Below are 115,343 nucleotides of genomic sequence, written 5' to 3'. Positions count from 1 at the left end.
CTAAATTATCTCCGGTTGATAAAGTGTCTGATATTATGTTGCAATTGGAATCCAATCGTGTAGATGCAGCGGTTATGGAAGGCCCTGTAGCGGATGGACAAGTGCTGAATCATCCTGATCTTGCGATAACAGATATTCAAATTCCAGACAGTGATACGCCTATGGCAATCGCTGTGCAAAAAGGAAATACTGAATTACTAGGTCAAATTAACAAAACATTAGCCACACTCAAAGCTAACAATGAAGTTGATAAATTTGTAAATGATGCATTCAAATTAAATTCTGGTGAATCAACAGGTGAGACAGCAGAACAAATCAAAGATAAGCCCAAACCTAATATTTTTCAAATTTTCTGGGATTATCGTAGTTACTATTGGCAAGGAATTCAATACACATTGTTCTTATCAGCAATGGGTGTATTGTTCGGATTTATTATTGGATTGATCGTATCGTTGTTACGTTTATCCCAAATCTCGGTATTCCGTTGGTTAGCGATGACGTATATTGAAATTTTACGTGGTACACCAATGCTTGTGCAGTTGTTGATTATTCATTATGGTATCGCTCAAGCGTTTAATATTAACTTTACAGTGCTTGAATCTGGTATTATCACATTATCTATTAATAGTTCTGCTTATCTAGCTGAAATTTTCCGCGCAGGTATTCAAGGTGTGGATCGCGGACAGACAGAAGCAGCACGTTCACTGGGTATGTCTTATGGTGCAACGATGCGTCATATTATTATTCCACAAGCAATCAAAAGTGTATTGCCGGCAATCGGTAATGAATTTGTCGTTATTATTAAAGAATCATCGATTGTATCCTTTATCGGAGTAGCAGACTTGATGTTCCAAGCACAGGCTGTACGTAGTATAACGTACTCTGCATTAAGTCCGCTTATTATCGCAGCAGCTATTTACTTTGTAATGACATTTATATTGTCCAAACTACTAGGTATTGTAGAACGGAGGTTGAGTGCAAGTGATCAACGTTAAAGGTCTTAAAAAGTCTTACGGTAAAAATGAAGTGTTAACAGGTATCGATATGGATATCGCTCAAGGTGAAGTGGTTGTTATTATTGGACCAAGTGGATCAGGTAAAAGTACCTTTTTACGTTGTCTCAACTTGTTAGAACAACCTACAGCAGGTGAGATTCATTTTGAAAATGAATTGATTACAGCACGTAAGCATGATATTGATAATACACGCAAAAAAATGGGCATGGTATTCCAGCACTTTAACCTTTTCCCGCACAAAACGGTGTTGCAGAATCTTACGATTGCACCGATCAAAGTGAAAAAGATGAATACCAATGCAGCTAACAAAATTGCTGAAGATTTGTTACACACCGTAGGGTTAGCAGATAAATACAATGCTTATCCAAGTCAGTTATCCGGTGGACAAAAGCAACGTATTGCGATTGCGCGTGCACTTGCCATGCAACCCCATGTAATGCTGTTTGATGAACCGACATCTGCACTCGATCCTGAAATGGTTGGAGAGGTGCTAGAGGTCATGCAGAAGCTTGCACATGAAGGTATGACGATGGTCATCGTAACGCACGAGATGAACTTTGCACGTGAAGTGGGCGACCGTATTATCTTTATGGATGCAGGGCAAATTGTAGAGCAAGGTACACCAGAAGAAGTATTCGGTGCACCAAGTCATCCACGTACACAAGACTTTTTAAGCAAAGTATTATAAATTCAATTAACCAACCATCACTTATAAATGGGAAAGAAAGAGCTGATTAGCGTATCGGCTCTTTCTTTTTTTATTTAGCATAGGGTGTCAAAGAAACCACCAATCTACATATTATTCGTTATTATTTGTTGGAACAATTGTATGAAGATTTCGTGAATATCAGTTATATCGTTGTTATCCTGTTTTGTTGTGATAATTTTAGTATATAATAAGTAAGTATGTTATTATTCATTACGAAGAGTTGTAATATACCAAGCTAGTTATCTCATAATTGTTGGAGGGAATAGATATGCCTAATTTGTTTACACCTTATACATTCAAAAATTTAGAACTTAAAAATCGGGTGGTTATGCCTCCGATGTGTCAATATTCTGTAGATACCAAAGACGGTATGCCGAATGATTGGCATAATGTTCACTATATTAGTCGTGCTGTAGGTGGTACAGGTCTTATTATTGTCGAAATGACTGCCGTACATCCAGATGGACGTATTACAGACAACGATACAGGGATCTGGGACGATTCTTTTATTCCGGCTTATCGCAAAATAGTTGATGGTGTACATCAATATGGTGCGAAGATCGGTATTCAATTAGGTCATGCTGGTCGCAAAGCAGAAGATGCGAATCCTCCTGTTGCACCGTCAGCTATTCGTTATGATGGAGAAGGTTACAAAACACCTCACGAGCTTACTACAGTAGAAGTAGAAGAAATGATTGAAGCTTACCGTCAAGGTGCACGTCGTGCAGTAGAAGCTGGTTTTGACACGGTAGAAGTGCATGGAGCTCACGGTTATTTAATTCATCAATTCCATTCCCCACTTGTGAATCAACGTCAAGATGAGTATGGTCAAGACCTTGCTTTATTCGGCGTACGTGTGGTAGAAGCGATTCGTGAAGTCGTTCCAGCAGAAATGGCTGTAATCATGCGTGTATCTGCACGTGAGTATGTAGATGGTGGATACGGTATCGACTATATCACAGATGTATGTCGTCGTTATCAAGAAGCAGGTGTAGATATCATGCATATTTCTTCTGGTGGTGAAGGCCCTGTTGGTTCAGGTGGTATGCAAGTAGGTCCAGGCTATCAAGTAGAATTAGCTTCACATATTAAAAAAGCATTGAATATGCCTGTTATTGCTGTAGGTCTATTGGATGAGTACGACGTTGCAGAAAAAGTAATTGAAAACGATCAAGCAGATCTTGTAGCTGTAGGTCGTGCTATGTTACGTGATCCATACTGGGCGACTCATGCTGCCAAAGAACTGCAATTAGAAGCAGAAGTTCCTGTTCAATACGCACGTGGGTATCATAGATAATTATACTTTAAAATGTATATTTACCAATATGTTACTTTTCAATCTTTTATTTTGGAGACAGAATAAAAAAAGTTTTTAATTGTTTTGGAGATGTTATTTGACTAAAGTATGATATAGTTTGGTCTAAAAATAAAAGTAGCCTATATCCTTTGTCTATCAAGGGATATAGGCTTTTTTTGCGCAAATATAATAGTGATAGCTAGGATAAATTTGAGACGATCAACATACTATTTTCACGACAGATATCAAAAATTTAAAATAACAAAGTGATCCAAAAATGAATCTCTTCCGTTCATCTGTGTAAGGACGACAACAAAAATAAAACAAACACATAAAGGAGTTTTGATGATGAAAATGAAAAAATTGATAGTACCCGTACTTAGCTTGTCTTTGTTAGTTCCTACTACAGGTGCTTTCGCCGCCGATGCAACTTCAGCATCAATGCCAACTGTAAGTACCAAAGCAGCAGACCTTCGTTCGGATCTAGATTATCTGCTATCTGAACATTTTGCACTAGCTGTGGTAGCCATGACTAAAGCTTATGAAAGTGCTCCTGATGCTGCACAAGCGTTAGATGCACTGGATAAAAATGCATTAGATATGCAACCTGCTATCGAATCTTTATACGGTAAAGAAGGAGCAGCAGAGTTCGAACGAATCTTCCGTGCACACAACCAATATACAGACGAACTTGTAAAAGCAACCAAAATGAAAAACGAAGATGCAATCAAAGCAGCAGAAGCGAAAGTACAAGGATTTGTTGATGAATTTGCCAAATTCTTATCTACAGCAACAGGTGGTAAATTACCTGAACAAACCGCTGAAAATGCACTTCGTCTCCATGAAGATCAAGTCCAAGACGTATTTGAAAAATATGTAGCTGGTGATTACACAGGTGCATACACAGAATATCGTGAAGGTCTAGCAACGATGTTTACAGTGAGTAAAGCATTATCGGGTGCGATTGTTACTCAATTCCCGGCTAAATTCGATAACACTTCTGTTGATACACCAGCAGCAGATTTACGTTCAGCATTGAACCATTTGGCAGCAGAACACTTTGCATTATCTGTCTTGCAAATGCAAAAACAATATAACGGTTCACCAGATTCTAATGCACTAATCGCAGCTGAAGCTGGCAACACAGCAGACTTCAAAGCAGCTATTTCTTCAATCTATGGTGCAGAAGGTGCTAATCAATTTGAAAAAATTTGGGTGACTAATCATATTAAAGCACAAAGTGATTATGTCGATGCACTCAAATCCAACAATCAAACCTCTTTACAATCGGTTAAAGATCGTATTACAGACTTCACTAAAGAATTCTCTACATTCTTAGGTACAGCTACAGCGAATAACTTGCCAGCTGATGCTGCATTAGCTGCATTACGTACTCATGAAGATCAAGTTCAATCTGTGATCGATCAATATGCTGCTAAAAACTATGCAGGTGCATATACAGCAGATCGTGAAGGATACAAAACGATGTTCGGAATTGGTAAAGCACTAGGTGGTGCGATTGTTACTCAATATCCAGACAAATTTAAAACAGCAGCAACTACACCTATGCCTACAATGCCAACTACACCAGCACCTACGCCAACAGCTCCAGTGATGACCAATCCTACAACATCTAATGATTCGATGATGATGGTATGGATGAAGCTGAACAGCAAGCAGCTCAAAATTGGTGACAAAACAACAATGATGGACACCGCTCCTGTTGTTAAAAACGGTACTACGTATATCCCACTTCGTTATTTGGGAGAAGGTATCGGTGCGAAAGTAAGCTGGAATAAATCTGCTGGCCAAGTGACTGTAATGGCAGGTAGCGATACCATGAAATTCTGGATTAATAACAAAAAAGTAGATGTTAATGGATCTACTAAAATGCTAAGTGCAAATGCTATGGTCAATAGTGATGGCAGAACATTAGTACCATTACGTTCGATTACTGAATTATTAGGTTGGGACGTTAAATGGAATAAAGCAGACGGTTCAATCACTTTAACGAAATCGATGTAACACAGCGTTAACTGATACGAGATATCCGGTTATGCCCATAGCCAACCCATCTCCGTGTTGTCAACGCTTATCATAAATAAAAACACTCTTGGTCTTATAGACTGAGAGTGTTTTTTTAATCGTAAATATGTTTAATTTTATATGTAGAGGTAAGAATGTAGGGGTGATATAGACGAAAGTCCCATAATCCCGTAAAATAGGCAGTATAAGGAACCTATTGGTGTTCAGATGCAGTCGTATAGTCAGAATATAGAACGATGAATAGCGGTCAAATTATAAATTATTGAAACGTTAAATATCATGCTTCGTATTATGATCTATCATTGACACCACAATAGTGATCAATTATTAAATTGGAGGTAATTATTTATGTCTATTTTCAAAAGGTTACGTGATTTAACTTTATCCAATGTATTTGCTTTGATTGAGAAAGCAGAAGATCCTATTAAAATGACAGATCAATATATTCGCGATATGTCTGCTGACCTAGAGGATGCGGAGAAAGCTGTTGCCTCACAGATCGCTATCGAAAAACGTTTCAAACAATCGTACGAAGAACAAGAAGCATTGGTTAAAAAACGTGAAGAGCAAGCACATATGGCTGCTCAAGCGCAAAATATCGATCTAGCTCGTCGGGCGTTGGAAGAAAAGAAAAATGCTGAAGCCAAACGTGATGAGTTCAAAGCGAACTATGAGCAAAACAAAGCTTCTGCGGACAATCTTCGTGCCAAATTAAACGAAATGCGCAAGCAATTGACTGAAATGAAAAACAAACGCGATACTTTGATCGCTCGTTATCAAGCAGCTAAAGCGCAAAAAGAAATCAATCATGCGATGAGTGAATTTAGCTCGGATTCTGCAACATCTGGCTTGAAGCGTATGGAAGAAAAAATGCTACAAATGGAAGCTCAAGCACAAGCAAGTGAAGAAGTGAATGGTCAGAACAAATCACTAGATGATGAATTTGCATCACTTGGTAAAGATAAAGCAGTTGAAGATGAGTTAGCAGCATTGATGAAGCAATACGAGAACAAATCATAATTTTATTCAAATATAAGTTACGCTATTTCTGTAGCTCATTACAAAGCGAAGGTCGGAACGATACAGCTTGTTCTCCTTCGCTTTTTGTATGGATTTTTGATGAATAGTGATGGGTTGATGATGTTGAAAGAAATAAGCAAAAGAGTACAATCTTGAACAGGTTATAAATAGTTTTACGACGTTGAATACGTGGAGGATGTCTAGTATGAGTTGGAACATTTTGGGGTCAATTGCAGTATGGACAGCAGTAGGAGCAGTACTTTTATTTCTTTTGATGTATATTGATTCGTTATTTACCAAGTACAAAGATATTACCGAGATCAAAGCAGGCAATAATGCGGTGGCGACTCGTCTGGTCATGAAATTATTTGCGCAAGGGTATATTTTATCGGTAGCGATCGGTACATCTTGGAGTCTTGGTGAAGCTGTACTGGTATCTGTAGTATCATTTGTAATCTTACTAGTCTTGGAATTAATTGTACGCTTCTTATTGAAAAAAATGATGGGTCTTGATCTGGACGAAGGTACCAAACAAGGTCACATTGGTTATGGATTATTGGGCGGAGCATTACAAATCGTAGGTGCATTGATTATTTCAGCTTCATTATAAAGATTACGAGAGGACGATTGGCGATGGGATTATGGAAAAGAATTACTAACCTCGTATCTAAACCTGAACCGGCTAAAGTGGAAAAAAGCCCGATGGATTTGAGCGTTGGGGATATTTGTGAAGTGTCATTGGTTACATATGAAGTCAAAGGAAGCGTTCGTAACCGTGCTCGTAATGCTGTAGTACTCACTATACAAGATGGCAATGCAATCGCTTATCTGCATATCGAAGAGCGAGAAACGGTGCGCTATGCGCTGTATTATCCAATTGACGGAGGACTTGAAAATGCAAGCGAAGTACCGAGTCATATTGAAATGGATGATACCGACTATTACTTAGAAGAACAATACGATGGTACAGTAATATCTACAGGCAGAACACCAGCATTACAAAGTGGAGAGCAATCGGTATGGCAATATCAATCAGATGATCGCAAATTACTTCGTATTGAATGGCAAGCTGGACGTTTTACTTTGTATGAAGGAGAATTCGTACTTAACGGAGACGTCTATGTTATCCGTGCTAGTTAGGAGCGAAGAAGAATGAAACAGCGTGCATCATGGTTGCTCAAAATAGCAATAATGCTTGCCTTATTAACTTCATTATTATCAGGTTGTGGTAATTCGAAGGTTGAAGTCAATTATCCACTCGAATCGGTTAGTAGAGATGGAGATTCCACTTCCTATGTATACCGTGCAGCAGGACAGACCGTTCCTGTAGTCGCAGAGCAGTTATCGGATCAACGTACTCCACAAGAGATGAGTGTTCAAGATCCGGAGCGGATGTTTCTTGTCTATGACAATGAATTAATTCAAGTCCAACAAGATCCTGAGAAGCCAGAAGATACGATTATCGAAGTGGACTCAGACAAATATGTGGCTCGAAATTATGACTCTAGCTTTTTACAAGGATATCTTACAGCTAGTATTATCAGTAATTTATTTAATTCTTTTGGTGGCGGATACAATTATGGTGGTAGTTATCGTGGATATACAACCTACAAAACATACAAGCCCACGATACAGTACAAAAAGCCAACCACACAAGATATCAAACAAGCTCCTCCGTTAACAGTGAACAAATCCGGTTCTATTTTCAAGCGTGGCACATCATCTAGCTCGAAGCGTTCGAAAGATAGCGGTAGTATTTTTAATCGGGGATCATCTTCTTCAAACGGATCAAGTGGAACGATCAATCGAGGCAGTCGCTCGGATTCCTCAGGTGGAGGATTCTTCTCGCCTTCGCGAAGCAGTAAACCGAAAAGCAGTTCTGGATCAGGTAAAATACGTAAGCGAAGTCGAAGGTAAACATATGAAAAGATAGTAAAGTGAATCTAGCAGTTGTCGATGCTATCTATGTACAAGATTATTTTTATTGTCATTAGTTCAACCTTAAACCGTATCCTTTTACAGAGGATGCGGTTTTTTTATAACTAAAATAAAGAATATACACACAATAACTAAAAAGGGAGCAATGAAGAAGTATATTCTTTTTGGATAAAGTTCATTCTTTGATATCCTATAATTATATAATTTCAACATATGAAAAATTCATAATAAGTAATAAAAAGTTCTAAGATCAAAAGCAAAATCTAAACCCCGTCGCAAAGGTTTTATTTATACATCTATAAGAGCATATTCTATTTTAGAAACGATTATAAGTTATCCAATTCAGCGTGAGGTATATATGAGCAATTTATCTCTGTGTGCATCATAAAACTTGCATGATCTTCTATGTTAGTCTATAAAAGAAAGGAATAGAAAAGAACGAACATATAACAATAAAGTTACAAGAGTCGTAGCATGAGCAATATACAGGAGGCAGTTAATGATGAAAGAATCACAACCATTATCAAGTGAACAGGGCGGTTCTAATCCTGTTGAACATAATCCGGCTAAGTTTAAGCGGAAACCTATTACTCCAGCAACAGCGCAACAAAAAGTAGCTGAATATGTACAGGTTATAGATACAGAAGTGATACCTTTGTATACAGCAGGGGGAAGATTTTTAGCCGAATCGGTACAAGCTCCTCATCCTTATCCTCATTTTCGCCGTTCAGGTATGGATGGTTATGCTGTAATTGCTGATGATATTGCTTTAGCTTCAAGTGACGATATCGTCTGGTTAGAAGTGATCGATAATATTCCTTGTGGGCAGACTCCTTCTGTCCCGATTGTTAAAGGCACCGCAGCTCGTATTATGACGGGAGCGATGGTTCCTGATGAAGCAGATACAGTGGTAATGTTAGAGATGACCGAGACGAGAGAAGAAGATCGACGACAATGGGTAGGTTTGAAACGTTCTGTAGAACAAGGTCGCAATATTACACCGATTGGACTTGAAGTACAAGCAGTCGATATTTTACTAACACAGGGAGCACAGATTGGAGCAGGCGAGATTTCTGTGCTGGCTACTTTTGGTGTCCATCAAGTAGAAGTCTATCGTCGTCCACAAGTTGCCATTTTTTCAACAGGGACTGAATTGTTAACCGTAGAAGAACCTATTGCTCCAGGTAAGATTCGCAATAGTAATTCGTATATGTTAGCAGAGCAAGTCAAAGCAGCAGGCGGTGAACCTCATGTATTAGGGGCTATTATGGATGATCTGGAACTTGCACGGACAACGATGTTACATGCGTTATCATCTTATGATATCGTCATCTCTAGTGGGGGTGTATCGGTAGGGGATTATGATGTAATGGGTGATCTGGTACGTAGTGATGAAGTAGAAATGCTATTTAACAAAATATCGATGCGTCCAGGTAGTGTCACCACCGGTGCAGTCAAAGATGGCAAATTACTATTTGCACTATCAGGTAATCCAGGAGCATGTTTTGTGGGTTGTGAATTATTAGTCCGTCCAACGATCCGACAAATGATGAACTCCAAGCAAGATTATTTGCCAGAATGGACAGCAACACTAGGGCATGATTATCACAAAATCAATAGCTTTACTCGTTATGTACGTGGAAGCATGACTGTAGAAAATGGTAAAATTATTGCTTATCCGGCGAGTCTCGACGAATCCAGTGTGATGGTAACGATCAAAGATAGCGATTGCTTAATTATTATTCCACCTACCAGTGAAGTACTGCCAGCAGGGACGACGGTATCGTTGCTCCGTCTGAGTCGATGATAAGATGAATGATACTTCTATGCCATCTACTATTGATCGTCATTATACGCCTGTTGTTATTCAGATTGTCGGTTACAAAAATTCGGGTAAAACGACATTGATTGGAGCCTTATTACAACACTGGTCTACTCAAGGCAAAAAAGTCGCTGTTATCAAGCATGACGCTCATGAATTCCAGATGGATCATGCAGGTACAGACACCTACGCTCATACTCAAGCAGGAGCAGCAGCGATTGCGATTAGTTCAGCTACACGTACGGCTATCATCGAGCAGCATTCCTCTACATTAGAAGAGTTGATATCGAGATTTGAAGTAGGGTATGATCTGATATTAGTTGAAGGATTTAAGCAAGCCCACTACCCTAAGATCGTGATCGTAGCCGATGAGCAAGGTATTTCTTTGGTTCATGAATTGGTACAGGTCAAATGGGTATACAATCGCTATTCATCATCTATATCTTCAAATTTGAAAGAAATCACTTTTATTGATGCTGAAAAAGATGGTATCATAACCATAATCCATGAATTGGAAAATTATATTGAAGCACAGGGGGAACATCAGAAATGAAAATTACACTTATCGCCGGAAGTAATCGTCCGGATGCATCAACTACTCAATTGAGCCAGTATATTGCCCATCTGCTTCAAGAGCATGGACATGAAGCAGAAGTATTTAATTTGTATGAGCATCAATTGCCATTATACGGACCGGGTGAAGCTTACGGACATGAAGAAGTACAAAAACTTGCCCAAGCAGCCAAATCGGCGGATGCCCTTGTTCTAGCAACACCTGAATATCACGGTTCCATTTCTGGCGTACTCAAAAATGCGCTTGATTTCTTAGGAAGCGATTATTTTAACAATAAAGCTGTTTTATCTGCGAACTCCGCAGGTGGATTGATCGGTACAGCTTCTCTATTACATTTACAGACGATTGTTCGTAATGTACATGGTATTAACTGCCCGGAATGGATCTCCATCGGTGGGTCACAGCGTGAATTCAATGAAAACGGTGAGCCTACAGATGAAGGAACAGAATTGCGTATTCGCAAAGCGGTAGAAAGCTTTATCGATTTAGCATCTAAATTAAGTAGTGCTTCTGCTTAAGCTAAATGGAGCACGATCGTAAGCTTAGAATAATATACTTATATTCAACTGGAACGATCCAAAAAAATATAACGTGTAATCTACTATAGACGTGCAAGTCGAGCAGTATAACTACCGTTTGAATTACAAAATCCCCTTACCGCTATTAGCGAACTTACTCATTCAAGGTTGAGAAGTTTACAGAAGTGTTAAGGGGATTTTATTTGGGTCTATGGTCTATGAGGCGATTCTTTCCACTTCTAAGCCTGTTCCTTCAGGTATAAAATAATTTTCAATCCCATAACTGATCTGGTTATCATACAGTAATTTGCCATTGATCAGAACTTCATTTTTTGTAAGCTTTCATTCGGCTGAAGCACCAATTGAATTCGACCACTATGGATATTTTGATCAAGTAAAGATTGTGTAATCGATTCAGGTAATGTCGAAATATCATAATTCAAAATTACATAATCTTCTTGTAATAATGAACGTAGATCTATTGGAGCTAACTCCAATGTGATCGCTGTACCTGAAGCTAACAACTGTTCTTTAACCACAGTATGATAATTAATCCAGCGACTAGCCATACTTTTTCTATCCAATGTATTCCACCCCAGTTGGCAGCAAAAAAATAGATAATCGATGCAATGATCAACGAAATTCCTAATACAAAACCTGTTCGTACGGCATTTCATCGTAACATGGTTAATATGCCTCCTCAGATATTGTGAAATGGAACAGTAAAAGTACGAATATTATAGATCCGTTCGTTTCTCAATCGCTTCAGACATCGTTTTATCGGTAAGATGAGCATAGATTTCTGTTGTTTCCGTAGAAGCATGTCCGAGCTGCTCTTTGGTTTTATAAATATCATTTTGCAAATAGTAATCTGTCGCAAACGAATGACGTAATTTGTGTACAGTCAGATACGGTTTACCAAAACTCTTTGCATACTTCATAATCATGGCTTGAATAGCACGCTTGGTCATGCGCTTACCAGAAGATTGTCCATTCGGACGAGCAACAAATAACGCTGTTTCTTTTTTCGGCGTACGATAGCGTGTTTCACGTAATTCTAGATAAGTTTTGATCTCGTCTTTGGCTTGCTCACGGAAATAAATGGGTGTTTTGAATGTCTCATCATTATTACCTTTACGAGATACATACATTAACTTCTGATTGAGATCCAGATCAACCAAATTGAGATTAACCACTTCAGATACCCGTAAGCCTGAATTCAAAATAAGGCTAGTAATGCAGGCATCACGTTCACGATTCAGTTCGTAAGAGTATAATGCTTGCTTATTCGTAGCAATATCTTCACGATAACCTTCCAGAATATAACCGACAAATTCCAGTAATTCATCTTCTTCTAAAATTTTACCTTTTAATTTGGCAGCTGTATCTTTGGGTTTGTGCATTCGTTTGACTTCGACTTTTGCCATAATATTACGTTTGAGCAAAGGATAAAAATCATCATCTTCAGCAATCTGGCTTAAATAGTGAAATAGTGAGCGAAGAGACGATAATTTGCGTGATACAGTTACTCTGGTATTGGTACCTTCTGTTCGAGTCGTTAAATGAAGACGATAATTCGTAATATCTTCCATCCGTAACGTTTCCAATTCGAGTAATTGTATTTGTGTATAATGGGTAGCTGTCGATAACCCTTCAACAATCATCCAACCGAAAAAAGATTCATAATCGCGTATGTACTCTAACAATGTAGACGGAGAAAGATCTGGTAATTTATAATTTATAAATTGCTCTACAAACCACGGCATAGAAGGCAATTTTTGATCTAATTTCGCTCGATCTGCTATTTTTTGGATACTCATGTGGATACTCACCTCTACCCCGATTGTAGCATAAATCAAAGAGAATCATAGGTTTCTTCAATTGGAAATGATTTGCTTCTTTTGACGTGAAAAGTATATAGTAAAAAGATAAGAAAAAGTGCATTTGGATACCAAAGACCTGACTTCAATGACGGAGGTTCATCATGAGATTAAAGCTTGAACAAGTGCCACGCAGTCGCAGACGTGTGATCCGAGAAATGATGCAATTGTATCTTTATGATTTTACATATTATTTGAGTATTGATCTGGATGATAAAGGTCGATTTCCAGAATATCCAGGGTTAAATCAGTATTGGAGTCAACCGGGGAAGAAGTTTCCATTTTTGATTTATGCTGATTCTTATATTGCAGGCTTTGCTTTAGTCGATCGATTGAAAGATTCTTCTGAAGGTGATTACTATATGACTGAATTTTTTATTTTGAAAAAATACAGGCGTACAGGAATAGGTAAATGGGCAGCTCATCAATTATTCGCTCGTTATATCGGCAAATGGAAAGTTACACAAGTACAAACCAATCGTCCTGCACAGTTGTTCTGGCGTCAGGTGATTGGAGAATATACCAAAGAGCAGTATCGAGAAGTCGTTCATCCAGAATACGGTAATCCCAGTCAGTATTTTGATACTCACAAAGCAGAATAAACCAGATGATCCCTAATCACAGCATAGAGAGGAAGACACATTATGTATTTACCATCATTTTCATTATCAGATAAAAAAGCGATTGTCACTGGAGCCGGCAAAGGTATTGGACAAGCATTGGCGATTGGGCTTGCTCAAGCAGGAGCAGATGTAGGGTTGATTGCTAGAACAGGTTCAGATCTAGAAGTGACCAAGCAGCTGATCGAAAAACATAGTAGTCGCAAAGCCATCTGTATTCCAGCCGATGTAACAGATCGTGAACAAATGCAATCTGCATTTGATCGTTTTGAATTGGCATTTGGCGCACCGGATATTCTGGTCAATAATGCAGGAATGAATATTCGCTCCAAAGCATTAGATGTAACCGATAGCGAGTGGCATACCATTGTAGATACTAATTTACATTCAGCCTTAATTGCTTCGCAAATGGCAGCACATTTAATGAAGGAACACGGTGGCGGTAAAATTATCAATATTGCTTCGGTTGGTGGACACACTGCTTTGCGAACAGGAGTAGTCTATGGAGCAACCAAAGCAGGGTTAATTCATATGACCAAAATTCTAGCGATGGAATGGGCGCAATACGGTATACAAGTTAACGGAGTCGGTCCATGGTATTTCCGTACGCCACTGACAGAAACTATTCTAGCTGATGAACAATATATGCAAGATATTCTAGATCGAACGCCGATGAAACGTGTAGGTAATTTGGAAGAAGTCGTAGGCCCAGTTGTCTTTTTAGCTTCTGAAGCCGCTGGATATATTACGGGTCAGACGATTATGGTAGATGGTGGAATGTCTGTGTTTGGCTTTTGATGAAATAAATGATAACACACTGAGTAAAATGGCTTAGTGTGTTTTATCATTTATCCGAAACATCATATATGAAAGGAGTGTTAGATTGAAAGAATTAATAGCAAAATTAGATCATATCCATGCACATTATAAAAATTTAATCGATCAAGATGAATCTATCTATTACATTTTATTGCTACATATGAGCAAAGCTTAGCTAATAAATATATATAAATAAAAAGATAGTACATCATATTATAGTAGACGGTACACTATCTATTTTAACCTTTAAAGAACTTGTTATTAAAGATTATTCCTAATACACTAAGTGTAATTACTTAGTGTATTTTATAATGTCATAAAGTTTGATTTGAAAAGAGAGGATGCTCACTATGACTATGAAGTCGATTGAACAACTGGTAGATATAAACGAACATGCTTGGCAGGAAATTCAGGATGTTTTGAATCAAGGGGAAACGCCGTACACGATCTTGCCTAAAAAAGATCTGCAAGCGCAAACGACTTTGTTACAAATGCAAATAACTACTAAATCATATCTAGGTTGTATTGCCTACGAAACAGGTGGGATTTTGTTTGATCAGGGTTGGATCAAGTTATTGGGATCGGGTAATGAACATATTTATGGAGATTTGTTATCATGGAATGGACAATCGCAACCAGAATCTGAATCGTCTATTATTACTCAACCTCTTGCTAAAGCACTAGTTGTTGCTTATGATGTCGTAGGTGGATTTTTTGCTTTGAATGGTGGAGGACTAGGTGAACAACCTTCGATCTATTATTTTGCGCCAGATACATTAGAATGGGAAGATACCGAGTTATCTTATTCTGAGTTTGTGATCTGGTTAGCGTCCGGACGTTTGAGTCAGTTTTATGAAACGATGCGTTGGAATGGCTGGCAAGATGACATTTCTGCACTTTCACCTGATCGTGCTATTCATTTTTACCCGCCACTGTGGACACAAGAAGGATCTACTGATCAGAGTAGCAAAAAAGCTGTGCCTGTAGCTGAGTTTTGGAATATGAATATCGTTGGAAAATAAATAAAATCAATCATAAGCATAGAAACACGAAAAGCTCTTAAATTACATAGGAGCTTTTTTGCTTTTTATTGTTAGTATTATTGACTATTTTAGAGCAGAATTATCCTATTTTAACTATATCTATTCATTTGAAAGACAAATACGACATATATTGGAGTGTATATATGCCATATTTACGCATATCTATATCTCCTTTAGAATAAATGTAAGAATTGCTAACAAAAGAAGGAGATGACATCATGCACAAGCTATCTGCTGTTCCTGAACCGAATATCACGTATCAACCCAAACAGTATGAGTGTAAACGGGCAGAAGGACAAAGTGATTGGAGTGGAAGATTAGATCAGCCCTTTTGGAAAAAAGCGAACTGGACAGATGAGTTTGTAGATATCGAAGGTGATTTGAAACCTTTACCTACCAAGCAGACCCGTGTCAAAATGCTGTGGGATGATGAGTATTTCTATATTGGTGCTGAATTAGAAGATAATGAAATATGGGCCAATCAGACAGAGCGAGATTCTGTTATTTTTTATGATAATGATTTTGAAGTTTTTATAGATGCTGATGGAGATACTCATCATTATTATGAGTTTGAGATCAATGCTCTGAATACAGTTTGGGATTTATTATTATCCAAGCCGTATCGAGATCAGGGACCTGCAATTAATGGCTGGGATATCAGCGGATTACGAACAGCTGTCTATATTGATGGAGAGTTGAATAATCCACAAGCGAATAATCGCAAATGGAGTGTTGAGATTGCAATGCCCTGGTCGATTTTGAAAGAATGTTCGCTACATAAGCGTGCGCCGATAGCGGGTGAGAACTGGCGTGTGAATTTTTCGCGTGTGCAATGGCAATTAGATATTATAGATAACCAGTATGTAAAAAGAATGGATCCAGCAACAGGCAATTCTTTTCCAGAAGATAACTGGGTGTGGAGTCCAATGGGTATTGTGAATATGCATTATCCTGAGCTGTGGGGATATGTCATTTTTGTTGATGAGCAGACAACAGAAGATTCTCAACAGCCTTTATATATAACAAACATAGAACAATACAAATGGTTACTGCGTCAGCTATATTATCGTCAGCGTCAGTATGCAAGTGAGCATGACCGATATTGCGATCAACTGGAAATAATATATGCCATGTTACCTGTAGATATACAAAGTATTGCCCATATGGAACAACTTCAATTGGAAACAACAAGTAGTATGTTCCAAATGTCTATCATCGTACCTGATCAGCAGGTTAGGCTCTGTATCCGTCAAGATGGATGGGTATGGGAAGAAGCATAATCATTGTGAGACGCTAGCATACTCTTATCAACAAACAGTCGCCAAACTATCGACGATCAACAGTATAGATCATCAGGAGGGATATTCATGACTACACGTACAGCTTATGGATTGAATCTGGATCTTATTAAAGAAAAGTTAGCATGGAAAAAAGAGCAAGCACAAGGACGAGCAGAATCATTATTTGATGTGTTTGACCAACCTCTGTCAGAGCAAGAGGAACAGTTGCTTCAATTTTTGTATGCGTATATGCCACTACATGATCTAGCTGATTACGACGGTGCTTTTTTCCTGCAACATATTCGGCAGGTATTACAGGTTCAAGCGGAAATGCCGTGGGGTTCGCATATTCCAGCTGATATTTTTGTGAATTATGTCCTCCCGTATCGAGTCAATAATGAGAATATCGATCAGAGTCGGTCTGTTATTTATAAAGAGTTAGCTGATCGAGTCCAACATTTATCCATGACTAACGCTATACTGGAAACGAATTATTGGTGTCATGAACGAGCCACATATATAGGCACAGATATACGCACTGTTTCTCCATTAACGATAATGAGGACTGCGCTCGGGCGTTGCGGAGAACAATCGACTTTGACTGTAACTGCTTTACGCAGTATCGGGATTCCTGCACGTCAGTGTTATACGCCTCGCTGGGCACATTGTGATTCTAATCATGCATGGGTCGAAGCATGGGCAGATGGGAAGTGGTACTTTCTGGGTGCATGTGAACCCGAGCCGATATTGGATGAAGGATGGTTTCGCTTACCCGCTAAGCGGGCAATGTTAGTGCATACGCGCGTATTTGCGGATTATAATGGCCCTGAAGAAGTAACGACCACACATCCATGGTATACCGAGATCAATCTGTTAGATCATTATGCTTCAGTGAAATCAATTCATGTGGATACAGTAAATGAAGCAGGTGAACCTGTTGTAGCCGAAGTTCAGTTTCAATTGTACAATTCGGCTGAATTTTATCCGCTCACTTCGTTAATGACCGATGATCATGGACGAGCTTCATTAACTACAGGTTATGGCGACCTGCTAATTCATGCGCGCACATCTTCATCATGGGGAACTGCATTTATCGATACTCGTCATTCCTCAGAGTTCAAAGTAGTATTGAAGTACCAGACCCAATCTGCCTACACATCAAGTCTGACTACTGAAAAGGATAAAGCTTTATTCACAGAAGAATGGAAAATGACTCCCCCTGTTGCTCCTGCTATGGATAGTGGCATCAAGCTAGACGAGCCAATCATTGAACAACATACACAAAGAATCAAAGCAGGGACAGCTATTCGTACTGCGTTTGAACAGACTTTTGTAGATCAGGAGCAAGCTCAACATGATGCTGAAGCATGGCAATTACCTGTAGATCGGGTAGGGCATATACTGCAAACGGCTAAAGGAAACGGACAGGAAATAGCTACTTTTATCAATGAATGTTCAGCATCTGAACGAGAGTTAGGTTTGCGTTTATTAGAAAGTTTACGTCCGAAAGATTTAACCGATATATGTAGAGCCGTATTGCAGGATCATTTGCAAGGTGCACTATTATTAAATCAACCTACAGAAGATATGGCGAAAGATTGGGATGCCTATGTTCTTTGTCCGCGGGTACATTTTGAAATGCTTACTCCTTATCGAGCATATTTCAGTAAGCAATGGAGTAAAGTGCAACAAGATCAATTTCGCTCAGATCCAATGCAGTTAGCCGCTATATTAGAACAAGAGCTGATTATAAATAATGATGTGGATCGTTATACAGGAATGGCTACACCTGCTAGAGCACATCAGTTAGGAACGACTGACTCGGTTAGTCGGGATATTGTATTTGTAGCGGCTGCACGTAGTTTAGGAATCTTTGCACGTTTGGAACCTTTGAACGCAATGCCTCAATATCAAGTACAAGGAGTATGGCATTCGGTACAATGGTCAAAAGATCAGTCTATCTCAGAAGAGACCGATACGCTTACCTCATCTGCTTCCAATACAGGCAATATCATATTCACACGTGCAGTAGATTCTTCAGAAGTGGTTGCAGAATACCAGCATAATTTTACAGTCGCTATTTTGGAAAAAGGTCATTATCGTACATTAGATATTCCTTATGGTGAAAAAGATGTGTATGATCAGCCGTATACAGTTTTAGCAGGGGAGTACCGTTTGACAACAGGTACGCGTCTGGAAGATGGAAGTGTATTGGGCACATTTGTTTATTTCACAGTAGAACCTGAACAAGAAGTAGCTGTAGAATTAGTATTCCGCACAGAACAGCAACCGATACCCATTCTGCTAGAAAAATTACCAGAAAATCTACAACATCAATTGCATAACGTACAAACAAAGAATACAGCAGTAGATGTAACATCAGGTAGCATTTTGGCATGGCTTGAACCTGAACGTGAACCTACCAAGCATTTGTTACGTGAATTAGCGGAACTTAGAGTAGAACTTGAATCGTGGACAGGGGATATTTGCCTATTGATCGCAGATCCATCAGAGCAAGCAGTCGTAACCCTTGATCCTTTACCTGCACAATCCCATATAGAGATAGATCCACGTCATCAATCACTGTCACAATGGTCTGAGTTGCTTCCTTCCTTAAATGGAGACCAGCTACCTGTGGTGATTGTTGTAGATCAACAAAATCGGGTTCGCTATAGTTTGCAGGGATACAAATTGGGTACAGGTAAAGAATTGTTACGTGTGGTTCATCAGATGAATCATGAAGGTTAATGATTATTTTTGTAAAAGCGATACATGTGCTTTATAAAATAAGTACTATATAAAAAAGACTCTATTGTTGATCGATTAGCAATAGAGTCTTTGCTATGTAGAAGCGGATGGATAGCGTGCAAAGTAGTGAATTTCACAAGCGTCGGTTAATGATGTTATAATTTCAAAAGATAAAGGAGGGGGAACATGTTACGAAATAAATTAACTTTTAGGATTATTAGTATGGTTTTCGTTGTAATAGTTATTGGTCTTTGTATTTGGGAATTTGTCACCAAACAGTATACTGGCTATACATATTTATTTCTCGGATTAATGATGATTTCTACCGGAATATTTGTTTTTCAAGATCAAAGAAAAACATTGGCATATATGTATTGGGTGACAGGAATCATTATTTTAATTGCTTTTGGAGTAGCTATTTAGCAATTATAAAAAGGTTTTACATAATCATTTTAAAAAGCAGCTAAGCTTGTATAAGGAGCAAATCATGTTTAAAAGGTTAAAAATAATATTCCGGCATGACCTATTCAAAAGATTAATCGTTACAGGAATGTTTGTGTTTATACTTTCGTTTAGTATCATTGAATCTATGATTGTATCTGGCTTTAAGATCAATGATACTCAAGACAAAGATATAGATTATATGATTATTCTGGGTTCCGGGCTTAGAGGTTCTGAGCTTTCGATCATCTTACAACAACGAGTAGATACAGGAATCATATATCTCAAACAGCATCCTGATATTCCTGTTATTGTATCAGGTGGTCAAGGTCCAGGTGAAGACATTCCGGAAGCAGAAGCAATGAGTCGGTATCTAGTCAATCAAGGAATCGATCAGACTCGTATTATTCAAGAAAATCGTTCGACCAGCACGTTTGAAAACTTAACATTTTCTAAAGATATTTTGCAATCGAAAGGTGTAAATCATGCTTCCATTATAATTGTTACAAGCAATTATCATCTTTATCGTGCTGAAATGATTGCTTCTACTCTTGGATACAACGTGCACGGCATAGCAAGTCCATCTCTGAGTTATTTGCTACCGCAGAATATGCTACGTGAATATCTGGCGATGATTAAAGCAATGTTACAGCTTTCCTAAAATATTGAGGTATAAAAAGGAGTGATCTAATGAGCGAATTTACGATTGGACATTTAATTCAACGCAAACATAGCGATCTATTGCAGGATGTTAATCCTTTATTTATAGGTCACCTGAATGACGAATGGACACTGTTTTTTATGAAAGATACAGGGATTTATAAAAGGATTCCCGAATCTATTTATGATATTTCGAATACGATACCTGTATTACATTTTGATAACGCAGAAGATCATGGGTGGAGTTATGAGATTGTATTTAAAGGCAAATCGCAAGCTAAGTTTGATTACAATTATGAAATGGAAGATATGGCATTATATCAATTAGCATTAGATCGTTATCCAGAAGAAGATCCAGTGGAATTGTTATATACAAACCCTGATTTTGAAGGGGTTCGTCAACAATTGCTAGATGAATTACATAATAGTGATATCTATCAAGAGCAGATCAATAACCTTTTTAAAGAGTGCAACGTGGAACAATTCAGTCTGTTTGAAGTAAGTGCAGAACAAATTCAACAATTAAAAACAATAATGACGCAAGAACATGAAGAACAATTGGAATTTATGCATGATTTGGTGGATCAATTTAAAGAAATATTGAACCTTCAGCAAATGAGTTGGATCAATCCAGAACGACTAGAAGATGATGATCTTGAGTTGGAACTAGAATAACCAAAGTACATTATTTTCCAAGTGAGTGATTACGCTTACAGCTGAAGGGTAATAAATTAGCGAATCGATATGACCAAGGAGGTTACAGTAATGGAAAAACGTAAATATGGTAAAACGGATATGGAAGTTAGTGTGCTCGGATTTGGTGGTTCTGAAATAGGAAGCGGAGTTAGTGAAAGTGATGTTAAACAATTGCTCAATAGTGCACTCGATGCGGGCTTGAATGTGATTGATACCGCAGAATGCTACGGGCAAAGTGAAGAATTGATAGGTAATACATTAGCTCATCGTCGAGATGACTATTATTTGTTTACTAAATGCGGACATGCCGCAGATTTCGATGCTCCTGATTGGGACCCTGTGATGTTGGAACAAAGTATAGATCGCAGTCTTAAACGGCTCAAAACCGATTATGTCGATGTCATTCATTTACATAGTTGCTCTGAAGAAGTGTTGCGCCGTGGGGAAGTGATCGAAGTCTTACAACGTGCCAAACAAGCAGGCAAAACACGTTATATTGGTTACAGCGGTGATCATACGAATGCACTATATGCGATTAGTACAGGTCTTTTTGATAGTCTAGAAACTTCTGTCAATATTGCAGATCAAGAAGCGATTGCACTTACGATTCCAGAAGCGCGTAAGCATGGTATGGGGATTGTAGCGAAGCGTCCGATAGCAAATGCAGCATGGACTCTTGAAACTGTAGGTCCACAAGAATATCCTTTTGTCTATTGGAATCGTTTACGTGATCTTAATTATGGATTTTTGCAAGATGAAGAAGTTCAAAAAAGTATAGAACGTGCTTTACGTTTTACGTTGAGTATTGAAGGTATAGATACAGCAATTGTCGGAACAACGAAGCCAAGTCGCTGGACAGAAAATGCTGCTTTGCTTAAAGAAGGTGCATTACCTAAAGAACATTTTGAAGCGATACGTAGTCGTTGGGAAGAAATTGCAGAGCCAGAATGGGTTGGACAGACGTAAACTTATAAATTTTACTCGAAAAGCTAAACTGTGAATCTGTACATCAACGGTTAAAATAAAGATTTTCCATCTTGTAGTTATACTAAATAAGTACTCAGCTATCTTCTTATGACATGATAAGAGGATAGCTTTTTTGTTATCTTTTTTGTGCATGGAATATTCAATCAATCGAATCGTTGCTCAACGAATAGGGTTTATTTAAACGTTTAATAAGTCTACTGAATGACTATCTATTTTGTAGGTGGAACAATCTAATTTAAATAATCATTTAACTAAATATATACAATAAATAAAATTTCAATACATGAAAAATTCATAATAGAAAAAGATAAATTTGCTTTGTTACTGTACAGATTATGCACACTTATACATAACTCTACACAAAGAACGAAAAAAGGAAAATCATAACTATCCACCTTCATCAAATAAATTAAAATCTAAAATAATAGTTGTCAAATGCAAAAGGATATGATAATTTATATCTGTAACCGGTTACACATTGAGGTGAAAAGAAAATGACAACGATAAAAGATGTAGCACGCCATGCAGGTGTTTCTGTTGCGACCGTCTCACGTGTTATTAATGAGACAGGCTATGTACATGAAGATACACGGCGCAAAGTAGAAGAATCTGTTCAACAATTGAACTACACACCTAATGAAGTGGCACGTTCTTTATATAAACGCAAATCCAGATTAATTGGTTTATTGCTCCCTGATATTACGAATCCTTATTTCCCACAGTTAGCTCGCGGAGTAGAGGATCGGATGCAGGAAAGTGGATTCCGCTTAATCTTTGGCAATAGTGATGAAAGTCAAACCAAAGAACAAGATTACATACAGACTTTTGTACAAAATAATGTAGTCGGTGTGATCTCATCTACCAATGATCCAGGAACAGCTTCTTACCGTTCACTCAAAATTCCTGTTGTTTTTCTAGATCGCATATCGAGTGATCGTCCTGCTGTCTATGCAGATGGCCGAGAAGGTGGAAGACTTGCAGCCCAGCAAATGATCCAGCGTGGAAGTCAGCAGATTACAGTGATGCAAGGGCCGATTCATATTCGTCCTGCTCAAGACCGTTTTCAAGGAGCGATAGAAGTGTTGCAAGATATGGGTATCCATTATCATACAACACAGACATCATCTTTTTCATTTACAGATGCAGATCGCTGGGCAAAAGAATTGTTTGAGCAATACCCTGATACCGATGGAGTGATTGCAAGTAATGATATTGTAGCTACGGCTGTCATTCAAGAAGCATATCGCTTAGGTAAAAAAGTACCTCAAGATGTACAAATTATCGGATTTGATGATATTCCGTTAAGTAGTCTATTATCGCCAGCATTGTCTACGATTCGCCAACCGGCATACGATATGGGCAGAGCGGCAGCTGACTTATTAATTCAATTGATTGAAGGTACAGCAGGAGAACAACGAATCATTCAAATGCCAGTGCAATTTATAGAACGGGAAACAACTCGTAAACTTTAATCTGATCAAGTAGAAATAGAAAGGTGGAATTGTATTATGACTCAATCTCAACAAGTTTCTTCTAAAGCTAAAATCTGTGTAATCGGTAGTTGTTCTATGGACTTGGTAGTAACTTCATCCAAACGTCCAGTTGCGGGGGAAACGGTTCTTGGAGAAAGCTTCAAAACCGTTCCGGGCGGTAAAGGTGCTAATCAAGCTGTCGCTGCTGCACGTTTAGGAGCAGAAGTTACAATGATCGGCCGAGTAGGCGATGATCATTTGGGAGCAACCATTTTACAAAATTTCAAAGATAACAATGTCAATGTAGACTATGTGGAACCGGTTACAGATATGGAAAGTGGAACAGCACATATTATTTTAGCCGATGGAGATAACAGCATTATTGTAGTGAAAGCGGCAAATGATCATGTCACTCCAGATTATGTAGCTCAAGCAATTGAAGTGATTCAAGCTTCAGATATCGTTATGATTCAGCAAGAAATTCCAGAAGAAACAGTAACCTATGTTAGTCAAATTTGTGCGGATGCTAATGTTCCTTTGTTATTAAATCCAGCACCAGCACGCCCTGTGAATGACACTGTGATTAAGAATTTGTCTTACATTACTCCTAATGAACATGAAGCAGCTGTTGTTTTTGAAGGACAGACGTTAGAAGAAGCATTACGTCAACATCCTAATCGCTTATTTGTAACTGAAGGCAGTAATGGGGTTCGTTATTATGATGGACAGCAAGAAGTAGTTGTACCTACTTATAAAGTAGAAGCCATAGATACCACTGGCGCAGGCGATACCTTTAATGCAGCTTTTGGCGTGGCTCTAGCAGAAGGGCAGTCTTTACAAGATGCATTACGTTTTGGCAATCGAGCCGCTTCTCTTTCCGTTACCAAGTTTGGCGCACAAGGTGGAATGCCAACACGTCAGGAAGTTGAGGAACAATTGTAATGAAAAAGAATGGAATTTTGAACAGTCATATTTCGAAAGTGTTGGCTGATCTTGGTCATACGGATTATATCGTAATTGCAGATGTAGGATTGCCTGTACCTGATGGAGTACCTAAGATTGATCTGGCATTGACTTATGGAGTACCCAGTTTTCGTGATGTGGTTCATGTTATCTCAGAAGATATGGCAATTGAACAGATCACCATTGCTGAAGAAATGGTAGCGCAGAATCAAGACACATTTTTGTATATGCAACAAAAGTTCGATCATATCCCATTGTTAAAATGCAGTCATGAAGAGTTTAAGCGCTACAGTCAACAGGCTAAAGTGATTATCCGTACAGGTGAGTCTAGACCGTATGCCAATTGTATTTTGCATGCAGGTGTACATTTTGGAACGGCAGCGCGTTAAAAATATAACTTCTTCATAAAGTAGAAATAGCACAGCAGATTTAAAGGAGGCATTGTATATGCAGATTCAAATGAATGGTATTTACAAATCCTTCGGTACAAACCAAGTCTTGAGCGGAGTCGATTTTGATCTCCGCGCAGGCGAAGTTCATGCACTGATGGGTGAAAATGGAGCTGGCAAATCAACATTAATGAACATTTTGATTGGTCTGCATGAGCGTGATCAAGGAACGATTATTATAGATGGTCAAGAAACGTATTTTGATAATCCAAAAGTCGCTGAACAAAAAGGGATCGCTTTTATCCATCAAGAACTTAATATCTGGCGTGATATGACCGTGCTTGAGAATTTGTTTATCGGTAAAGAGATGACGTCCAAGTGGGGTTTACTGAACACCAAACAAATGAAAACGCTAGCAAAAGAACAACTGCGTAAATTAGCAGTGGATTTACCGTTACAAGGCGAAGCAGGAGATTGTTCAGTTGGACAACAACAGATGATTGAGATCGCCAAAGCGTTAATGACAGATGCAAAAGTGATCGTGATGGATGAACCGACTGCGGCTCTAACAGAGCGTGAAATTCAGAAGTTATTTGAAGTGATTATAGCGCTCAAAAAAGAAGGCGTATCGATCGTATACATTTCGCACAGAATGGAAGAAATATTTGCGATTTGTGATCGAATTACGATTATGCGAGATGGTAAAACAGTCGATACCAAAGAAATCCCACATACTCATTTTGATGAAGTGGTCAAAAAAATGGTTGGACGTGAGCTGACTGAACGTTATCCTGCACGTACACCACAACCTGGCGAAGTGATTTTGGAAGTGAAAGATGCTAGTAAAAAAGGGCAGTTCCAGAATGTAAGCTTTTCGGTACGAGCTGGCGAAATTGTAGGTTTTTCTGGACTAATGGGTTCAGGACGTACAGAAATTATGCGTACCTTATTCGGACTGGACACACTAGATAGCGGAGAAATCTGGATACGTGGTAAAAAAGTCGATATTCGTAGACCGGATGATGCAGTGAAACATGGCATTGGCTTTATTACCGAAGATCGTAAAGACGAAGGGTTAGTGCTCGACTTTTCGATTCGTGAAAATATGGCGCTACCTAACTTATTTAGTTTCTCTTCCAAAGGATTTATTTCAACCAAAAAAGAAGCTGAATTTGTAGATACATTAATCAAACGTTTACAGGTCAAAACCCAATCCGCAGAAACGCCTGCACGTAGCCTTTCCGGTGGTAATCAGCAAAAAGTTGTTATCGCGAAATGGATTGGTATTGGACCTAGTGTATTGATCTTAGATGAACCTACCCGCGGAGTCGATGTAGGAGCGAAGCGTGAAATTTATCAATTGATGAATGAACTTACCGATCGTGGTGTAGCCATTATTATGGTGTCCTCTGAATTGCCAGAAGTATTAGGGATGAGTGATCGCATTGTAGTCGTACACGAAGGCAAGATAAGTGGCGAACTATCCAGTCAAGAAGCTACACAGGAAAATATTATGACGTTAGCTACAGGAGGACAGTAATATGACAACAATAACGAAAGAAAAACCAGATAAAAATTTCAAATTATCAAATGTAACGCAGAAATTAGGTCCATTACTTGGATTTATTATTCTAGTGATTATTGTATCGGTATTGAATCCAGACTTTTTGGAACCGCTTAATATTTTGAATCTGTTGCGTCAGGTAGCGATTAATGCGCTGATAGCTTTCGGTATGACCTTTGTTATTTTAACAGGTGGTATTGATCTATCGGTAGGTTCGATTCTTGCTTTATCCAGTGCATTTGTAGCGAATCTGATGTTAGCAGGTGTAGATCCGATTTTTGCTATTATTATCGGATGTGCAGCAGGTGGCGTCATGGGTATGGTCAATGGATTGATGATCACTAAAGGTAAAATGGCTCCATTTATCGCAACATTAGCCACAATGACCATCTTCCGTGGATTAACACTTGTCTACACTAATGGTAATCCTATAACAGGGCTTGGCGATAGTATGGCATTTCAATTGTTCGGTCGTGGATATTTCTTAGGAATTCCTGTACCAGCGATCACGATGGCACTTGCATTTATTGTATTGTGGGTCATTCTTCACAAAACTCCTTTTGGTCGTAAAACGTATGCAATTGGTGGTAATGAAAAAGCCGCTATCGTATCTGGTATCAAAGTACCGCGTGTTAAAATTATGATCTACTCACTTGCTGGTGCATTGTCTGCTCTAGCAGGAGCAATCTTAACTTCTCGTCTAAATTCAGCACAACCGACAGCAGGTACATCGTATGAACTGGATGCTATTGCAGCTGTTGTATTGGGGGGTACAAGCCTCTCCGGTGGACGTGGACGAATCGTAGGTACACTGATTGGTGCTCTTATTATCGGTACGTTGAATAATGGTCTGAATTTGTTGGGCGTATCTTCGTTCTATCAAATGGTCGTTAAAGGGATCGTTATTGTAATCGCAGTATTGATTGATCGCAAAAAATCTGCATAATGCGTTGATTTTAAAAGGAAAAGAGGAATCCAGTATGAAAAAAGTTATATCTTTACTTGCTATTGTCATGACTGTTATTTTACTAGCAGGGTGTTCACTTCAACCTCCAGCATGGGCAAAATCGAAAAAATCAGCAAATGCAGGCGAGATTAAGATTGGTCTCTCTGTATCTACTTTAAATAATCCATTTTTCGTATCACTTAAAGACGGTGTAGTCAAAGAAGCCAAAAAACTCAATATTGAAGTGATCGTTGTGGATGCGCAAAATGATTCAGCTAAACAAAGTAATGATGTCGATGATTTGATTCAGCAGGGAGTCGATGCACTATTGATTAACCCGACTGATTCAGCAGCCATCTCAGCCGCTGTTCAATCTGCCAATACTTTAGATATTCCGGTTGTGACTTTGGACCGTTCCGCTGACAAGGGAGATGTCAAAGCTCTAGTCGCTTCAGATAATGTCAAAGGCGGTAAGATGGCAGCTGAATACATTGTCAAAGAACTAGGTAAAGATGCTAAAGTGATCGAATTACAAGGCGTACCGGGTGCATCGGCTACTCGTGAACGGGGTAAAGGATTCCACGATATTGCAGATAAAGAGTTAGATGTAGTCGCTAGTCAGGCAGCAGATTTTGACCGTACTAAAGGTCTAACCGTTATGGAAAATCTACTTCAAGGAAATCCAGATGTACAAGCTGTCTTTGCTCATAATGATGAAATGGCACTAGGTGCGATTGAAGCGATTCAAAGCTCAGGCAAAGATATTCCTGTGATCGGATTCGATGGTAACGAAGATGCGCTCAATTCGATTAAAGATGGTAAATTAACAGCAACAGTCGCACAACAACCTGAACTGATCGGACAAATGGCAGTCGATGCTGCTCGCGATGTTCTACAAGGTAAAACAGTTGAAAAATCTATTCCAGCTCCATTGAAATTAGTAACGAAAGAAAATCAATAAAAACGTATGACTTCGCTAAATCAAATAAAGGAGAAGGTCGATATATTATTGACCTTCTTTTTTTGCGTTTTAAAAAGAATACGTATACTTTATATAGAAAGTAAATTATTTCTCACCTAATCTCAACCTAACATTACTTACATACTATGCTATACTAAAGCTACTATTTATTTTGAAATAACAGGTTACTACTACTTAGATATAGGCACTATTTACTGAAATATAATTTATTTCTGTACAACTCGAAAGGAAGATCAATAGGGATGCTGATTATTTTGATGCTGGCTTGCATCATTGTCGGATTAATGACTACACATACGTATAGGCGTAAATCAGATATGCCAACCGCCGCAGGAAGTATACTGATGGTTGGAGGTATTTTTATACAAGGAGCTTGGGGTGAATTAACAGGATTGTCTGTATACTCTTATGCTACATCCGCATTAGTGATTCTTTTGATTGCGATCTGGATCTATCTATTACTGGGTTATATCACTTCGATTCGTAAAGACGAATTTTATGCTATCCATTTAGCTGATCCAGTAGGTCGGTTTGCAATAGGGACATGGATTGCAGGAACTTCTATTTTACTGATCACGATCTATACTTCATTTCCATCTTCATGGGTCTATGAAACGGTGTTGATTCTAGCAGTCATGACTATCGGATTATGGATATTCTTTATGTATTGGGTAGTGAAAAGTATGATCGATATTGCTAAAATGCAAGCTGGACGGCATGTTCATGGCATTGTATTATTGGCTACCGTAGCAACACAATCGATTGCGATGTTATTGTATGATATTTTTGGACATAGTGAAGCGATGTTGATTATTTGCCGTCTGCTGATTGGTTGGGGACTGGTCTTATATGTAGTGTTAGCTAGCTTAATGATCTATCGATATGTACGGTATGCTTGGAATACAGCAGATCAATCGCAAAGTAATAATGTAATGATGTACGGTGCATTAGCCATCACAGGAGTGGCTGTTATTGAGACATCTAGTTGGACACCGAGTAGTGTATCGATATTATGGTGGATATCGCTAGCTGTATTACTTGTCGTGGAATGTATTGAGATGATTCGTGCTGTGATGAGAATAAGACGACATGGCTGGAAAACAGCGGTGGGGACATATGATGTGACACAATGGAGTCGGATATTTACGATCGGTATTTTTAATCTATTTACATGGCGTCTCATTAGTATGAATTCAAGTTCAATCATGAATGCATCACTAGCGAATCTACAGATGAGTGTAATGATCGTAACTGCTGGCATAATGGTCATTTTGTTAATCTGGCAATGTGTACTATCGGTTGATGCATTTGTACACCGTCCTGTCGTTGCAGAAGTGCCAGTTCAACGTATCCCACATGTACATTCAAGAAAAATGAAGTAATATCCTAATCATAGCAAAAAGCGTATAGACGACTTTCTAACGAAGGTGCTCTATACGCTTTTTTGTTTATGTTACAGCAAATGGATCATAAAAAATGTATATATAGACATATATATGAGTGATTGTGGGTAATAATATAGAAATAATTTGAGCTTTATTCTAGAAAGGTAAGCTAATTCATATCATGATGGAGGGACATAATGAATTTTTTGACAACACATTTAGAGCAAATATCGAATGATGTCAATCAGATATTAGAAAAAACAGAACCGATGAAACACCCGCTTATCGAGCTGATTCGTTACACCACTCATGAACAGCGTGAAGCGCTAGATCATCTACTACCTCTACAAGAATCAGACCAGCATTCTGATCCTGATTTAGATAAAATTCGTCCTTATCTCGCGATCATTTATCAAAATAATGAGGTGAGTGAGCCAACGATGCGCGCTTGGGTTCGAGCGGTAGAATGGATGCCTTCTTTTGAGACTGAATATGTTGAAGAGATTGAATCGTTATATCGTAGTGTTCGAGAACAGCTTAATAATATAGCCGATCTTATGAAACAACATTATGGTGAAGCAGCTATCAAATATCTTATTCCATCTTTTTATCTGGGGGTGCAAGTATGAGCTGGCAAGACGAACGTATTGATATGAATGTATACTCTCAAGGTGAAGTAGACCGCTGGGTATACAGTACATGTAATATTTGCTCGGTAGGTTGTGGCTGTCATGTCGCTATCAAAGATAATCAGATTGTTGGAATTAAAGGCAATGGTAACCATCCTATTAACCGTGGACGATTAGGTCCTAAAGGTGAAAATCAATGGTATGCCAATAACAGTCCCGATCGATTATTAACTCCTTTGATTCGGAATCATGCAGGGCAGTTAGAACCAGCAAGTTGGGAAGAAGCTATAGAACTGATTGTGACCAAAGCCAAAGCGTCTATAGCGAAGCAAGGTAGTAATAGTATCGCTATCTATTCCACAGGACAGGCTTATCTAGAAGACTATTATACAATTGCCAAAATTGGACGTGCTGGTCTGCATACCCATCTGCTAGATGCCAATACTCGTCTTTGTACAGCGACAACAGAGTTTTGTTTGTTGCAATCTTTTGGAGCAGACGGTACACCGGCTTCTTTTGATGATGTAGATGTTACAGATACGTTAATGTTATTTGGACACAATGTGGCAGAGACAGGTACAGTATTGCATGAACGAATTATGCAACGTAAAGAGCGTGAAGGTCATCCTTATATTATTGTTGTTGATCCTCGCCTGACATTGACAGCTCGCAATGCTGACTTACATTTACAACTTCGTCCGGGTACTAATGTTGCCTTATTAAATGGATTGACGCATATTTTGATTCGAGATGGTTATGTGGATCAGTCATTTGTTGATCAGTATACGATTGGTTATGATCAGATGGCAGCCGCCGTTCAGGATTGGACACCGGAGCGTAGTTCTGAAGTGACTGGAATCCCTGTAGACCAATTAGAGGAAGCTGGGCGTGTGATTGGTCAGACTACTTCTATGGTAACTACCACATTACAAGGTACTTTTCAAAGTGCAGATGCAACAACTGCTTGTGTAGCGATCAACAATATGCACTTGTTACGAGGGCTGATTGGTAAGCCTGGTTGTGGGCCTTTACATATGGCAGGACAACCAAGTTCCTCAGCGAATCGGACAGCAGGTGGAGTGGGTACTTATCCAGCACAACGTAATCCGATGAATCCTCAGCATATTGAAGAGATGGCGACTTTATGGAATGTAGAACCAGATACATTGCCGACAGGTCCGGAAAAAGGAATAGAAGAGCAGATTGATATGATAGAAGAAGGAAAAGTCACTTTTTTCTGGAATATTGGCACTAATCCTATGGTTTCTTTGCCTAATCGTCGTCGTGCACGCAAAGCGTTAGAAAAGATTTTTGTGGTTGTACAAGATCCTTTTTTAACAGAAACAGCAAAAGTAGCAGATGTTATTCTACCTGTGGCGTTATGGGGAGAAAAAGAAGGAACGATGGAAAATGCAGATCGTACAATCAATATTTTACGTAAAGCAGTAGAACCACCTCAGGGAGTCAAAAGTGATCTACAGATTTTGCTTGATTTTGCTGATCGAATGGAGTTAAAAGACAAAGATGGTCAACCGTTAATTGGTTATTCTACACCTGAAGAATGTTTTGAAGAATGGAAAACAGTATCTAGCGGTCGTCCATGTGATATGACAGGTATGACTTACGATAAGCTTGAGCAATCCAATGGACTACGCTGGCCTACCAATGATCAACATCCAGAAGGGACACCAAGATTGTACAGTGATTATAAGTTCCCCACACATGCTGATTATGCGCAAAGTTATACGAAAGATCAATTCAGTGGGCGACCCTTATCTCATGATGAATTTGTCAAAAAAGAAGCGAATGGACGGGCAATTCTACATCCAACTCGCTATCTGGCACCCACGGAACAACCAAATCAAGATTATCCGATGTGGCTTACAACTGGTCGGTTAGTATGGCACTGGCATACCCGTACCAAAACAGCTCGTGCTCCCCACCTACAGATGGCTGCACCAAATGGTTATGTAGAAATACATGAAGATGATGCCGCAGCGATGTCTATTGTACAAGGGGAAGTGGTACGGATTCGATCCCCACGGGGCTGGATTGAAGTACCTGCTCGGATTGGTAAAGCGGTGCAAAAAGGATTGGTATTTGTACCTTTTCATTATGGAAGCTGGGAAGGTAATCAAGCGGCTAACGAGTTAACTGCTGATTTCACAGATCCATTGTCCAAACAGCCTACATTCAAACAAGCCGCTTGTCGAATCGAAAAGTTACGCAAAGAACATATCGTAATCGGCGAAGAATCGGCTGAATATATTGCCGAACAATATAATATGACTGTAGAGCATCTGTTACAAGCCAATCGCTTAAATACACCGTATGATATTCAAATGGGACAATCGTTAGAAGTACCGATCTCTGTGCTTAACACACCTGTTCCACCGTATATCCCGCAACGAGGTTGAGCATAATTAATAAGAATGAAGTGAAAGCTAAACGTGCATTTTGTAGATCACAGCATATAGATTATTTGATCATAGATAAAGGAGAATAATCATGCTTATAGGTTTGCTACTACTTTTTATCATTGCGATTATGATCACATGGAGTAGCAAAAAGGATGTACCTGTTGTATCAACAGCCACTAGTAGTATTGTCATGGCTCTAGGTATTTTTATACAAGGAGCCTGGCAACAGCTATCAGGTTACAGTCCAAAGAGTATATGGACTTCTCTGTTAGTGATAATAACTGTAGGGATCTGGATATATTTGTTAGTAAGCTATATCGGTTCTATTCGCCGGGGTCGCTTGTATCAAGACCATCTAGCTGATCCTGTTATGCGGTTTGCTACTGGAACGTGGGTGGCAGGTACATCCACATTATTAATTGCTATTCATGCCTCATTTAATCACTTTATTTTAAATGAAATTATTCGCATTATAGCTATTCTCAATATAGGATTATGGTTAGTTGTGTTATATGTAATGTGTCGGGGTTGGTACCAAATCCTGCATCAATCTCAGATCCACCGTGTACATGGCATAATATTGCTGTCTACTGTATCCACGCAGTCTATCGTGCTCTTATTACATCAAATATTTAAGATCGATAATCTGTTATGGCTTCATCAGACTCTTATTATTATAGGGCTGATATTTTATATATGGAGTGTAGTGTTGATTGTCTATCGTTATGGGCATCATCGTCATCCTATAGTAGAGGAGTGGACAGATCCTAACTGTATTCTGTACGGAGCACTTGCTATTACCGGAGCGGCTGTACAAACCGTTCATGCTTGGTCTGATGTAGCGATTATTTATTTATGGTGGATCACGTGGATAATATTGATTATCGTTGAAGGAATAGAAGTGGTTCGTGCTATAAGACGTATTCAAGCTAAAGGATGGAGACAAGGGATTGGCATCTATAATACCGCACAATGGACTCGTTTATTTACATTAGGGATGTTTTATTTCTTTACTTTGCGTATCTACCCGTTATATCAGCAGTATACTGAATCACGATGGGCGCTTGAAATGTATCGCTGGATTTTGACAGGGGGTTCATGGATCATTAGTATATTACTTGTGATCGAGATTGGACTTGCTGTTCAAGCCCTATGGCATCACGCGCAGAGAAAGAGAGCAAAAACAAGCAATATGCCATAAAGATGAAAGAAATCTATCATTATTAGAATAGTCAAAAATAGAGAACTATTCGAGTTACCTATTCTTTTGCGAGAAAGCGACTTGACTTGGAGTATACTCCAAGTAGTAGAGTGTGTATAGAACCACTTCATCTACTACTAGAAAAGAGGGTATATACATGAGTCAGAACAAAACAGTGTTCATTACAGGAGCCAACAAAGGAATCGGTTATGAGACAGCGCAACAATTAGGCCGTCAAGGATATACAATACTGGTAGGAGCTCGTGATGAATCTCGTGGGCAAGAAGCGGTCGAAAACTTGTTGACGCAAGGAATAACAGCTCATTTTATACAGTTAGATGTTACAGATACAGCAACGATTGAATCAGCTTCCAAATACATTGAGCAACAGTTTGGTTCGTTAGATGTATTAATCAATAATGCTGGTGTTTCTATTGATGCCATGTCACCACCAAGTCAATACAAAGTAGCAAATATGCGTCTTGTGTATGATACCAATGTATTCGGAGTCGTTGAATTAACCCAACAGATGTTACCTTTATTACAGAAATCTTCTGCTCCACGCATTGTAAATGTATCCAGTGGATTAGGTTCTTTGACTCAAAATAGTGACCCTAATTATGAATATGCTGCTTTTAACGGATTAGCTTATGCCAGTTCAAAAGCGAGCTTAAATGCTGTAACCGTAATGTTTGCGAAGGAATTTAAAGACACTACGCTTAAAGTGAACGCAGCTGATCCCGGGTATACAGCAACCGATTTTAACGACAATACAGGACCACGTTCTGTAGAACAAGCGGCAACTATTATCGTAGAACTGGCTACTTTGGATGAAAAAGGTCCAACAGGGCAATTTTTCGATGAAAATGGTGTTGTACCATGGTGATATACATTTAATCAAGGAGATGACAATAGACGTATGATCGATATTCCTGAACACATGACATCTATTAAGGAAGCTGCTGAATTGACTGGATTGAGCGAAGACACTATTCGCTATTATGAAAAGATTGGGTTACTACCTTATGCAGATCGTCAGCCCAATGGACATCGAGCATACAGTAAGCAACAAATTCAAGGAATCATTTTTCTAACCCGACTCAAAGCGACAGGGATGACGTTAGAACAGATGAAGAATTATCGTGAATTAGCGGTAGTCGGTAAAAGCACATTAGACACAAGATTACAAATACTCAAAGAGCACCATCTCAAAGTCAAACAAAGTATTGCTGAGTTGATGGAGACACAACGCTTTTTGGAATATACGATAGATCATTATATAGAAACAGACCAGAATCCAGATATCCACAATCACGAATGTGATGCTGTCGTTAGTGAAAGAATGTTAGCTAAACATAGGTAAATGGATATCAACACATAAAAAAGACGTATCTTCTTTGAAAAGAGGATACGTCTTTTAATATGAAATATAATACTCTTTCTTGTTAGTTACCTGAAGATTGATGATCTAGTCAGCTAATCGCTCAGAAAGAGTATCATAGTATCATCGGTCTTATAGCTCTGCACCGTTTGTAGCAATTACATTTTTGTACCATTCAAATGAATCTTTTTTCGAACGATTGAGTGTACCATTACCATCATCATCTTGATCGACATAGATAAATCCATATCGTTTAGACATTTCAGAAGTCGACATACTCACAAGATCGATAGGACCCCAGCTTGTATAACCCATCAATTCTACACCATCAGCAATCGCTTCACGCATTTGTTCGATATGTTTACGTAAGTATTCGATGCGATACGTATCATGGATCGAACCATCTTCTTCTACTTTGTCAAATGCACCGAGACCATTTTCAACGATAAATAATGGTTTTTGGTAGCGATCATAGAAGTTGTTAAGCGTGACACGTAGACCGATTGGATCGATCTGCCAGCCCCAATCTGAAGCTTCCAAATATGGATTTTTGACACCGCCGAACAAGTTTCCAGCTGCTTTGTCACCCTCTGTACTTGTTGTTACCGTGATCGACATGTAGTAACTGAACGAAATATAATCAACAGTATATTTTTTGAGGATTTCATCATCGCCATCTTCTTTTTGAATCACGATATTATTTTCAGCAAAATAACGGTTCATGAATCTTGGATATTCACCACGTGCATGAACATCTGTAAAGAATAGATTCATCTGGTTATCATGTTGCGCTTGACGAATATCTTCTGGGTTACTGCTGAACGGGTAAGTCTCCATACGTGCTAACATACAACCGATTTGCGAACCTGGAATAATTTCATGACACAATTTAGTAGCGATTGAACTAGCTACAAATTGATGATGCAATGCTTGATACATCGCTTGTAGTTTGTTTTCTTCACGGTCAATAACGACACCGCCACCGGTAAATGCACTGATCGTTAATACATTGATTTCGTTAAACGTTAACCAGTATTTAACTTTATCTTTGTAACGTGTAAATACCGTCTCCGCATAACGTGCGAAATGGTTTACGACTTCACGATCAACCCAGCCGTTATATTTTTCAGTTAGACCGAGTGGAGTCTCATAGTGAGAAAGAGTCACCAACGGTTCAATATTATATTTACGCAACTCATCGAATACATTGTCATAGAATTGTAGACCTGCTTCGTTCGGCTGCTCATCGTAACCATTCGGGAAAATACGTGCCCAATGAATCGAAAGGCGGAACACTTTGAAGCCCATTTCGGCAAACAAAGCAATATCTTCTTTGTAACGGTGATAAAAGTCGATACCATCACGTTTAGGGAAGCGTGCTTCAAATTCACCACTTAGAATTTGTGCAATACGTTCAGAAGAAATTTCCATAGCATGGTTTGTAATACCACGTTCTTCTTTTGGAATATAAGCGATCATGTCCGCACTGGATAGACCTTTACCATCTACATCGTACGCGCCTTCTAATTGGTTCGCTGCTGTTGCTCCGCCCCATAAGAAGTCTTTAGGAAATCCTTGTTGTACATTCGTCATGTTCATTACCTCTTTCGTCATAGAGTATAAAAAAATATAATTGAGAACAATGCTGATCAAGCGAAAATACCCTATACATAACAAAAACCTAAACAGAAAATGCAAGGAAGTCTCTTATTAAGAGCACCTGTACACGATCCATTTAGGTTTTGCCTGCATGACCAGTCACAATCCTGAGTTATTTAATTATCTATCCTTATTGTAATACACAAGAATAGCGTTTTCAAGCACCTACCATAAATCTAACGTGAATCTTAGACAACTGCGGTTAACAGATAGTCTTGATTGTTCACTTCTGTTTCAGACGTTTTGAGGACATCAAGATAGCTGGCTGCATTGGTTACAATAACAGGCGTAGCTAGTACATAACCAGCGGCACGAATCTGCTCGATATCGAATTTGAGCAACAATTGTCCTTGCTCCACCACGTCGCCTTCTTTAACCATTTTTTCGAAAAATTGACCTTTCAGGCGAACGGTATTCATACCAACATGAATCAACATTTCGGCACCATCATTAGAAGTGATTCCAATCGCATGTCCTGTCGGGAAAACAGTTGTGATCGTACCATTCACAGGTGAAGTCAATAGACCTGAAGTCGGTTCTATCGCAATCCCTTTACCCATCGCACCTGAAGAGAAAGCTGGATCTTCAAGCGATTCAAGCGGTAGGATCGTTCCTTGTAGTGGGCTGATAATCACTTCTTTTGCAATCACAGAAGCAGTGGTAGCAGTAGAGGTGTTTCCTGTTGGAGCAGGAGTATTATCTACAGTTGCTACGGTAGCTTCTTCTTTGAATCCAAGAATATATACTAAAAGACCAGCTAGTACAAAAGCGACCAACAGTCCAATAATAACAGCAACAAAACCAGTACCAATATACGTAGGCAAAGCAAGCAAACCTGGTAAAGCAAATGCGATCGCTCTAGAACCACCGGCACCGATAATAGCGCCACCTACAGCACCAGCAATACAAGCATAGATAAACGGTTTTTTCAATTTCAATGTAATTCCGTAAATCGTTGGTTCTGTAATTCCAAAAATAGCTGCAAGCGTCGAAGAACCTGCTAATGCTTTGGTATCTTTATTTCTAGATTTGAAAAATACACCTAATGTTGCACCGGCTTGAGCCATAACCGCAGCTGTAAGCATCGGCAACATCGGATCAAATCCGTTTGCTGCGATATTTCCAAGCATAATCGGAACAAAGCCCCAGTGTACGCCGAAAATAACAAATACTTGCCAGAATGCACCTGCTATACCACCTGCTAGAATTGGACTCAAATTATAAATCCATGTAAATCCAGAAGCTAATCCTTGACTGACCAAATGACCTACAGGTCCAAATACCAAGAATGTTAACGGAATAACAACTAACAAAGCGACCATCGGTACCAAAATATTTTTGACCGATTCATGGATAAACGAACTTGCAAATCGTTCAACATACGATTGTACCCATACCGCCAAAATAATCGGAATAACACTGGATGTATAGTTAACCAGTACAATAGGAATACTGAGGAACGATAGACTTATACCACTATCTAACGCTGTCAGAATCGTAGGATAGACCAGCGCACCTGCAATCGCAATCGACACAAACTGATTGGTTTTGAATTTGCGAGCTGCTGTAACAGCTAGGAAGATCGGTAAGAAATAAAATACGCTATCTGAAGCCGCATTAAGAACAAGGTATGTTCCAGATGTATTATCTAACCAGTGAAGTGCTAGAAAAAGAGCCACTAATCCTTTCAGTACCCCTGCGCCTGCTAATGCTCCAAGGAGAGGAGAGAAGATACTGGAAATAATATCAACCGCTTTACCTAGAACATTCGTATCTTTATCTGTAGAAGTGTTTTGCGCTTCAGTTGATTTTTCTACATCTTGTAGATTGGTTTCCGCCATAATTTTATCGTACACCTGACTTACCGAGTTGCCGATAACCACTTGAAATTGTCCACTATTTTCAACAACGGTGATAATACCCGGTGTTTTTTCTAAAGTAGCTTTATCTGCTTTACTGGAATCTTTTAATTTGAAACGTAGACGTGTTGCACAATGGAATACCGAATTGACATTCGATTCTCCGCCGACCAGTTTGATAATTTGTTTGGATAAATCTTGATTACTCATGATTGATAGCTCCTTTGGTTAATAAATACATCGCTAATAATAATATCCTCACTACATGTTGGCCGACATGTGTGGAAGGAAAGCTTAACTGTACGATAAAAGAAAAAAGAGAAGTTGCCGGCGCTCGTATTTTCTTTTATGAACAAGAAAAACCTAAACTCGTGGTGAAATAGACATCGTTTGAGCACGTCCTTTTCACCATCAGTTTAGGTTTTGCCTGCATAACCAGTCACAATCCTAGTGGATGGAATGTATTCAATTATGATTGTTCTTCTTCAATCGTTGTGCGCTCGGTCACCCGGTGAATATGAATCGTAAGATATACATATTCGTCTTTGCTTAAAGATTGCTGGTACGTTTTTTCCAAATAGTCATTGATTTTACTTACACATTCAAATGCTTTGACATATGCTGTTTTGACTTGATTATACAGGAATTCTTCACCGCTATAATGAATCTCTTTACGCAATAGTCGCATCGCAAAGTATTGTAGATGTGTCACAAAGCGAGAGTAGTTGAGTGACGATTCATCCAGTACAATTCCATAATGGTAAGTCACAATATTCAGTACATGTTGTACAATCTCGGTCATTTTAATAGTCGCTTGCATTTCATTACCATCCATACGTGCATTTACAATATGAAGAGTGATAAAACCAGCTTCATCTTCGCCAAGTGAAATGCCAGTGCTGTCTTTGATCATTTGCAGAGCATCTTGACCTACACTATATTCCTTTTTGTAAAAGCGTTGAATTTCAAAAAGCAATGCATTTTTGATATGAAGCTTCTTCTCATGACGTTCTAGTGCAAAATGAATATGATCTGTTAACGTAAGATAAATATTATCGCTCAACGTGGTACCTAGAACTGTATTCGCATGGTTCACTATTTCATTCACCAGCTCCAAATGGGAGACAGGAATTTCATTTAATAACTCGGTTAATTTAGCCGTAAATTCGTTCTCATTTAGCATAAAGATTTTATCGATTTTATGATCGTCAACTGTATCGCCAATAACTTTTTTAAAAGAAATCCCTCGACCCATAACGATAATTTCTTTGCCTTTTTGATTTTTGGTCAGTAGCACATTATTATTTAATATTTTCTCTATAATCATAATCTTCCACCTACAATTCTAAAATAAACGGGCTAATCGAATGCACAGGATATAGCTATACATGAATATAGATATAAAAAATGCCCGAAATCATTCCAATACCATTTTTCTACAAAATGATATTACAATAATCTCAGGCATTGCCCGCTTGACCGGTCACAATCCTTTAACTGACTTTATTGTAGTATATAATAAAAGCGATTACAAGAGCGATTCACAGATTTTTTGTAAGGTTTGTACTTTAGTCGTCAAATAACATGATATTGTCGTAATTTGTCTTATGTAAAAAGGATGTAGTAATGTTATAATTAACATATCAACTATCGCAGGATAGGAAAAGGAGGTGAATTCCTTGTTTGAAATGCATGATTGGATTCCGTATTTATTTTCGATTGGTCTATTGATTACAGTCAGCTACGGATATATTGCTCATCTCTATTGTGGAATTACTGAGTTTTGGATCAGTAGCAGGCAAGTGCGTGGACATTACGATTTACCTTTACTGATTTTAAAAACAATACATTGTACACCGATTACACTGGCGCGCATGATACGCCGCAAGGAAGCTCCTGATGAAGATGCAGGAGATTGCCCATCCTCGTTGAGCCATAAGCAACAACATCAACGAGGAGGAACAACATGCAATTATTCAAGGGATTCACACTTACGGGGAAAAAGGGTCGTCTTTACGGCTTAGCACTTGGCTTGATCATGATGATGTTATTAGCAGGATGCGGTACCACATCTGTACAAGAAGTAAATTCAACCACACCAGGATTTTTTACTCATTATGTTGTCTTTCCATTAACCTATAGTATGGAACATATTGCTACATGGTTCGGTGGAAGTTACGGTCTAGCGATTATTATTTTGACACTTGCTGTACGTTTTGCTTTATTCCCTTTGATGATGCGTCAAGCTAAAGGTCAACAGGGTATGAAACGCAAAATGAGTATTATGCAACCAGAACTAGATAGGTTGAAAAAGAAATATGAAAACAAAACGGGTGCAGAAGACAAGCAAAATCAACAAAAAGAAATGATGGAAATTTATAAAAAGCATAGCTTTAATCCGTTAAATATCGGTTGTCTGCCAATCTTAATTCAATTGCCTATCCTATCCGGAATGTATACAGCAATTCGTGCGACACCTGAACTAGCTTCTCACTCTTTTCTCTGGTTCAAATTGGGAGAGCCCAACTGGATTATGGCGATTATTGTAGCTTTACTGTATATGCTGCAAGCTAAAGTATCGCAATACAATATGACACCTGAGCAACAAAAACAGTTTGCAATAATGGGTTATTTATCGCCGATTATGATGGCATTTTTCTCATTCAGTGCTCCTGCGGCAATGCCGTTATACTGGATGGTTAGTGGATCGTTCTTGTTAGTACAGACATTATTATTCCGCAAAATGTATCCGAATAGTATTCCTGTACAGACAGCACTTGAGATCGAAGTAGAACCTGAGCCTGAAATGCTAGAACCGACTAAGATTAGCAATACAAAAGCTAAAAAGTTAGCTCGACAAGCTAATCAAGCGAAAAATAATAAGTCTGCTAAAGCGTAATAGGCACAATAAAGGTTACAATCACAAAAGGTCATCACTCTTTTTCAAGGAGGATGATCTTTTTGATATGATAAAGATAAAACAGAGATAGAGAGTGAAAGACAAAGGAGAGCTATACTGATGAAAATAGTTAAAATGTTGCTTCAAATTGCTGTGTTGTACCTATTTTATCTGATCGGTACATGGATTCAGCAATACTTCCATTTATTTATACCGGGTAGTGTATTAGGTATGTTATTGTTATTTGCTTTGCTAATGTTAAAAGTATTTCCTGAAAAGTGGATACAGACAGGAGCCAATACGCTGTTATTCTATTTACCGCTTTTCTTTATACCCGCTACAGTCGGTGTGATTGAGCATTTAGATTTATTTGCAGGTAAAGGATTATTACTTATTCTTATCGTCGTGATCAGTACGCTATTTACGATTGGAGTGACCGGTTATGTAGCACAGTGGTTTATTACACTTGCTGATCGCTCGAATCAAAATAAAGCATCCTCTACTTCGATCCCTGATCATCAACTGATCTATGAAAGTAGAGATCAGCCCAAATGAATATATGGATCGTTCTATTGATGATTGTTATGACGCTATGTTTGTATATTTTAGCAAGCCTACTGTATAAACAGGTTCGTGTATCAGTTCTTATTCCAGTGTTAACGACTACTTTTATGATTGTTGTTATTTTATTGCTTACACATACTTCGTATTCTACCTATATGGCGGGTGGAGAATGGATCAGTAAATTGATGGGTCCAGCCGTAGTAGCTCTTGCTTATCCGCTGTATCGACAACGTCATTTGTTCAAGCAATATGGATTATCGATTCTAGGAAGCGCCTTGATTGGGGTAGTGGTCGGGATGTTAAGCGGAGTAGGGATGGCGCTTGTATTAGGATTCAGTGAGCCTTATATTATCTCGATTATTCCCAAATCAGTCACCACACCTGTCGCGCTTCAGATTTCGAATAATCTAGGCGGAGAAGCTTCGCTAACTTCTGTATTTGTAATGATTGCTGGATTTACAGGTGTCATCTTAGGGCTAGGATGTCTCAAATTATTTCGAGTTAAAAATGCAATAAGTGTCGGTATAGCGCTCGGTATATCTTCGCATGCTCTGGGAACCGCAAAGGCACTTGAACATGGGGAAATCGCTGTATCTATGGGATCATTAGCATTAACGATTAGCGCGATTGTTTCTTCTTTTATCGGGCCATTGATCTTAGTCGCTATTTATCATTGAATACAGGTCAATTATAACGCTGGCAAAAAGCTATTTATCGGTATCTATCGGTAAATAGCTTTTTTGACATGCTTACATCTAAACAGACTTTGGATCAAAAAGGTAACATTGATCTGATTATGGGTAATGCTTAGAAGAGATATGTTGAAATAGGTATATTAAAAAAATGATAATGACATGTCATGCTAAGGAGGCAAATAGAGATGAGCCATAAAGTAGAAACGATGATCGAACATCAATTTGCTGAAGTTAATGGAGTTAAATTGCATTATGTGATCGGAGGAAAAGGACCTACTGTGATGTTGCTACATGGTTTTCCTGATTTCTGGTATACATGGAAAGAGCAGATTCCGATGTTGATCGAAGCTGGTTATCGTGTGGTAGCTCCTGATCTACGAGGATACAATTTGTCTTCCAAACCAGAAGGGGTAGATCATTACAGTATTGATACGTTATGTGCAGATGTCAATGGATTAATAGAACATTTAGGGGAAGAACACGTCTATTTAACAGGGCATGATTGGGGCGGTAATATCTCGTGGTACTTTACGATGATGTATCCGCATCGTGTTCGCCGTTTAGCGATTCTCAATATGCTACATCCTGAACGTTTGCAGACAGGATTACGTACATTACCGCAATTGCGGAGAAGCTGGTATATGTTCTTTTTCCAAATTCCTAAATTACCGGAGAAAGCACTGGCAAGAGACAACAATCATATGCTACGGACTATTTTCAAAAAAGAACCGAAAGAACCGTTTTCCGATCAAGAAGTGCAGGTGTATCTCAAAGCATTTGAGCAAAAAGAAACGCTCAGTGCAGCAATCAATTATTATCGAGCGATGTTCCGTCGATCATCAGCAACCAAAAAAGCACAGATGCGCAAAATTGAGCAACCTGTACTTATTTTATTTGGTGATCTTGATCCGCATTTATCCAAAGACCTTGCTAATCCACTACCGGAATGGGTACCGAATACAGAGATTCATCATTATGATGATGCAACACACTGGATACAACATGATAAGCCAGCAGAAGTAAGTCAACGACTCATTGCCTTTTTTAAATAATACTAATCTTGTCATGATCGACAAATTATAATGTTTGTCCATTATCGACAGTCACTAGCTGACCGGTCATGGATTGTTGTTGTAAAATAGCACAGATTAACGAAGCGATATCAACAGGAGTCGATACTCGTTCTAACAATGACTGTGTTGTCAAACGTTCCATTTTCTCTTCATTTCCAGCCCACCAACGTGTATCTACTGCGCCCGGAATAATGCAATTGACACGTATATGTGGAGAGAGTGCTCTTGCTAACGATTTGGTTAACGTATGCACAGCACCTTTGGAGACAGCATAAGGAAGAGAAGAACCGTAGCCTGTAGTGCCTGCAATACTACCTAGATTGATAATAGATCCTTGATGTGCCTGTTTCATCCATGGCGCTACAGCTTGAGCACAATAAAACATTCCTTTGACATTAATATTGTATAGCTCATCCCAGATATCATCAGTGATCTGTTCCAAATCAGCAAAAGGCAGTTGTCTGGTGATACTGGCGTTATTCACCAAGCCATCGATTTGACCATACGTATGGATAACTTTTGTAATCATATCTTGTACTTGATGTTGCCTAGATACATCGGCTTGAATTGTGATAGCTTGTCCACCATTTTGTATAATTTGTAGAGCAGTCTCTTCTGCTTGTAGCTGTGAACGGGAGTAATTAATAATTACTTTTGCTCCTTGTTCAGCAAGTTGTAAGCAAGTTGCCTGTCCTATTCCTGTACCTCCGCCTGTAACGATGACAACCTTATTGATCCATTCCATGTATAGCGCTCCTTTAGCCTTCGTACTTGTTTGTTGTTTCTATTGATAGTGTAAAAGAAGATAAAAGGTCTGTATAATAGTTAGAAATGATATTGGATATTAAAAATAATGATATCCAAATCTACTGTTTTTACATATAAGAAAACGAGTAAAGAAAGGTGGCAACGGATTTGGAAAGTAGTGATTTGCGTATTTTTCGGATTGTGGCTCAAGAGCAGTCTATTTCCAAAGCGGCACTAAAAATGGGATATGTACAGTCGAATGTTACATTACGTATTCAGAAGTTGGAAAAAGAACTGGGTCAATCGCTATTTGAGCGTAGTAATAAAGGCATAACGATTACAGAAGCAGGGCAACAATTGTGGAGCTATGCAGATCAGATTGTCGATTTGTTAGATGAAGCTACTCGCATTTTAAAAGCAAAATCACCTTCGTATCAATTACAATTAGGAGCGACACCGACTGTAGCGGCTTCTAGATTGCCGCAGTGGTTACTTGCTTATTATGAAGAAAATAGGGATGTAGAAGTCTCTATTCAAACGCTTGGACAGATTGAATTAATGAATCAAGTTATAAATCAAAAGTTAGATGGATCTTTTATTAGTAGTCAATACCATCATCAAGATATTCAATCTGTCTTTGAATATAATGAACAGTTAGTTATTGTATCTGCTAACCATATTCATACCGAATCAGAGTTACTTCAACAACGGTTAATCGTTAATACATTTCCGGATTGTCCGTATCGAAGATATTTAGAAGAGTGGTATCACACCAAAAGTAAAAGTCATTCTATTCAACAACCACCTCGTGTGATAGAAGTAGATACAGTAGAAGCTATTATCCGTGCAGTCACTGAAGGACTAGGGATATCTTTATTACCTGAACGTATCAGTCATTCTTATTCACAGCTTCATAGTCATATATTGCCAATATCGTTGCAACAAGCGCGTATTCAATTTGTAATTTCAAAGCGTAATACACCTTCTACAACGTTATCTTCGTTTATCAATCTGCTCATCAACAGTGAACATGAATAGATTATGTGGTTAAATGATATCCTATTTACTTTGTAGAACTTGCAGATTATACATGGTTAAACTATAATATATGAATAAGTGCTCATATGTTATTTTTAATTATGATATTACCTACTGAATAAGAATAGAGGTGCAGGTCAATGAGTAATAAAAGTCATAACCATACCGAACATACTGCATGCGATCATGATCATGAAGAACATCAACATTCCAAAGGCAAAAAGCACAATCATTCTCACAGTCATGGGCATTCTCATGGACACGGGCATTCCCATTCTCACGGGCATGGAGCGAATAAAAATGCTTTGAAATTATCTTTTTTCCTGATTGCCAGTTATATGATTATCGAAGTGATTGGTGGATTAATGACCAACAGTCTAGCTTTATTATCAGATGCAGGGCATATGCTCAGTGATGCAGCGGCTCTGGGGCTTAGTTATTTAGCAATGACGTGGGGACAGAAGCAAGCGAGCAAGTCCAAAACATTCGGGTATAAGCGATTTGAAGTATTAGCAGCATTTATTAATGGTTTGGCGTTGTCTGTTATTTCGATCTATATTTTCTGGGAAGCTTTTCAGCGATTTGCAAATCCACCTGGCGTTATGAGTGCAGGGATGTTAACAATCGCGGTTATTGGTTTGCTAGTTAATATAGCAGCGGCTTTCATTTTAATGCGTGGGGATACTTCAGAAAATCTGAATATTCGTAGTGCGTTTCTACATGTATTAGGTGATCTATTGGGTTCAGTCGGTGCAATTGTAGCTGCTTTATTGATTATGTTCTTTGGCTGGAATCTAGCCGATCCTATTGCAAGTGTGATTGTAGCCGTACTGGTTGTTCTAAGTGCGTACCGTGTGACTCGCGATTCTATCCATATCTTGATGGAAGGTACGCCAGTTAATATTCATACTGAAGAAGTAGAACAGTCTTTACTACAGATTGATCATGTTGTAGAAGTACATGATCTGCATGTCTGGGCATTATCTTCAGATATTATTTTGCTAAGTTGCCATATTGTCATTGAAGATCAAGCTTACTATAGCGTAGTGATGGAGCAAGCTCAGAAATATATCAAAGAGCAATATGAGATTAACCATATTACCATCCAGATTGATACACCGGGAATACAATGTAATATTGCGCATCAGTAGTGAGTATAAACAAAAAAGGGAACTATACCATAACGGTGTAGTTCCCTTTTTGTATTCATGTTAACGATGAACCACTAGCTTCATACGATAAATGATTCTTTTACTTATGAGTCAGATGTTCATGCGTCTGTAAAAATATCTCTTCTACATGATAATCATCTAACGAATAAAAAACGGTTTTGCCTACTTTGCGCCGCTTCACAATTCGCATATTACGTAAATACCGAAGTTGATGCGAGATTGCAGATTGAGTCATATCTAATACACTGCATAGATCATGTACACATAGCTCTTTTTGCGAAAGAGCATAGATTAATCTAATGCGTGTTGGATCTCCTAATGCTTTGAACAATTCAGCCATATCGTTAGCGGTTGTACCGTCAATAAGCTCATTCTTTATCTGTGCAAGCATCTGTTGTGAAGCTTCACTGCTATGGTTACACTCGTCTATAATAGCATCCGACTCCAATATGCTCACCTTCCTAACACGAATTAATAGAAGTACTATGATTCAATAAAGAAATGCTGTGATGCAACAAAATATCTACATACAGTATACCAAAGATCGTTGAGATTACGAATAGCAGAATATTTCTATTTTTATGATTTACCATTTGGACATGCATCAGTATGGCGATATTTAATAAATAGTAGGACTCTATTGCCAAACATATTAGTATATACTAATATATAACGTATCAGTGTTCACTAATATGATAAAAGGGAGATACAAAAACTATGGAAAATAACTATTGCGCAGACACTAACATATCGATCGATACGAGAACTAAATTTATTCGTGGATTTTCAGATAAGACACGTTTGCAAATATTAGATTGTTTATTAGAAGAAGAAAAAACAGTCAGTCAGATCGTAAATGCGATTCAAGGCAATCAATCGAATATTTCTCAACATTTATCCTGTCTTAAAGGATGCGGAATTATCACTGGACGACAAGAAGGCAAATATGTCTATTACCAACTTGCCAATGCCAAAATCAAATTACTTCTTGCTATGTTCGATGAAGCATTGGTAGAAGTTGAATCTAAAGTCGCTTGTTGTGAACAAAATGAAGTGTTGATTCCTGCACAGGGTGGTGCAGAGCATGGAGAATAAAGAACAAGAATCCAAATCATGTTGTGCGTCTACCGCTAAAAATTCAATTCCCATAGTCAGTCCCGATCAAGGTCTATCTGCACATATTGTGGCTGATGATCCTATACCTTATGATCAGCGTAATACTCATACCGTTAAGTCTACTGAATATCGAATTCAAGGAATGGATTGCCCTTCATGTGCCGTTACAATTGAGAAAAGTCTCAAAAAGTTGAAAGGCGTAGAATTTGTAGAAGTTCATTTTTCAACCAGTAAAATGAATATTGCAGCTACGGCTGATCCCAATCTAATTATGCGTGAAGTGAAACGAGTCGGATTTGATATTTCTCCTATGGGTGAGGAGCAAGAGAGATCGAGTGAGCCTTCCTTTTGGAAAAGCTGGTTACCGATGTTTCTATCGGGTGGTTTGCTAATAACGGCTTTGGTATGTACATGGTTAGCAGTCTTGCCAGTAGTCTCGATAGTATTATATGGGGCTGTACTTATTATTTGCGGAACCAAACCAGTCAAAAGTGCTTTTTTTGCAGTCAAAAGTCGATCACTTGATATGAATGTATTGATGTCAGTAGCTGCTATAGGTGCTGTATGGATAGGAGAATGGGGGGAAGGAGCAACAGTCGTATTCTTATTTGCACTGGGGAACACACTTCAACAGAAGTCTTTAGAACGCACACGTTATTCAGTCAAAGGATTACTGAATCTGGCACCTGCATCTGTCTGGATCATGCAACAGGGCAAGATGATACAGCATCCTGTAGAAGATATACAAATAGGTGAGACCATTATAGTTAGGGCTGGCGATAAAATACCTTTGGATGGAATTATTATAGATGGACAATCTCATGTGAACCAAGCTCCTATAACAGGAGAATCGCAACCCGTTACCAAAACAAACGGCGATATTGTATATGCAGGGACTTTAAACGAAGAAGGACTGTTAACGATTCAGGTGACGACAACAGTTAAAGATACAGTAGTCGCCCGTATGATTCATATGGTTGAAGAAGCACAAGCGAATAAGGCACCGATGCAAGCATTCGTTGATCGCTTTGCTACAATTTATACACCGATTGTTTTTGGGATCGCTATTGTTGTGTCTGTCGTACCGCCTTTGTTATTCAATGGTGATTGGTCTGAATGGTTTTATCGGGGATTGGAATTACTGGTGATTGCTTGTCCTTGCGCATTAGTCATTTCTACACCTGTAGCAATTGTGTCTGCGATAGGGATTGCAGCCAAGAAAGGCGTATTGATCAAAGGTGGATCTGCGTTAGAAGCGATAGCAGGTTTACAGATCATAGCATTCGACAAAACAGGTACATTAACAGAAGGCAAGCCTCATGTGGTGGGAACGTATCCGATAGAAGCTACAGAAGCTGAATTATGGAGTATTGCAAGTTCGATAGAGCAACAATCTTCTCATCCGATTGCTTTAGCTATTACAGCTTATGCCGATCAGCATGCAATTCCTCAATTACCTGTGACTTCTGTACAGACAATAGCAGGCAAAGGCGTACAAGCTTCTATAGATAATCAGACTTATTATATTGGTCATGTCGGATGGCTAGAAGAAATCGGAGCACCTGTCACTAAGGTAACAGCGTATATAGATAGACTTCATCATGAAGGTGTCTCTATTATGGTCGTGGGTTCAATTAACCGTATTATTGGCATTATCATTGTTGCTGATCAAGTTCGATCTACAGCTTCAGAGACATTACAGCAGTTGAAAATAGCAGGAGTAGCATCGACGGTTATGTTAACAGGCGATCATCAACAGATTGCGCATCAAGTAGCTCAAGTTACTGGGGTTGATCAGTACTGTGCTCATTTATTACCTGAAGATAAAATGAATCGAATAAAAGAGTATCAACTACAAGGGAAAAAAGTAGGGATGGTAGGAGATGGGATTAATGATGCACCTGCACTAGCTACAGCAGATGTAGGTATAGCGATGGGTGGAGCAGGTACCGATACAGCGATCGAAACGGCGGATATTGTATTAATGGCAGATCATTTAGAACAATTGCCGTATGCTATTACACTGAGCCGTCAGACGTTGCGTATTATCAAACAGAATATTTGGTTTTCGATTATGATTAAATGCGTTGCTTTAATATTTATTTTCCCGGGTTGGCTTACATTATGGGTAGCTGTACTGAGCGATACGGGAGCCGCTTTATTGGTGATTTTAAACAGTTTAAGAGTACTCAAAAGTAAGTAAAAACAACAGGAGCCTTCGAAGTTAGATGAAGGCTTTTTGGTTTTGAAACAGTTTTTTGTAAAATAATTGATGACAATAAATTTACTATTGTCATCTTTTTTGATTTGTAACCTTTACTCTAAAAAGTCCTGAAAATCACGAAATATACACATTTTTAGCGAAAAATCGGCAAAAAAGTTTATTATAAAGTTTGACAAGATGCATCCTTATGCCTTAAAGTGGTCAATAGTTACAAAATATTAATATTTGCCGAGTTTCAAATTTGAATTCCAAATTGATTTACTCTAAAGGCATCGAAGGGAGAATTTTTTTAGTGAAGAAAGTCGTATTATCGCTACTTGGCGCTGCAATCATTTTCTCAGCTCAGCCAACAAATACTTTTGCTAGCACATCTAATCTTGATCAAGCCGTTAGCGGTGTAATGGGAACACCTTACGTTTGGGGAGGTACAACAACCAACGGATTCGATTGTTCCGGTTTTACACGCTACGTTTTTAATAAATTTAATATAGAATTACCACGCACAGCTAATGTGCAAGCCAAAATGGGTACATACGTGTCAAAAGGTAATTTGAGTGCTGGTGATCTTGTTTTCTTCAATACAAGTGGACGTGGAATATCTCATGTAGGCGTTATGGTAGATGGTAGAAATTTTGCACATGCTTCAACAAGTCATGGTGTAACGATCAGTAGTTTGTCCGAGTCTTATTTCCAAAATCGTTATGTTACTGGAAGACATGTTGTTAGTCAATGGGCATATCAAAGTATGATGGAAGAAAAATAAAAAAAGACTGCGATTTTGGTCGCAATCCTTTTTAAATGTATACGTATATGAATCACATAAGCTGTGAATATTCCAAATCCCTTGGTTAATATAAGGGATTTTTATTTTGCCTATTGTTAGATTCTCCAGCTTCCTTGCAGTCTGCGAATCAGTACAATCTGTCCAGCATGATAAGCATCATGAGGAAGCCAGCGTGCAATCGCTTGTCCCCATGTCTGATCTCCAGCAGGACGCATTTCTTGCAGTTTAACTTCATCCCATTTGGTAAGTTCAAGTTCAATAGCGGTAGCAAGTCTTCTTGTTTCCTGAAGAGTGTGTTGCCATTCACCATTTTGGTCAGCCTTATCAGTAATTTCAAATGTTTGATCGTTATTGTCAGCACGAGGGCCTGGATCAATATTTTGCATATGACAGAGTAATTCATGATTGTAATAATTAATATGGTGCACCAATTGCCAGATACTGTTACCACCACCAGGTGGAATCCATGCGGCTTGCTCACTTGTAACCCCTTCTAATGCGACAGATAACGGTACAATCCAATCTTCATGTTCCCAAATATCTTTTTTCTGCAAAAGAAGTAGATCTAACATGTTGGTATTCGTCATATGATCCTCCTCATGAGTAGTTGATGTAACTGGCTAAAGAGATATTAAAGCGTTACAATACATATACCACAAAATAAAGAATTGTAACCACCTTTATACATTAAAGAACGTTACACCTTCGAAGCTATGTAGAAAAGTGCAAAAGGAGTACAGATCAATGGATACATTATGGACCGATTTTATCAACAGTGACTGGCACGATTTTCGAGAAAGTGGTAAACATGAAGATCGCTTAATCCTGTCTTCGTGGCAAAAGCAATTTTTGCATGATTGGCAGTTAAAATCTTCTGTTCCGGCTACAGATATTGAGCTAAAAGCGCTCCAAACCTTAAGAAAATTATTGCATAATTATACATTAGCTATCGTTAAAGAATCATCAGCCGATATGATCGATTGGAATGAACTGAATCGCATCATGGCACAATCTCCTGTGATCAGACAGTGGAATAAAGATGATGAAGAAAATAGACATGTAACGTATATACCGTTAGTCCAAGATTGGAATAGCCTGATGGCTGAGGTTGTATCGGATTTCGTGCATACCGTATTGGATCAAGATATCCAGCGGATACGAATCTGTGATAATCCAGATTGTCGCTGGGTATTTTATGATGATACACGCAGCCGAACCAAACGGTATTGTGAAGATAAAACATGTGGAAACCTGATGAAAGTCAGACGATTCCGTGCTAAAAAAGGGTCATCACGATCCCAATAGATATGCTTTTTATCATCTTATTGTATTGTTATTATAGAAGAAAATAGCAATTGATAGAGTAGATCAATAACAATAATAGTTGACAAGAAGATCTATTACATACATTATAGACATTATATATCTGTAATAGATTTAAAATACATTGAAAAGAGGAATATACATGACAACCATAAGCACAAATGACTTCTTTGATCCCTCTGTATGGGAACAAGCATGGCAAGACGATTCGTTTACAGCTGTGAAGCAAATGAGAGCAGCAGGTATGGACCCTGCTCATTCGTTTGACCACAAAGCCGCCGAGTTCAATCAACAGGTATTTTCAGAAGAAGGTCAACAAAGAACCAAACGAATTCTTAATTGGATTCAAGGACAAGATGTGAATTTTGAGAATGCTTCCATTCTGGATATTGGAGCAGCATCTGGTGGGTTTTCGATTCCATTTGCAGAGCGAGGAGGAGTAGTGACATCGGTTGAACCATGTGCACCTTTGCTTGATTTATTAAAAGAAAATGCAGATACATTAACATCAGGAAGTGTCACGATCTTTGATGAAGAATTTCAAGACATTGATATAGAAGCTAAAGGGTGGAAGCAGGCATTTGATCTAGTATTTGTATCCATGTGTCCGGTGCTTGTCGATTGGGCTAGTGTTGAGAAAATTCTAAGTTGTGCTCGTCAATTCTGCTATATTAGCTCCACAGCAGGACCAAGAGAACACAGTTTGATGAATGAAGTACTACCGCTGCTTAGTGATCACAATCAACCGATCAAACCTCAAATTCGACATCAAAGTTCAGATATGGGCTATTTACTTCATCTATTATATCTTAAAGGGTATGCCTATGAGTCGATTATTACACATGAAATGAAAACAGTTGAAATGTCTAAGCAGGATGCGTTAGAACATGTGATCATGATGCTTGGCTTACATCAAGTGGATATACGCCCGGATGCGGAACAAGTGATTTCCAATTATCTAGATCGGCAGTATCCTTCAGGTACGGTTACGATGGAGCAAGGTGGACGTTTTGGTAAAGTATTGATTCGACTACAAGATCAACGTATGTATACAAAAGAATGATCTACAAGCACATCGTCTGAATCACACCCATAGATGATGAATAAGCATCCTATATTCGCATCATATAAGCCTTATACTCATATGATATAAAAAGTAGAACAGTGTCTTTTAACAGCTGTTCTACTTTTTTTGAGATCAGAAAGGTTAAATCAATAATAGATTTTTGACACGTTTGACGAAAAGTTGTTCTGCTTCTGAAACTGTATTGTTACTCGACGTTACAGACCAGAGATACGAAGGTTCTTCCGATACAATTTCAAAAGGAATCGTTACAATTCCCCGATTCTGATACATGGTATATCCACGAAAAGAATAATCGGTACCGATCGTCACTGCAATATCTTCTTTCACCGCTTTGAGAATAGCTTCCACATTGTTACTTTGGAATAAAATATCCGGTTTATCTAACGTATTCACAAATGCCACAATATAAGGATCGTTGTATAATACAAATGGATAGTCTTTCAAATCTTGTAAAGTGACAGATGTTTTAGTCGCCAGAGGAGAATGCACGCTAACCCCTAACACCATATTATCTTTCATTAACGGTTCAAATTTAAGCTTAGGTGTAGATGGTAAATGAATATCTCTTAATAGAAAGAAGCCGATATCACTTCGTTCGTTCATCACATCATCAATGACAGCATCGGTGCTATTTTCTTTGATCTCAATCCGGCTATTTGGAAATTCTTTTTTTAGTTCAGTAATTACATCGATCAGTAAGGAGATTGGACCCGGAATGGTCGAAATACGCAGTTTGGCATTATTCATTTCTCCATAGCTCTGTGCTTCAGACTTTAGTTCTTCGATCTGTTTGAGAATACGACTGGCTTTGGTAATAATACTTTGTCCTTCAGGCGTAACCGTTGTACCAGAGCGAGAGCGAATAAATATCCGCATTCCAATTTCTTGTTCAAATAAAGAGATTGATCGACTGACTCCCGTTACAGTAATATGGCAATTCTCAGCCGCCTTGGTTAACGATCCGCATTTGGCGACTTCAATAATATATTCCAATTGCTCTATATTCATAGGTGTTTTTCCTACTTTCTTCTTCTAATAACTAGATCATTTATATCTGCAAAATCTATAGTTGACTAAAAGGTTACACAAGTCTACTTATGGTAGATATAGTGTACTACAAGTATATGTTATATTGAAACTACATAGCTTTCTTTCATTATTCACTTAGATCTTATTACCAGCTAAGCGAATAATTACAACCAACCTATGCGTAAACAGGTTGGTTTATTTATGGGTTACTGTATATGACGATTATGATCTACAGGAGGAGTGTTATTATGAAAGTCAAAAAATACGCAATATATAGTGTGATTGTAGTAGCGATCGTACTTTGCTTTTATGCGGTATTTACATGGGGGAGACAAGGGCATTTACTAAACGCCAAAGCATCAACCTCTACACCGACAGCTTATGTAGAATCTGATGTGATTAATGCCAGCTTTAAAGTAGCCGGTAGAGTGGATCAAATGGTAGTTCAAGAAGGACAACAAGTGAAAAAAGGGCAGATGATTGCGCGTCTGGAAAGTAAAGAATTACAAAATAAAGTCGCTCAAGCTAAAGCCGCTGTCGAAACAGCTAATGCGAATGTTGCTCAAGCTGAAGCAGGTGTGGCTCAAGCGCAAGCTGGCATGACTCAAGCACAAGCAGGCAAAGTACAAGCCAGTGCAAGTGTGACTGAAGCGCAAGCGGCTGTTAATGCAGCACAAGTCAAAAAAAGTCAGGGCGAAATGACAGTCGATGTTACAGCCAATACCGCTTCTAGCAAAATAGAAGAAGCACAAGCCGCCGCCAAAGCAGCTAAAGCAAAATGGGAAGCACTGAAAAGTGGAGCAAGACCGGAAGAAATTAAACAAGCCAAAGTGAATATGCAGATTACCAAAGAAGCATTGGCTACTGTAAATAAAAGTCTGAAACGTGTGCAGCTATTACATACGAATGGTCTGGCGACCGAAGCGGCACTTGATCAGGCAACGATTGAACAAAAGCAAGCTCAAGCGAAATACGATGCCGCAGTGCAACAGTTACAATTGGTACAAAAAGGAAGTCGTCAACAAGAAATAGATGCGGCTGAAGCCTTGTACCAACAAGCATTAGCAAGTGTCAAAGAAGCGCAAGCCGGACAAGGGCAAGTTGCTTTGCAACAAGAAGGAGTCAAAGCCGCTTCCGCAGGGATCGATCAAGCACAAGGTGCAGTAGCGCAGGCGCAGGGTGCTGTGGCTCAAGCAGACGGAGCGATTGAGCAAGCGACAGCGACACTGACACAAGCCAAATCCAAAGTCAAAGCAGCACGTTCTCAAGTCAGTCAAGCCAAAGCGGCTTTGCAAGAAGCGCAAACTTATTTCAGTTATACCGTATTACGAGCTTCTGTGGATGGAGTGATCCAGTCCAAATCACTGAATATCGGTGAAATGGCAAGTGCAGGCTTCCCGGTCTATGCGTTAGAGACGACCAGTCAGCGCTGGGCTAAATTTTATGTTACAGAAACCGAACTCAATGGATTAAAAGTAGGCGATCCTGTTCAAGTCACTTTATTATCCGGAAATACTACGGTTAAAGGAAAAGTGAGTGTGATCGATGCCGCCGCTGATTTTGCCATTCAAAAACCAAGTCAGACTTCTGGCGATACGGATATTCGTTCATTTGGAGTTAAAGTGGAGTTGCTAGATTTACCGAATACTATTCCTACAGGTTCAACCGTGATTTTCCATGGCAAAGGAGTTCAGTAATATGCAGCGGCTTACTATAGGAAAGGTATTCCGCGAAGAACTTGGCTTGATGCTTAGAGATAAGAAGTTAATTATTATTTTGCTGATTACACCTATCTTGTATTCTGTATTGTTTGGCTTTCTATACTCCCATGAACGGATTACAGAAATTCCAATCGTTGTGTACGATGGTGATAATTCGCAATTAAGCCGGCAAATTATTCAGGCGTTCGATGCTACAGATACGTTTGCTGTAACCAAACAAAGCTGGAATCAAGATGATATTGTTCAGCAAGTGGAAGAAGGACAATTTAAAGTAGGGCTAATTATTCCGAACGATTTTTCAGCATCACTTAAGCATGGGGAAAATGTACCGATTTTGACAGTGATTGATGGTAGCAATCTTATGTACTCCAATAGTGCAAGCCGAATTGCGAACCAGGTCATTAGTAGTGTTAGCGCAGGAGCATCTATGAAAGCATTAGAGCAAAAAGGTATGAATAGCGATCAAGCTAATTCTGTATTCAGTACCATTCCTTTCCGCTCACGTGTATTATACAATCCAGTGTATAATTACAAATTATTTATGCCGATTGGTGTAATTTCAACAGCACTTCAGCAGTGTCTGTTGTTAGGTATTGCGTTGTCTTGCACAAGAGACAAAGAGCAGGGCACATGGAGTCGCTTTTACCAATGGCGGCATACACCGTGGAGACTGGCGATCGCGAAGCTAACCCCTTACTTCTTAGCAGGGATGGTTAATGTATTGACTGTATTTAGTATCGCAGCCTTTGCTTTTCATATTCCGTTTAAAGGGCAATTAGTACCTTTTATTCTGCTAGCGATAGCATTTAATCTAGCTTTATGTGGACTTGGATTTTTGTTTAGTCTGTTCTCACGTACCAAAGTGGATGCTACGCAAACATTAATGTTGATTGCTGTGCCTTCATTTATGCTATCCGGTTATACGTGGCCACTAGAAGCGATGCCTACTTTTTTACAAATGGTCGCCAAAGCATTACCTTTAACTTATTATTTAGATGCAGTACGAGCGATTACGTTAAAAGGACAGGGCATGGTAGCGATTGTACCTGATCTATTAGCACTTTGTCTTATTGGGCTAATCAGCTTATTGATCGCCCTAATTGCCTATCCTCTGGCATTCAAAAAGCGTGAACAAGAAGATGAACAAGCGATAGAAGTGGATCGAACCGTTGTAGAATAAAAGAATAGAGTAGATACAAAGCATGCGTTATCTTTCACAGATAGCGTATGCTTTTTTTGGTAGAATAGAACAAAGACTTGTATTTATCAGGAATATATAGTATATTTTAATTATCTTAATATTAAGATATATAAAGAGAAACAGATATTTCTAATCTATATACAACTTCGCATATAGTATGTGTTTGTGTATAATAGGAATGAGGAAGTGAAAGGAGAGAGTACAGATGATTGTAAGTTTGAGTCGTATCAATGAATTAGCTAAAAAACAGCGTGAAGAAGGTCTGACTGCTGAAGAGAAAGCTGAACAGCAAGTCTTGCGTAAAGAATATTTAAGCGAAATCCGTGGACAGGTACTGAGTACTTTCTCAGGTTTGACTGTTGTGGATGAATTAGGAAATGATGTTACACCCGATAAAATTCGCATGGAAAAAGAACACGATAAACACCAATAGGATATCACTTTTTTATGGATTATAAGGATCATCTTCATCAGCAACGAACCTGCACACTTCTATAGTGTCAGGTTCGTTTTTTAATATCATCGTTTACAAATAAACCCCGAATAATTGATGCGCTTTTTCCCAATCTACGCCTAATTTTCCTTCCCATCCAGCCCACGGCATTTCCATATCGGAACGACCTTTTGTATTATTCAAATTCACTTCAGGATCGATAATATCTTCAAATGCAGTCCATGCAGTGTGATCCAATTGAATTTGTGAATTAGGTAGAATACCTACAAGTGACAACGATTGTAGAATATCACGCCGAATACCCGCATTGCCTTTAATTAATTTGCTTCCTGTTAGACTTTTCTCATAAGAACCAGGAGTCATATCTTCATCGGCTTGATCTAAGTGTTGTAATAGATTGCGAAAAATAGTGATATCTTCTTCGGTAGGTGATATCGCTGGTAAATGGATACGTTCTTCCAGATCAGTGTAAACTCCAATAACGTTGTTATACAGCCGTCCTTGATATAACGAATAACGGATCGAAGCGATATTTTCCCAATTCTCATCATCTGCTGAGGCTTTATTTCCCGAAAATCCGCAAATTCCACATGCAAGCAGTCGACGAGCCGATTCATAGGTATGATCAGGTACATGATGTGCAAAAAGTGTGCTATGTAAGGTAGTCATTCCACGAGGATAACTGCCACCAACAGCAGCTACAAATTCAGCGGTTGCACGTTCTAACGATAATGCCTCATGTTGTCCCCAGACTCTAATCGATTGTATAAGAGAATCATGATCGACAGTTAGGATGTCATTAATTTTCCATTGGTCTTGTTCTAATTGCTGACGTTCTTCCGTTGTTAATACATCTTCTTGATAGATACTCACATGACGGGTAGCATCATAATGACCATTTTGATAATGATATAACTTTTGTAAGATTTTGATTTTCTTTTTGTATAATTTGAGATCATTTGAACGTGTAGAATTCATAGGCTATTCCTTTCTGTATCAAAAAAGACGATCTACAGAATAAGATCGCCTTTTGAATATCATAAGTATCTGTCATGATGATTGTGAAATAAGTATAGATCCAGTAGGATCAATTTTTGGGTGTAGGTGTTTGATCTTTTTGCTTAATTGAAGCATATACAATAACACCTAAACCTGCAACAGCAAGAGAAGACAAGATTGGATGTTTACTTTCTTTCACATAAACATGGATATCTTCTTTCGGATGTTGAGCTGCATAGATAATATTTTCAGCTACAGAACCTGCTGGATATACCATCACTTTATGTTTTTTCATGGTTTCGTTATATGGAGTCACAGCTTTACCCGGATGTAAAAGAGTAATCGATACAGGTAATTTGTCTTTAGCAATATCAGCTCTTAGATTATCTGTCCATTCTTTGACAGAGAAGTTAGAAGCAGACGAAGGTACAGGAATCACAGTACCACGATCACTCCAGACAGCACTCATATTGATTAGTGCGCCAGGAACGCCTCTTTCTTTGAAATGCTTAATAGCGATTTGAGAACTATAAATAATTCCACGATAATTCATATTGAACATACGCTTAATATCGTCTTGAGTCGCTTCTGTCGATTCACCAAGCAACGATACATCCGAACTATTTACCCATGTATCAAAACGTCCAAATGTACGAATAGCCGCTTCTGCAATCTTATGAACATCTTCTTCTCTTCCAATATCTGCGGGAACCCATGTAGCTGGATATCCTTTTGAACGAAGTTCTGTCGCTAATTGGAGGAGCGCATCTTCATTTTTAGAAGTTAGTAGAACTTTTGCGCCTTTAGCTGCTGCCATTTTAGCTGTAGCGATACCCACTTTGCTTGAAGCACCTGTAATTACGATAACTTGATCTTTTAATTTTTTTAGTGAAATAGACATAACGATGGTTCCTCCTTGAAATAGTCTCATTACCATTTTACCCTATCAGCTGTATAGACAATCATTTTGTTAGAAATGAATCGTTTACATCCATTTTCAAATATATATTAATACTACACCAAATCATTACAAATTAGAAATGTGGTGAGTCTATAAGGTTTTTGGTAGATCAATTAAGTATCAACGCTTACAATAGAAATAAATGACAAGAGAGGTGCTGAAATGGAAGAGTTTCATTGTATAAATCATCCAGATCGCCAAGCTGTTCATCAATGTACTCGTTGCGGTAAGCCTTTATGTGACGAATGCTACAATCCTGAAACACAGACTTGTCGTCAGTATTGTAATACTCTTTCTACAAAACCAACACTTGATCCTCGACCTAAAAACACATTCTGGCAAGTGATTGTGGCTCTGTTAGCTATTGTAGGCGCATTGGCATTATTGTTAGCCACTATATGTGGAGCGATGATTTATTCTTATTAAAGGAGTGCTTGAATGGAGTTTCCTGTGTATCTTTATTTAGGATCATGGCGTATTCATCCGCATGTATTATTTGAATCGCTGGGGTATTTTCTAGGGTTTCGACTCTATTTATGGACACGTCGTCCTAGTGAGATGACCAAGCTGATGAGTCTGCAAATATTAGCAGGTACTATTCTAGGCGCAGCATTAGGAGCTAAGTTATTATTCTGGTTCGAGAATCCGCTAGCAACTTGGGAGCAATTGCGTCAGTTTCATTTTCTATGGGGTGGAAAAACGATTGTAGGCGGATTATTAGGTGGACTGATAGGAGTCGAACTCACTAAACGCTGGATTGGTTGGAAAAGCTCGACAGGAGACGATTTCGTCTATCCTTTGATGTTAGGACTAGGTTTGGGACGTATTGGATGCTTTCTGACTGGACTAGATGATCATACGTATGGAACAGCAACCACATGGATTACCGGCATTGATTTTGGGGATGGGATTATGCGTCATCCGACTCAGCTCTACGAGATTGCTTTTCTTATGATACTCGCGATCTGCTTGATTCCGTTATATCGTCAAAGTCGATTGATGTCTGTCTTATCTACTGAAGTTCAGTCTAAGGCACCGTACACTTCGTATGTATCCGGTCGAATGTTCCAATGGTTTATGGCGAGTTATCTTTTATTTCGCTTTCTGATTGAATATATTAAGCCTACATTACATCCTTATTGGGACCACAATAATATTCAGTTAGCTTGTCTGGCAGGCTTGGTCTATTACAGTTGGATCATGTGGGGCAGAGGTAGAAAGGCTTCATCTTCTATCAAAGCCATAGGATAGGATTTACTATCTGAATCGCTAGATGCAATAGTGTTTGGTTACACACTTCGAGAAGTTTGTTTTGGATATTAGGCTACATAGGGCTATACCATCGATCAAGCAACAGCATCTATACCCAATAAGTGAATAGGAAATTGAGATATTCACTATAAAAGGAGTTATATTATGCCGAAAAATCGACCGTATCTATATCATGAATTGACTAACAGTATCTGTACAACATGTTATCGCAAAGTCGAAGCCAAGATTATCGAAGAAGATGGACGTATTTATATGGTCAAGCGCTGTCTTGTACATGGCCCTGAGAAAGTATTGATCTCTACAGATGTCGATTATTATCATCGTACACGCGAATTTATTAAGCCTTCAGAAATGCCGTTAGTCTGGAATACACCGATAAAGTACGGTTGTCCTTACGATTGTGGATTATGTCCAGATCATGAGCAACATAGCTGTCTCACACTTTTGGAAATTACCGATCACTGTAATCTACAGTGTCCGATTTGTTTTGCAGAATCCTCTCCACATCGCACTTCTTATCGTTCGTTAGAACAGATTGCTTTTATGTTAGATCGGATTGTAGAAAATGAAGGAGAGCCGGACATTGTGCAGATTAGTGGAGGAGAACCAACAACTCATCCGCAATTTTTTGAAATTTTAGACATGTGTAAAAGCCGTCCGATTCAACACATTATGCTAAATACCAATGGCATTCGGATTGCGCAAGATCGTGAATTTACCAAACGATTAGCTTCCTATATGCCAGGCTTTGAAATTTATTTACAATTCGATAGTTTTGAAGCCGATGTATTGAAAGAGTTACGGGGTGCTGATCTAAGACGTATCCGTGAAGATGCGATTCGACATCTTAATAAATATAATTTATCGACTACGCTTGTAGTCACTCTGAAAAAAGGCTTGAATGATACAGAAATCGGTAAAATTATTCAATATGGACTCAAGCAAAAAGCAGTTCGTGGGGTAACGATTCAACCGATTCAAGCCGCAGGGCGATTGGAAGGGTACGATCCAGCGACAGATCGCTTAACAGTAAGTGAAGTGAGACAAATGATTATTGATCAATCAGAAGTCTTTCAAGAAGATGATATTTTACCAGTTCCTTGTCATCCCGATTGCCTAGCGATGGGATATGCTTTGAAATTAGGACGTGAAGTTCTACCTTTAACTCGTATGATTGAGCCTTCGATCTTATTAGAAGGAGATAGCAATACAATTGTATTTGAACAAGACCCTGTTATTCGTGGTAAATTATTTGAACTTTTATCGACCGGTCATTCACCAATTTCGTCTGCATTGTCGCTAAAAAGCTTACTTTGTTGTCTACCACTTGCAGCTGTACCGAAAGAAATCAACTACGATAATGTATTCCGCGTGATTATTATGCAATTTTTAGATGCCTATAACTTTGATGTTCGTTCTGTAAAAAAATCTTGTGTGCACATCGTACATCCAGATGGACGTATTATTCCATTTGATACGTACAACCTCTTTTACCGGGATGACAAAGAAAAGCTACTAGAAGAACGAAAACAAGAAATTGCTACAGCTTGGGATTAATAGGTTGATGGGAAAACCTAGAGTGATTATTGGTGTCTAATGCACTGGTAGTTAGTCTAGGTTTTTTATTTGGTTCGAGATTTGTAAGTTTAGAAGAGAAGGCATGAAGATGTGAAAACAGGATAAAAGGAGTATGCTATATAAAAGATAGAGCCAATTATTACAGCCAGATATGAGAATTTTTAAAATATTTCAATACATGAAAAATTCACAACAGAAAATGAAAAATAAGTATTAGAATATTGGAATTATAAAGGAGTGAAGAATATGAACATTATAATCTTTGGAGCAACAGGCAAGACAGGGCATGAATTAGTTACACAGTCGCTAGAGAAAGGCTACAAAGTGACTGCGGTTGTGCGTAATCCAACGAAGATGACAATAACCCATCCTCATTTAACGATTGAGCAGGGGGACTTAACGAATGACACCGATGTGACTATGATAGTAAAAGCACAAGCATATGATGCTGTTTTCTCAGCATTAGGAGCCAAAACACCTTTTCAACGAGATCTTATTCTGACTAAAGCTACAAAAAATATTATTCAAGCCGCAGCTGAAAATCATATTGATAAGTTTATCCATGTGTCCTTCATAGGAGTTCGCAAAGAATCCAGTAAACTTGGCATGTTGTATAAATATATTGCACCTGTAGTCATGAAGAATCTTATCGCCGATCATCGAGAAAAAGAAGCAGTACTCGTAAATAGTGGACTGAATTGGATCGCTGTCCAACCGCCGATTCTAACTTCAGGTGCAAAAACGGGGAACTATATACATGAACAACACATCAATAAAGGCATATCTAGTAAAAAAAAGCTATCTCGTGCCAACTTGGCTGATTTTATGATCCACCAACTTCAGCAAGATACGTATCACCAAAGTGCTGTTTTTGTAACAGAATAGCTGTAAAATACGAAAAAGGATCAATGTATGATCCTTTTTTTGCGTTAAAAATAGGAGGGGAAGTACTTCTCAAATCGTTCCCTTTTTACAACTCTATAATCATTAAAATTAAAATTTCAACATATGAAAAATTCACAATAATAAAACTAAAATCTGTAAAAAGAAAATTATAAAAATCTAAACCCTTTTGTCAAATAGAAATTTCTACGTATATGATTACAATTTATAGGTCAATATACCGATATAAAGAAGGGCTTATATGTATATAAGCTGATCAATGAGTGACTATACATATCTAAAGGGGTTATTACATGTTCGAGAAAAAAGCTTGGTTTAATCCATTGGTAATATCATCAGTATTAGCAACAGGAATTTTTCTAGGAAGTACAGTTTCGCCATTTGCATCTATGTTGACAGTATCAGCAGAAGCGAATACTTCTGGACTTCAAATCGTAAGTGTAATTGATCAAGACAACTATTTATTATCCGATGGTTCTATGTGGGCAAAATCGATGAAAGGAGCATGGCATTCAGAATATGAATTTGCAGGTATAACAGCAGGTTCCAACAATCAATATTATGGCTGGACCACCAGTGGACAGGCAATGAGTTGGGACAATATAACCGAAGAGATTCATGTTATTCCGGGAATGAATAATGTTGCTCATATTTCAGGTGATGGTATTGTTCTACATACAGATGGCAAAGTAGATGTTATAGGGTCGGGTAAGCCAGATACATTACCTAACAGTGTGAAACTAATTGATGGATTCGAAGATTCTTATGCAATATTGAAGCAATCAGGAGATATTTTATATTATAAAGATTATCAAAATGGTCTAGGACGCAAAATCGGTTCTTATCCAGATGCAATATCAATCAAGCAAGATGGAGTTGCGATAGCTGTTCTTCGTAGCGACGGTACTGTAACTTTACTTGATCTATTATCCGGTGATACTCCTCAAGTCATTGCTAATGATGCTGTAGCGATAGCATGGCAAGGATCTAAACGAACTTTGCTAGTCGTCAAAAAGGACGGATCTGTATGGTCACATAGCCGTTCTACTGGATTCGCCCCTCAAGTATTAAGTGAACTCACAGATATTGTACAAGTGGTATATTCACCTACAGGTATATATGCTCAACATAAGGATGGTTCTTGGGTACAAGATACCGACAAAATAGTGAGTTCGCTTCAAGTACCTTCAATAACAAGTTTGAAATTAATCTTATCTAAAACAAATGCTGTAGTTGGCGATAAAATCAATGCAAAAATTCAGGAGATATACTCTAATGGTTCTATCCATACACGCCCGGCTAGTGCCAATGAATTGAAAGTTGATCTTTCTCAAATTGCAGAAATACTAAGTGATGGTACGATTAAAGTTAAAGCTATCGGTAATGCAACGATTACTTTGACTACAGATACATTAACGACCCAATCTCCATTGAATGGAACAACAGAAGAAGCTTTGACAGGTGCGGTTCTGATAGAAGGTTCTGTGTATTTGCCAGTACAGACTGTATTTAAAGCTATGGGTGGAACTATTCTGGTAAATGGTAATCAATTTCAAATCAATTGGGGAACTCAAACTATTCAATTAAATAAAAATAGTACAGTAGCTCAAATGAATAATCAACCAGTTACGATGAAAGGTAAAGTACGAACTTCTGGAAGTCAAACTGTATTTCCAGCTACCTTATTATCTAGCATTTCGAAAAATGCCAAAGTCACTTGGGATTCTAAATATCAACAGGCAATTGTACAAGTTAATGGTTCGAACATCACCATTCAATCTGACAAAACATTAAAATTGATAAAGCAAGAAGAAATTGGAAATTTAACAAGATTGCTTGGTAAATCCTATTGGGTGAATTACTATCATAAAGCTGGCGAGCGATTCAGCAAAGTAAATATCAAAGACATTTATGCAGAAAAAGATCCTTATAACAGAACGAGATTCGTAGTTCAATTTCGTGATAAGAAAGGTACAGAGTATTTGTCGGATCGATTAACAGCTTCAGAAATTACTGTCTTATTATCAGATAAAGAACAATTCTTCAATTATGATATTCGGAGCAAATATAATTGGTCACAAGCAGCATGGAACCGAATTATTAATGCAGAAGTTGTGGAAGGAATGAATACACAACAAGCATTACTATCATGGGGCAAACCTGATAAAAAGACGGTTACCAAAGAAAATGGACACACGATAGAAATCTGGTCATATATCGGTGAAAATTATCTGAATATGCTGGGGATCGGGGATGGTGTTGTGTACGAGGTATTTAGCATTTAAATAACAAAAAGCTATCTGTTCTAGATAACAAAGTAAAAAGCCAACACACTAAATTAAAACTGTGTTGGCTTTTTTTATAAATCGTATCTTATTGATGTGCATATAGATCATCAATGATTTGTATAGAGTAAGGAGACTTTATTTTATATATTTGCCCATTATATTTATCTTTGCGCTCGAAATCGTAAATACGGATATAATGATTACTATACAAAATAAGACCATATCGAGGACGACTATGCTGTTTATTTCCAACTTTGATATAAATATAATAAGAGTATGTATCTTTTAGATTAGGGAGGATGTTCTTACTAATTGGGTTGTAGATAAATTATTGAGAATTTGCTTGACTTGAGTAGGTTCTTTAATGTCTATTTCTTTCTCACTGGATGATCGTATAAGCTTGATCGATTCAACAGGTTCATTAGCAGGGATTCGGTCGGTGACTAATTCTGTAAATGTATGATTGAGATTAGATAGATATCCGATCAAAGGAATCGCAATCACTGTTGCTAAAACAGCTAACCACAAATACGTTGTCCACTTTTTCATAATATCGTACTCCTTTCTTAAAGATGATATAAGATGTTTCAATTTTTTAGTTTACTATAAAATGTATTATTTTGTAAATGAAATGGAGAACTATAATGTCATCAACCTATCTGCAACAATTGGAATTAAATAAAATAGATAGACAAAATACAATCGATCGCTTATTCAATCAATATAAAGTCCAACCTGTAGGTACAGGATATATAGACTGTATTATCACTATGCCTTACGTTGGTGAGTTTATAGATAAACTTACTATTAAAGGGATAGCTGTTCATGCTGTTACATGGTGGTACCATTGCTCATCAACTACCACGATAGAAAATAATTGTCTTTTAGCAATGGGAGGCCCCAAGAGTATATATTGGGATGGATGGTTTAGCGAAATGATGATAGATCTCAAAGAATTTGAAACAACAAATTTAGATGAACTCCCTCTGAAGCAACAGTCTGCTTATATTAAAAAGTTAAATCAAGAAATCAAAACGTACATTCTAGCTGAATCGGTACAAAATCAATACAATGAGTCTTGTCTTGTACCTGCTTTGTGGCTATATGTACCTGATGATTGGAACCGATTATAACTGAGTTTATAGACGAGGAGAATGGTAATGGATACTCAAGCACAACAATTATGGAATCGTATCATAGCCAAAGGATTAGAACGTAATCCATTATTTGAGGAGAAACTTTATTTGTATGAAGGGGCTACAGGAGAAGATTTTGCTACATTGGAGCGTACACTTGGCGTTCAAGTTCCTGCACAGCTTCAATCATTTTATCGGATACATAATGGGCAACAAGAAAATAAAGCAAACACCTGTTTTTTGCGTAACGTAACCTTATCTTCAATTACAGAAATTATAGAAAATTGGACGTTTTTACAAGAAGAGTTCGATCCTGAAGATCTAGAAGTAGATGCTCAATCGGGAGTCAAACCTTTCGCATGGAATGCTAAATGGATTCCGATCGCCTCTAATGGTGGAGGAGATTACTTATGTATCGATACCGATCCTGCGGAAGAAGGGACAATCGGACAAGTGTTATATTTTTGGCATGATTGGGAATATCGCTCTGTCGAAGCTATAAGTCTTTTTGAGTTTATAGAGATGGCTTTGCAAGAGGAAGAAACTGATTAGGCTAGAAGTTTGTAATACATTTATCGTGTTGCTCTATGGTTAGATGTATCATTATAAAAATAGATTTTTGAAAAAGCAGGGAGAGAAAACGATGGTTAATCATATGACATCGATTGGATTTAACGTTTCTGGGTACAAGTAAATAAGAAAAATGAATGTATCGGGATGAATCCTCATTTTAGCGGAAAATCAAATATGTATAGTCTACTGAATGAATTTGTAGATCGTCCAGACAGTATGTTGGATGGAGCCATAGTAGCTAAGAAATCATTATTTCAGCGATTATTCAAGTAATCAAAAGCCATACAGAACTTACAATCTGTATGGCTTTTTTGAATTCATCCGTTTCGGGTAATAACGTAAGATGGAGAAAAAAGAACAAATCGAAAGAGCAGGAGGTCAATACAATGAAAAAAGTAATGAATAAAGCAGAAGATATGGTGTTGGAAATGGCTAAAGGTATGGTGCTTGCTCATCCTGAACTTGAACTCATTTCTAAATATAAAGTCATTAAAAAGAAAGAATTAAATCCACAAAAAGTGTCTTTAATCAGTGGCGGTGGTAGTGGACATGAACCGGCTCATGCAGGATATATAGGTAAAGGCATGCTAGATGCCGCTGTTTGTGGAGATATTTTTGCATCTCCTTCTCAGATTCAGATCTATCAAGCAATCAAAGCAACCGCTGGAGAAAAAGGAACGTTGCTAATTATCAAAAACTACAGTGGCGATATGATGAATTTCAAAAATGCGGCGTATCTATGTGAAGAAGATGGTATTGAAGTGGACTATGTACGGGTGGAAGATGATATTGCGGTCGAAGATAGTCTATATACGGTAGGACGACGCGGAGTTGCAGGAACGGTATTGGTACATAAAATTGCAGGAGCGGCAGCAGAAGAAGGTCGTGATCTACAAGGTGTCAAAGCTGTTGCGGAGAAAGCGGCGGCAAATGTACGAAGTCTTGGATTCGCTCTAACTTCTTGTACCGTACCTGCTAAAGGAAGTCCAACTTTTGAACTTGGTGAGAATGAGATTGAATATGGTGTCGGTATTCATGGTGAACCGGGCATCAAGCGTGAGCAAATGGCATCAGCAGATACACTTGCCAAACGTATGGTAGACGATCTTTTGCGAGATATGAAGATCGAAGATGGACATGAAGGTGAAATTGCATTATTGATTAATGGATTCGGAGGAACACCTTTACAAGAATTGTATTTGTTCAATCATGCAGTTACTCGTGAACTGGCACAGCGTCGTATCCAGATCAATCGTGAATTTGTCGGTAACTATATGACCAGTATTGATATGGACGGTATTTCAGTAACGATAATGAAATTAGATGAAGAACTCAAAACATTACTTTCTCAAGAAAGCGATACACCTGCTTTTAAAGTATCGGGAGCTGTAGCACCTGTGCATTATGAAGCGGCGGCAGTTGAAGAAGTGCCAGACACACCAGTATCTTACAAAGTACAAACCGATCCTAAATATGCCCAACTTCAAGGCGATACATTAACATTAAACAATATGATTTATTTGATCGATAAAATGAGTGAAGTGATTATTGAAAATGAAGTTCCTTTCTGTGATCTCGATTCTCATGCAGGTGATGGGGATTTCGGAATGAGTATTGCTAAAGGCTTCCGTGAATTAAAACATGAATGGAGCCGAATTCTAGCTGAACCAGATCTTACGATCGGTAGCTTTTTGGATCAGTCATCACTGGTTATTATGGAATCTTGTGGTGGAGCATCCGGTCCTATCTGGGGATCTGCTTTCCGCGCGGCAGGAAAAAGTGTAGGTGAGCAAAAAGAAATCACTGTAGCCGAATTTGCTGAAATGATGCAATCTGCTGTTAAAGGGATTCAAGCAACAGGCGAACGTTCCTTTGGACGTGGCGCAGTTGTCGGCGATAAAACATTAATTGATGCCCTTGTACCTTGCGCAGATGCTTGGACAGAAAGTGCGCAAGCCGGTGATGATATGCATACAGCGTTGAATAAAGCTGCGGCTGCCGCAGTACAAGGTGCAGAACGTACAAAAGATATTGTTGCTCGCATGGGACGTGCAGGAGCTGTAGGGGAACGTAGTATCGGATATCCTGATGCAGGTGCACATGCACTTGGTGTTATTTTTACAGAGTTAGCACAAAGTCTACATTCTTAAGTCGATAGCAAACATGTTATTGAGATAGATGAGGCATAGTTACAATCGTAATGTTAAAAGAGATATACCCAGTATTACGATAAAGAGCAAGTCACATCCAATCAATACGCAAGAAATAGTCTATGATGGATGCAGATTATTTCTTGCTTTATTTTTGTTATCCATTTTACATTATCGATGCTAGGTTATACATCATCTACTACATAATGAACATTAGATTCGAATAAGAGCGCAATAAAGCGAAAGTTTTGTCTATAGGCTTCTTTTATAATAAGGACACCGCCTGATCCTATTCATCATTCTGGATCTCTAATCCTATAAAGGAAGTGACGTATGCACAAAATTGTACAGCCTAAAGTATTTTACTTCGGAACACCTGTCGTTCTTATTAGTACTATCAATCCAGATGGTTCTCCTAATCTAGCACCGATGTCTTCGGCATGGTGGGTTAATCAATCGTGTATGTTAGGTATGAGCTATCAATCACAGACCGTACAGAATCTAATACGAGAAAAAAGTTGTGTACTTAATCTGCCTTCTGCTCAGTTAGTCAATCATGTCGATCGATTAGCGTTAACAACTGGAAAAGAAGATATTCCGATGTACAAAGCTACTATGGGTTATACCTATGAACCTAATAAATTTGAATGTGCAGGACTAACAGCTATTCCAGCAGATCTTGTCCAAGCCCCTTTAGTGCAAGAATGTCCGATTCAATTAGAAGCTCAAGTTGAACAGATCTCCACGTTTAGTGAAACAGGTACAATTGCAGCTATAGAACTACGGATGATACGTGTACATGTCGAAGAAAGTATTTTGCTTCATCCTGATCAAGATTATATCGATCCTGAAAAATGGCATCCATTGATTATGGATTACTGTGAGTTTTTTGGCTTAGGTGCTAAGTTACAACCATCCCGTTTAGCAGAACCTTTTATGGCTCAGTATCACAGTAAAGGCTAAATAGTGCCATTACAGACTCATATGTATAACCTCAAAGCAATCTGATCTTTTCAAAAGAAAGCAGACTGCTTTGAGGCGCTTTACTTCTACAATGGTTTTATATGGATAACGATTTCATAAACTGCTGTTATTTTGTCAAAATCTTCACTTCTTTAGGAGCTAGTGTGATTGTAATCGAACCACCATTAACCGTTACCAAATCTGTACCCATTTGATTGCGCAACACTGTACCGTTAGAGAAATTATCTAAATTTGGAATGGTACGTGTTTGGCTTTCCCATGAGTTGTTAATCAATACCACCGCTTCGTCACCACTATTGGAACGTTGGAATCCATAGAAATTAGTATCTACCCATTTCTCTTTTTGCGTTCCATTTTGTAAAGCAGGGTGACTATTACGAATAGCATTCACTTTAGCAATATACTTGTATAGTTCATTATTTGTATTGAATGTCATATCTTCACGGTTAGCAGGATCATCCCCACCGCTAAATCCTTGTTCTGTTCCTTGATAGACAATCGGGATACCACGAGAAGTCAGCATGAATCCAAGGGCTGCTTTTAATTGTGGCCATTTGTCTGATGCGTTTCCAGGTTTACCAGAAGCATCATTTAAGAAACGTTTGACATCATGATTATCTAAAAATGTTCCATTCAAGTTCGTATTTTTGTAACGGTAATCCTGGCTATAACGTTCTTTGATCTGATTCATTGAACCATCATGACCAAATACATTTTGAATCGTGTAATACATCGGGAAATCAAGTACAGCATCAGAGTAATTAGAATAATCAGCAACATAAGCAGGGTCACCGTTAAAGACTTCACCGATAGTAAATGTATTAACTGCGGTATCGAAATCTTTAAGGAACCATTTGGGTACGTGTTTGGCTGTATCTACACGTAGACCATCTACGCCAGATTGAGCAATAATCCATTTACCCCAGTTTTTCAACTCTGTAGCAACCGCCGCATTTTCTTGTTTGAGATCATCAAGACTGGCTACATCACCATTTTCAATACGAGATTGATTATTGCTGTTGTAATCGTTTTGCGTAATATCGCCAACATTATGATACCAATCTGCATTATCAAAAGGAGCTTTGGCGGTTCCATTGGTTGGACGGAAGTCACCTGTGTGGTTGACAACAACATCTAGCATCACTGCGATGTTTTTGCTATGTGCTGTTTTCACCAACTCTTGAAATTTCGCCATTGTGCCCAAATGACCGTCTACAGAATAAAAGTCATACGTATGATAACCATGATAAGCATTTACACTTTTTTGCATCGTTACAGGTGTAATCCAGATCGCTGTAAATCCAAGATTTTTGATATAATCCAAGTTGTTGATAATCCCCTGGAAATCTCCACCGTGCCATTGCGAAGGATTACTTTTGTTAGAAGCAAAGCCGCCATAGTTATTATTGCTAGTATCCCCATCACTGAATCGATCGGTCATGATGAAATAAATACTACGTTTACTCCAATCAACTGGACCGAAATTATCGGGAGCAGGTGTAGGATTCGTAGGTGTTGTACCACCCGGCGCACCAGTTGTAATCGTACCTACGGTATTACTAGTATTCGGTGTAAAGGTCGATGTACCGGGATTGAATAAGTAATTTTTGGAATTGTTATTATCCCATGTACCGTTACCGTTGTTGAAGACAGCTTCTAATTGAGCAGCAGAACCGATATTAACAGTAATTTTGGTATATCCACTGACTTCAGAATCTGTCATTTTGGTACCCGGAGCAGTTGTCCAATTACCATCCGCTTGACGGTAATGAATATAAGGTGTTGTGAACCCTTTTTTGTAATACACGGTTACTGAATTATCTGCTGCATGAGTGGTGGTATACGAACCGCTGAACAGCAAAGGAAATAAAAGCAATACCCCGAATACAATCAAAATCATCTTTTTAAAATGTGGTTTACCCGATACCAATATAACCATTCCTCCTGTGCCTATAGTTTGTGCAAACGTTTACGCAACTTATTATAAGATAGCGCTTACAAAAAAGAAATAGGCAATTATATAAAATTATAGAAGAATATGTATTTACACTCAAACAGTATAAAAACATCGAATCATTAGCTACATTCGTATTTATTTCTAGTTTACGAAAAGGAGAAATCAGTTAGTCTGTTGACTTCTGATCATAATTAAGTATATTATAGATAAACAAAGTCTATAATTGAATTATAATCTTAAATTTTACTGTATTACGTATTTTTTTATAACAATCATAGATAATGGTAGTCTTTAAAGTCTTTTATTATTAAAGGAGGAATATAGAAGAATAGATCAAATTGCTATTCAAAATATATCAGCTTCATTTGTCCAATAGTTATAGTTTCGAAATAAAATATCGAAAACAATCATCGATATCTAACGTTATTTTTTCCAAAGCAAAAGATATAACAATATAGAACTTGCTTAAAAATACACCTTAAAGGAGTACTGATCATATGGAACAATTACAAGATGCAATCATCGTTGGTGGAGGGCCCGCTGGCTTAAGTGCTGCGCTTATTTTGGGAAGAGCACGTAAACATGTACTGATTATAGATGAAGAACTTCCACGGAATCGAGTCACTCAAGAATCGCATGGATTTTTAACTCGAGATGGCATTATACCTGCTGATTTTCGCCAAATCGCTAGAGAACAGATTAGTAGATATCCTACTGTTCAATTTGCCAAAGACACCGTAACCGGTGCCAATGGTAGTGATGGTCAATTTGAAGTGGTTACCTCTCAAGGACATACGTATACTAGCAAAAAAATACTATTTACAGTAGGAATGAAAGATCGTCCACTTGCTATCTCTGGTCTACAAGAAGTCTATGGAAAAAGCGCATTTGTCTGCCCTTACTGTGATGGGTGGGAACTTCGAGATCAGAAGTTAGCATTAATCGTTAGTGGAGCAACAGCACTTCATTTAGCTAAGACGGTCTCAGGGTGGACTTCTCATTTCACTATCTGCACCAATGGCATGAATAATTGGACAGCAGAAGAACACGAGGAACTTATAAACCACCAGATCTCAATCATCGATTCACCTATTCAACATATACACTCAGCATCGGGGATCGTAGAACATATTCAATTTGAAGATGGTCATCCTCTTTTATGTACAGGGATCTTTTTCACACCAGAACTTGTCACTGGATCAGATGTTCCACAAATGTTAGGATGCGAATCTGCTGATACAGGCATGATCATCGTAGACGAGTTTGGTAAAACCAATATACCGGGTGTATACAGCGCAGGCGATTCGGCTTCACGAAAATATCAGGTCGTTGCTGCGGCAGCTTCAGGCTCTATGGCTGGAATCAGTATCAATAGTGAATTGCTTGAAGAAGCATGGCAGCATAACGTTAGTAAGTCCTCAACATAAATTGTAGAAAAGTAAAATAGAAATAAAAAAGAAGGAGAGCATATCCTCATGCTGCTCCTTCTTTTTGTCTATGGCATTACATTTTTAAATGCTTCTCAATCATTCTCATAAATTCTAAAGCCGCCACACCAAGGTACTTATCAGTACGATGCATAATACCAATCTGACGAGTAGGTGGGAAGTCAGCTATTTTAATCAAACGAAGAGTAGGATCGTTGAGAGAAGCTGATAACGAATAAGGTTGAATACAAGCGGCTACATTCGATTTTACAAATCCATATAAAGAAGAAGCTGTAGAAGTCTCGATAATAATATTCAAGTTCAAGCCATGTTCTTTACAGTGACGTTCTATCAATTCACGTCCTTTGAATCCTTTAGGATAAAGAACCAGCGGAATAGAAGGTAATGCCTCTAGGGAAATCGATTGCTGATCTGCCAGTTCATGATTTTCAGAAACGACAAGTACAAACTCTTCTGTATATAGTGGAGTGGTCACCAGTCTAGGATCAGTAAATTCGATCAACGTAATTCCAATATCTACTACATTATTGATCACCATCTCTGCGACTTCGATCGCTGACGAGATTTTTAAATGGATATTAGGGAATTGATGATGGAAATCAATTAAAATCGGTGTAATCCGATAATCTAGCTCCGCCGCCATCACTCCAACGACCAAATTACCGCCTGTATACTCGCGTAACCCGTTAATCTCATCAAACGCATCTTGTAACTTCAACAAAATACTTCGAGCTTGACGTAACAAAATAAATCCCGCTTCGGTCAGAGTGATTTTTTTACCTATACGATCAAAAAGCAATGTTCCTACTTCTTCTTCCATGGTACGAATCTGAATACTGAGTGTAGGTTGAGTAATACCTAAACGCTCAGCGGCTTTGGTAAAATGTAACTCCTCGCATACGGCTACAAAATATTCAAGTTGTCTAATTTCCATACGTATTCCTTTCCTAAATCTCAAAATGAGAAGTAAAATGATTATTTTTTTCAACTTTTATCATTGTTTTTAACTATGATAAACCATTTTACCATTATTATCAGTTATGTATTCAATATATCAATTTTAGCATATATGACAACAATGTAAACGGATTTATATATGAAAATAATTTCTGCAAATACAATTTTAAAATGTAATATTTATATTTTATCATAGTTTTTATCAATGATTAAATTATTTATGATAGAAAATGACCTTTACAATATGTCAAAATGATACTATTATTAATAGTGTAATCACGATTTAGACACAGAAAAAACACATATATGACAATTTTACGAAAGAAGGAAATACAAATGAACGCTTTTTATCTTGATAATGATGGTTCTATTAAAACGATTCTTAAAGGAAAAGAAATTTTAGCTAACCCTATCTTAAATAAAGGGGTTGCTTTTACAGCAGAAGAACGAACAGATTTGGAACTGAACGGAATATTGCCTCCAATGATCTTAACGATTGAAGAACAAGTGAACCGTGTATACGATCAGATTAGCAGTGAACCGAATAACCTTCGCAAAAATACAATGTTAAATGATCTATATAATCGCAATGTTGTTCTTTACTATCGTCTACTGAGCGAGCATTTAAGTGAATTTCTTCCTATTGTATACACACCAACCGTAGGACAAGCGATTCAAGAATACAGCCAACAGTATCACAAACCAGGTGGTGTCTATCTTTCAATTGATCATATGGACGGAATAGAAGAAGCGTTCCGTAATACAGGCGTACAACCTGGAGATATCGACCTGATCGTGGCTACTGACTCTGAAAGTATTCTGGGTATTGGTGACTGGGGTGTAGGTGGTATTAATATCGCTATTGGTAAATTAGCTGTATATACTGCTGCTGTAGGGATTGACCCTAGTCGCGTGCTTGCGGTTGTGTTGGATGCAGGGACGAACAATCAGAAATTATTAAATGATCCATTATATATGGGCAACCGTCATGAAAGAGTACGTGGAGATAAATACGATGAGTTCGTCGATCGTTATGTACAAACAGCTATGAAATTGTTCCCTAACGTCTTATTACACTGGGAAGACCTTGGCAATGTAAATGCACGTAATATCATTGAAAAATATGGCGATCAGATTTTGACATTTAATGATGATATTCAAGGTACAGGCGCAGTTACTTTAGCAGCAGTTATGTCAGGTCTACAAGTAAGTGGTACATCACTGAAAGATCAACGTGTATTGGTATTTGGACCCGGCGCAGCAGGCATTGGGAATGCTGATCAAATTCGTGATGCGATGATGAAAGAAGGATTGTCACAAGAAGAAGCAGAAGGTCGCTTCTGGGCATACGATTATCGCGGTCTATTAACAGAAGAAACAGAAAATGTATTTGCTTTCCAAAAACCATATCTTCGCCAAATGTCTGAAATTGCAAACTGGGAAACAGACGAGAATGGCAAAGTCAGCTTGCTTGAAGTCGTGAAACAAGTCAAACCTACGATTATGATTGGTACTTCAGGCGTAACCGGAGCATTTACAGAAGAAATCATAAAAGAAATGGCTAAACACGTAGAACGTCCTATGATTATGCCGATGTCGAATCCAACATCACTGGCTGAAGCAGTACCAGCTGACTTGATCGCATGGACAGACGGCAAAGCATTGATTGCTACAGGTAGCCCATTTGAATCAATTGAATATAAAGGAACGACTTTCGAATTTGGTCAATCCAACAACGCTTTTGTGTTCCCGGGTCTTGGTCTTGGTGCAATTGTTGCCAAAGCCAATGTATTTACCAAAGGCATGTTTACAGCGGCAGCTGATGCTGTTGCTCATGCGGTTGACTCTTCTGATCTAGGCGCTCCACTTTTACCTAGAGTGAAAAATCTACAATCTGTATCGTTCGAGGTGGCTGTCGCTGTCGCTAAAGCCGCTATTCAAGATGGTGTAGCTCAAAACACACCAGACGATATCGAACAAGCTGTCAAAGACGCAATGTGGCATCCCGTATATAGAACCGTTAAATCTACAGAGATGACGCCAGTAAGCTAAATATCATTATGCTACACATAGCTTCACTCTCAGATTGTCTATCTAGGATAGGCAGTCTGCCCTGTAAAGGGTAGATTTGAAAATATAATGGAGGTCCTACATCATGTCAGTCGGTCATATTTTTATTATTTTAATTCCTATTTTCTTTGTCATCATACTTGGCTTTTTGGGCGGTCACTTTAAAGTATTTAATTCCGCATCGTCCAAAGGTTTAAATACATTAGTGACCAAATTTGCATTACCTGCACATCTTTTTATTGGAATCACTACAACAAGTAAACAAACGTTAATCGATAAATGGCCTTTTTTTATCACTATGTTTTTGGGGATTATCGGCTTTTATGTGATTTTGCTATTAGTCCTACGCTTAGGATTTAAAAAGGATTTAAATAGATCATCTATTTTCTCCTTAAATGCGACTCAACCTTCTTTCGCTTTTATGGGTATACCTGTACTTGGAAGTTTGTTTGGAGCTGCTGAAGTTGCTATTCCAATCGCGATTACAGGTATTGTTGTTAATGCGTTACTTGATCCAATCGCAACTATTGTCAGTTCTGTAGGTAAAAAAACACAAGCAGGGCAAAAAGATGGACATCCTGAAAACTTGCTCAAACTGACTGTTCATTCGATTTTACATGGTCTTAGAGAGCCGCTCGCCTGTGTTCCTTTATTAGGGGTTGTGCTTACGATGTTTGGATTCCATTCTCCTGAATTGCTGCAAAGTTCACTTGATCAAATTGGTAGTATTACATCCGGTGCGGCATTATTTGCAATTGGTGTAACTATTGGTCTGAATCGTATTCAATTTAGTGCGAATGCTATCAGTATTTCGGTATTAAAAGTAGTCGGATTGCCTATTTTAACATATGTATTAGCTTTAGCATTTGGATTATCTTCAAAAGATATTACGATGGCTGTATTGTTGGTATCTTTCCCTGGATCAGCAGTCGCCGCAATGATTGCGTCTCGCTTTGAAACGCTTGAAGTCGAAACAGCTTCTTCTTTTGTTATTAGTTCCGTTTTATCCTTAATTTCTTTACCTATCTTAATCTCGATTTTATTGTAAAATGTGTTTTTTTTAGATCATACATTTTAATTTTAAAATAAATTTTAAATCAAAGTCGTTCGCTGAAAGATTTCCGGTGAATGGCTTTTTGTTTTGCATATTGATAATTGAACGTTGAATTTATAGATTATTCATATGAAAATAGAACAATAACGAAATGATATTGTGAGGGAGCAAATATGAATCAACGACAAGCTCAAAAAATCATTCCTGCTACATGGATTATGATCGAAAAACAAAATAACTCTACATCTGATTACATATTATATGCGATAGATTGGAAACGCAAAGCTAGATGGAGCTGGGAAGGCTGGAATGATTTAGCGGATCTGTTGCAATTTAATATTCCTGTCCGAAGAAAGTTAGGCAGTCCAAACTATTCTTCACAACCCTGTGCTAAAATTGCTAAAAAAGCTATAGTTCTACGTATGAATGAACAACAATATGATGGGTTTGAGACGTTGTTGTATAAACCTTTTTCCAAAAAGAAATGGAATTCTTTCCTAAAGGAGTATCGCCAATGAATTCATCGCTAAGTATTCGAAATTACACAGACAGTGATCAAGAGCAAGTAGTACAGCTTATTCTTCATATTCAGCAACAAGAATACAATATACCAATTACTAAGGAAGATCAGCCAGACCTATTATCCATTCAATCTTTTTATCAAAAAGGGAACGGTAACTTCTGGGTGGCTTGTGATGGTGATCAAGTAGTGGGTACAATTGCTTTGTTAGATATAGGGAATCAACAGGTCGCTCTTCGCAAAATGTTTGTCCATTCTGATTATCGAGGAAAAGTGTGGAATACAGCTACATTATTGCTACAACAAGCCATTTCGTGGGCAACCCAACAGCAATTGACGCATATATATTTAGGCACAACTCTACAATTTATAGCCGCCCATCGATTTTATGAGAAAAATAGCTTTCAAGAAATAGAAGTAACCCAACTACCTGCTTCTTTTCCAGTAATGCAAGTGGATAAAAAGTTTTATCAATTATCCGTTATACTGGATTCATAAGGTGATCACACTCAACAGAGAGGAGCAATACATAAATGACACTGCAACTGAAATCTGGAGATACAGTAGCATTGGTCGCTTGCTCGGATCCTATCGCACCTGATCACCGAGTACAGATTAATGATTTGATCGGATATTTGCAACAGTGGGGGCTTCAAGTTGTCGAATCTAAAGTATTGATGCAACCCCATACTATTCAGGCTTCCCAAGAAAAAGCGAATGAGTTAAATCGTTTATTTGCTGATCCGCAGATCAAAGCTATTTTTGATATCTCTGGCGGCGAACTGGCTAATGGCGTACTTCCACACCTTCATTATGACCGGATTCGTACAGCACAGACTGCTTTTTTTGGGATGAGCGATCTGACTGTTGTTCTGAACGCTATTGTGCATCAATCTCATATTCAGACGTATCATTATCAAATCATGAATTTAGTCAAAGAAAAGGGTGCAGAACAACGACAGCAATTTTATCGTACCTTTTTTGAAGGAGCTTCGGATTTGTATGATTTCGATTTTGATTTTGTTCAAGGTGAGAATCTAAATGGCGATGTGATTGGAGGCAATATTCGTTGCTTTTTAAAATTAGTCGGTACTCCGTATTTCCCTGAGGTTTCGGGTAAAGTTATTTTATTAGAAGCATGGAGTGGACGTGCCCATCGAATCATCTCTATGCTGGATCAAATGGATCAAGTCGGTATATTCGCTACATGTTCTGGAATATTGTTAGGAACATTTACTGAGATAGAACAACATCATGAATGGGATCTTATTCAACAGCATCTTCTAAAGCTAACAGCCAAAAAGCCGATTCCGATAGTGAAATCGACCGGAATTGGACATAGCAGTAATAGTAAATGTATTATTATCAGTTAATAGCACATGATTACAGCTTATTTAAAAAAGAATAAAGGAGTATCAGTATTTCTTTGTTCTTTTTTGAATATATACTTTAGTGCATATTTTGTCTAATATTCATAGTTTATACATAACAATTTCTTCGCTTTAAGCCGATTATTGTAAATAAGAGTCTTTTTTTAAGAGTAAATATGCTAACAATGTACTTAAAATGGTTAAGTTATAACAAAATACTTAAATAATGCGTTTAACTTAAAGCGAATTTACTACTTACGGTACTAAAAGATTGTATTTAATTTTACTGATTTTAGTAAACGTATTCAGTAACTTAAAGGAGACAATAATGATCTATTTTGTGCGAAAAAACCAAGTAGAGAAATTACCAGAAGGTGAAGCTGAACTGAATTACTGTTTAAAACAGTTGCTTGAGAACAATGAAGCGATTTTGATTGACCGTATGCCGGAAGATTTGCAAATGCAAAGTATGCATCTGTTATTGAGTAATCCAGCCTTTGTGATGGTTAATATTCAGGAATCGGTTCAGGAACGATTTATTCGTTCTCCACTTAAAGGGTTTTCGAGTGATGTATATGAAGAGTCATTATTACTTGTGACTTCCTATGTACAAGACTTGCAGTTAGAAATTGAAAAAGGCGCTACGGCTCTGGCTAGTTACCAAAAAGGTGAACAAGAAGGCATGGTGCGTGATGGATTACGTAAAGCACTTATTGATCTTGGCGAACGCCGGGAAATCATGTCTATTATGCTTCAGGAAATTCGCTATCGTCTAAGTGAGCAAGCCAAACAAGAGCATACTCGTGCTACAGAACGTTTTTCTGGAGACGAATGGAATAGTTAATGGATATAAAAGAAGTCTGTGTAGATTAAACTACACAGACTTCTTTTGATTACAAAATTTATATTGTACACTTACTGCGTTTAACGAACGATGTACTTTACGAACGTTGTTCGTTGTGATATAACTAATACAAGTTAATCTATTAAACATGGAGATGATATTATTATGCAAAAAGCAAACGAAAGAAAAATAGCTATTATTGGTGGAGGACCTGGGGGCTTGACGTTAGCCGTTATTTTACAAAAATATGGTGTCAAAGCTACTGTTTATGAAAAATCTTCTTTTCAAGCTAATAACCAACAAGGAGGTTCATTAGATATTCATAGTGAATCTGGACAGCGAGCATTACAAGAAGCCGACTTATTTGAATCATTTCAAGCTGTTGCTCGTTATGATGGAGAGGACTTTAGACTTTTTGACAAAAAAGGAAAAATGTATTTAGACGAAATAGCAGAAGATCATGATTCAGATCGTCCCGAAATCGACCGGGGTGTATTATGTGAAATGATATTACAAGCACTTGACCCTACTTCTATACGCTGGAATCACTCATTAAGTCATGTTGTTCCATTAAAAGATGATCTGTATGAACTTCATTTTGAAAATGGGAATGTGGAAACCGCTAATCTTGTTATAGGAGCAGATGGAGCATTTTCAAAAGTTCGTCCGCTTCTAACAAAAGCCAAAGCAGAATATACAGGTTTGAGTATGGTAGAAGTTCATATCAAAAATGTGGATATAGATCATCCTGAGCTGGCTAGCTTTAATCGTCGTGGTAAAATGTTTGCACTGGCAGATCACAAAGCAATCATCGGTCAGTTAAATGGAGATGGAGATATTCGTGTGTATGCGAGCTTTCAAGTAGAGCAAGAATGGTTAGATCAATCAGTGTTTTTGTGGGATCAACCTGATATAGCAAAACAAAAATTGCTAAGTTATTTTGAAGATTGGGATGATTCTCTTCGAAATTATATCTGTTTAGCAGAAGGACAAATTCTTCCAAGACGCATTTACATGTTGCCTGTAGGATTAACGTGGGCACACCGAGCAGGAGTTACATTAATTGGAGATGCAGCACATCTAATGTCTCCTTTTGCTGGTGAAGGTGTGAATCTAGCAATGTTAGATGCTACCGAATTAGCACTGTCTATTGTACAGCATAATGATTTGAGTATAGCTGTTCAAAGTTATGAGCAGAAAATGTATGCTTACTCTGGAGAAGCGGCTAGAGAATCGTATGAAAACTTACAGCTTTGTTTTGGTGATCAGGCAGCTTCTCGATTAGCAGCATTAATGAATCAGTATCATCAACAAGCATAAAAAAGTACTCTAGGATTTACTAATAAAGTTAAACATGTTATAAGGAAACTATGGATAATACAAATCGAATTATAATTAGTCGTCGTACCAGACCTGCTAAAGACGCACTTAGTCGCGAAATTATTGTAAAGACTGCTTTTGAATTGTTAGCAGCAGAAGGCTTGTCCGGCATGAGTATGCGCAAAATTGCTAAACATTTAGATACAGGCGCTTCATCACTGTATGTGTATGTCAAAAATATTCAAGAGCTTTACAGTTATGTAGTTGATTATGGATTGAGAGATGTAATATTGCCTGAAGGGCGACCGAACTCTTGGAAAAGTGAACTAGTCTCTCTATTGAATTCTTATCTTAACGTTTTGTATACATCTCCAGGAGTAGCGGAACTTGCATTAACAACGATCCCAATCGGCCCTTACTCTTTAGCAATCAACGAATATATATTAGCGCGTTTGCAAGCAGGGGGAGCACAAGCGAAGTCAGCAGCATGGGGAGCAGATATGTTACTTTTATATGTCACCTCAGTAGCTTTTGAACAATCTTCTCGTGAGCAAAAAGGCATGACTCTTCAATCGATTCGTGATTCTTACCAATCATTAGATGCAGTAGAATATCCGATGCTTGTTCGCTTAAATGAGGAAATGTTCTCAGGTGACGAAGAGAGATTTCAATGGGGATTAGAAGTGATCTTACAAGGAATCCTGCACAATCCAAAATAATAAAATGAAAAGTTATCTTCCTTTGGGAATGATAGCTTTTTTATTTAACGATTGTAGAAAAATTCTTATCGTTAATAATTTCTAATAGATTGAACAAATGGTAAAATGAACTATACATAATCTATAAAATGCGGAACAAGAAATAAAAGGTTATTACACTGAGGAGGATCTCTACATGGTACCGGAACATTCAACGATTTTAATTGCAGGCAGTACTGGTGATCTGGGCGAACGGATTGCCAAAGCATTGGTTCATGAAGGAGCACATGTGCGGGCATTGATTCGCCGGGGCACTTCATTATCGAAGACGGTACCTTTAGAACAACTAGGAATCGAAATCGTAGAAGTCGATTATACGAATGCAGCAGAAATGAAAGCAGCTTGTACAGGAGTGTCCTGCGTTGTATCTGCTCTAAGTGGATTAGAGGATGTGATTATCGAGACACAAACTTTACTACTGAATGCAGCTGTTGAAGCAGGCGTTCCTCGCTTTATTCCTTCTGATTACTCGATGGACTATACCAAGTTACCTGTAGGATCGAATCGCAATTTGGATTTACGTCGTGATTTTATGAAAAGACTGGATCAAGCACCGATTGCAGCCACTTCTATTTTAAATGGAGCATTTGCAGATATGTTAACAGGGATGGCACCTATCGTTCTTTTCTCACATCGCCGAATCCTTTACTGGGATGATGCAGATCAACCAATGGATTTTACAACCAAAGACAATGTAGCTACCTATACAGCCAAAGCAGCATTGGATAACTCTGCTCCTCGCTTTTTACAGATTGCAGGAGATCAGATCAATGCACGTCAACTGACGGTACTTATGAGCAGATTAAGCGGTCAACGATTCCGTTTGCTCAAAGCAGGAAGTCGAGGATTGTTGGAGACATTGATTAAGATTGCACGTAGTTGTTCTAAGCCTTCAACCGATTTGTATCCCGCATGGCAAGGGATGCAATATGTTCATGGTATGTTCAGCGGATTAGGTAAGCTTGAACAGATTGATAACGATCGGTATGCCGGAATACAATGGACATCTGCCAAAGACATATTAGCTGATTATATCCATTCATCTCATGCATAAATGAATCACTTATAGCTAGAATAAATTGTATTTATCGCTTTATTAAATTTTGCAACGTACATGCCCGAAAGTACAATGTCCTGATCTGAGCACCTGTTATACTGTAAGAGGCTTATGAAAGGGGGGCATTATGCAAAAAAAACATCTGAGTGAGATAGCGTTAGAACTACGTAAACCGGTGATCTTGTGGATTCTGATGGTTCATATTGGAACTACATTATTAGAAACAACGTCCCATAATAGTGTGCTTCATATTGTGATAGCAAGTCTGGGTATTTTGTGTTTTATGTTTTTGAATTGGAAAGTAACCTGGTTTATTCAAAGAGAATTATGGGTGTACTATGTATTACAAAGTGCTATCCTTCTCATGTCTGTTTATTTTATGAATCAAGGATATTATTTAGTTATGATTGTGCTGTATCCGATTATTATTGGACAATTACTATATGCTCCGTATAAGAAGATAACGATAATCATTTCTATTGCGGCTATTTATATAGTATGTATTGCTTATATGAATTATTTAAGCTTTGTTAATTTGCTGTTTTATATTTCGTTGTTTACATTAATGAACGTATTGGTAGGAGGCATTATCAATTTAACGTTACGTCAATTTTATGCTAAGTTACGTACACAGCATTTTTTGAAAGAATTAGAAATCGCTCATCATCAAGTCGAAGAATTAACGGTTGCTAATGAACGTCAGCGTATGGCAAGGGATCTGCACGATACGTTAGCACAAGGATTAGCCGGATTGATTATGCAATTGGAAGCGATTGATGCCCATCTCTCTTCGAATAATACTAAAAGAGCACATGAAATTGTTCATTTGTCTATGAGCGGTGCACGTCACACATTAGCAGAAGCTCGCAGTGCGATTGATGATTTGCGTTTGCATACCGCCTTACAAGTGAATTTTGCTGAGTCTGTAGAGAAAGAAGTAGATCATTTCCTTTCCTTAACAGGTATCCCGATACAAAGCAATATAGTAACCCCTATAGAAGTATCCCAATTGATCTATGAACATAGTATTCATATTATACGTGAGTGTTTGACCAATATTATCAAGCATGCTCAAGCTCATCATGTAGAATTGAACATTTCGTATGATGACCATCATTTGGTAATGGATATTAAAGATGATGGCATTGGATTCGATATGCGTCAGATCGGTTCATTTAGTGGACATTATGGTCTAATTGGCATGCAAGAACGTATCCGTATTGTACAGGGTACATTAGAAATAACGAATCGTATACCTCATGGAACTTCTGTGCATATCGAGATTCCTTTGAGATGAGGAGAATAGTATGAAATACAACGTATTGATTGTAGATGACCATTTTGTCGTTAGAGAAGGACTTAAGCTTATCTTAGAGACGAGTGAACATTATCAAGTGATTGGTGAAGCAGATAACGGCAAAGTGGCTATTCAGCTGATTGAAGAGCTTCGTCCGGATGTGATCTTAATGGATCTAAATATGCCGATTATGAATGGGATTGAAGCGATCGAACAATTACAAGCGCAGAACAATACGATTCCTGTCGTTATTCTGACCACTTACAATGAAGATGATCTTATGATCAAAGGCTTAACCATAGGAGCGAAAGGATATTTGCTCAAAGATACCAAACGCGAGCACCTTTTTCGTACATTAGACTCGGCGATTCGAGGCGAGACCTTGTTACAACCTGAAATTATGGAAATTGTGTTTAAAGCCAAACATGATACTGCACCCAAAAAGCCAACCAGAAACAATTTGCTTCCTTCTTTATCGGATAAAGAAAAGATTGTACTCCAAGCAGCCGCACATGGACATCGTAGTAAAGAGATTGCTTTTGATATGGGGATAGCAGAACGCACAGTGAAAGCTCATCTTACGAATATTTATAATAAGCTAGGTGTTGATTCACGAGCACAAGCTGTAGCCATAGCAGTAGAACAAGGGCTTGTGCATATTTAAAAAAAGACACATGACCCCTAAAATATAATTACATGTAGAACACATCACTTGTTTGTAGAGATGTGTTCTTTTTTGCGTTGTGATAAATTCTGCCCGAAAGGGCATGATGTGCATGTACGATTGGACGATTCGACAACATATTATCTTTGTTAGGATAAGCACAGAGAAACCACAACTATACTGGTGTTGAGATAAGAGAGGAACATGATCAATGAATAGAAAAGGATATTTTGCAGGTATAGCTATACTACTTGTTATCAGTCTAACTGCTTGTTCTACAGACTCTTCGACAATTGCTGTGAATACAACAAGTAGCAATGTAACATTTACCACTATTCAAAAACAAGCGCTTAATGTGAATTACAATTTATCAGGCACATTAACTGCTTATACAGAAACACCTATTACTTTTCGTACAGCTGGAACAGTGACATCGGTTAAAGGCGAGATCGGACAACAGGTAAAGAAAGGTGCTGTACTGGCTACACTGGATACAGCTGATCTGAATTTATCATTAGCAGATGCGAATCAGTCTGTGGCTGCTGCTCAAGCCGATCTGTCCAGTGCCAATGCTTCTTTAAAAGATGCTCAAGCCGCTAAGCAAAATGCAATGGCTACAGTATCTTCTGCCAACGCTCAATTAGCCAGTGCTCAAGCCAAAATCGATAGTGCGCGTGTAAGCGAGCAAAGCGTATTGTCTGGAGCACGTTCGCAAGAAAAAGCACAATCACAAAATGCTGTAAACAAAGCACAGACTGCTTATAATCAAGCAAAAGCAGAAGCGACCCGCTCGCAGACGTTAGCAAGCAACGGCTTACTTACGCAACAAGAGAATGAACAAGCACAGACGGCTCTAGCTGATGCGACAGATAGTCTTAAAGACGCTCAAGCCAAGCTTTCATTAACACTAGAAGGTGCAAGTGATTCAGAACGTGCAGATGCAGCTTCTGCTGTCACCCAAGCACAGACAGGAATCGCTAGTGCCCAAGCAACGATAGAACAAGCCAAAGCAAGTGTAGCCCAAGCAGAAGCAGGTATTGCTCAATCGCAAGCAGGAGTCGACAAAGCGAAAGCAAGCTACGATCAAGCGATCACAGCCAAAAATAAAATTGTGTTGAGTCTTTCCTATACCACCTTAAAAGCACAAGCCAGCGGTGTGATTTTAGAAAAAAATGTATCTGTCGGTCAGACAGTGAGTGCAGGTTCAAGTGGTAGTGGCGCTATGGGCGGTTCATCCGATCCATTTGTAATTGGAGAAACCACACGTTTGAAAGTTCTACTCCCTATAGCTGATAGCGAGATCAGTCAATGGAAAGTAGGGCAAGAAGTAAGTGTAAGTCTGTATGATGATGTACGCATAGGTAAAGTGACCAAGTTATACCCGCAAACCAATGAAAGTACAGGTTCAATCAATGTAGAAGTCACTGTAAGTAATCCCAAGCAAGATTGGAAACCGGGACAGGTGGTCAAAGCTTCTCGTCAATCTACGACGCAAAAAGGAATACTGTTACCTGTAGAAGCAGTCATTAGTACAGGAGATAAACCTTATGTATTCAAAAATATCAAAGGAAAAGCTGTTCAGACTTTTGTGACTGTAGGCGAGTCCTACAACAATCAGTATGTGATTAAAAGTGGACTTCAAGTTGGAGAACAAGTCGTTGTACAGGGAGCAGACCGTTTATTTAATGGCGATACTCTGGCTACACCAAAGAATGCTCAAGAGGTAACTGCTCATGATTGAGTTTTTTATAAGAAAACGTAAAGTTACTCTATTGTTTTTTGTTTTACTTATTTTGTATGGTGTCTATTCAGGGATAGGATTACCTCGACAATTACAGCCCGATGTGGTGGTCAAAACAGCAATGGTTACGACCACTTATGCAGGTGCTTCGCCAGAACTGATGGAGCAGACTGTGACTGAAGTGCTTGAACAAAAGATCAAAGAAGTGACTGATCTCAAAACGATCTCTTCAACTTCAGGAAATGGAATTTCAACGATTACGGTACAAGCAGAAGATAAGGCCGATGCAGAACAGGTATGGAATGAATTAAGACGTAAAGTTGAAGATGCTCAATCCAGCTTACCTACAGATGCAGATGTACCGATCGTCAATGATAATTTAGCACAGAGTTTTGTACAGTCTTTTGCTATTTATGGTAAGACCAAAGAAGATGTCTATGCGTTAAATGATCTTATGAACACATGGAAAAAGCAGCTTCGTGCGATTCCCGGCATTACTGAAGTAGCGATTAAAGGACTACCTGAGCAAGAAATCAGTATCGAAGCAGATACGAATAAGCTGAAACAATATAATATTTCATGGGAAACAGTATTACAAGGGATCCAATCCGAAAATGATCGTATTCCTGTCGGAAATCTAACGTATGACAATCGTACGTATCAACTCAAAGTCGATAAATCAGATGATTATAATACGATCAAAGAGATTTTGATTACTCAAACTGAAGCCGGTATTCCGGTCTATCTCAAAGATGTAGCTGATGTGAAAATGGTTCCTACCACAGAATCGTATCTCAGTTACTACAATGGTGTTCCATCGATCACTATGGATATCAGTAGTCAAGCAGGTTCAGACGTTATCAATATGAACAAAGTATTATCCGCTAAAATGACCGCTTTAGAGAAAACATTACCTTCTCATGTGAAAATCGAGTCTTTATTTGCTCAAAATGATGAAGTTGAGCGAATATTTAACGATTTAATACGAGAAATGGCGATCGCTATTATTGCGGTTATTCTGATCTGTACATTAGGTATGAACTTACTTACAGCAGGCTTTGTAGCTCTCTCTATTCCTATCTCTATTGCTCTAGGATTGATTGCATTACCTCAAGCTGGTATCACGTTGAACCAGATTACCATTGTAGGTCTGATTATCGTGCTGGGGATTCTGGTCGATGACGCAGTCGTGGTCAATGACAATATCGAGCGAAGGCTATCAACCCTTGGAGAAAATCCAAAAGAAGCATCAGTGCGAGGTACCAAAGAAGTCGCTGTTTCTATTATTACGGCTACACTTGCAACAATTTCTGCTTTTGTGCCATTGATGTTATTGCCGGGCGACATGGGTTCATTTATCCGACCGATTCCAGTGATTATTTCATTATGTATGCTTGCTTCGATGATTATGTCGTTAACGATTATTCCTATTTTCCGCGAATGGTATGAGAATCGACAAATTGAAAAAGGGAAACGCCATGTAGATAAGCCACCCGGTCTGTTAGGTAAGCAAATTCAGCTATTAACGAATGGCTATGCTTTTCGCTTAATGCCAGGTCTACTCAAACGTCCATTAATGGTGGCTCTGGTAGGACTTGTAGTTAGTACAGCTGTATACGGACTTGCTGCATTGACACCTGTTGAGTTATTTGGCACATCCGAAGAACCTCAGATTTCGGTAGATATTGATTTGCCTTCAGGAACCTCGCTTACAGAAACGAATAAAGTGACTGAAAATATTGCGAAATGGGTGAAAAAACAGCCGGATATTGATAAATTAGCGTACGCTGTAGGTGGCGTGGCTCCCAAGTTATTTAATAGTACTGGTGGATCAGGTAATGGCGCATCTTCAGGTCAGATTCTAGTCACAGGGCAACATGGGATGAATGTTGATTCTACTGTAGAATTATGGTCAGCCGCATTAAAAACAGAATATCCCGGCATTCAAATTTCGGTAAAAGGTGCAGCACTCGGGATTCCAGTAGGAAAACCTATTTCTATTCGAGTGACAGGGGATCAATTACCAGAACTACGTAGTCTGAGCGATCAGATCAAGCAGATCATTTCAGAATCTCCGGGTACGTACGGGATTACAGATAGTACAGGAAATGATAGTTATACTTTAGATTTCGCCGTAAACAAGCAAGCAATGGATCGCTATCAAGTGACTTACAAAAACTTAACTCAAACCTTATTAATGATGGGTAGTGGATTTACTGTAGGAGATTTTGATAATGGTAGTGATTTGATTGATTTAAAATTATATATTAAAGATTCACGTAACAGCAGTCCGAATACATTGTTGCAACAGGTGAATATTACGAATTCCGCAGGTACACAGATTCCATTGTCTCAAATTGTAGAGATCAAGCCGGTATTCTCGATTCAACAGATCAATCATTATGATCTCAAACGTGTGAATACGATTGAAGCTGAACTAAGTGGACCAACCGCAACAGAAGCGATGCAAGATATTAGACCCAAGTTAGAACAGATCCAGCTTCCTGAAGGATATACATGGGAAGTAGGCGGGGAGACATCAAGCCAGAGCGATACGTTTAAAGATTTAGGTGCATTATTTGTCGTCGCGATATTTATTATTTTCATCCTGATTACGATGCAGTTCTATTCCTTATTGATTCCTTTTATCATTATGACAACAGTCTATTTAGCAGCGGCAGGTGGAGTACTGGGGTTATTTGTAACACAGACACCGATCGGATTTATGGCGGTCATGGGTATTATTGCATTAGCCGGAATTGTAGTACGGAACGGGATTGTATTGATTGAATTTATAGAAGATGCAAGACATGAAGGTATGGAACTAACAGAAGCGATTATTCTAGCTGCTTCAGCACGTTTCCGTCCGATTATTTTAACATCATTAACAGCTATTGTGGGTATGATTCCGATTGCTACGGTAGGAGAGTTATTATTCCGTCCACTAGGTGTCGTTATTATTTTCGGATTGGTGTTCTCAACGGTATTAACACTATTCGTTGTACCAGCGTTGTATATGGTAATGGCTCGTTATACTGACAAACGAATGACTTCTAAAATAGAACGCAAAAACAAACGGTTAGCCAAACGTCAACAGTCGATGTAATTACAATACTTCATTGCTATCCTAATCATATACTTCTTAAAAAAGCATTTATGTATAGATAGTAGCTAAATATGTAGTTGCTATCTATGCGTTGGTGCGAAGGAGGTTAATAGATGAATAACACCTATACCATGGTTCAACAAGCCAAACTGCTATTTTTTGAAAAGGGATATGATGCTGTTTCAGAGCAAGATATTATGCATATCTGTGGTCTGAATGAAAAAGAATTTACAAACCACTTTAAAGATAAAGATCATCTGTTTAGTTTAGTTTTAGATACAATGTGTCAGGATATAGATCATCTTATTTTCACCAATTATACAGATCCTTACTTGATCCCCGAGCAAAAAATAATAAACTATATGCAAAGTTATATGCAGTATCTAGATATGGTGTATACTCATTTGCATCAAAGTCATGTTGGGAAAGAAAATGTATTAGATCATCCAACTATTCATCATGCCTATCAACGGTTAGAATACAGTCTGAGTAGTGTACTGCTAGAAATGATGAATACTGTCTTATATGAGCTAGATGATATTAATCTGTTGCAATGGAACAAAGACCATTTGAATCAACAGATCCAGCAGTCTAATCATGTACTACTATTTCAAGCATTGGATATTCAACAAAGCCTCTATAATTCGAAAATATCTGTGCATACCGATCAGCTCACTTTAGAAATGAAGCGTGTAAAGTGGCGTGAAATCATGCAGACAGAGCAAGCAATAATGAATAGCCAAGATCGATGTCTATTGGTTAAGACGTTACTCCATTGTATAGAGCAACATCCTATCGTTATGCTTGATTCTTTTGCAGGTACAGAGCAACGTTCTTATGAAATGCATTGAGAGTGATACCATAGATTGAACAAAAAAGGTGCTGAAGATATTCGGCATCTTTTTTATACATATCATGTTCTTATCAAGAATCCCAACTTAACCTGAATTGTTCAGGCGTGAGATCAACGACTTTTTTGAAGCAATGAATAAAATAACTACTCTGCGAAAAGCCTGACTCCACAGCAATATCTTGAATCGTTTTATTCGTAGACAGTAACAACTTTTTGGCATGTAAGATTCGAGATTCTAGCAAATAAGCAGTAGGCGTGACACCCATGGATTGATGGAATTTGCGAGAAAAATAAGGCACACTGTAACCTGTGAATGTAGCAATTTCTGTGATCGATATAGATTGTGTACAATGTTCACGCATATAATTGGCGGCTGCATGAATGCCTGGTAATGAAGGATCTTTGGGCAAGTGGAGGGAGACCGCTTCTTTACTCATATGCAACAACATTTCGTATAGAATAGCAGAAGCACGTATTTCTTGCTGAAGATCGAAGTTGCGACCTAGCGATAATAAATCATCCATCCGTTGATTCAATGTTTCTATATGATGATGTTCAAATAACCAGACTTCACTAATGCCCCGATTACCCAATAAAGATTCGAGTGCCGAAGCAGAAAAGTGAACCCAACGTATATCCCATGGATCAGAAGGATCGGCTTGATAGCGTTGTGCCAGTTCAGGACCATATAAGAATCCATGACCTGCACTCAGCTCATATTTCGTACCTTGACTGTATACATAACCTTTTCCTTTCACAATAAAGTGCAGATTATATAACTGGTTTAATTTGAAATCACTGCTTTGAGCTGGACGATCTACGGTATGAGAAGCATGGTTCTGATAACCACCTATAAAGTCTGGATAACAACTATAATGCGGAAATGAAGGATTGGGAAAGAAAATATGTTCTCTCATCATTACGTCCTTTCATATGAAATGAATGCTATACTACGACTTATTTTATAGTATTAGCAGTTATGTCGTAAATCTATAATCGCAAAATAGTGTTATCAGGATAATTACTCGTTATATACGGATACGCTCAGTAGACTTAAAATAAGACTATCCAAACAGTAGAGGTGATAGTCATGAACAAATCGATTCAGCTAGATTCTTTGCAATTAGGGGTATGTTATTATCCTGAACAATGGTCGGATTCCTTATGGGAAGATGATTTTAAACGAATGAAACAGATGCACCTTTCTCATATTCGAATCGGAGAATTTGCATGGAGTGTATTTGAACCACAAGAAGGAGTATACGATTTCGATCTGTTTGATCGTGTATTAGATCTAGCTCAACAATATGAATTGAAAGTGATTATGGGAACACCTACAGCCACTCCGCCTGCATGGTTAACTCATAAATACCCTGAAGTATTGAACGTATCCATCGAAGGTGTTACATATCAGCATGGTATGCGGAGACATTACAATTATAGTAGCCCCAAATACCGAGAATTATGTGCAAATATTACCCGTCAAATGGCAAATCATTTCAAAAATCATCCGGCTATTATAGGTTGGCAGATCGATAACGAACTAAACTGTGAAATTAGTGAGTTCTATGCAGAAGCAGACCATATCGCATTCCGTGAATGGGTACAACATCGTTATCATACGTTGGAAGCGCTTAATAAAGCATGGGGGACTGTATTCTGGAGTCAGACGTATACAGATTGGGAGCAGGTGTATTTGCCACGTCCTACCGTATCACACTCTCCCAATCCGCATCATGTCTTAGATGAAAAGCGGTTTATTTCGGACAATACGATTGCATTTGCTCGTATTCAAGCAGAGATTTTGCGAGAAGTCGCACCGCATCATTGGATTACGACTAATGGATTGTTTGGTCATTTAGATACTCATGCCTTAACAGAAGAAATGCTCGACTTTTTCTCATATGATTCGTATCCTCAATTTTCAACGATTTCCGGAAATAACGAGCACAAGCCGTTACTGGATCGCAAATGGAGTCAGAATCTAAGTGTTGTGCGTAATATATCTAATAATTTCTGTATTATGGAACAGCAAGCAGGGCCGGGTGGCTGGGTGAATCGAATGAATATGCCTGCTCCACGTCCAGGTCAATTGAGACTATGGACATACCAATCTGTACTGCATGGTGCAGATCTAGTCATGTACTTCCGCTGGCGTACAGCTACATTTGGTACAGAGATCTACTGGCATGGTCTCAATGATTACCATAATCAGCCTAATCGTCGTATTGCAGAAGCGACTCAAGTAGGGGAAGAATTTGTCTCCATCGGTGAAAAGATTGCAGGTACAACGTATCAAGCCAATGTTGCTATTCTCAAAGATTATGATAATGATTGGGATGGCGAATACGATATCTGGCATGGCCCTTTAACCGCTAAAAGTATTAATGCATGGTTCAAGCAACTTCAATATCAGCATATTCCAACAGATATTATCTATTTGCGTCATCAGACATCAGAAGAACTACAACGCTATCAATTCATTATTTATCCGCATGCGGCGATTATGTCTGAACAGACAGCGATGTTATTAACTCAGTATGTAGAAGCAGGTGGAACACTGATCTTTGGTGCAAGAACAGGATACAAAGACTTGAACGGTCAGTGCCGGATGGCGCCTATGCCAGGGCCTGTAGCTTCTTTATGTGGTATCTCTGTAGCTGATTTTACTTCTATTACAGGTACGATTGAAGCACCGGGACTGCTCTGGAAGCATAATAACAAGCAGATCGAACAATCCGCAGAATTATTTAACGATATTTTGCACATTCAGCATGATGATGTAGAAGTGTTAGCTACCTATACTTCGTGTTATTACGAAAATGCTCCTGCATTAACCAAGCGTTCACAGGGGCAAGGTCAGGTGTTGTATTATGGAGCAGCCTTTAATGAAGCAGTTGTAGATGAATTGTTGAGTCTATTGCATATTTCTTCACCGCTTGTCGATTGGTTAGAATTACCGGAGCAAGTAGAAGTAGGGATTCGCCAGAATGAACATGCAGACTATGTATTTTTACTTAATTACAGTGATCAACCGGCTTCTATTCATGCCAAAGTTCCGCGTACAGATATCTTAACAGGCACAACTATAGATGGAGCCACGACTATACCGGCTTATGGCGTGATGATTTTACAGTCTTAATTTGAAATAAGTCAAAAACCTCCTGATCATGAGGAGGTTTTTTGTTGCTCTGATTTGTAGGAGTTATCACATGAATAGTATGATCGTTCTCAAGCTTTGCTTATGCAGTGAACCATAGTATTATAAAAGACAATTAGACAGAAAGGAGCGACAGTTGTATCTTCATTGAATCGTAGCTAGTAAAATACGGATATTTTATCTAATAGAGGAGCCAGAACAATGACCCAAATGGATAATATTCAAATAGTAACTTATGAACCACGCTTTGCTGCATCGATTGCAGAAATGTGGAATGCCAGTCATGAAAGTTGGGGTGGTGATAATATTGTTCAGACCGAACAAATGATTTTGAAAGAACACCACAATCATACACATATTGATATCTTTTTAGCAGTAGTAGCAGAAGAAGTCGTAGGATATTGTAGCTTTTCTCATTATAAAGAAGATACAGGTGCTTTATACATTCCTTTACTTAATGTACGTCCAGATTATCATGGACATAAGATCGGCAAGCGCTTGGTCTTACGAGCAGTCGGAGAAACGTTACAACGTGGATGGCCACGCTTAGATTTGTATACATGGCCGGGGAATATCAAAGCCGTTCCTACGTACAAAAAAGCAGGTTTTTTCTGGGAACGTCGGGATGATACTACACATCTTATCAATCTTATTCCTTCGGTGTTGCAGACACCAGCGGTACAGTCTTACTTTGAACATATGGATTGGTATACAGATAGCACTCGCGACATTATAACCGAACCGGATGGACGGCAAGAGTACGGATTTGATTATTTCACCTATCAGTGGAGTAAAGACGATCTACACCTCAAAATGGAATATGAACGCACAGGACGAGGACTGCGACTGATTGAAACGAATGATTATAAGATTCAAGCGACGATCCCTGTTGCGCATGGATTGCCCTTTGGAACGAAGTATCCGATTGTCTATGAAATCATTAACAAAACAGGTAAGCCCTTATCGCTTGAAATCCGATCAATCAGTAACAGCGCGGTATCGTTTGACTTACAAGAATCGAAAACAGTAGACACCCACGCCACTATTGAGGGACAGTTTAAGATTATGCCGATTGAAGAAGAGCAAGACCTTTTCCAGACGCATCCGGTTGTCGAAGCCGAGTTAGTCATTAATGGGAAGTCTGCTATATTCAAGATCGGAGTCGAACCTAAATTTCCAGTTCGCTTAAAATTACAAGCGCCTCACCGCATGATCATGGTCGGCGAAGAAGTACAATTAGAATTAACAGTAGAAAATGAATACAATCGACCGGTAACTTATTATATGGAATGTCCAGATGATGATATCTTATCTTTTCAAAATGCTGAGGTAGCTATTGAAGTTCCAGCTCGATCACGTCAATCGGTGACACTGACAGCAACACTGCTTAGCTATGGTATCTGGCATCATTCGATTTCTATTTACAAGGAAAAAAGCTATACAGCCGATTCCAAAGTTCTTGACCAATACATAAGTCTTGTATTTTCAGGAATCTCCTCTTCTTTTGGAGGTGAGACGGCTGAAGATTGGGTTATGTCTAACGGACAATACCATATCTGGTTGAACAAAATAAACAATAAGCTTGTTATCTATAAAGGGCTAGACAGTATCACCCAACTGTCCCATCCCAAATTTGGATTGCCTTACAAAAACGAATTTCAAAAAGATCGTGCTTCCAACGTCATTTTCCACCAAGAAGAAGCGATGATTCTTGAAGCAGAATATGATCTGGAAACGCTCCATATCCTTTTGACAACTGTTGTAGAACTATATCCAAATGGTATCGTAAATCGATATTACAAAGTGAAGAATACAAGTGAACAGGAACGAACCGAACCTTTATTTTTAAAAGAACATTTCCGCCTTGCGCTAGAAGATAGTGTTATTCCTTATCGACATCAGTATATCCATACAACTAAAGGGTCTGACGCTTCGGCTACAGATTACTGGGAAGTTAGCGATATTACTGAAAATTGGTTGTTCTCATATACCCCTCATGCAACCTATGGTGTAACATGGTCAGCCGATCAGACATTGATTACAGATCATTGGTTATATGCATTAGAACATTCGCTATCGCTCAGCAAGCTTGGAGAACAAGTCGAAACGCCTGCACTACAGTTAGCGATTGGCACATGGAATGATTGGCAAGACTTTCGGACATTTGCTCTACAGAAAAGCTCAGCAGATACATTAATAGCGACTTCATCTCTGGAGCTAAAAGTAAATCAAGGCAATCCATTTGCACAGCAATCACTACATGTGGAGATTACAGAACACAAAAATGTGATACTAGAGGGTACGCTATCGATTGCTTCACAGTTCAATAGTATAGAGCCGAATCAATATGAGCTTGATAGAACATTAGAACTGCATGATTTCGAGATTCAACTTCCTTTACAATCAGCTCATGAAATAGATGTGCTGAGATTACAACTGGATATGGATTCTTATATACTGGAAGAACAGCGCTTAGTCTTTCCAGGATCTGAACAAGCGATCACGCAGGAAATTATCTCCACAGAGCATGGAGATATTCATACGGTGCGCAATGGTGTACTTGAATTTCAAGCCAGTCAATCTTTTGCACCGACTGTATTTTCGCTGAAGTATCATGGGGTCGAATGGTTAGATTCTTCATTTCCACAACCAGTCGCTAAATCATGGTGGAATCCATGGATAGGTGGGATGACATTAGAAGTTCATGGTCTATCACCACGTACCTTGTTAGAAGAAGAACGCTCTGTTGAATTTACAGAAATCAAAGATAATCTAGGAAATGTATGGTCAGGTATTTGTATTACAGTTCATATTCAGAACAATGTAAAATTAAAAGGACTGTCGTTCCAGCAGTATTATGTTACGCTTCCAGGGGTTCCTGTCCTGTGTAACTTTATTAAGCTTGATCAACATACAGGAACCACATTATCACCATTTGGTGCGAATCATTTTAGCTTTTATAAAGTCAGTGAAGAGATCAAAGATGCTAAAGCTTATATTAAAAATACAGTCCAAGAAGATGTGATCTACAAAGCGGGCAAAGTGCAATATGAGACAGAAGTCAAAGATAGAATCATTCGCTTTGGATCTAATGAACGGAAAGAAAAGTTACTGTTTGTTGACCATCCAGAAAATGAGTCTTGTGCTGTGTTTGTGAATACGCATTTAGTCGCTTCTGTTGCTATCGCTAACCTATTTGCTAACAACAATGAACAGGTATGGGGCAAACCACAATTTTATATCATTTCAGATACCGAGATTCCAGATTCCACATTATCAGATTTATTCAATATACAATTTGATGTACGTGATGCAACAAATGATTCAGAAGGGAGTCCATCATGAAAATCATAGATGCCCATATTCATTTTTCGGAAATAGAATCTTTTTATGATACAGCTGAGACATTAGCTTCAATTGACTATAGTCAAAAAGGATTATTGGATGAATTTGTACGATCAGGCGTAGTCGCTGCTGTTGGCATGGGCGTGACAGAGACTTCTGCTGGTGGTTTTCCAGATACAGATGCTCTTAATCCCATGTTGTTAGATCTGAAAGACCCTATGCCAGATAACCTGTTTACCTGTGTAGGGATTAATCCGGTAACTCTTCATCAAGAAGGTCAATGCAAAGCATTAGAGGAATCGTTACAATGGGATCACGTTGTAGGGATTAAGTTATATGCAGGGTATTATCATTATAATGTGGGTGATGCTATCTATGATCCGGTGTATGATCTTGCGCGTAAGTATGAACTTCCGATCGTTATTCATGGAGGACTGACCTATTCGGATCATGGACTGCTCAAATACTCACATCCCTTATCGATGGAAGAAACGTTCCTTAAGCACCGGGATATTACCTTTATGTTATGTCATTTGGGTGATCCGTGGGTGATGGACACCGCAGCTCTACTTGAGAAAAATCCCAATTTATATGCTGATCTATCCGGTTGGATTGTTGGAGATAGCTCTAAAGTGTACCGCCTGATGGGTGAACAAACCTATGTGGATCATTTTAAGCGTGCTATCGTGTTTGCTGAAAAGTATGATCGGCTTGTATTCGGTACCGACTGGCCGTTAGTGCCTTTAGATGCTTATATTGCTTTTATCAAAAATCTAATTCCTGAAGCGCAATGGGAGAATGTATTTTACAATAATGCACTTGAAGTCTTTCCTAAATTAAAACGCTGGATAGAGTCGCAATCAATCTAATCATAAAATCAAAACGTGTACTTGTATGTCAAGCATCGACATGGAAGTACACGTTTTTGTGTTTGAGAATATATAGTCATACATGTAAATAATCATTTATAACAAATCGTGACCATCCAATAAACGCCCATTGTCATGCCACTGACCATAGATTTTATTGGCTTTGATATTGGTGATTAATTTCTGAAGCCGATTGTGAAATACTTCAGGTTGATGCTCTATACTCTGAATCGTATCGATTCTCACTCTTTGATATAGTGCGGGAAAAGTTAGAAAGTGAGCATACACTTCAGGATCTTCTTGTAAAGCTTGAAGGATATGTGGATGAATAATAAAATGTTCTTCGTTCATATCAGGTAGTACTTTTCGACCTTCCTCCGTCATCAACCCCAGTCGCTCCAAACGACGAACACGTTCTTTATTTAGTTCAGTCCATGAACTTTTTGGATGACGAGGAGAAAGGCGCTGTGCTAACTGAGTCGCAGAAATTTTCTTTTTCACTCCATCGATCCAACCGAAGCATAGACATTCTTCGACCACATCTAGATAGAGTAGAATATTGGGAACAGGTGTGATACTCACAATCACCCAACAATAGGGCATATCATTACTATGCTGTTGTAACCATGCTCTTAATTCTATTCTGAAATGTATAGTGAGAAGATGGTCAATGTTATTCAATGTATCATGTTCCTTTCGATCATTAGATAGATGATGCCGATTCCTGATACCAGAATAATAGATAATCATTCATTACAGAAGCATGACCTAATTGACGAAGCATAGTAGAAATATTTCCTCGATGATATGTTCCGTGGTTTACTACATGCAGTACGATTTCCGCTAAACGCGTCTGCCTTGGGCCGACATAAGGATTGTTCAGTAGAAGAGATTGTTCTAAATCTATTCCACTTTGTAGCCATTGTTGATACTGATCAGTTAATACTGCAAAACGAGTGATATACTCATCGATAGAAGTCAGTGTGGTCTGATTTAAAGCCATACATTCTTGTAAGGCTTCCGGCATTTCTTCACCTTGTAACACTTGATAAAACATTCGATCTACAGCGTACATATGACTTAGTGCATGTGCAATAGTCGGGAAAGAGCTACCTACTTCTGCATGTAAAACAGAAGCAGGCAGTTCTTGAATCCTTTCCATAATCGTACGGCTTGCCCAGATATGATACTCAAACATAGCTACAGGATGATTTGGCACAAATAACAGCTCCTCTGGAATGATAATTAATTTCTATCCTCATCATAGCCAAACAAGTATGACAACAGTATGTCATACTTCTGGATAAAGGTTGAGCGCCTGTTGAAGTTGTTGCTTTAAGATGCTACGTAACTCGATAGGTTCTAGTACTTCAATACCATCTCCGAAGCTAAGCAGCGTCGACCGCAACCATTTGGCTTCCAGTGGTTGGTAGACAGGAATACTCATAATCATACTTCCATCTGTCTGAAATTCCTTATCGGCTTGCTGAAATTGGTCCAGTGCTTCAGACAAGGCTTGAGGTGCTACACGAATCACGATATTTTCTAATAAAGTATTCCATTCTTGTTCGGCATGTATAGGCTCTTGAGGGCTAAGTGGATGAGCTTGGAAATGTTCTTCGGTTAACTCCACATTCATCATTCGAGACAAGCGAAATTCACGATAATCCTGACGTGTCCGGCAGAATCCTTGTACATACCATGTGCTATATTTAAAATGAAGCCATAACGGTTCGATTTCTCGCGCCTTATGCTCATTATTGGCATTAATATAATCGAAACGAACGACTCTGGTATCTGTAATGCCTTGACGTAGAAAAAGCAGCGCATGAGGTTCTGTACGGTATGTATTAAAATTGATCGCCAGATTAGAATGATGATGTTCAGGAGCAATATTCTGTAGACGTTCAATAGTACTTTGAGCACGTTGATCTTGAAATACAGTGGAGAGACTACCAAGAACAGTGATCAATGAATTGACATCGTACGCACCTAGTAGACTTTTATCCATTTTGTATCCATCTATAATCCCGTATCCGCCGCCACTACCTTGATAAGAGACAATCGGTAATCCAGCAGCACAGAGTACATCAATATCCCGATAAATAGTCCGTTGTGAAACTTGAAATTGTTCTGCCAATACAGAAGCAGACAATACTTCATGATGAAGTAATTTATAGATCATCGCAATTAATCGTTCTAATTTCATCGTATTATCCCGCCTAATTTGGTTAGTAGATTATATCTATATTGATCTTATAAAGTATTATAGTATGGATAGATAAAAGTATACCGTATAATCTAATATAATATAGAATCTAGTTAACATGAAGGAGTATAGATGATTACTATAGACGCTCTACTGATGGGTGCAGGTATTATCCTGATTGCAAGTTTTGTACAAGGACTGACTAGTTTTGGATTTGCGTTGATTGCTTTACCTTTACTCAGCTTATTTCTCCCTATTCAACGTGTTGTGCCGATGATTGTGATATTGAGTATGCTGATTTGTTTGTTGGTCTTAGGTTCAGTGTATCGAGATACGAATATTCGTAAAATCGGATTATTGATTATCGCAAGTGTTGCTATGGCTCCGGTAGGAACGTTATTTTTACTTATTATCAGTGGGAGTGTACTTAAAATTGCGACAGGTATATTGATTACACTATTTGCTGTGTTTTTGTTAAGTGGACGCACCATTCCGATAGCCAATGAAAAAGCAGCTTATCTATCAGCAGGAGCGTTAAGTGGGTTGTTGAGTGGAAGTATCTCTGTTAGTGGACCTCCTATGGCATTGATGTTGTCTAATCAAGGCATGTCCAAGCAGATGTTTCGAGCCAATCTAGCCTTAGTCGGTGTGATATTAAATGGAGTGACGATCATTACCTTTGTATATAGTGGATTGATCGATCAGGAGATAAGTCTGTATCTAGGTTGGATGTTACCGGTGATGTTGATTGGGACATGGATTGGAGTTAAAGCGGTTAACTATTTGAACGAGCAGAAGTTTAAAAAGTATTCATTGGGATTGATTATTTTATCTGGAATTTGGACGCTATTAGCAGGTCTAGGTGTGATTTGAAATGACTAAATGATAGGCAAATAGTACAACTCAAAAGAGAACAGACCTTTATAGAGGACTGTTCTCTTTTGTTGTATAAATTTTATCGGCACTATTACAAATAAAAATCTACTTTTACAACTTTACCCATGCTTCCAATCCATCGGGTTGATCAGGGTTAATATTCTGACGCTCTGCACTGGCTAAAGCGACTATTTGCGGGATGAAAATAAAAGGAATTCCTTGTGCTGCTGGATGCAAAGGTTGTTCTAAAACAATTCCTAGATGGACTAATGTATCTGGAATCCGATTGGCGTGATCGGCTAACGCAATAATTCGTGCTCCGCGAGCATGGATATCTTGAATAAGATCATGTTGATACGATGTGCCTTCTCCAGTTAATGCTGCAATCACCAATGTATCTTGATCAATAGTGACCATTGGGCCATGGCGAACATCTAATAAATGAAAAGCATGCGCTTCTGCTTGAGCAATTTCAGTAATAGCAATTGCACCCTCGTTAGCTAATCCTTGTAATTCACCATCTGCTAATAAAATGACACGTTTCCATGCGAAATCAGCTACTTCTCGAATTGATGCTTCTACTTTTTCCATATAAGCTTCGCCCATTTGAATCGCACTTTGAATATCTTCAATTAATTTCTCATCATTACTCCAAAAAGCATTAATCAACAGATTAGCTACATACAAATTCGTGACTGTACGAGTCTGACATACACTATGATCAAATGCCCATGGTAATTCTAAAGATAAATCAGCTTGTGTAGATAAAGGAGAATCGGATACACAGGATAGAGAAAGAACGGAAAGAGGTTGTAGTTTACGTACACGTTGAATAGCTTCTATAATTTCGCTTGTACTCCCTGAGCGTGATGGAGCCACCAATAATGTATTTGCCAAAAGAGGAGCATACCGCTCTGCATTTAGCATGAGATCACCACCTGCTAATGCGGATGCAGGCATATGTGTATACAAACGAGTCGAAAAAGCAGCGGATTCACTTAGGCAGTAACTAGAGCCGCAACCTACAAAGGTAATAGAAGTAGGTTGAACTTGTTGTCTTAATTCTTCAATAGCATGACGATGTTCTAGCATATAATTGAACGTCTGATGTAGCGCTGTATATTGCTTTTTTACTTCCTGATACGTTAAATTCATGAATTGACCTCCATATAGTATATTTTGCAACATAGTCATTACGAGCGGACTTCATATATAGTATATTTCTTTATTTTGATTTTTTCAATCATAATTATGATTTATTAAATCAAAAATTGACTATTGCGATATTTATTACAGTTATTTAATCGAAAAATAAATAAATTTGTAAAAAATAATAAAAAAAGATTGTTTTGATCATAAATTAAGAGTATCATAATTAAAAAATGATCTAAAGGATCAAATTAAATGATTTATTCAATCATTAGGGAGATGCTAATATGCCAATTATTTCATCCACTGTTATGCTGCAAAAGGCAAGAGAACATCAATATGCTGTAGCTGCTTTCAATGTACATACTTTGGAAATGCTACAAGCTGTTGTAGATGCTGCTACAGAAATGGAGTCTCCACTTATTATCCAATCGACAGTGGGCACTGTTCGTCATTTAGGTGCTAAGTATTTAGTCGAAGCAGCGACGGTTGCTGCTAATCAATCTTCTATTCCGATCGCTCTTCATTTGGATCACTGTACAGAGTTCAATCTTATTATTGAATGTATACGTGCAGGTTATACCTCGGTCATGATTGATGCTTCTATGCATCCTTATGATGATAATGTAGCCATCACTAGCAAAGTCATGGAAGTAGCAACTGCTGCTGGTGTAAATGTAGAAGCAGAACTTGGCAAAGTAGGAGGGGTAGAAGATGATATCGTCGTTGATGAAAAAGATGCTCTATTAGCAGATCCTGAAGAATGTCTGAAATTTGTAAAACAAACCGGAGTACTTACATTAGCACCTGCGATCGGAACAGCACATGGTATTTATAAAGGTGACCCTCATATTGATTTTGAACGAATCGAGAAAATTGCAGCATTGGTCGATATTCCATTGGTTCTTCACGGAGGTTCAGGTATTCCAGCAGAACAAGTGAAGCGAGCCGTTGCTCTAGGGATGTCCAAAATGAATGTCGCTACTGAATTACGTATCGCTTTCTCTGATGCGATTAAGCACGTTTTTGACGAAAATCCTTCAGAAAATGATCCACGTAAATATATGATTCCTGCCAAAGAAGCAGTTAAACAACTAGCCATGCAAAAAATCGGCTTATGCGGATCGGCAGGTAAAGCTGGCGTTCTACAATGATTACTACGGTGACATTGAATGCAGCAGTCGATAAAACGTATTATATGGATTCATTTGCTACCCATCAGGTCAATCGGGTCAGACGTGTACTAACAGAACCAGGTGGTAAAGGAAACAACGTAGCCAAAATGATCAAATTATTAGGTGGTGAAGTGACTGCTTCTGGTTGTATAGGAGGAGACAATGGACAACTAATAGACCATTTACTACAAACACGCAAAATAAATACAGATTTTGTTATGACATCAGGTGAATCGAGAATATGTCTTAATATTATTGATGAATCCAGTCAATATGCTTCTACTGAACTTTTAGAACCGGGGCTTACGATTTCTTCATCGCAATGGATAGCCATCAAGCAGAAAATACAACAACTTGCACAGTTGTCTACGATTATTGTTTTTTCAGGGAGTTTACCTCAAGGAGTCGCAACGAATGGATATGCTGAACTGATCGAAATTGTACAACAGTCAGGTGCACATGCTTTTTTGGATACAAGTGGAGCCGCTTTTACAGATTCAATCCAAGCTAAGCCTTATTTTATCAAACCGAACCAACATGAGTTAGAACAGTGGAGCAATACTTCGCTGACAACAGATCAGCAATATATTGATACAGCATGGCTTCTTATTAATCATGGGATAGAGAATGTCTGTATTACACGAGGAAGTCAGGGAGCGATTGCAATCATCAATAAGCAAGTGTATCAAGTGATATCTCCGTCTATTCAAGCTATTAATACGGTAGGATGCGGTGATGCTTTTGTAGCAGGCATGGCATTTGCCACATTAAGACAGTACGACCCTATACAACAGTTAAAGTTAGCTTCTGCTGTTGCTAGTGCAAATGCTTTATCTGAAAAAGCAGGCGATATGGATTATGCTACTTACTTGGAGTTAGAATCTGCTGTTCAGGTCATTCCTTTATAAAAGGTGAACCGTATGATCCGATCATAAATACTTGCAATTCATTCTGTAATCATACAAAATGATTAAAAAGAGCAGAATTATATGAATAATGCTCATAACAATCAAAGGAGATTGCAGAAATGGAGTATTCTAAAAGTGAATTACGGCGAACAAAAATTATGGATATGATCAAAAAGAATGGAAAAATATCTGTCCAAGAAATTACTAGCGTTATCGGTTGCTCTGAAGCTACAGCTAGACGTGATCTAGATCTTATGGAGAAAGAAGGACATCTGATTCGTACGATTGGCGGAGCCGTGTACGAGGGTGGAAGCAAAATCAGTCAGGATGAAGTTCCATTTGTCGATAAACAGCTAGCTCAGCAACCAGATAAGCAAAAAATCGCAGAAGCGGCGGCTGCATTAGTCGTTGACGGTGATGTTATTGGTCTTACAGGTGGTACAACTACTTTTTTGATCGCTATGGAATTGAAGCATCGCAAAAATATCACTGTTGTTACAAATGCCGTCAATATTGCTTTTGAATTAGCAGATGCTGAAGGAATCCAAGTGGTTCTAACAGGTGGTGTAATGCGCTCACAAAGTTATGAATTAATTGGCCCTTTAGCTGAAAGTGTTATTCAGAAGATTAATTTGAGCAAAATGTTCTTGGGTGTAGATGGTGTCGCATCTGAACGAGGGTTTACTATGCATTCTGAATTAGAAGTACGCATTGCTCAGCAATTGAGTGAGCGTTCTAGTGAAGTATATGCTGTGTTCGACCAAAGTAAACTTGAGAAAACAGCTTTATTTACGATTATGCCTTTAAAAGAAGTGACCGGTATTATCACTAATGTACATCCTGATTCCTGGTTACAGCAATTATGTGAGAAAGAACATGTTCAACTACAACTTGTCTAATGATTGGGATATCTATCTGATCATATAGCTGTTATTACGTATAGACAAGGTTGTGTAGCTCGAATATCCAACTTTTGTCTATACACTATAGGTAATAGAAATAGAGCATGTAAGAGTACTGAATTTGAAAGGGGGAATTCATTAATATGCCTACTAAGGTTTTGAACCATTTCATCTTACTGATCTTGATTACTGTGATGCTAGCAGGATGTGCATCGAATTCTAAAAATGTAGGCTCCTCTGGTAAAACTAAAATCGTATTTTGGGCACATCAAGAAAGTGCAATGAATGATGCATATAACAAGCTGATCAAAGCTTATGAAGCCAAGCACCCCGATATCGAAATTGAATTTCAGACCTTTCCATATGACGTTTATAATCAAAAACTTAAAGCCTCTTTTTCTGCACAAAACCCTCCCGATGTAGCTGAGATGTTTGGTACATGGGTTCCAGAGTATAGTAAAAATGGAGCGCTGACCGAAGTTCCTAATATCGACAAGATCAGCCAAGAGTATTACCCAGCCCCATTAGGAGCTTATCAATACAATGGCAAGTTGTACGGTTTACCACTTGAATATAACCTCGAAAATGGAGGCATGTTACTCCATCCTGAAATGTTCAAAAATAAAGGGCTAGAGTATCCACCCAAAACATGGGCTGATTTAGTCGAAAGTGCCAAAACATTAACGGTACGTAATGATAATGGCATTCAAATCAAAGGATTTGACTTTGTTTCTTTAGACAATATTACGTTTACCTTTCTCTCCATGATTTTGCAACAGAATGGAAAGTACTGGGGAACCGATAACCATGTAAGCTTTCAAACTCCAGAAGCTATCCGAGCAATGAATACGCTTACTTCTTTGGTTAGTGTAGATAAAGTGACTGATCTTTCTGTTTTTGGAGGTCAATTGGATAGTTCAGATTACTTTTTCCGTGGCAATTCTGCTATGACTTATCGTGGTCCTTGGACAGTTGCTTCTGGACTGGATAACTATAAAGTGAAAGATTTTGAGTATGTCCCTGTTCCTTCATTTACGAATGAGAATCCTTATTTCGCAGCAGAATCAGGATGGGGTGTAGTGGTAGCCAGTAAAAGTAAAATACAGAAGCAAGCTTTAAGTTTCATTCAATTTCTAAGCGAAAATGAAAATCTGCTTCAATGGAATGTAAGTACATTTACGGTACCTGCCAAAAAAGAAGTCGCGAATAATCCTGAATTTTTGAAGAAGAATCCATACATGAAAGCACCGCTTGATATTTTGAAGTATGGTCAATGGATTGGCCCTATTGCAGATCGAGATTATTTCTTCAAACAGATTAATGATAACTTTCAGTTGATTGTAAGCGGACAGATCACCGTCGAAACAGGTCTAGGTAATATAGAAAAATCAATCAATTCAAGTCAAGACCAACACAAGTAATCGAGGTGAATAGCGAATGAATAAAAGTATCGAAGCTGGAAATACCAGCAAAAGAACATTCGATAAAGGAACCACTCGTTCATATCAAAATGAGAAATGGTTTGTACGTATTGCTCTAGCCCCGATTCTACTTCTTTTTGGAGTATTTGCTTTTCTGCCGATTGCTTGGAGTTTGTTGTTATCTTTTTATGATTATAGTCCGCTCAGTAATCATGCTGTTTTTATAGGCATCAGAAATTATGCATTGTTATTTCAAGATGCAGTCTTTCTAAAATCGCTCTGGGTCACTTTTAAATTCGTTGGTATTACTGTGATCAGCAATATTTTGATTACCTTAGTTATTGCAAGTGCGATCTATGCAATACGAATCCAATGGCTTAAAAATTTATTTCGCACGCTGTTCTTTTTACCGGCTATTGCTCCACTAGCGGGAACGTCAATTGTTTGGACAACTATTTTGAATTATGACAGTGGATTGTTCAATGTGATTCTGGGTCAGCTACATATTGCTCCTGTTCACTGGTTAAGTGACCCCAAGTACGCCTTGTTATCCGTTATTATGATGACGCTCTGGGCAGATATTGGCTATAATATCGTGCTATTTATAGCAGGCAGAGATTCTATTGCTGATATGTATTATGAGGCGGCTATTCTGGATGGCGCTAATCGCTGGCATTTGTTCTTTTTTGTGACGTTGCCTTTATTGCGTAGAACGATGTTATTTGTAACGATCACTACAGTGATTTCGTATTTTCAAGCATTTCCACAATTCCAGATTATGACCAAAGGAGAGCCGTTTAACGAAACAAGAGTCTTAGCGCTTAATATTTATGACCAAGCTTTTTCCAATTCCAATATGGGCTATGCTTCGGCAATGGCAACTATATTCTTGATCATCATTTTAATCGTTACATTAATTCAGTTCCGATTAGGACGTTCTAGCTGGGAACAATAGGAGGAGGAGATACAGATGCAACGAAAAAGTCCATGGTTGGATTCGATCGTATTGGTGTTTCTAATCGTGACAGCAGTAGCAATGATGGTTCCCTATCTATGGATGGTAGTATCTTCTTTCAAAAGCAATATGGATATCATGTCAGGTCAGGGAAGTTTTTTTCCAAATCATCCGACATTAGAAGGATATTTCACTGTATTTGAAGATGCTCCATTTGTGAAATGGATGTGGAATAGCGCTATTTCAGCAGTCATTATTACCATCATTACACTGTTTACAAGTGCACTTGCCGGTTACGTTTTTGCTAAGCATCAATTTAAAGGCAAACGCATTTTATTTATGTTGATTCTGGCAACGATGATGATTCCTTTTCAAGTGATTATGATTCCCACCTATCTGATCACTGCAAGACTTGGTTTGATTGATCATTTAGCCGCTATTATTTTGCCTAACCTTGTTAGTTCGTATGGAGTGTTCTTAGCCAAACAGTTTATTGAAGATATCCCGCAAGACTTGTTAGATGCGGCGCGGATAGATGGTGCTGGTGAATTGCGATTGATGATTCGCATTATTGCTCCTCTGATTTTGCCGATGTTATCAGCACTTGGTATCTTTACATTTATGAATGCATGGAACAATTATCTATGGCCGTTAATCGTATTGAATGATACCGATCATATGACTGTACCTCTGGCACTTGTATATTTTAACGGAACTCATGTGATCAATTACAATGTTGTGATGTCTGCTGCTGTCTTAATTACTTTACCTGTAATGATTGTTTTCCTTATTTTCCAAAAGCAATTTATCAAAGGCTTAACCATGACAGGTATGAAATAACAATATTCCATCATAATCGACATACAGAGAGGACGAATTATAATGACAAAAATATCTATTATTGGTGCAGGTAGTGCTTTTACACAGGATATCACTACAGATATCTTGAAAATAGAAGGAATCGATGGAGGAACAATTGCTTTAGTCGATCTTGATGCAAAGCGTCTGGATATTGCTCGTCGTATGGTCGAAAAGTTGATTGAAATGACAGGTAATCGTTGGAAAGTTATCGCTTCTACCGATCGACGTGAAGTCATTGGTGGCTCTCAATTTGTAATTAATCAGATTGAAGTCGGTGGACTACAAAATGTAAGGTACGAGTATGAGATTCCTCTTAAATATAATGTAAATCAGTGTATAGGAGATACGCTTGGACCCGGTGGTTTGTTCAAAACGTTGCGCACGCTCCCAAGCTGGATCGATATTGTGAGAGATATTGAAGACCTTGCTCCTCAGGCAACCATTTTGAATTATACGAATCCGATGTCAGCAGTTACGTTACTCACTTCACGGATTACAGAACTTCCAGTAGTCGGTCTATGCCACTCGATTCAAAACACATCCAGTCAATTAGCAGAGTATGCAGATGTACCTTACAACGAATTAGAATGGCGAGCAGGTGGTATTAATCATATGTCATGGTTCGTTGAACTCAAGCATAAAGGTCAAGACTTGTACCCTGTATTACTGGAAAAGATAAAAGACGAAGAGTTACTGCGTCAAGATCCTGTGCGCTTAGACGCAATGAAATACTTAGGTGCTTTTGTATCTGAATCCAGCGGACACTTTTCTGAATATATTCCTTATTATCGCAAACGTCAGGAATTAATTGATCAGCACTGCAATACAGGATATAACGGTGCAACAGGATTTTATGCAGATAACTGGCCCATCTGGAGAAAAGAAAACGATGAGCGTATCTTGCAACAATTAGAAGGTACTTTACCTATCGAATTGAAAAATAGTAATGAGTATGCAGCGGTTATTATAGAAGCTATGCTGAAAAATGAACCTAAAGTGATCTATGGCAATGTACCTAACCAAGGGCTGATTCACAATTTACCGCAAAATGGTGTTGTCGAAGTGGCTTGTATGATTGATGGTAATGGAATTAATCCTTGTCAGTTCGGTAGTCTACCTGAACATCTAGCTGCTCTGTGTCGCTCGAATATGGCATTTTTTGAACTAGCTGTAGGTGCTGTACTCGGTAACGATAAAGAGATGGCACGTCATGCATTGATGTCTGATCCATTAACAGCAGCTGTATGTTCACTTGAAGAAATCAGCAACATGTTCGATGAATTATATGAAGTGGAACGGGAATTTATCCCGAATATGAAATAATGATGAAGACTAAAGCATCACATACACCCGTTGCAAGTGTTGTTGTGGTTGGCGAATTGAATGTCGATATGATTTTAACCGGAGAAGATATTGTACCGGAATGGAACCGAGAAAAGATAGCTAATCAATTCGAAATCGTTTTGGGATCATCTTCAGCGATTACGGCTTGTGCACTCGCTAGTCTTGGCGTTGAAGTGACATTTGTAAGTGTAGTGGGAGCAGATTATTTTGGAGAATTTTGTATACAAGAATTACAGCGAATGGGTGTAAACACAGATCATATTCACATACGTTCAGATATCAAAACAGGAGTAACCTTATCATTTTCGACTTCATCTGATCGTGGTCTTGTCACCTATCCGGGAAGTATTCCATGTGTTACACCTGATATGGTTCCAGAATCATTACTTCGTGAAGCGGATCATTTACACTTCGGTTCCTACTATTTGCAAGATCAGATGCGAGAGCATTGGTCAACCTTGTTTGCACAGGCACAGCAGCTAGGCGTAAGCACTTCTTTTGATACCGGTTGGGACATTCGTAATCTATGGGATCGTTCAGGAATCGAACAATTATTAACATACACTAACTTGTTTATTCCAAGTGAAGAAGAGATATTGCATATATATAATACCTCACACATGGAAGAAGTTATTACCAAATTACCTGATCTTGTAGGCGATGTGATCGTAAAATTAGGTTCTCAAGGTTCTTTGCTTGTTGATGCAACCAAGCAGCCGCTAACCATTCGCTCTTATCCGGTGACGCCTATTGATACGACAGGAGCAGGAGACTGCTTCAATGCCGGGATCATTTATGGATATTTACAAGGCTATCGAAGAGCTACTTTGTTAGAATTTGCAAATGCTTGTGGCGCTTTATCTACTCAAGGAGTAGGGGGTACAGGCGCTTTACCTACTTTACAGCAGATAGACCGTATACAGATGAGTCATTCTTAACGTGTTTATTCTTTAAAGGAGGTGAGCTTGTCATACTTATTCTGCTATACAAGGGGTAAGCAACAACGTTAATGTATCGCAATTCACTATTTCAGAGGAGCTGATGAAGAAGTGTTCAAGTCCATCAAAAAAGTAGTGCTAGGCGCAAGTATGGTGTTGTTAGTAACCACAGGTATTCAGTGGAATACTTCTCAAGCGGTAGCCGCAGAAACCCAATATTATGTATCCACCAGTGGTAGTGATTCTAATGCAGGGACATTGAGCGCTCCTTGGAAAACATTGCAACATGCCGCAGATGTAGCTACAGCAGGAAGTACTGTCTATATTCGTGGAGGTACGTATAATCAGAAGCTAAAAATCACCAAATCAGGCTCTTCTACAGGAGCGATCACTTTTAGCAACTATGCTTCTGAAAAACCTATCCTTGATGGAACAGGATTAAGTGTTACAGGATTAGAAGGATTAATTGATATTCAAAATGCGGATTACATTACGATTCAAGGGTTAGAACTTAGTAATTACAAAACAGCGACTAAAGATTTGCTACCGATTGGTATCTATGTCCATGGAAAAGGAAGCAATATCAAAATACTCAATAACAAAATCCATGATATCAAAAGTACAGCTACACCTACATCTACACCAAGTGGAGACATTTGGTTAGGACGTGATGCTCATGGTATTGCTGTCTATGGAACCCAAGCTCCAGCTTCAATCAATAATCTGACAATCAGCGGAAATGAATTATATAATTTAGTGTTGGGTACAAGTGAAGCCTTAGTTGTAAACGGGAATGTCGATACATTTTCAATCCTTAATAATACGATCCATGATGCAGACAACATTGGGATTGACGTGATTGGATTCGAAGGCAAGTCTCCAACCGTTGCTTACGATCAAGCTCGTAATGGATTGGTTCAAGGTAATAAAGTGTATAATATTACGTCTAACAATAATGTATCTTATGGTCCTGTACCTAATAACACCAATTCCGCAGATGGTATTTATGTAGATGGTGGGAAAGATACGATTATTGAGCGTAACTATAGTTACAACAACGATATCGGTATCGAAATTGCTTCTGAACATGCAGGCAAAGCAACCGATAACATTACAGTTCGTAGCAATATGGTCTATAAAAACCGCTTGACTGGTATTGCTATGGGTGGATATGATACAGGTCGTGGTTCAACCACTAACTCCAAAATCGTGAATAATACGCTGTACAAAAACGATACATTAGGTGACGATAATGGACAATTATTAGTACAATACGATACTTCCAATAATATTATCAAAAACAATATTATGGTAGCTGGTTCTTCGAATGCTTTGATCACAAATCCGTATACTAAAAATTCAGGCAATGTCGTCGACTACAATTTGTACTTTGCTTCAGGTAGTAGTGATTCTACATTTTGGATTTGGAAAAACAAAGAGTATAACGGATTTGCAGCTTACAAATCAGGATCAGGTAATGATGCTCATTCCATCTTCGCAGATCCTAAGTTTGTAGATGTAAGTGCAGATAATTATCATCTTCAGGCAACTTCACCTGCTGTAGATAAAGGATCAACCGATACATCTATTATTGGAACTGCTGATATTGACGGGCAAAATCGTGTATCTGGTAGTGCAGTGAATTTTGGAGCCGATGAGTAATTAGTATACCCAATATCTATGATGTATTAATAGCATAAAAAGCGACTATCCAGTATAAAGAAGATATACGGATAGTCGCTTTTTTATTTTTATAAAGTATAATTTTGAAAAAATTAAATATAGTTACATTTTTCTATACATAGATTAAATACTTAACTAGTATTGACTGACTAAGTCTTAAGAACTAGAATTAGTTTAGAATATATCATTTAAATTAGCAGGAGTGATTTTAATGACATCAAATAAAGAACAATTTAGTTCAAATATAACAGATAGGTCAAAAAAAAATGAAAAAACTATAAAGAAATTAGACGATTTATTTTTTTATAATGATGAGACTGATTCTGGTAATAAATTCATTATTGGTATTGCCTGTTCTTTCTTTTTACTATTTTTCTTAGCATTATTTGGTGCATTTAATGATACTTATTTTTTAGTTTCTTATGCTATTTCTGGAGTTTGCTTTTCTTTTTATGATTTTCTTAAGAAAAATAGAAAAAGTTTGACTCTACTTTATATAGCTATATTTTTCATTGTTTTTTTTCCTCAAATGCTAAAAATAGAACATATCAATAATTTGTTGTTGAAATTTGGAAATTTTTTAAATATTACTTCAGCATCTATTAGTAATGCAGCTACTATAATAAGTATTAGTATTGTGCTTTTTAGTTTGGCTCAGAAAAATCGAGAATTAAAGAAATCAAATGATTATAATAAATTACTTGTTAACGAAAATAAAGAAAAAGAAAATGAAAATAGAGAACTTGAAAAAAGTAATAAAGAACAAAGAACATTATTTTTAGAAATTGATCAATCAAATGATCAATATGAAATAATCAATTTACTTAATAAAATTATTGACTCAGAAACAAATCCTTCTATATTATCTATTGCTTATGCAAAACGTGCATTAGCAAAAAGTAAAATTGATGATAAAAAAGGAGCTTTAATTGATTACTCAACATCATTAATAAATGATCCTAATTTTGTAGCATCCTATAATAATCGAGCCAATTTACTTAAGAATATGGGAGAGCACGATAAAGCTTTAGCTGATTATAATAAAGCTCTTGAATTAAATCCTGAGTATGTTCAAACCTATAATAATCGAGCCAATTTACTTAATGAAATGGGAGAGCAGGACAAAGCTTTAGCTGATTATAATAAAGCTCTTGAATTAAATCCTGAGTATGTTCAAGCCTATAATAATCGAGCCAATTTACTTAAGAATATGGGAGTGTACGATAAAGCTTTAGCTGATTATAATAAAGCTCTTGAATTGAATCCTGAACTTTATGAAGCTTATAATAATCGAGCCAATTTACTTAGTGAAATGGAAGAGCAGGACAAAGCTTTAGCCGATTATAATAAAGCTCTTGAATTAAATCCTGAGTATGTTCAAGCTTATAATAATCGAGCCAATTTACTTAGTGAAATGGAAGAGCAGAACAAAGCTTTAGCTGACTATAATAAAGCTCTTGAATTAAATCCTGAGTATGTTCAAGCCTATAATAATCGAGCCAATTTACTTAAGAATATGGGAGAGTACGATAAAGCTTTAGCTGATTATAATAAAGCTCTTGAATTGAATCCTGAACTTTATGAAGCCTATAATAAT

The 115,343-nt window shown here is 38.2% G+C and carries 102 protein-coding genes and 2 pseudogenes (1 of these 104 cut by a window edge); 84 read left to right on the top strand and 20 right to left on the bottom strand.

Going from position 1 to position 115,343, the window contains the following annotated elements; all coding sequences use genetic code 11:
- The 11 genes from PO903_RS17765 to PO903_RS17715 form a co-directional block, all read left to right on the top strand.
- Positions 1-995: the 3' portion of an ABC transporter substrate-binding protein/permease gene (locus PO903_RS17765; RefSeq protein ID WP_502921654.1), read on the top strand. It extends 493 nt beyond the left edge of the window; 995 of the gene's 1,488 nt are visible here — the last part of the coding sequence; its start codon lies off the left edge, out of view; its stop codon occupies positions 993-995.
- On the top strand, positions 982-1,704 hold the full coding sequence (locus PO903_RS17760; protein WP_137221604.1) for an amino acid ABC transporter ATP-binding protein: 723 nt from the start codon (positions 982-984) through the stop codon (positions 1,702-1,704). The genes PO903_RS17765 and PO903_RS17760 overlap by 14 nt, the downstream gene beginning before the upstream one ends.
- Positions 1,705-1,993: 289 nt before the next feature.
- Positions 1,994-3,022 carry an NADH:flavin oxidoreductase/NADH oxidase gene (locus PO903_RS17755; protein WP_273594152.1) on the top strand — a complete coding sequence of 343 codons (1,029 nt, stop codon included), beginning with the start codon at positions 1,994-1,996 and terminating at the stop codon, positions 3,020-3,022.
- Between the two features lie 348 nt (positions 3,023-3,370).
- Positions 3,371-5,047 (top strand): copper amine oxidase N-terminal domain-containing protein, encoded by a 1,677-nt coding sequence (locus PO903_RS17750; protein ID WP_069328149.1) that lies wholly within the window; start codon positions 3,371-3,373, stop codon positions 5,045-5,047.
- A 369-nt stretch (positions 5,048-5,416) separates the two neighbouring features.
- A complete protein-coding gene (locus PO903_RS17745) occupies positions 5,417-6,088 on the top strand; it encodes a PspA/IM30 family protein (protein ID WP_069328148.1) in 672 nt (223 codons plus the stop codon).
- Positions 6,089-6,293: 205 nt separating this feature from the next.
- Positions 6,294-6,698: a DUF350 domain-containing protein gene (locus tag PO903_RS17740; protein WP_069328147.1), complete on the top strand. Its 405-nt coding sequence runs from the start codon at positions 6,294-6,296 to the stop codon at positions 6,696-6,698.
- A gap of 23 nt (positions 6,699-6,721) precedes the next feature.
- A complete protein-coding gene (locus PO903_RS17735; protein ID WP_069328146.1) occupies positions 6,722-7,228 on the top strand; it encodes a DUF4178 domain-containing protein in 507 nt (168 codons plus the stop codon).
- Between the two features lie 12 nt (positions 7,229-7,240).
- Positions 7,241-8,005 carry a DUF4247 domain-containing protein gene (locus PO903_RS17730; RefSeq protein ID WP_273594151.1) on the top strand — a complete coding sequence of 255 codons (765 nt, stop codon included), beginning with the start codon at positions 7,241-7,243 and terminating at the stop codon, positions 8,003-8,005.
- Between the two features lie 523 nt (positions 8,006-8,528).
- On the top strand, positions 8,529-9,833 hold the full coding sequence (locus tag PO903_RS17725; RefSeq protein ID WP_502921694.1) for a molybdopterin molybdotransferase MoeA: 1,305 nt from the start codon (positions 8,529-8,531) through the stop codon (positions 9,831-9,833).
- 19 nt (positions 9,834-9,852) lie between these two features.
- A complete protein-coding gene (gene mobB, locus PO903_RS17720; RefSeq protein ID WP_273594149.1) occupies positions 9,853-10,401 on the top strand; it encodes a molybdopterin-guanine dinucleotide biosynthesis protein B in 549 nt (182 codons plus the stop codon).
- Positions 10,398-10,940 carry an NADPH-dependent FMN reductase gene (locus PO903_RS17715; RefSeq protein WP_137221617.1) on the top strand — a complete coding sequence of 181 codons (543 nt, stop codon included), beginning with the start codon at positions 10,398-10,400 and terminating at the stop codon, positions 10,938-10,940. Before mobB ends, PO903_RS17715 begins: the two co-directional genes overlap by 4 nt.
- 216 nt (positions 10,941-11,156) lie before the next feature.
- Here PO903_RS17715 and PO903_RS22305 read toward each other — a convergent pair whose 3' ends face one another.
- The 3 genes from PO903_RS22305 to xerS all read right to left on the bottom strand — a co-directional run bounded on the left by PO903_RS22305 (position 11,157) and on the right by xerS (position 12,760).
- Positions 11,157-11,228: a hypothetical protein gene (locus PO903_RS22305; protein WP_350339088.1), complete on the bottom strand. Its 72-nt coding sequence runs from the start codon at positions 11,226-11,228 to the stop codon at positions 11,157-11,159.
- A 29-nt stretch (positions 11,229-11,257) separates the two neighbouring features.
- On the bottom strand, positions 11,258-11,524 hold the full coding sequence (locus PO903_RS17710) for a GDYXXLXY domain-containing protein (RefSeq protein WP_273594148.1): 267 nt from the start codon (positions 11,522-11,524) through the stop codon (positions 11,258-11,260).
- Positions 11,525-11,677: 153 nt separating this feature from the next.
- A complete protein-coding gene (xerS, locus tag PO903_RS17705) occupies positions 11,678-12,760 on the bottom strand; it encodes a tyrosine recombinase XerS (RefSeq protein ID WP_273594147.1) in 1,083 nt (360 codons plus the stop codon).
- 164 nt (positions 12,761-12,924) lie between these two features.
- Here xerS and PO903_RS17700 point away from each other — a divergent pair, with 164 nt between their 5' ends.
- From PO903_RS17700 to PO903_RS17600, 21 genes are all read left to right on the top strand, one after another.
- The gene (locus PO903_RS17700; protein ID WP_273594146.1) at positions 12,925-13,422 is read left to right on the top strand and encodes a GNAT family N-acetyltransferase; all 498 of its coding nucleotides are present in this window, start codon (positions 12,925-12,927) and stop codon (positions 13,420-13,422) included.
- Between the two features lie 42 nt (positions 13,423-13,464).
- Complete coding sequence (locus PO903_RS17695) at positions 13,465-14,238, top strand: SDR family NAD(P)-dependent oxidoreductase (protein ID WP_069328128.1); 774 nt, start codon at positions 13,465-13,467, stop codon at positions 14,236-14,238.
- A 371-nt stretch (positions 14,239-14,609) separates the two neighbouring features.
- Positions 14,610-15,281 carry a DUF2625 family protein gene (locus PO903_RS17690; protein WP_273594145.1) on the top strand — a complete coding sequence of 224 codons (672 nt, stop codon included), beginning with the start codon at positions 14,610-14,612 and terminating at the stop codon, positions 15,279-15,281.
- A 239-nt stretch (positions 15,282-15,520) separates the two neighbouring features.
- Positions 15,521-16,582, top strand: coding sequence for a carbohydrate-binding family 9-like protein (locus PO903_RS17685; RefSeq protein WP_273594144.1), 1,062 nt, complete (start codon positions 15,521-15,523; stop codon positions 16,580-16,582).
- 87 nt (positions 16,583-16,669) lie between these two features.
- Positions 16,670-19,330: a transglutaminase-like domain-containing protein gene (locus tag PO903_RS17680; RefSeq protein WP_273594143.1), complete on the top strand. Its 2,661-nt coding sequence runs from the start codon at positions 16,670-16,672 to the stop codon at positions 19,328-19,330.
- Between the two features lie 186 nt (positions 19,331-19,516).
- A complete protein-coding gene (locus PO903_RS17675; RefSeq protein ID WP_069328123.1) occupies positions 19,517-19,753 on the top strand; it encodes a DUF3953 domain-containing protein in 237 nt (78 codons plus the stop codon).
- 64 nt (positions 19,754-19,817) lie between these two features.
- Complete coding sequence (locus PO903_RS17670) at positions 19,818-20,432, top strand: YdcF family protein (RefSeq protein WP_273594142.1); 615 nt, start codon at positions 19,818-19,820, stop codon at positions 20,430-20,432.
- 29 nt (positions 20,433-20,461) lie between these two features.
- Positions 20,462-21,106: a hypothetical protein gene (locus tag PO903_RS17665; RefSeq protein WP_137221652.1), complete on the top strand. Its 645-nt coding sequence runs from the start codon at positions 20,462-20,464 to the stop codon at positions 21,104-21,106.
- 90 nt (positions 21,107-21,196) lie between these two features.
- The gene (locus tag PO903_RS17660) at positions 21,197-22,093 is read left to right on the top strand and encodes an aldo/keto reductase (protein ID WP_273594141.1); all 897 of its coding nucleotides are present in this window, start codon (positions 21,197-21,199) and stop codon (positions 22,091-22,093) included.
- A gap of 515 nt (positions 22,094-22,608) precedes the next feature.
- On the top strand, positions 22,609-23,586 hold the full coding sequence (locus PO903_RS17655) for a LacI family DNA-binding transcriptional regulator (RefSeq protein WP_137221656.1): 978 nt from the start codon (positions 22,609-22,611) through the stop codon (positions 23,584-23,586).
- Positions 23,587-23,622: 36 nt separating this feature from the next.
- The gene (gene rbsK, locus PO903_RS17650) at positions 23,623-24,528 is read left to right on the top strand and encodes a ribokinase (protein ID WP_273594140.1); all 906 of its coding nucleotides are present in this window, start codon (positions 23,623-23,625) and stop codon (positions 24,526-24,528) included.
- The gene (gene rbsD, locus PO903_RS17645) at positions 24,528-24,938 is read left to right on the top strand and encodes a D-ribose pyranase (RefSeq protein WP_069328117.1); all 411 of its coding nucleotides are present in this window, start codon (positions 24,528-24,530) and stop codon (positions 24,936-24,938) included. The genes rbsK and rbsD overlap by 1 nt, the downstream gene beginning before the upstream one ends.
- 58 nt (positions 24,939-24,996) lie before the next feature.
- A complete protein-coding gene (locus PO903_RS17640) occupies positions 24,997-26,478 on the top strand; it encodes a sugar ABC transporter ATP-binding protein (protein ID WP_273594139.1) in 1,482 nt (493 codons plus the stop codon).
- Position 26,479: 1 nt separating this feature from the next.
- Positions 26,480-27,448, top strand: a complete 969-nt coding sequence (gene rbsC / locus PO903_RS17635; RefSeq protein ID WP_069328115.1) for a ribose ABC transporter permease RbsC — start codon at positions 26,480-26,482, stop codon at positions 27,446-27,448.
- A 34-nt stretch (positions 27,449-27,482) separates the two neighbouring features.
- Positions 27,483-28,409, top strand: coding sequence for a ribose ABC transporter substrate-binding protein RbsB (rbsB, locus tag PO903_RS17630; RefSeq protein ID WP_273594138.1), 927 nt, complete (start codon positions 27,483-27,485; stop codon positions 28,407-28,409).
- Between the two features lie 263 nt (positions 28,410-28,672).
- Positions 28,673-29,812: an SLAC1 family transporter gene (locus PO903_RS17625; protein WP_273594137.1), complete on the top strand. Its 1,140-nt coding sequence runs from the start codon at positions 28,673-28,675 to the stop codon at positions 29,810-29,812.
- Between the two features lie 200 nt (positions 29,813-30,012).
- Positions 30,013-30,444, top strand: a complete 432-nt coding sequence (locus PO903_RS17620; RefSeq protein WP_273594136.1) for a hypothetical protein — start codon at positions 30,013-30,015, stop codon at positions 30,442-30,444.
- Positions 30,441-32,861 carry a molybdopterin-dependent oxidoreductase gene (locus PO903_RS17615; RefSeq protein ID WP_273594135.1) on the top strand — a complete coding sequence of 807 codons (2,421 nt, stop codon included), beginning with the start codon at positions 30,441-30,443 and terminating at the stop codon, positions 32,859-32,861. Before PO903_RS17620 ends, PO903_RS17615 begins: the two co-directional genes overlap by 4 nt.
- A gap of 91 nt (positions 32,862-32,952) precedes the next feature.
- Positions 32,953-34,065 carry an SLAC1 family transporter gene (locus PO903_RS17610; RefSeq protein WP_273594134.1) on the top strand — a complete coding sequence of 371 codons (1,113 nt, stop codon included), beginning with the start codon at positions 32,953-32,955 and terminating at the stop codon, positions 34,063-34,065.
- Positions 34,066-34,222: 157 nt separating this feature from the next.
- Positions 34,223-34,951: an SDR family oxidoreductase gene (locus tag PO903_RS17605; RefSeq protein ID WP_273594133.1), complete on the top strand. Its 729-nt coding sequence runs from the start codon at positions 34,223-34,225 to the stop codon at positions 34,949-34,951.
- A 33-nt stretch (positions 34,952-34,984) separates the two neighbouring features.
- Positions 34,985-35,428: a MerR family transcriptional regulator gene (locus PO903_RS17600; protein WP_137221673.1), complete on the top strand. Its 444-nt coding sequence runs from the start codon at positions 34,985-34,987 to the stop codon at positions 35,426-35,428.
- Positions 35,429-35,578: 150 nt separating this feature from the next.
- Here PO903_RS17600 and PO903_RS17595 read toward each other — a convergent pair whose 3' ends face one another.
- The 3 genes from PO903_RS17595 to licT all read right to left on the bottom strand — a co-directional run bounded on the left by PO903_RS17595 (position 35,579) and on the right by licT (position 40,291).
- On the bottom strand, positions 35,579-37,039 hold the full coding sequence (locus PO903_RS17595) for a glycoside hydrolase family 1 protein (protein WP_273594132.1): 1,461 nt from the start codon (positions 37,037-37,039) through the stop codon (positions 35,579-35,581).
- A 254-nt stretch (positions 37,040-37,293) separates the two neighbouring features.
- Positions 37,294-39,174, bottom strand: coding sequence for a beta-glucoside-specific PTS transporter subunit IIABC (locus tag PO903_RS17590; protein WP_069328106.1), 1,881 nt, complete (start codon positions 39,172-39,174; stop codon positions 37,294-37,296).
- Positions 39,175-39,433: 259 nt separating this feature from the next.
- A complete protein-coding gene (gene licT, locus PO903_RS17585; RefSeq protein ID WP_069328105.1) occupies positions 39,434-40,291 on the bottom strand; it encodes a BglG family transcription antiterminator LicT in 858 nt (285 codons plus the stop codon).
- Positions 40,292-40,930: 639 nt separating this feature from the next.
- Between licT and yidC the strand changes: the two genes are divergently transcribed.
- The 4 genes and pseudogenes from yidC to PO903_RS17565 all read left to right on the top strand — a co-directional run bounded on the left by yidC (position 40,931) and on the right by PO903_RS17565 (position 44,174).
- The gene (yidC, locus tag PO903_RS17580) at positions 40,931-41,863 is read left to right on the top strand and encodes a membrane protein insertase YidC (protein ID WP_273594131.1); all 933 of its coding nucleotides are present in this window, start codon (positions 40,931-40,933) and stop codon (positions 41,861-41,863) included.
- A gap of 120 nt (positions 41,864-41,983) precedes the next feature.
- Positions 41,984-42,328, top strand: a pseudogene (locus tag PO903_RS17575) (CidA/LrgA family protein); the annotation flags it as partial.
- An 86-nt stretch (positions 42,329-42,414) separates the two neighbouring features.
- Complete coding sequence (locus tag PO903_RS17570) at positions 42,415-43,104, top strand: LrgB family protein (protein ID WP_069328103.1); 690 nt, start codon at positions 42,415-42,417, stop codon at positions 43,102-43,104.
- A gap of 203 nt (positions 43,105-43,307) precedes the next feature.
- Positions 43,308-44,174, top strand: coding sequence for an alpha/beta fold hydrolase (locus PO903_RS17565; RefSeq protein WP_273594130.1), 867 nt, complete (start codon positions 43,308-43,310; stop codon positions 44,172-44,174).
- A gap of 25 nt (positions 44,175-44,199) precedes the next feature.
- Here the strand turns inward: PO903_RS17565 and PO903_RS17560 are convergent, their stop codons facing one another.
- Positions 44,200-44,940 (bottom strand): SDR family NAD(P)-dependent oxidoreductase, encoded by a 741-nt coding sequence (locus tag PO903_RS17560; protein WP_273594129.1) that lies wholly within the window; start codon positions 44,938-44,940, stop codon positions 44,200-44,202.
- 170 nt (positions 44,941-45,110) lie between these two features.
- Here PO903_RS17560 and PO903_RS17555 point away from each other — a divergent pair, with 170 nt between their 5' ends.
- Together PO903_RS17555 and PO903_RS17550 are read left to right on the top strand one after the other, a co-directional pair.
- On the top strand, positions 45,111-45,980 hold the full coding sequence (locus tag PO903_RS17555) for a LysR family transcriptional regulator (protein ID WP_273594128.1): 870 nt from the start codon (positions 45,111-45,113) through the stop codon (positions 45,978-45,980).
- A gap of 140 nt (positions 45,981-46,120) precedes the next feature.
- Positions 46,121-47,131: a cation diffusion facilitator family transporter gene (locus PO903_RS17550; RefSeq protein ID WP_273594127.1), complete on the top strand. Its 1,011-nt coding sequence runs from the start codon at positions 46,121-46,123 to the stop codon at positions 47,129-47,131.
- Between the two features lie 100 nt (positions 47,132-47,231).
- On the opposite strand, the gene PO903_RS17545 is transcribed toward PO903_RS17550, so the two are convergent.
- Complete coding sequence (locus tag PO903_RS17545; RefSeq protein ID WP_069328165.1) at positions 47,232-47,543, bottom strand: ArsR/SmtB family transcription factor; 312 nt, start codon at positions 47,541-47,543, stop codon at positions 47,232-47,234.
- Positions 47,544-47,869: 326 nt separating this feature from the next.
- Here PO903_RS17545 and PO903_RS17540 point away from each other — a divergent pair, with 326 nt between their 5' ends.
- From PO903_RS17540 to PO903_RS17530, 3 genes are all read left to right on the top strand, one after another.
- Positions 47,870-48,247, top strand: a complete 378-nt coding sequence (locus tag PO903_RS17540) for an ArsR/SmtB family transcription factor (protein WP_069328098.1) — start codon at positions 47,870-47,872, stop codon at positions 48,245-48,247.
- Positions 48,237-50,471, top strand: coding sequence for a heavy metal translocating P-type ATPase (locus tag PO903_RS17535; RefSeq protein ID WP_273594126.1), 2,235 nt, complete (start codon positions 48,237-48,239; stop codon positions 50,469-50,471). The genes PO903_RS17540 and PO903_RS17535 overlap by 11 nt, the downstream gene beginning before the upstream one ends.
- A 313-nt stretch (positions 50,472-50,784) precedes the next feature.
- Positions 50,785-51,255 carry a C40 family peptidase gene (locus PO903_RS17530; protein WP_137221694.1) on the top strand — a complete coding sequence of 157 codons (471 nt, stop codon included), beginning with the start codon at positions 50,785-50,787 and terminating at the stop codon, positions 51,253-51,255.
- 116 nt (positions 51,256-51,371) lie between these two features.
- Here the strand turns inward: PO903_RS17530 and PO903_RS17525 are convergent, their stop codons facing one another.
- A complete protein-coding gene (locus PO903_RS17525) occupies positions 51,372-51,863 on the bottom strand; it encodes a DinB family protein (RefSeq protein WP_273594125.1) in 492 nt (163 codons plus the stop codon).
- A 157-nt stretch (positions 51,864-52,020) separates the two neighbouring features.
- On the opposite strand from PO903_RS17525, the gene PO903_RS17520 reads away from it, so the two are divergent.
- Both PO903_RS17520 and PO903_RS17515 read left to right on the top strand, forming a co-directional pair.
- Positions 52,021-52,581: a CGNR zinc finger domain-containing protein gene (locus PO903_RS17520; RefSeq protein ID WP_273594124.1), complete on the top strand. Its 561-nt coding sequence runs from the start codon at positions 52,021-52,023 to the stop codon at positions 52,579-52,581.
- A gap of 160 nt (positions 52,582-52,741) precedes the next feature.
- On the top strand, positions 52,742-53,662 hold the full coding sequence (locus tag PO903_RS17515) for a class I SAM-dependent methyltransferase (RefSeq protein WP_273594123.1): 921 nt from the start codon (positions 52,742-52,744) through the stop codon (positions 53,660-53,662).
- Between the two features lie 144 nt (positions 53,663-53,806).
- Here the strand turns inward: PO903_RS17515 and PO903_RS17510 are convergent, their stop codons facing one another.
- Positions 53,807-54,694, bottom strand: coding sequence for a LysR family transcriptional regulator (locus tag PO903_RS17510; RefSeq protein ID WP_273594122.1), 888 nt, complete (start codon positions 54,692-54,694; stop codon positions 53,807-53,809).
- 269 nt (positions 54,695-54,963) lie between these two features.
- Here PO903_RS17510 and PO903_RS17505 point away from each other — a divergent pair, with 269 nt between their 5' ends.
- From PO903_RS17505 to PO903_RS17495, 3 genes are all read left to right on the top strand, one after another.
- Positions 54,964-56,412 (top strand): HlyD family secretion protein, encoded by a 1,449-nt coding sequence (locus PO903_RS17505; RefSeq protein WP_273594121.1) that lies wholly within the window; start codon positions 54,964-54,966, stop codon positions 56,410-56,412.
- 1 nt (position 56,413) lies between these two features.
- On the top strand, positions 56,414-57,616 hold the full coding sequence (locus PO903_RS17500; protein ID WP_273594120.1) for an ABC transporter permease: 1,203 nt from the start codon (positions 56,414-56,416) through the stop codon (positions 57,614-57,616).
- A 226-nt stretch (positions 57,617-57,842) separates the two neighbouring features.
- Positions 57,843-58,070: a DUF896 domain-containing protein gene (locus tag PO903_RS17495; protein ID WP_069328089.1), complete on the top strand. Its 228-nt coding sequence runs from the start codon at positions 57,843-57,845 to the stop codon at positions 58,068-58,070.
- 93 nt (positions 58,071-58,163) lie between these two features.
- Here the strand turns inward: PO903_RS17495 and PO903_RS17490 are convergent, their stop codons facing one another.
- Positions 58,164-59,069, bottom strand: coding sequence for a hypothetical protein (locus tag PO903_RS17490; RefSeq protein WP_273594119.1), 906 nt, complete (start codon positions 59,067-59,069; stop codon positions 58,164-58,166).
- 109 nt (positions 59,070-59,178) lie between these two features.
- Positions 59,179-59,991 carry an SDR family NAD(P)-dependent oxidoreductase gene (locus PO903_RS17485; RefSeq protein ID WP_069328087.1) on the bottom strand — a complete coding sequence of 271 codons (813 nt, stop codon included), beginning with the start codon at positions 59,989-59,991 and terminating at the stop codon, positions 59,179-59,181.
- Positions 59,992-60,213: 222 nt separating this feature from the next.
- Between PO903_RS17485 and PO903_RS17480 the strand changes: the two genes are divergently transcribed.
- The 5 genes from PO903_RS17480 (at position 60,214) to PO903_RS17460 (ending at position 66,089) form a co-directional block, all read left to right on the top strand.
- Positions 60,214-60,477: a hypothetical protein gene (locus tag PO903_RS17480; protein WP_273594118.1), complete on the top strand. Its 264-nt coding sequence runs from the start codon at positions 60,214-60,216 to the stop codon at positions 60,475-60,477.
- Between the two features lie 12 nt (positions 60,478-60,489).
- Positions 60,490-61,302, top strand: coding sequence for a prolipoprotein diacylglyceryl transferase (locus tag PO903_RS17475; RefSeq protein WP_273594117.1), 813 nt, complete (start codon positions 60,490-60,492; stop codon positions 61,300-61,302).
- A 165-nt stretch (positions 61,303-61,467) separates the two neighbouring features.
- Entirely contained in the window at positions 61,468-62,880 is a 1,413-nt protein-coding gene (locus tag PO903_RS17470) for a radical SAM protein (RefSeq protein WP_069328084.1), read from the top strand.
- Between the two features lie 267 nt (positions 62,881-63,147).
- Positions 63,148-63,786 (top strand): NAD(P)-dependent oxidoreductase, encoded by a 639-nt coding sequence (locus PO903_RS17465; RefSeq protein WP_273594116.1) that lies wholly within the window; start codon positions 63,148-63,150, stop codon positions 63,784-63,786.
- A 311-nt stretch (positions 63,787-64,097) separates the two neighbouring features.
- Positions 64,098-66,089, top strand: a complete 1,992-nt coding sequence (locus PO903_RS17460; protein WP_273594115.1) for a stalk domain-containing protein — start codon at positions 64,098-64,100, stop codon at positions 66,087-66,089.
- Between the two features lie 288 nt (positions 66,090-66,377).
- On the opposite strand, the gene PO903_RS17455 is transcribed toward PO903_RS17460, so the two are convergent.
- On the bottom strand, positions 66,378-66,641 hold the full coding sequence (locus PO903_RS17455) for a hypothetical protein (RefSeq protein ID WP_273594114.1): 264 nt from the start codon (positions 66,639-66,641) through the stop codon (positions 66,378-66,380).
- A gap of 95 nt (positions 66,642-66,736) precedes the next feature.
- Between PO903_RS17455 and PO903_RS17450 the strand changes: the two genes are divergently transcribed.
- From PO903_RS17450 to PO903_RS17435, 4 genes are all read left to right on the top strand, one after another.
- Positions 66,737-67,225, top strand: a complete 489-nt coding sequence (locus PO903_RS17450) for a hypothetical protein (RefSeq protein WP_273594113.1) — start codon at positions 66,737-66,739, stop codon at positions 67,223-67,225.
- A gap of 27 nt (positions 67,226-67,252) precedes the next feature.
- Positions 67,253-67,780, top strand: a complete 528-nt coding sequence (locus tag PO903_RS17445) for an SMI1/KNR4 family protein (RefSeq protein WP_273594112.1) — start codon at positions 67,253-67,255, stop codon at positions 67,778-67,780.
- A 407-nt stretch (positions 67,781-68,187) separates the two neighbouring features.
- Positions 68,188-69,951 carry a dihydroxyacetone kinase subunit DhaK gene (gene dhaK / locus PO903_RS17440; protein WP_273594111.1) on the top strand — a complete coding sequence of 588 codons (1,764 nt, stop codon included), beginning with the start codon at positions 68,188-68,190 and terminating at the stop codon, positions 69,949-69,951.
- Positions 69,952-70,284: 333 nt separating this feature from the next.
- Complete coding sequence (locus tag PO903_RS17435) at positions 70,285-70,914, top strand: flavin reductase family protein (RefSeq protein WP_273594110.1); 630 nt, start codon at positions 70,285-70,287, stop codon at positions 70,912-70,914.
- A 127-nt stretch (positions 70,915-71,041) separates the two neighbouring features.
- Here the strand turns inward: PO903_RS17435 and PO903_RS17430 are convergent.
- Positions 71,042-72,754, bottom strand: a pseudogene (locus PO903_RS17430) (alpha-amylase family glycosyl hydrolase); the annotation flags it as partial.
- A gap of 635 nt (positions 72,755-73,389) precedes the next feature.
- Between PO903_RS17430 and PO903_RS17425 the strand changes: the two are divergent.
- Complete coding sequence (locus PO903_RS17425) at positions 73,390-74,319, top strand: NAD(P)/FAD-dependent oxidoreductase (RefSeq protein WP_273594109.1); 930 nt, start codon at positions 73,390-73,392, stop codon at positions 74,317-74,319.
- 76 nt (positions 74,320-74,395) lie between these two features.
- Here the strand turns inward: PO903_RS17425 and PO903_RS17420 are convergent, their stop codons facing one another.
- The gene (locus PO903_RS17420) at positions 74,396-75,274 is read right to left on the bottom strand and encodes a LysR family transcriptional regulator (protein ID WP_273594108.1); all 879 of its coding nucleotides are present in this window, start codon (positions 75,272-75,274) and stop codon (positions 74,396-74,398) included.
- 359 nt (positions 75,275-75,633) lie between these two features.
- Here PO903_RS17420 and PO903_RS17415 point away from each other — a divergent pair, with 359 nt between their 5' ends.
- The 14 genes from PO903_RS17415 to PO903_RS17350 all read left to right on the top strand — a co-directional run bounded on the left by PO903_RS17415 (position 75,634) and on the right by PO903_RS17350 (position 91,949).
- Positions 75,634-77,349, top strand: a complete 1,716-nt coding sequence (locus PO903_RS17415; protein WP_273594107.1) for an NAD-dependent malic enzyme — start codon at positions 75,634-75,636, stop codon at positions 77,347-77,349.
- A 103-nt stretch (positions 77,350-77,452) separates the two neighbouring features.
- Entirely contained in the window at positions 77,453-78,415 is a 963-nt protein-coding gene (locus PO903_RS17410) for an AEC family transporter (protein ID WP_273594106.1), read from the top strand.
- Between the two features lie 179 nt (positions 78,416-78,594).
- Positions 78,595-78,939 carry a hypothetical protein gene (locus tag PO903_RS17405; RefSeq protein ID WP_273594105.1) on the top strand — a complete coding sequence of 115 codons (345 nt, stop codon included), beginning with the start codon at positions 78,595-78,597 and terminating at the stop codon, positions 78,937-78,939.
- Positions 78,936-79,439 carry a GNAT family N-acetyltransferase gene (locus PO903_RS17400; RefSeq protein ID WP_273594104.1) on the top strand — a complete coding sequence of 168 codons (504 nt, stop codon included), beginning with the start codon at positions 78,936-78,938 and terminating at the stop codon, positions 79,437-79,439. Before PO903_RS17405 ends, PO903_RS17400 begins: the two co-directional genes overlap by 4 nt.
- A gap of 35 nt (positions 79,440-79,474) precedes the next feature.
- Positions 79,475-80,314, top strand: a complete 840-nt coding sequence (locus PO903_RS17395; protein WP_273594103.1) for a S66 peptidase family protein — start codon at positions 79,475-79,477, stop codon at positions 80,312-80,314.
- A 325-nt stretch (positions 80,315-80,639) separates the two neighbouring features.
- Positions 80,640-81,155: a hypothetical protein gene (locus PO903_RS17390; RefSeq protein ID WP_069327138.1), complete on the top strand. Its 516-nt coding sequence runs from the start codon at positions 80,640-80,642 to the stop codon at positions 81,153-81,155.
- A gap of 165 nt (positions 81,156-81,320) precedes the next feature.
- Positions 81,321-82,475 (top strand): FAD-dependent oxidoreductase, encoded by a 1,155-nt coding sequence (locus PO903_RS17385; protein WP_502921653.1) that lies wholly within the window; start codon positions 81,321-81,323, stop codon positions 82,473-82,475.
- A 50-nt stretch (positions 82,476-82,525) separates the two neighbouring features.
- Complete coding sequence (locus tag PO903_RS17380; RefSeq protein WP_273594102.1) at positions 82,526-83,194, top strand: TetR/AcrR family transcriptional regulator; 669 nt, start codon at positions 82,526-82,528, stop codon at positions 83,192-83,194.
- 175 nt (positions 83,195-83,369) lie between these two features.
- Complete coding sequence (locus tag PO903_RS17375) at positions 83,370-84,287, top strand: aromatic alcohol reductase (RefSeq protein WP_273594101.1); 918 nt, start codon at positions 83,370-83,372, stop codon at positions 84,285-84,287.
- A 130-nt stretch (positions 84,288-84,417) separates the two neighbouring features.
- Positions 84,418-85,587 (top strand): sensor histidine kinase, encoded by a 1,170-nt coding sequence (locus PO903_RS17370; RefSeq protein WP_273594100.1) that lies wholly within the window; start codon positions 84,418-84,420, stop codon positions 85,585-85,587.
- A 10-nt stretch (positions 85,588-85,597) separates the two neighbouring features.
- Positions 85,598-86,251, top strand: coding sequence for a response regulator (locus PO903_RS17365; RefSeq protein ID WP_069327133.1), 654 nt, complete (start codon positions 85,598-85,600; stop codon positions 86,249-86,251).
- Positions 86,252-86,462: 211 nt separating this feature from the next.
- A complete protein-coding gene (locus PO903_RS17360) occupies positions 86,463-87,992 on the top strand; it encodes an efflux RND transporter periplasmic adaptor subunit (RefSeq protein WP_273594099.1) in 1,530 nt (509 codons plus the stop codon).
- Positions 87,985-91,098, top strand: a complete 3,114-nt coding sequence (locus PO903_RS17355) for an efflux RND transporter permease subunit (RefSeq protein WP_273594098.1) — start codon at positions 87,985-87,987, stop codon at positions 91,096-91,098. Before PO903_RS17360 ends, PO903_RS17355 begins: the two co-directional genes overlap by 8 nt.
- A gap of 113 nt (positions 91,099-91,211) precedes the next feature.
- The gene (locus PO903_RS17350) at positions 91,212-91,949 is read left to right on the top strand and encodes a TetR/AcrR family transcriptional regulator (protein ID WP_273594097.1); all 738 of its coding nucleotides are present in this window, start codon (positions 91,212-91,214) and stop codon (positions 91,947-91,949) included.
- Positions 91,950-92,022: 73 nt separating this feature from the next.
- On the opposite strand, the gene PO903_RS17345 is transcribed toward PO903_RS17350, so the two are convergent.
- Positions 92,023-92,868, bottom strand: coding sequence for an AraC family transcriptional regulator (locus PO903_RS17345; protein ID WP_273594096.1), 846 nt, complete (start codon positions 92,866-92,868; stop codon positions 92,023-92,025).
- 173 nt (positions 92,869-93,041) lie between these two features.
- On the opposite strand from PO903_RS17345, the gene PO903_RS17340 reads away from it, so the two are divergent.
- The 3 genes from PO903_RS17340 to PO903_RS17330 all read left to right on the top strand — a co-directional run bounded on the left by PO903_RS17340 (position 93,042) and on the right by PO903_RS17330 (position 99,325).
- Positions 93,042-95,093, top strand: coding sequence for a beta-galactosidase (locus tag PO903_RS17340; RefSeq protein ID WP_273594095.1), 2,052 nt, complete (start codon positions 93,042-93,044; stop codon positions 95,091-95,093).
- 219 nt (positions 95,094-95,312) lie between these two features.
- The gene (locus PO903_RS17335; RefSeq protein WP_273594094.1) at positions 95,313-98,456 is read left to right on the top strand and encodes a GNAT family N-acetyltransferase; all 3,144 of its coding nucleotides are present in this window, start codon (positions 95,313-95,315) and stop codon (positions 98,454-98,456) included.
- On the top strand, positions 98,453-99,325 hold the full coding sequence (locus PO903_RS17330; protein ID WP_273594093.1) for an amidohydrolase family protein: 873 nt from the start codon (positions 98,453-98,455) through the stop codon (positions 99,323-99,325). The genes PO903_RS17335 and PO903_RS17330 overlap by 4 nt, the downstream gene beginning before the upstream one ends.
- Positions 99,326-99,421: 96 nt before the next feature.
- Here the strand turns inward: PO903_RS17330 and PO903_RS17325 are convergent, their stop codons facing one another.
- The 3 genes from PO903_RS17325 to PO903_RS17315 form a co-directional block, all read right to left on the bottom strand.
- Positions 99,422-100,006, bottom strand: a complete 585-nt coding sequence (locus PO903_RS17325) for a YdeI/OmpD-associated family protein (protein ID WP_273594092.1) — start codon at positions 100,004-100,006, stop codon at positions 99,422-99,424.
- Between the two features lie 22 nt (positions 100,007-100,028).
- Complete coding sequence (locus PO903_RS17320) at positions 100,029-100,523, bottom strand: DinB family protein (protein ID WP_273594677.1); 495 nt, start codon at positions 100,521-100,523, stop codon at positions 100,029-100,031.
- 93 nt (positions 100,524-100,616) lie between these two features.
- The gene (locus tag PO903_RS17315) at positions 100,617-101,534 is read right to left on the bottom strand and encodes a helix-turn-helix transcriptional regulator (RefSeq protein ID WP_273594091.1); all 918 of its coding nucleotides are present in this window, start codon (positions 101,532-101,534) and stop codon (positions 100,617-100,619) included.
- Positions 101,535-101,666: 132 nt separating this feature from the next.
- Between PO903_RS17315 and PO903_RS17310 the strand changes: the two genes are divergently transcribed.
- Positions 101,667-102,407: a sulfite exporter TauE/SafE family protein gene (locus PO903_RS17310; protein WP_273594090.1), complete on the top strand. Its 741-nt coding sequence runs from the start codon at positions 101,667-101,669 to the stop codon at positions 102,405-102,407.
- 114 nt (positions 102,408-102,521) lie between these two features.
- Here the strand turns inward: PO903_RS17310 and PO903_RS17305 are convergent, their stop codons facing one another.
- Positions 102,522-103,565 (bottom strand): SIS domain-containing protein, encoded by a 1,044-nt coding sequence (locus PO903_RS17305; protein WP_273594089.1) that lies wholly within the window; start codon positions 103,563-103,565, stop codon positions 102,522-102,524.
- Positions 103,566-103,846: 281 nt separating this feature from the next.
- Between PO903_RS17305 and fba the strand changes: the two genes are divergently transcribed.
- The 10 genes from fba to PO903_RS17255 form a co-directional block, all read left to right on the top strand.
- Complete coding sequence (fba, locus tag PO903_RS17300; protein WP_137221773.1) at positions 103,847-104,713, top strand: class II fructose-1,6-bisphosphate aldolase; 867 nt, start codon at positions 103,847-103,849, stop codon at positions 104,711-104,713.
- Positions 104,710-105,642 (top strand): 1-phosphofructokinase family hexose kinase, encoded by a 933-nt coding sequence (locus PO903_RS17295; RefSeq protein ID WP_273594088.1) that lies wholly within the window; start codon positions 104,710-104,712, stop codon positions 105,640-105,642. The genes fba and PO903_RS17295 overlap by 4 nt, the downstream gene beginning before the upstream one ends.
- 119 nt (positions 105,643-105,761) lie before the next feature.
- A complete protein-coding gene (locus PO903_RS17290; protein ID WP_069327119.1) occupies positions 105,762-106,541 on the top strand; it encodes a DeoR/GlpR family DNA-binding transcription regulator in 780 nt (259 codons plus the stop codon).
- Positions 106,542-106,687: 146 nt separating this feature from the next.
- Positions 106,688-107,965, top strand: coding sequence for an ABC transporter substrate-binding protein (locus PO903_RS17285; protein ID WP_273594087.1), 1,278 nt, complete (start codon positions 106,688-106,690; stop codon positions 107,963-107,965).
- A 16-nt stretch (positions 107,966-107,981) separates the two neighbouring features.
- Positions 107,982-108,920 carry a carbohydrate ABC transporter permease gene (locus PO903_RS17280; protein WP_273594086.1) on the top strand — a complete coding sequence of 313 codons (939 nt, stop codon included), beginning with the start codon at positions 107,982-107,984 and terminating at the stop codon, positions 108,918-108,920.
- Positions 108,921-108,935: 15 nt separating this feature from the next.
- Positions 108,936-109,760, top strand: a complete 825-nt coding sequence (locus PO903_RS17275; protein ID WP_069327117.1) for a carbohydrate ABC transporter permease — start codon at positions 108,936-108,938, stop codon at positions 109,758-109,760.
- A gap of 42 nt (positions 109,761-109,802) precedes the next feature.
- Positions 109,803-111,104 carry an alpha-galactosidase gene (melA, locus tag PO903_RS17270; protein ID WP_069327116.1) on the top strand — a complete coding sequence of 434 codons (1,302 nt, stop codon included), beginning with the start codon at positions 109,803-109,805 and terminating at the stop codon, positions 111,102-111,104.
- On the top strand, positions 111,104-112,063 hold the full coding sequence (locus tag PO903_RS17265; protein WP_273594085.1) for a carbohydrate kinase family protein: 960 nt from the start codon (positions 111,104-111,106) through the stop codon (positions 112,061-112,063). Before melA ends, PO903_RS17265 begins: the two co-directional genes overlap by 1 nt.
- 150 nt (positions 112,064-112,213) lie before the next feature.
- The gene (locus PO903_RS17260; RefSeq protein ID WP_273594676.1) at positions 112,214-113,725 is read left to right on the top strand and encodes a right-handed parallel beta-helix repeat-containing protein; all 1,512 of its coding nucleotides are present in this window, start codon (positions 112,214-112,216) and stop codon (positions 113,723-113,725) included.
- A 232-nt stretch (positions 113,726-113,957) separates the two neighbouring features.
- Positions 113,958-115,343, top strand: a 1,386-nt coding sequence (locus tag PO903_RS17255) for a tetratricopeptide repeat protein (protein WP_273594084.1), incomplete at its 3' end; no start/stop codon positions are given.

This window comes from Paenibacillus sp. PK4536, from assembly GCF_028594455.2.
Classification (GTDB): domain Bacteria; phylum Bacillota; class Bacilli; order Paenibacillales; family Paenibacillaceae; genus Saccharibacillus; species Saccharibacillus nuruki.
Note: the sequence above shows the minus strand (reverse complement) of the source record. Positions and strands in the feature narration are given on the sequence as shown.

Excerpts from the sequence above, each read along its gene's own strand:
- rbsK (WP_273594140.1), top strand. The coding sequence starts at position 23,623 with ATGACTCAATCTCAACAAGTTTCTTCTAAAGCTAAAATCTGTGTAATC.
- PO903_RS17420 (WP_273594108.1), bottom strand. The coding sequence starts at position 75,274 with ATGGAAATTAGACAACTTGAATATTTTGTAGCCGTATGCGAGGAGTTA.
- PO903_RS17410 (WP_273594106.1), top strand. The coding sequence starts at position 77,453 with ATGTCAGTCGGTCATATTTTTATTATTTTAATTCCTATTTTCTTTGTC.
- PO903_RS17435 (WP_273594110.1), top strand. The coding sequence starts at position 70,285 with ATGCACAAAATTGTACAGCCTAAAGTATTTTACTTCGGAACACCTGTC.
- PO903_RS17465 (WP_273594116.1), top strand. The coding sequence starts at position 63,148 with ATGAACATTATAATCTTTGGAGCAACAGGCAAGACAGGGCATGAATTA.
- PO903_RS17505 (WP_273594121.1), top strand. The coding sequence starts at position 54,964 with ATGAAAGTCAAAAAATACGCAATATATAGTGTGATTGTAGTAGCGATC.
- PO903_RS17385 (WP_502921653.1), top strand. The coding sequence starts at position 81,321 with ATGCAAAAAGCAAACGAAAGAAAAATAGCTATTATTGGTGGAGGACCT.
- PO903_RS17535 (WP_273594126.1), top strand. The coding sequence starts at position 48,237 with ATGGAGAATAAAGAACAAGAATCCAAATCATGTTGTGCGTCTACCGCT.
- rbsB (WP_273594138.1), top strand. The coding sequence starts at position 27,483 with ATGAAAAAAGTTATATCTTTACTTGCTATTGTCATGACTGTTATTTTA.
- PO903_RS17290 (WP_069327119.1), top strand. The coding sequence starts at position 105,762 with ATGGAGTATTCTAAAAGTGAATTACGGCGAACAAAAATTATGGATATG.
- PO903_RS17560 (WP_273594129.1), bottom strand. The coding sequence starts at position 44,940 with ATGGAATGGATCAATAAGGTTGTCATCGTTACAGGCGGAGGTACAGGA.
- PO903_RS17415 (WP_273594107.1), top strand. The coding sequence starts at position 75,634 with ATGAACGCTTTTTATCTTGATAATGATGGTTCTATTAAAACGATTCTT.
- PO903_RS17470 (WP_069328084.1), top strand. The coding sequence starts at position 61,468 with ATGCCGAAAAATCGACCGTATCTATATCATGAATTGACTAACAGTATC.
- dhaK (WP_273594111.1), top strand. The coding sequence starts at position 68,188 with ATGAAAAAAGTAATGAATAAAGCAGAAGATATGGTGTTGGAAATGGCT.
- PO903_RS17640 (WP_273594139.1), top strand. The coding sequence starts at position 24,997 with ATGCAGATTCAAATGAATGGTATTTACAAATCCTTCGGTACAAACCAA.
- PO903_RS17260 (WP_273594676.1), top strand. The coding sequence starts at position 112,214 with ATGGTGTTGTTAGTAACCACAGGTATTCAGTGGAATACTTCTCAAGCG.
- PO903_RS17280 (WP_273594086.1), top strand. The coding sequence starts at position 107,982 with ATGAATAAAAGTATCGAAGCTGGAAATACCAGCAAAAGAACATTCGAT.
- PO903_RS17685 (WP_273594144.1), top strand. The coding sequence starts at position 15,521 with ATGCACAAGCTATCTGCTGTTCCTGAACCGAATATCACGTATCAACCC.
- PO903_RS17610 (WP_273594134.1), top strand. The coding sequence starts at position 32,953 with ATGCTTATAGGTTTGCTACTACTTTTTATCATTGCGATTATGATCACA.
- PO903_RS17600 (WP_137221673.1), top strand. The coding sequence starts at position 34,985 with ATGATCGATATTCCTGAACACATGACATCTATTAAGGAAGCTGCTGAA.
- PO903_RS17295 (WP_273594088.1), top strand. The coding sequence starts at position 104,710 with ATGATTACTACGGTGACATTGAATGCAGCAGTCGATAAAACGTATTAT.
- PO903_RS17350 (WP_273594097.1), top strand. The coding sequence starts at position 91,212 with ATGAATAACACCTATACCATGGTTCAACAAGCCAAACTGCTATTTTTT.
- PO903_RS17480 (WP_273594118.1), top strand. The coding sequence starts at position 60,214 with ATGGAAGAGTTTCATTGTATAAATCATCCAGATCGCCAAGCTGTTCAT.
- PO903_RS17310 (WP_273594090.1), top strand. The coding sequence starts at position 101,667 with ATGATTACTATAGACGCTCTACTGATGGGTGCAGGTATTATCCTGATT.
- PO903_RS17285 (WP_273594087.1), top strand. The coding sequence starts at position 106,688 with ATGCCTACTAAGGTTTTGAACCATTTCATCTTACTGATCTTGATTACT.
- PO903_RS17485 (WP_069328087.1), bottom strand. The coding sequence starts at position 59,991 with ATGTCTATTTCACTAAAAAAATTAAAAGATCAAGTTATCGTAATTACA.
- xerS (WP_273594147.1), bottom strand. The coding sequence starts at position 12,760 with ATGAGTATCCAAAAAATAGCAGATCGAGCGAAATTAGATCAAAAATTG.
- PO903_RS17360 (WP_273594099.1), top strand. The coding sequence starts at position 86,463 with ATGAATAGAAAAGGATATTTTGCAGGTATAGCTATACTACTTGTTATC.
- PO903_RS17370 (WP_273594100.1), top strand. The coding sequence starts at position 84,418 with ATGCAAAAAAAACATCTGAGTGAGATAGCGTTAGAACTACGTAAACCG.
- rbsC (WP_069328115.1), top strand. The coding sequence starts at position 26,480 with ATGACAACAATAACGAAAGAAAAACCAGATAAAAATTTCAAATTATCA.
- PO903_RS17660 (WP_273594141.1), top strand. The coding sequence starts at position 21,197 with ATGGAAAAACGTAAATATGGTAAAACGGATATGGAAGTTAGTGTGCTC.
- PO903_RS17320 (WP_273594677.1), bottom strand. The coding sequence starts at position 100,523 with ATGTTTGAGTATCATATCTGGGCAAGCCGTACGATTATGGAAAGGATT.
- PO903_RS17545 (WP_069328165.1), bottom strand. The coding sequence starts at position 47,543 with ATGCTTGCACAGATAAAGAATGAGCTTATTGACGGTACAACCGCTAAC.
- PO903_RS17500 (WP_273594120.1), top strand. The coding sequence starts at position 56,414 with ATGCAGCGGCTTACTATAGGAAAGGTATTCCGCGAAGAACTTGGCTTG.
- PO903_RS17335 (WP_273594094.1), top strand. The coding sequence starts at position 95,313 with ATGACCCAAATGGATAATATTCAAATAGTAACTTATGAACCACGCTTT.
- melA (WP_069327116.1), top strand. The coding sequence starts at position 109,803 with ATGACAAAAATATCTATTATTGGTGCAGGTAGTGCTTTTACACAGGAT.
- PO903_RS17595 (WP_273594132.1), bottom strand. The coding sequence starts at position 37,039 with ATGACGAATGTACAACAAGGATTTCCTAAAGACTTCTTATGGGGCGGA.
- PO903_RS17735 (WP_069328146.1), top strand. The coding sequence starts at position 6,722 with ATGGGATTATGGAAAAGAATTACTAACCTCGTATCTAAACCTGAACCG.
- PO903_RS17670 (WP_273594142.1), top strand. The coding sequence starts at position 19,818 with ATGTTTAAAAGGTTAAAAATAATATTCCGGCATGACCTATTCAAAAGA.
- PO903_RS17625 (WP_273594137.1), top strand. The coding sequence starts at position 28,673 with ATGCTGATTATTTTGATGCTGGCTTGCATCATTGTCGGATTAATGACT.
- PO903_RS17425 (WP_273594109.1), top strand. The coding sequence starts at position 73,390 with ATGGAACAATTACAAGATGCAATCATCGTTGGTGGAGGGCCCGCTGGC.
- PO903_RS17450 (WP_273594113.1), top strand. The coding sequence starts at position 66,737 with ATGTCATCAACCTATCTGCAACAATTGGAATTAAATAAAATAGATAGA.
- PO903_RS17540 (WP_069328098.1), top strand. The coding sequence starts at position 47,870 with ATGGAAAATAACTATTGCGCAGACACTAACATATCGATCGATACGAGA.
- PO903_RS17340 (WP_273594095.1), top strand. The coding sequence starts at position 93,042 with ATGAACAAATCGATTCAGCTAGATTCTTTGCAATTAGGGGTATGTTAT.
- PO903_RS17725 (WP_502921694.1), top strand. The coding sequence starts at position 8,529 with ATGAAAGAATCACAACCATTATCAAGTGAACAGGGCGGTTCTAATCCT.
- rbsD (WP_069328117.1), top strand. The coding sequence starts at position 24,528 with ATGAAAAAGAATGGAATTTTGAACAGTCATATTTCGAAAGTGTTGGCT.
- PO903_RS17400 (WP_273594104.1), top strand. The coding sequence starts at position 78,936 with ATGAATTCATCGCTAAGTATTCGAAATTACACAGACAGTGATCAAGAG.
- fba (WP_137221773.1), top strand. The coding sequence starts at position 103,847 with ATGCCAATTATTTCATCCACTGTTATGCTGCAAAAGGCAAGAGAACAT.
- yidC (WP_273594131.1), top strand. The coding sequence starts at position 40,931 with ATGCAATTATTCAAGGGATTCACACTTACGGGGAAAAAGGGTCGTCTT.
- PO903_RS17495 (WP_069328089.1), top strand. The coding sequence starts at position 57,843 with ATGATTGTAAGTTTGAGTCGTATCAATGAATTAGCTAAAAAACAGCGT.
- PO903_RS17375 (WP_273594101.1), top strand. The coding sequence starts at position 83,370 with ATGGTACCGGAACATTCAACGATTTTAATTGCAGGCAGTACTGGTGAT.
- PO903_RS17275 (WP_069327117.1), top strand. The coding sequence starts at position 108,936 with ATGCAACGAAAAAGTCCATGGTTGGATTCGATCGTATTGGTGTTTCTA.
- PO903_RS17405 (WP_273594105.1), top strand. The coding sequence starts at position 78,595 with ATGAATCAACGACAAGCTCAAAAAATCATTCCTGCTACATGGATTATG.
- PO903_RS17515 (WP_273594123.1), top strand. The coding sequence starts at position 52,742 with ATGACAACCATAAGCACAAATGACTTCTTTGATCCCTCTGTATGGGAA.
- PO903_RS17315 (WP_273594091.1), bottom strand. The coding sequence starts at position 101,534 with ATGAAATTAGAACGATTAATTGCGATGATCTATAAATTACTTCATCAT.
- PO903_RS17755 (WP_273594152.1), top strand. The coding sequence starts at position 1,994 with ATGCCTAATTTGTTTACACCTTATACATTCAAAAATTTAGAACTTAAA.
- PO903_RS17395 (WP_273594103.1), top strand. The coding sequence starts at position 79,475 with ATGACACTGCAACTGAAATCTGGAGATACAGTAGCATTGGTCGCTTGC.
- PO903_RS17655 (WP_137221656.1), top strand. The coding sequence starts at position 22,609 with ATGACAACGATAAAAGATGTAGCACGCCATGCAGGTGTTTCTGTTGCG.
- PO903_RS17365 (WP_069327133.1), top strand. The coding sequence starts at position 85,598 with ATGAAATACAACGTATTGATTGTAGATGACCATTTTGTCGTTAGAGAA.
- PO903_RS17570 (WP_069328103.1), top strand. The coding sequence starts at position 42,415 with ATGAATATATGGATCGTTCTATTGATGATTGTTATGACGCTATGTTTG.
- PO903_RS17510 (WP_273594122.1), bottom strand. The coding sequence starts at position 54,694 with ATGAATATAGAGCAATTGGAATATATTATTGAAGTCGCCAAATGCGGA.
- mobB (WP_273594149.1), top strand. The coding sequence starts at position 9,853 with ATGCCATCTACTATTGATCGTCATTATACGCCTGTTGTTATTCAGATT.
- PO903_RS17265 (WP_273594085.1), top strand. The coding sequence starts at position 111,104 with ATGATGAAGACTAAAGCATCACATACACCCGTTGCAAGTGTTGTTGTG.
- PO903_RS17590 (WP_069328106.1), bottom strand. The coding sequence starts at position 39,174 with ATGAGTAATCAAGATTTATCCAAACAAATTATCAAACTGGTCGGCGGA.
- PO903_RS17740 (WP_069328147.1), top strand. The coding sequence starts at position 6,294 with ATGAGTTGGAACATTTTGGGGTCAATTGCAGTATGGACAGCAGTAGGA.
- PO903_RS17475 (WP_273594117.1), top strand. The coding sequence starts at position 60,490 with ATGGAGTTTCCTGTGTATCTTTATTTAGGATCATGGCGTATTCATCCG.
- PO903_RS17330 (WP_273594093.1), top strand. The coding sequence starts at position 98,453 with ATGAAAATCATAGATGCCCATATTCATTTTTCGGAAATAGAATCTTTT.
- PO903_RS17520 (WP_273594124.1), top strand. The coding sequence starts at position 52,021 with ATGGATACATTATGGACCGATTTTATCAACAGTGACTGGCACGATTTT.
- PO903_RS17455 (WP_273594114.1), bottom strand. The coding sequence starts at position 66,641 with ATGAAAAAGTGGACAACGTATTTGTGGTTAGCTGTTTTAGCAACAGTG.
- PO903_RS17675 (WP_069328123.1), top strand. The coding sequence starts at position 19,517 with ATGTTACGAAATAAATTAACTTTTAGGATTATTAGTATGGTTTTCGTT.
- licT (WP_069328105.1), bottom strand. The coding sequence starts at position 40,291 with ATGATTATAGAGAAAATATTAAATAATAATGTGCTACTGACCAAAAAT.
- PO903_RS17550 (WP_273594127.1), top strand. The coding sequence starts at position 46,121 with ATGAGTAATAAAAGTCATAACCATACCGAACATACTGCATGCGATCAT.
- PO903_RS17355 (WP_273594098.1), top strand. The coding sequence starts at position 87,985 with ATGATTGAGTTTTTTATAAGAAAACGTAAAGTTACTCTATTGTTTTTT.
- PO903_RS17690 (WP_273594145.1), top strand. The coding sequence starts at position 14,610 with ATGACTATGAAGTCGATTGAACAACTGGTAGATATAAACGAACATGCT.
- PO903_RS17745 (WP_069328148.1), top strand. The coding sequence starts at position 5,417 with ATGTCTATTTTCAAAAGGTTACGTGATTTAACTTTATCCAATGTATTT.
- PO903_RS17750 (WP_069328149.1), top strand. The coding sequence starts at position 3,371 with ATGAAAATGAAAAAATTGATAGTACCCGTACTTAGCTTGTCTTTGTTA.
- PO903_RS17490 (WP_273594119.1), bottom strand. The coding sequence starts at position 59,069 with ATGAATTCTACACGTTCAAATGATCTCAAATTATACAAAAAGAAAATC.
- PO903_RS17700 (WP_273594146.1), top strand. The coding sequence starts at position 12,925 with ATGAGATTAAAGCTTGAACAAGTGCCACGCAGTCGCAGACGTGTGATC.
- PO903_RS17615 (WP_273594135.1), top strand. The coding sequence starts at position 30,441 with ATGAGCTGGCAAGACGAACGTATTGATATGAATGTATACTCTCAAGGT.
- PO903_RS17445 (WP_273594112.1), top strand. The coding sequence starts at position 67,253 with ATGGATACTCAAGCACAACAATTATGGAATCGTATCATAGCCAAAGGA.
- PO903_RS17695 (WP_069328128.1), top strand. The coding sequence starts at position 13,465 with ATGTATTTACCATCATTTTCATTATCAGATAAAAAAGCGATTGTCACT.
- PO903_RS17730 (WP_273594151.1), top strand. The coding sequence starts at position 7,241 with ATGAAACAGCGTGCATCATGGTTGCTCAAAATAGCAATAATGCTTGCC.
- PO903_RS17305 (WP_273594089.1), bottom strand. The coding sequence starts at position 103,565 with ATGAATTTAACGTATCAGGAAGTAAAAAAGCAATATACAGCGCTACAT.
- PO903_RS17715 (WP_137221617.1), top strand. The coding sequence starts at position 10,398 with ATGAAAATTACACTTATCGCCGGAAGTAATCGTCCGGATGCATCAACT.
- PO903_RS17380 (WP_273594102.1), top strand. The coding sequence starts at position 82,526 with ATGGATAATACAAATCGAATTATAATTAGTCGTCGTACCAGACCTGCT.
- PO903_RS17680 (WP_273594143.1), top strand. The coding sequence starts at position 16,670 with ATGACTACACGTACAGCTTATGGATTGAATCTGGATCTTATTAAAGAA.
- PO903_RS17390 (WP_069327138.1), top strand. The coding sequence starts at position 80,640 with ATGATCTATTTTGTGCGAAAAAACCAAGTAGAGAAATTACCAGAAGGT.
- PO903_RS17460 (WP_273594115.1), top strand. The coding sequence starts at position 64,098 with ATGTTCGAGAAAAAAGCTTGGTTTAATCCATTGGTAATATCATCAGTA.
- PO903_RS17605 (WP_273594133.1), top strand. The coding sequence starts at position 34,223 with ATGAGTCAGAACAAAACAGTGTTCATTACAGGAGCCAACAAAGGAATC.
- PO903_RS17525 (WP_273594125.1), bottom strand. The coding sequence starts at position 51,863 with ATGACGAATACCAACATGTTAGATCTACTTCTTTTGCAGAAAAAAGAT.
- PO903_RS17565 (WP_273594130.1), top strand. The coding sequence starts at position 43,308 with ATGAGCCATAAAGTAGAAACGATGATCGAACATCAATTTGCTGAAGTT.
- PO903_RS17665 (WP_137221652.1), top strand. The coding sequence starts at position 20,462 with ATGAGCGAATTTACGATTGGACATTTAATTCAACGCAAACATAGCGAT.
- PO903_RS17345 (WP_273594096.1), bottom strand. The coding sequence starts at position 92,868 with ATGAGAGAACATATTTTCTTTCCCAATCCTTCATTTCCGCATTATAGT.
- PO903_RS17620 (WP_273594136.1), top strand. The coding sequence starts at position 30,013 with ATGAATTTTTTGACAACACATTTAGAGCAAATATCGAATGATGTCAAT.